The 115,343-nt window shown below is 58.9% G+C and carries 88 protein-coding genes (2 of these 88 running past the window's edge); 58 read left to right on the forward strand and 30 right to left on the reverse strand.

The window, feature by feature from the left end; genetic code table 11:
* Positions 1–573, reverse strand: partial view of a cytochrome C assembly family protein gene (locus tag AC1RQB_RS09610; protein ID WP_032830310.1) — the 5' portion only. The gene continues 240 nt to the left of window position 1, outside the view; only the first 573 of its 813 coding nucleotides appear in the window; its start codon is at positions 571–573; the stop codon falls past the left edge of the window.
* A gap of 210 nt (positions 574–783) precedes the next feature.
* Here AC1RQB_RS09610 and ffh point away from each other — a divergent pair, with 210 nt between their 5' ends.
* From ffh to rplS, 5 genes are all read left to right on the forward strand, one after another.
* Positions 784–2,160, forward strand: a complete 1,377-nt coding sequence (gene ffh / locus AC1RQB_RS09615; RefSeq protein WP_008071004.1) for a signal recognition particle protein — start codon at positions 784–786, stop codon at positions 2,158–2,160.
* Positions 2,161–2,408: 248 nt separating this feature from the next.
* Positions 2,409–2,660, forward strand: a complete 252-nt coding sequence (gene rpsP / locus AC1RQB_RS09620) for a 30S ribosomal protein S16 (RefSeq protein WP_003198088.1) — start codon at positions 2,409–2,411, stop codon at positions 2,658–2,660.
* 5 nt (positions 2,661–2,665) lie between these two features.
* Positions 2,666–3,202, forward strand: coding sequence for a ribosome maturation factor RimM (gene rimM, locus AC1RQB_RS09625; RefSeq protein ID WP_046053340.1), 537 nt, complete (start codon positions 2,666–2,668; stop codon positions 3,200–3,202).
* A complete protein-coding gene (gene trmD, locus AC1RQB_RS09630) occupies positions 3,184–3,957 on the forward strand; it encodes a tRNA (guanosine(37)-N1)-methyltransferase TrmD (RefSeq protein WP_173667518.1) in 774 nt (257 codons plus the stop codon). Before rimM ends, trmD begins: the two co-directional genes overlap by 19 nt.
* A 45-nt stretch (positions 3,958–4,002) precedes the next feature.
* Positions 4,003–4,353 (forward strand): 50S ribosomal protein L19, encoded by a 351-nt coding sequence (gene rplS / locus AC1RQB_RS09635; protein WP_003175895.1) that lies wholly within the window; start codon positions 4,003–4,005, stop codon positions 4,351–4,353.
* A 298-nt stretch (positions 4,354–4,651) separates the two neighbouring features.
* Here rplS and suhB read toward each other — a convergent pair whose 3' ends face one another.
* The gene (gene suhB / locus AC1RQB_RS09640; protein ID WP_008070994.1) at positions 4,652–5,470 is read right to left on the reverse strand and encodes a type III secretion system regulator SuhB; all 819 of its coding nucleotides are present in this window, start codon (positions 5,468–5,470) and stop codon (positions 4,652–4,654) included.
* A 146-nt stretch (positions 5,471–5,616) separates the two neighbouring features.
* On the opposite strand from suhB, the gene trmJ reads away from it, so the two are divergent.
* From trmJ to AC1RQB_RS09745, 21 genes are all read left to right on the forward strand, one after another.
* Positions 5,617–6,387, forward strand: a complete 771-nt coding sequence (gene trmJ, locus AC1RQB_RS09645) for a tRNA (cytosine(32)/uridine(32)-2'-O)-methyltransferase TrmJ (protein WP_007903572.1) — start codon at positions 5,617–5,619, stop codon at positions 6,385–6,387.
* Positions 6,388–6,389: 2 nt separating this feature from the next.
* Positions 6,390–7,166: a serine O-acetyltransferase gene (cysE, locus tag AC1RQB_RS09650; RefSeq protein WP_063341454.1), complete on the forward strand. Its 777-nt coding sequence runs from the start codon at positions 6,390–6,392 to the stop codon at positions 7,164–7,166.
* 265 nt (positions 7,167–7,431) lie between these two features.
* Entirely contained in the window at positions 7,432–7,923 is a 492-nt protein-coding gene (gene iscR, locus AC1RQB_RS09655) for a Fe-S cluster assembly transcriptional regulator IscR (protein WP_003227911.1), read from the forward strand.
* A gap of 50 nt (positions 7,924–7,973) precedes the next feature.
* Positions 7,974–9,188, forward strand: a complete 1,215-nt coding sequence (locus tag AC1RQB_RS09660) for an IscS subfamily cysteine desulfurase (RefSeq protein ID WP_008070984.1) — start codon at positions 7,974–7,976, stop codon at positions 9,186–9,188.
* Positions 9,189–9,273: 85 nt separating this feature from the next.
* The gene (iscU, locus tag AC1RQB_RS09665; protein WP_003443374.1) at positions 9,274–9,660 is read left to right on the forward strand and encodes a Fe-S cluster assembly scaffold IscU; all 387 of its coding nucleotides are present in this window, start codon (positions 9,274–9,276) and stop codon (positions 9,658–9,660) included.
* 34 nt (positions 9,661–9,694) lie between these two features.
* A complete protein-coding gene (gene iscA, locus AC1RQB_RS09670) occupies positions 9,695–10,018 on the forward strand; it encodes an iron-sulfur cluster assembly protein IscA (protein ID WP_007903589.1) in 324 nt (107 codons plus the stop codon).
* A gap of 8 nt (positions 10,019–10,026) precedes the next feature.
* Positions 10,027–10,548, forward strand: a complete 522-nt coding sequence (gene hscB / locus AC1RQB_RS09675) for a co-chaperone HscB (RefSeq protein ID WP_008070981.1) — start codon at positions 10,027–10,029, stop codon at positions 10,546–10,548.
* 51 nt (positions 10,549–10,599) lie between these two features.
* Positions 10,600–12,465, forward strand: coding sequence for a Fe-S protein assembly chaperone HscA (gene hscA, locus AC1RQB_RS09680; protein ID WP_063341453.1), 1,866 nt, complete (start codon positions 10,600–10,602; stop codon positions 12,463–12,465).
* Positions 12,465–12,806, forward strand: a complete 342-nt coding sequence (gene fdx, locus AC1RQB_RS09685) for an ISC system 2Fe-2S type ferredoxin (RefSeq protein WP_008070976.1) — start codon at positions 12,465–12,467, stop codon at positions 12,804–12,806. The genes hscA and fdx overlap by 1 nt, the downstream gene beginning before the upstream one ends.
* Positions 12,807–12,820: 14 nt before the next feature.
* Entirely contained in the window at positions 12,821–13,021 is a 201-nt protein-coding gene (gene iscX, locus AC1RQB_RS09690; RefSeq protein WP_007941386.1) for a Fe-S cluster assembly protein IscX, read from the forward strand.
* 92 nt (positions 13,022–13,113) lie between these two features.
* Positions 13,114–13,539: a nucleoside-diphosphate kinase gene (gene ndk / locus AC1RQB_RS09695; protein WP_007903599.1), complete on the forward strand. Its 426-nt coding sequence runs from the start codon at positions 13,114–13,116 to the stop codon at positions 13,537–13,539.
* Between the two features lie 28 nt (positions 13,540–13,567).
* Positions 13,568–14,716 (forward strand): dual-specificity RNA methyltransferase RlmN, encoded by a 1,149-nt coding sequence (gene rlmN / locus AC1RQB_RS09700; protein WP_007903600.1) that lies wholly within the window; start codon positions 13,568–13,570, stop codon positions 14,714–14,716.
* Between the two features lie 12 nt (positions 14,717–14,728).
* Positions 14,729–15,487, forward strand: a complete 759-nt coding sequence (pilW, locus tag AC1RQB_RS09705) for a type IV pilus biogenesis/stability protein PilW (protein ID WP_007903601.1) — start codon at positions 14,729–14,731, stop codon at positions 15,485–15,487.
* Positions 15,487–16,527, forward strand: coding sequence for a RodZ domain-containing protein (locus AC1RQB_RS09710; RefSeq protein WP_063341452.1), 1,041 nt, complete (start codon positions 15,487–15,489; stop codon positions 16,525–16,527). The genes pilW and AC1RQB_RS09710 overlap by 1 nt, the downstream gene beginning before the upstream one ends.
* 3 nt (positions 16,528–16,530) lie before the next feature.
* The gene (ispG, locus tag AC1RQB_RS09715) at positions 16,531–17,640 is read left to right on the forward strand and encodes a flavodoxin-dependent (E)-4-hydroxy-3-methylbut-2-enyl-diphosphate synthase (RefSeq protein ID WP_008070966.1); all 1,110 of its coding nucleotides are present in this window, start codon (positions 16,531–16,533) and stop codon (positions 17,638–17,640) included.
* A 37-nt stretch (positions 17,641–17,677) separates the two neighbouring features.
* Positions 17,678–18,967: a histidine--tRNA ligase gene (gene hisS / locus AC1RQB_RS09720; protein WP_063341451.1), complete on the forward strand. Its 1,290-nt coding sequence runs from the start codon at positions 17,678–17,680 to the stop codon at positions 18,965–18,967.
* A gap of 40 nt (positions 18,968–19,007) precedes the next feature.
* The gene (locus AC1RQB_RS09725) at positions 19,008–19,649 is read left to right on the forward strand and encodes a tetratricopeptide repeat protein (RefSeq protein WP_007903605.1); all 642 of its coding nucleotides are present in this window, start codon (positions 19,008–19,010) and stop codon (positions 19,647–19,649) included.
* Positions 19,642–20,793 (forward strand): outer membrane protein assembly factor BamB, encoded by a 1,152-nt coding sequence (bamB, locus tag AC1RQB_RS09730; protein ID WP_032830306.1) that lies wholly within the window; start codon positions 19,642–19,644, stop codon positions 20,791–20,793. The genes AC1RQB_RS09725 and bamB overlap by 8 nt, the downstream gene beginning before the upstream one ends.
* A gap of 136 nt (positions 20,794–20,929) precedes the next feature.
* Positions 20,930–22,399 (forward strand): ribosome biogenesis GTPase Der, encoded by a 1,470-nt coding sequence (gene der / locus AC1RQB_RS09735; protein WP_008070964.1) that lies wholly within the window; start codon positions 20,930–20,932, stop codon positions 22,397–22,399.
* Positions 22,400–22,550: 151 nt separating this feature from the next.
* On the forward strand, positions 22,551–23,699 hold the full coding sequence (locus AC1RQB_RS09740; RefSeq protein WP_063341450.1) for a pyridoxal phosphate-dependent aminotransferase: 1,149 nt from the start codon (positions 22,551–22,553) through the stop codon (positions 23,697–23,699).
* On the forward strand, positions 23,687–24,478 hold the full coding sequence (locus AC1RQB_RS09745) for an amidohydrolase (protein WP_063341449.1): 792 nt from the start codon (positions 23,687–23,689) through the stop codon (positions 24,476–24,478). Before AC1RQB_RS09740 ends, AC1RQB_RS09745 begins: the two co-directional genes overlap by 13 nt.
* Positions 24,479–24,642: 164 nt before the next feature.
* On the opposite strand, the gene leuA is transcribed toward AC1RQB_RS09745, so the two are convergent.
* The 4 genes from leuA to AC1RQB_RS09765 all read right to left on the reverse strand — a co-directional run bounded on the left by leuA (position 24,643) and on the right by AC1RQB_RS09765 (position 30,015).
* A complete protein-coding gene (leuA, locus tag AC1RQB_RS09750) occupies positions 24,643–26,322 on the reverse strand; it encodes a 2-isopropylmalate synthase (RefSeq protein WP_063341448.1) in 1,680 nt (559 codons plus the stop codon).
* A gap of 451 nt (positions 26,323–26,773) precedes the next feature.
* Positions 26,774–27,595 carry a peptidoglycan DD-metalloendopeptidase family protein gene (locus AC1RQB_RS09755; protein WP_008070948.1) on the reverse strand — a complete coding sequence of 274 codons (822 nt, stop codon included), beginning with the start codon at positions 27,593–27,595 and terminating at the stop codon, positions 26,774–26,776.
* A 3-nt stretch (positions 27,596–27,598) separates the two neighbouring features.
* Positions 27,599–28,978, reverse strand: coding sequence for an exodeoxyribonuclease VII large subunit (gene xseA / locus AC1RQB_RS09760; RefSeq protein ID WP_063341447.1), 1,380 nt, complete (start codon positions 28,976–28,978; stop codon positions 27,599–27,601).
* 86 nt (positions 28,979–29,064) lie between these two features.
* Complete coding sequence (locus tag AC1RQB_RS09765; RefSeq protein WP_063341446.1) at positions 29,065–30,015, reverse strand: LysR family transcriptional regulator; 951 nt, start codon at positions 30,013–30,015, stop codon at positions 29,065–29,067.
* A gap of 100 nt (positions 30,016–30,115) precedes the next feature.
* Between AC1RQB_RS09765 and AC1RQB_RS09770 the strand changes: the two genes are divergently transcribed.
* The 4 genes from AC1RQB_RS09770 (at position 30,116) to guaA (ending at position 34,994) form a co-directional block, all read left to right on the forward strand.
* Positions 30,116–30,883: a sulfite exporter TauE/SafE family protein gene (locus AC1RQB_RS09770; protein WP_063341445.1), complete on the forward strand. Its 768-nt coding sequence runs from the start codon at positions 30,116–30,118 to the stop codon at positions 30,881–30,883.
* Positions 30,884–31,067: 184 nt separating this feature from the next.
* On the forward strand, positions 31,068–31,616 hold the full coding sequence (locus AC1RQB_RS09775; protein ID WP_007903617.1) for a hypothetical protein: 549 nt from the start codon (positions 31,068–31,070) through the stop codon (positions 31,614–31,616).
* 231 nt (positions 31,617–31,847) lie between these two features.
* On the forward strand, positions 31,848–33,317 hold the full coding sequence (guaB, locus tag AC1RQB_RS09780) for an IMP dehydrogenase (protein WP_008070940.1): 1,470 nt from the start codon (positions 31,848–31,850) through the stop codon (positions 33,315–33,317).
* Between the two features lie 99 nt (positions 33,318–33,416).
* Positions 33,417–34,994, forward strand: a complete 1,578-nt coding sequence (gene guaA / locus AC1RQB_RS09785; RefSeq protein WP_063341444.1) for a glutamine-hydrolyzing GMP synthase — start codon at positions 33,417–33,419, stop codon at positions 34,992–34,994.
* A gap of 83 nt (positions 34,995–35,077) precedes the next feature.
* Here guaA and AC1RQB_RS09790 read toward each other — a convergent pair whose 3' ends face one another.
* Complete coding sequence (locus AC1RQB_RS09790; protein ID WP_063341443.1) at positions 35,078–39,790, reverse strand: membrane-targeted effector domain-containing toxin; 4,713 nt, start codon at positions 39,788–39,790, stop codon at positions 35,078–35,080.
* A 101-nt stretch (positions 39,791–39,891) separates the two neighbouring features.
* Positions 39,892–40,596, reverse strand: coding sequence for a trehalose operon repressor (gene treR, locus AC1RQB_RS09795; protein ID WP_008014686.1), 705 nt, complete (start codon positions 40,594–40,596; stop codon positions 39,892–39,894).
* Positions 40,597–40,833: 237 nt separating this feature from the next.
* On the opposite strand from treR, the gene treP reads away from it, so the two are divergent.
* From treP to AC1RQB_RS09820, 5 genes are all read left to right on the forward strand, one after another.
* Positions 40,834–42,276 carry a PTS system trehalose-specific EIIBC component gene (treP, locus tag AC1RQB_RS09800; RefSeq protein ID WP_008070938.1) on the forward strand — a complete coding sequence of 481 codons (1,443 nt, stop codon included), beginning with the start codon at positions 40,834–40,836 and terminating at the stop codon, positions 42,274–42,276.
* A gap of 117 nt (positions 42,277–42,393) precedes the next feature.
* Positions 42,394–44,043 (forward strand): alpha,alpha-phosphotrehalase, encoded by a 1,650-nt coding sequence (gene treC, locus AC1RQB_RS09805; RefSeq protein ID WP_063341442.1) that lies wholly within the window; start codon positions 42,394–42,396, stop codon positions 44,041–44,043.
* A 92-nt stretch (positions 44,044–44,135) separates the two neighbouring features.
* Positions 44,136–45,359: a maltoporin gene (locus AC1RQB_RS09810; protein ID WP_063341441.1), complete on the forward strand. Its 1,224-nt coding sequence runs from the start codon at positions 44,136–44,138 to the stop codon at positions 45,357–45,359.
* Between the two features lie 62 nt (positions 45,360–45,421).
* A complete protein-coding gene (gene ptsP, locus AC1RQB_RS09815; RefSeq protein WP_063341440.1) occupies positions 45,422–47,956 on the forward strand; it encodes a phosphoenolpyruvate--protein phosphotransferase in 2,535 nt (844 codons plus the stop codon).
* Between the two features lie 2 nt (positions 47,957–47,958).
* Positions 47,959–48,249: a PTS sugar transporter subunit IIB gene (locus AC1RQB_RS09820; protein ID WP_063341439.1), complete on the forward strand. Its 291-nt coding sequence runs from the start codon at positions 47,959–47,961 to the stop codon at positions 48,247–48,249.
* Between the two features lie 254 nt (positions 48,250–48,503).
* Here AC1RQB_RS09820 and AC1RQB_RS09825 read toward each other — a convergent pair whose 3' ends face one another.
* Complete coding sequence (locus AC1RQB_RS09825; protein ID WP_063341438.1) at positions 48,504–48,827, reverse strand: hypothetical protein; 324 nt, start codon at positions 48,825–48,827, stop codon at positions 48,504–48,506.
* A gap of 501 nt (positions 48,828–49,328) precedes the next feature.
* On the opposite strand from AC1RQB_RS09825, the gene AC1RQB_RS09830 reads away from it, so the two are divergent.
* From AC1RQB_RS09830 to tadA, 4 genes are all read left to right on the forward strand, one after another.
* Positions 49,329–49,631 carry a transposase gene (locus AC1RQB_RS09830; protein ID WP_056739092.1) on the forward strand — a complete coding sequence of 101 codons (303 nt, stop codon included), beginning with the start codon at positions 49,329–49,331 and terminating at the stop codon, positions 49,629–49,631.
* Complete coding sequence (locus AC1RQB_RS09835) at positions 49,628–50,464, forward strand: IS3 family transposase (protein WP_063341437.1); 837 nt, start codon at positions 49,628–49,630, stop codon at positions 50,462–50,464. Before AC1RQB_RS09830 ends, AC1RQB_RS09835 begins: the two co-directional genes overlap by 4 nt.
* Positions 50,465–50,939: 475 nt before the next feature.
* The gene (locus AC1RQB_RS09840) at positions 50,940–52,316 is read left to right on the forward strand and encodes a multicopper oxidase family protein (RefSeq protein ID WP_063341436.1); all 1,377 of its coding nucleotides are present in this window, start codon (positions 50,940–50,942) and stop codon (positions 52,314–52,316) included.
* Positions 52,316–52,813 carry a tRNA adenosine(34) deaminase TadA gene (gene tadA, locus AC1RQB_RS09845; protein WP_063341435.1) on the forward strand — a complete coding sequence of 166 codons (498 nt, stop codon included), beginning with the start codon at positions 52,316–52,318 and terminating at the stop codon, positions 52,811–52,813. The genes AC1RQB_RS09840 and tadA overlap by 1 nt, the downstream gene beginning before the upstream one ends.
* A 129-nt stretch (positions 52,814–52,942) precedes the next feature.
* On the opposite strand, the gene cmoB is transcribed toward tadA, so the two are convergent.
* The 8 genes from cmoB to AC1RQB_RS09885 all read right to left on the reverse strand — a co-directional run bounded on the left by cmoB (position 52,943) and on the right by AC1RQB_RS09885 (position 64,703).
* Positions 52,943–53,899, reverse strand: a complete 957-nt coding sequence (gene cmoB, locus AC1RQB_RS09850) for a tRNA 5-methoxyuridine(34)/uridine 5-oxyacetic acid(34) synthase CmoB (RefSeq protein WP_063341434.1) — start codon at positions 53,897–53,899, stop codon at positions 52,943–52,945.
* Positions 53,896–54,675, reverse strand: coding sequence for a carboxy-S-adenosyl-L-methionine synthase CmoA (gene cmoA / locus AC1RQB_RS09855; RefSeq protein ID WP_198537194.1), 780 nt, complete (start codon positions 54,673–54,675; stop codon positions 53,896–53,898). Before cmoA ends, cmoB begins: the two co-directional genes overlap by 4 nt.
* 114 nt (positions 54,676–54,789) lie before the next feature.
* A complete protein-coding gene (locus AC1RQB_RS09860; protein ID WP_063341432.1) occupies positions 54,790–55,434 on the reverse strand; it encodes a lysoplasmalogenase in 645 nt (214 codons plus the stop codon).
* A 2-nt stretch (positions 55,435–55,436) separates the two neighbouring features.
* On the reverse strand, positions 55,437–55,829 hold the full coding sequence (locus AC1RQB_RS09865) for a protease inhibitor I42 family protein (protein ID WP_008070907.1): 393 nt from the start codon (positions 55,827–55,829) through the stop codon (positions 55,437–55,439).
* 201 nt (positions 55,830–56,030) lie between these two features.
* A complete protein-coding gene (lon, locus tag AC1RQB_RS09870) occupies positions 56,031–58,448 on the reverse strand; it encodes an endopeptidase La (RefSeq protein ID WP_063341431.1) in 2,418 nt (805 codons plus the stop codon).
* Between the two features lie 759 nt (positions 58,449–59,207).
* Positions 59,208–61,616: a glucose/quinate/shikimate family membrane-bound PQQ-dependent dehydrogenase gene (locus AC1RQB_RS09875; RefSeq protein WP_063341430.1), complete on the reverse strand. Its 2,409-nt coding sequence runs from the start codon at positions 61,614–61,616 to the stop codon at positions 59,208–59,210.
* Between the two features lie 212 nt (positions 61,617–61,828).
* Positions 61,829–63,211: a carbohydrate porin gene (locus AC1RQB_RS09880; protein WP_063341429.1), complete on the reverse strand. Its 1,383-nt coding sequence runs from the start codon at positions 63,209–63,211 to the stop codon at positions 61,829–61,831.
* Positions 63,212–63,497: 286 nt separating this feature from the next.
* Positions 63,498–64,703, reverse strand: coding sequence for a benzoate/H(+) symporter BenE family transporter (locus tag AC1RQB_RS09885; RefSeq protein WP_063341428.1), 1,206 nt, complete (start codon positions 64,701–64,703; stop codon positions 63,498–63,500).
* A gap of 349 nt (positions 64,704–65,052) precedes the next feature.
* On the opposite strand from AC1RQB_RS09885, the gene AC1RQB_RS09890 reads away from it, so the two are divergent.
* From AC1RQB_RS09890 to AC1RQB_RS09900, 3 genes are all read left to right on the forward strand, one after another.
* On the forward strand, positions 65,053–66,441 hold the full coding sequence (locus tag AC1RQB_RS09890; RefSeq protein ID WP_063341427.1) for an aminotransferase-like domain-containing protein: 1,389 nt from the start codon (positions 65,053–65,055) through the stop codon (positions 66,439–66,441).
* Positions 66,442–66,602: 161 nt separating this feature from the next.
* On the forward strand, positions 66,603–66,833 hold the full coding sequence (locus tag AC1RQB_RS09895; protein ID WP_007941719.1) for a VF530 family protein: 231 nt from the start codon (positions 66,603–66,605) through the stop codon (positions 66,831–66,833).
* A gap of 2 nt (positions 66,834–66,835) precedes the next feature.
* Positions 66,836–67,480 (forward strand): Pr6Pr family membrane protein, encoded by a 645-nt coding sequence (locus AC1RQB_RS09900; RefSeq protein ID WP_063341426.1) that lies wholly within the window; start codon positions 66,836–66,838, stop codon positions 67,478–67,480.
* A gap of 161 nt (positions 67,481–67,641) precedes the next feature.
* Here the strand turns inward: AC1RQB_RS09900 and AC1RQB_RS09905 are convergent, their stop codons facing one another.
* Together AC1RQB_RS09905 and AC1RQB_RS09910 are read right to left on the reverse strand one after the other, a co-directional pair.
* Entirely contained in the window at positions 67,642–68,439 is a 798-nt protein-coding gene (locus AC1RQB_RS09905) for a siderophore-interacting protein (RefSeq protein WP_063341425.1), read from the reverse strand.
* Positions 68,436–69,017: a PadR family transcriptional regulator gene (locus AC1RQB_RS09910; protein ID WP_008072292.1), complete on the reverse strand. Its 582-nt coding sequence runs from the start codon at positions 69,015–69,017 to the stop codon at positions 68,436–68,438. The genes AC1RQB_RS09905 and AC1RQB_RS09910 overlap by 4 nt, the downstream gene beginning before the upstream one ends.
* A gap of 514 nt (positions 69,018–69,531) precedes the next feature.
* Between AC1RQB_RS09910 and AC1RQB_RS09915 the strand changes: the two genes are divergently transcribed.
* From AC1RQB_RS09915 to AC1RQB_RS09940, 6 genes are all read left to right on the forward strand, one after another.
* Positions 69,532–70,026 carry a CS1 type fimbrial major subunit gene (locus AC1RQB_RS09915; RefSeq protein ID WP_063341424.1) on the forward strand — a complete coding sequence of 165 codons (495 nt, stop codon included), beginning with the start codon at positions 69,532–69,534 and terminating at the stop codon, positions 70,024–70,026.
* 108 nt (positions 70,027–70,134) lie between these two features.
* Positions 70,135–72,657 (forward strand): CS1-pili formation C-terminal domain-containing protein, encoded by a 2,523-nt coding sequence (locus tag AC1RQB_RS09920; protein ID WP_063341423.1) that lies wholly within the window; start codon positions 70,135–70,137, stop codon positions 72,655–72,657.
* A gap of 27 nt (positions 72,658–72,684) precedes the next feature.
* Positions 72,685–73,920, forward strand: coding sequence for a hypothetical protein (locus tag AC1RQB_RS09925; protein ID WP_063341422.1), 1,236 nt, complete (start codon positions 72,685–72,687; stop codon positions 73,918–73,920).
* A gap of 56 nt (positions 73,921–73,976) precedes the next feature.
* Positions 73,977–74,720 (forward strand): hypothetical protein, encoded by a 744-nt coding sequence (locus tag AC1RQB_RS09930; RefSeq protein ID WP_063343887.1) that lies wholly within the window; start codon positions 73,977–73,979, stop codon positions 74,718–74,720.
* A gap of 47 nt (positions 74,721–74,767) precedes the next feature.
* The gene (locus AC1RQB_RS09935) at positions 74,768–75,262 is read left to right on the forward strand and encodes a CS1 type fimbrial major subunit (RefSeq protein ID WP_063341421.1); all 495 of its coding nucleotides are present in this window, start codon (positions 74,768–74,770) and stop codon (positions 75,260–75,262) included.
* A 65-nt stretch (positions 75,263–75,327) separates the two neighbouring features.
* Positions 75,328–76,614, forward strand: coding sequence for a hypothetical protein (locus tag AC1RQB_RS09940; protein ID WP_063341420.1), 1,287 nt, complete (start codon positions 75,328–75,330; stop codon positions 76,612–76,614).
* Between the two features lie 214 nt (positions 76,615–76,828).
* Here the strand turns inward: AC1RQB_RS09940 and AC1RQB_RS09945 are convergent, their stop codons facing one another.
* Together AC1RQB_RS09945 and AC1RQB_RS09950 are read right to left on the reverse strand one after the other, a co-directional pair.
* Positions 76,829–81,943, reverse strand: coding sequence for an NEL-type E3 ubiquitin ligase domain-containing protein (locus AC1RQB_RS09945; protein ID WP_492570941.1), 5,115 nt, complete (start codon positions 81,941–81,943; stop codon positions 76,829–76,831).
* 144 nt (positions 81,944–82,087) lie between these two features.
* Positions 82,088–85,237 carry a transglycosylase domain-containing protein gene (locus tag AC1RQB_RS09950; RefSeq protein ID WP_207267235.1) on the reverse strand — a complete coding sequence of 1,050 codons (3,150 nt, stop codon included), beginning with the start codon at positions 85,235–85,237 and terminating at the stop codon, positions 82,088–82,090.
* Positions 85,238–85,892: 655 nt separating this feature from the next.
* On the opposite strand from AC1RQB_RS09950, the gene AC1RQB_RS09955 reads away from it, so the two are divergent.
* A complete protein-coding gene (locus AC1RQB_RS09955; protein ID WP_063341419.1) occupies positions 85,893–87,314 on the forward strand; it encodes an amino acid permease in 1,422 nt (473 codons plus the stop codon).
* Between the two features lie 54 nt (positions 87,315–87,368).
* Here AC1RQB_RS09955 and AC1RQB_RS09960 read toward each other — a convergent pair whose 3' ends face one another.
* Positions 87,369–88,493, reverse strand: coding sequence for an OpgC family protein (locus AC1RQB_RS09960; protein WP_063341418.1), 1,125 nt, complete (start codon positions 88,491–88,493; stop codon positions 87,369–87,371).
* Positions 88,494–88,714: 221 nt separating this feature from the next.
* Between AC1RQB_RS09960 and AC1RQB_RS09965 the strand changes: the two genes are divergently transcribed.
* From AC1RQB_RS09965 to AC1RQB_RS09975, 3 genes are read left to right on the forward strand one after another with little or no spacing between them, the layout of a single operon-like run.
* The gene (locus tag AC1RQB_RS09965; protein ID WP_008072303.1) at positions 88,715–89,656 is read left to right on the forward strand and encodes a glycosyltransferase family 2 protein; all 942 of its coding nucleotides are present in this window, start codon (positions 88,715–88,717) and stop codon (positions 89,654–89,656) included.
* Position 89,657: 1 nt separating this feature from the next.
* Positions 89,658–91,166: a glucosyltransferase domain-containing protein gene (locus AC1RQB_RS09970; RefSeq protein ID WP_063341417.1), complete on the forward strand. Its 1,509-nt coding sequence runs from the start codon at positions 89,658–89,660 to the stop codon at positions 91,164–91,166.
* Between the two features lie 7 nt (positions 91,167–91,173).
* On the forward strand, positions 91,174–92,727 hold the full coding sequence (locus tag AC1RQB_RS09975) for a glycosyltransferase family 39 protein (protein ID WP_109790641.1): 1,554 nt from the start codon (positions 91,174–91,176) through the stop codon (positions 92,725–92,727).
* Positions 92,728–92,735: 8 nt separating this feature from the next.
* Here the strand turns inward: AC1RQB_RS09975 and AC1RQB_RS09980 are convergent, their stop codons facing one another.
* From AC1RQB_RS09980 to AC1RQB_RS10005, 6 genes are all read right to left on the reverse strand, one after another.
* Complete coding sequence (locus AC1RQB_RS09980) at positions 92,736–93,020, reverse strand: putative quinol monooxygenase (protein WP_007905780.1); 285 nt, start codon at positions 93,018–93,020, stop codon at positions 92,736–92,738.
* A gap of 406 nt (positions 93,021–93,426) precedes the next feature.
* On the reverse strand, positions 93,427–94,830 hold the full coding sequence (locus tag AC1RQB_RS09985) for an ATP-binding protein (RefSeq protein ID WP_008072306.1): 1,404 nt from the start codon (positions 94,828–94,830) through the stop codon (positions 93,427–93,429).
* On the reverse strand, positions 94,827–96,638 hold the full coding sequence (locus AC1RQB_RS09990) for a DAHL domain-containing protein (protein ID WP_063341416.1): 1,812 nt from the start codon (positions 96,636–96,638) through the stop codon (positions 94,827–94,829). Before AC1RQB_RS09990 ends, AC1RQB_RS09985 begins: the two co-directional genes overlap by 4 nt.
* Positions 96,635–97,594: a cytochrome-c peroxidase gene (locus tag AC1RQB_RS09995; protein WP_207267237.1), complete on the reverse strand. Its 960-nt coding sequence runs from the start codon at positions 97,592–97,594 to the stop codon at positions 96,635–96,637. Before AC1RQB_RS09995 ends, AC1RQB_RS09990 begins: the two co-directional genes overlap by 4 nt.
* 46 nt (positions 97,595–97,640) lie before the next feature.
* Positions 97,641–99,515 carry a putative bifunctional diguanylate cyclase/phosphodiesterase gene (locus tag AC1RQB_RS10000; RefSeq protein WP_063341415.1) on the reverse strand — a complete coding sequence of 625 codons (1,875 nt, stop codon included), beginning with the start codon at positions 99,513–99,515 and terminating at the stop codon, positions 97,641–97,643.
* Complete coding sequence (locus AC1RQB_RS10005; RefSeq protein WP_063341414.1) at positions 99,512–101,818, reverse strand: EAL domain-containing protein; 2,307 nt, start codon at positions 101,816–101,818, stop codon at positions 99,512–99,514. The genes AC1RQB_RS10000 and AC1RQB_RS10005 overlap by 4 nt, the downstream gene beginning before the upstream one ends.
* A gap of 254 nt (positions 101,819–102,072) precedes the next feature.
* On the opposite strand from AC1RQB_RS10005, the gene nosR reads away from it, so the two are divergent.
* From nosR to AC1RQB_RS10025, 4 genes are all read left to right on the forward strand, one after another.
* Positions 102,073–103,431 (forward strand): response regulator c-di-GMP phosphodiesterase, NosR family, encoded by a 1,359-nt coding sequence (nosR, locus tag AC1RQB_RS10010; RefSeq protein ID WP_063341413.1) that lies wholly within the window; start codon positions 102,073–102,075, stop codon positions 103,429–103,431.
* 207 nt (positions 103,432–103,638) lie between these two features.
* Entirely contained in the window at positions 103,639–104,073 is a 435-nt protein-coding gene (locus AC1RQB_RS10015) for an NUDIX hydrolase (protein WP_008072312.1), read from the forward strand.
* 23 nt (positions 104,074–104,096) lie between these two features.
* Entirely contained in the window at positions 104,097–104,735 is a 639-nt protein-coding gene (locus AC1RQB_RS10020) for a LysE family translocator (protein WP_008072313.1), read from the forward strand.
* Position 104,736: 1 nt separating this feature from the next.
* The gene (locus AC1RQB_RS10025) at positions 104,737–105,252 is read left to right on the forward strand and encodes a GNAT family N-acetyltransferase (protein WP_063341412.1); all 516 of its coding nucleotides are present in this window, start codon (positions 104,737–104,739) and stop codon (positions 105,250–105,252) included.
* A gap of 282 nt (positions 105,253–105,534) precedes the next feature.
* Here the strand turns inward: AC1RQB_RS10025 and metR are convergent, their stop codons facing one another.
* A complete protein-coding gene (gene metR, locus AC1RQB_RS10030) occupies positions 105,535–106,452 on the reverse strand; it encodes a transcriptional regulator MetR (protein WP_007898547.1) in 918 nt (305 codons plus the stop codon).
* Positions 106,453–106,560: 108 nt separating this feature from the next.
* On the opposite strand from metR, the gene metE reads away from it, so the two are divergent.
* Positions 106,561–108,873, forward strand: coding sequence for a 5-methyltetrahydropteroyltriglutamate--homocysteine S-methyltransferase (gene metE, locus AC1RQB_RS10035; protein WP_063341411.1), 2,313 nt, complete (start codon positions 106,561–106,563; stop codon positions 108,871–108,873).
* 41 nt (positions 108,874–108,914) lie between these two features.
* Here the strand turns inward: metE and AC1RQB_RS10040 are convergent, their stop codons facing one another.
* On the reverse strand, positions 108,915–114,488 hold the full coding sequence (locus AC1RQB_RS10040) for a dermonecrotic toxin domain-containing protein (protein ID WP_063341410.1): 5,574 nt from the start codon (positions 114,486–114,488) through the stop codon (positions 108,915–108,917).
* Between the two features lie 252 nt (positions 114,489–114,740).
* Here AC1RQB_RS10040 and AC1RQB_RS10045 point away from each other — a divergent pair, with 252 nt between their 5' ends.
* A protein-coding gene (locus AC1RQB_RS10045) for an alpha/beta fold hydrolase (RefSeq protein WP_063341409.1) crosses the window boundary here: on the forward strand, positions 114,741–115,343 show its 5' portion. It continues 432 nt past the right edge of the window; 603 of the gene's 1,035 nt are visible here — the first part of the coding sequence; its start codon is at positions 114,741–114,743; its stop codon lies off the right edge, out of view.

Below are 115,343 nucleotides of genomic sequence, written 5' to 3' on the forward strand. Positions count from 1 at the left end.
CAGGCTCCAGCCGGCCCAGAGGAAACCAAACAGCAGGCTTTCCATGGTTTGCAGCGGCGGGAAGTTCTTGATCAGCCCGGATGGATGCTTGTGTTTGAGCTGATGGTCCTGAACCAGCAGCAGCAAAGACTGGAACACGGCAATGGTGAACATGCCGTAAGCGAGGATCGACAAGAGGATGTGGGCGAGAATGCCTGGTGCTTCGTCAATGATCTGCACCGTACCGGCGGGGGCGAACTGTGCCAGCACCACGGTGGCGGCGCCCAGCGGGAACAGCAATAGCAGCAGGTTTTCCACCGGAATCCGCGAGCAGGCCAGCAGGGTCAGGGCGATGACCGCTGCGGCAATCAGGCTGGCGGCGCTGAAAAAGTCCAGGGCCAGGCCGATCGGTGTCAGCAGATAGGTGATCAGGCTGACGCTGTGAGCCAGCACGGCCAGCACACCGAGCGTGACCAGCAGGCGCTTGTTCGCCTTGGCGCCGGTGGCCAGACGAGTGCCTTGATAGAGGGTCGCAGCGGCATATAAGCAGGCGGCGGCGAGGGTGGTAAGCAAACTGGGTGACAAGGGGAGCATAAATCCTGTTAGGCAAGCCCGAAAGGCGCTGAGTTTGGCATAGAACCCCCATAGCACGAAAGACCATGCAACCTGACGGCGAGGTGTCCGCCAGACGCAGTCTTCGCTATAATCCGCGACCTGCCCACGCCGCAGGCTCGCCGAGCACATGTTTATTCCGGTCTGGGCCGCCATTATCCCGGTCTACACAGGGCCTGAAAGGATCGCGCAATGTTTGAAAACTTAACCGACCGTCTCTCGCAGACGCTGCGCCATGTCACCGGCAAAGCCAAACTGACCGAAGACAACATCAAAGACACCCTGCGCGAAGTGCGCATGGCGCTGCTCGAAGCCGACGTCGCCTTGCCGGTGGTCAAAGACTTCGTCAATTCGGTCAAGGAACGCGCTGTCGGCACCGAGGTGTCACGCAGCCTGACGCCGGGCCAGGCCTTCGTGAAAATCGTCCAGGCCGAACTTGAAAGCCTGATGGGCGCGGCCAACGAAGACCTGAACCTGAGCGCCGTTCCTCCTGCCGTCGTGTTGATGGCCGGTCTGCAGGGTGCGGGTAAAACCACCACCGCCGGCAAACTGGCGCGCTTCCTTAAAGAGCGCAAGAAGAAGTCGGTCATGGTTGTGTCCGCGGACGTTTACCGTCCGGCGGCGATCAAGCAGCTTGAAATGCTCGCGGGTGAAGTTGGCGTTACCTTCTTCCCGTCCGACCTGAGCCAGAAGCCGGTCGACATCGCGCAAGCTGCTATTAAAGAAGCAAAACTGAAATTCATTGACGTGGTTATCGTCGATACCGCCGGTCGTCTGCACATCGACGAAGAGATGATGGGCGAGATCAAGGCGCTGCATGCCGCGATCAACCCGGTTGAAACCCTGTTCGTGGTCGATGCCATGACCGGCCAGGACGCCGCCAACACGGCCAAGGCTTTCGGCGATGCGCTGCCGCTGACCGGTGTGATCCTGACCAAAGTCGACGGCGATGCCCGTGGCGGTGCCGCGTTGTCGGTACGAGCCATCACCGGCAAGCCGATCAAGTTCATCGGTATGGGCGAGAAGAGCGAAGCGCTCGAACCGTTCCACCCTGAGCGTATTGCGTCGCGCATCCTTGGTATGGGCGACGTGCTCAGCCTGATCGAGCAGGCCGAACAGACCCTCGACAAAGACAAGGCCGATAAACTGGCCAAGAAGCTGAAGAAGGGCAAGGGCTTCGACCTCGAAGACTTCCGCGATCAGCTGCAACAGATGAAAAACATGGGCGGCCTGGGCGGCCTCATGGACAAACTGCCGAACATGGGCGGTGTGAATCTGGCGCAAATGGGCAACGCCCAGGGCGCGGCAGAGAAACAGTTCAAGCAGATGGAAGCCATCATCAACTCCATGACCCCGGCCGAGCGCCGCGACCCTGAGCTGATCAGCGGTTCGCGCAAGCGCCGGATCGCCATGGGTTCCGGCACTCAGGTGCAGGACATCGGTCGCTTGATCAAGCAGCACAAGCAGATGCAGAAGATGATGAAAAAATTCTCCGCAAAAGGCGGAATGGCCAAAATGATGCGCGGCATGGGCGGTATGTTGCCCGGCGGCGGCATGCCGAAAATGTAAAAGATTCGCGCCGGCAGTCATGTCGGCGTTGCCCACATGGAAGTGGGATCTCCAGCAAACCCGCACTTGGCGGGAGCTGACTGGCCGTTTTCAACGACGGCTCTATAGCAAATCTGGATGGCGACCGATAGGCCGCCGGAAAAAGACATTTGCAAAAGTCCGGATATTCCTTAGAATATGCGGCCTTTCGGGCACCTATGCCCGCTGTGCCTTTAGATTTGCAGCACCGACTACAGGAACGATCTTCAATGCTAACAATCCGTCTTGCCCTTGGCGGCTCCAAAAAGCGCCCGTTTTACCACTTGACCGTAACCGACAGCCGCAACCCGCGTGACGGTTCGCACAAGGAACAGGTTGGTTTCTTCAACCCTGTTGCTCGTGGTCAAGAAGTTCGTCTGTCCGTGAACCAAGAGCGCGTAGCCTACTGGCTGAGCGTTGGTGCACAACCTTCTGAGCGCGTTGCTCAGTTGTTGAAGGAATCTGCTAAGGCTGCGGCCTGAGCAATATGAACGCGACGCCAGCTGTTGCCGATGATTTGATCGTTATTGGCAAAATTTATTCTGTTCATGGCGTTCGCGGCGAAGTGAAGGTGTATTCCTTTACTGATCCGACTGAAAACCTGTTGCAGTACAAAACCTGGACGCTCAAGCGCGAAGGCAATGTGAAGCAGGTCGAGCTGGTCAGCGGACGTGGGAGCGACAAGTTCCTGGTCGCAAAGCTCAAGGGTCTTGATGATCGTGAAGAAGCACGTCTTCTGGCTGGTTATGAGATCTGTGTGCCGCGCAACCTGTTCCCTGAATTGACCGACGGCGAGTACTACTGGTACCAGCTGGAAGGTCTGAAGGTTATTGATCAACTCGGGCAATTGCTCGGGAAAATCGATCATCTTCTGGAAACCGGCGCCAATGATGTAATGGTGGTCAAGCCTTGCGCTGGCAGCCTGGATGATCGCGAACGCCTGTTGCCCTATACGGAGCAATGCGTGTTGGCTGTCGACCTTGCCGCAGGCGAGATGAAGGTGGAATGGGATGCGGACTTCTAAACGTGGCTAACCTGCGCGTAGAAGTGATCAGTTTGTTTCCCGAGATGTTCTCCGCCATCAGCGAGTACGGCATCACCAGTCGGGCGGTGAAACAGGGGCTGTTGCAGCTTACCTGTTGGAATCCGCGAGACTACACGACGGATCGACATCACACTGTGGATGATCGCCCATTTGGCGGTGGTCCGGGCATGGTGATGAAGATCAAGCCCCTGGAAGATGCTCTGGTTCAGGCCAAGGCGGCAGCCGGGGAGGCGGCGAAGGTAATTTACCTGTCCCCCCAAGGCCGTCAACTGACTCAGTCGGCGGTGCGCGAGTTGGCGAATCTGGATGCATTGATCCTGATTGCCGGCCGCTATGAAGGCATTGACGAGCGTTTTATAGATGCTCATGTCGATGAAGAGTGGTCGATTGGCGACTATGTACTGTCTGGCGGTGAGCTGCCGGCGATGGTCCTGATCGATGCGGTTACACGACTGCTGCCTGGAGCTTTAGGGCATGCGGACTCCGCCGAGGAAGATTCCTTTACGGATGGTTTGCTGGATTGCCCGCACTACACCCGACCGGAGGTGTATGCGGATCAGCGTGTTCCCGACGTATTGCTAAGTGGCAATCACGCGCACATCCGGCGTTGGCGTTTACAGCAGTCCCTTGGTAGGACCTTTGAACGACGCGCCGATCTTCTGGAAAGCCGCTCGCTTTCTGGAGAAGAGAAGAAGCTGCTCGAGGAATACATCCGCGAGCGGGACGATAGTTAACAACGTATCGATGGTAAATCCGACGATTTACCTTAGGAGCACAGCATGACTAACAAAATCATCCTTGCACTCGAAGCAGAGCAGATGACCAAAGAGATCCCTACCTTTGCCCCGGGCGACACCATTGTCGTTCAGGTGAAAGTGAAGGAAGGCGATCGTTCGCGTCTGCAAGCGTTCGAAGGCGTAGTTATCGCCAAGCGTAACCGCGGCGTAAACAGTGCTTTCACCGTTCGTAAAATCTCCAACGGTGTTGGCGTAGAGCGTACTTTCCAGACCTACAGCCCGCAAATCGACAGCATGGCCGTTAAGCGTCGCGGTGACGTACGTAAAGCCAAGCTGTACTACCTGCGTGACCTGTCCGGTAAAGCAGCTCGCATCAAGGAAAAACTGGCTTAAGTCCAGCTTCCGATGCGCAAGAGCCAGCCTGTTCAGGCTGGCTCTTCAAGAAAATGCCTCGTATCGAAAGATACGGGGCATTTTTCGTTATGGTGCGGAACCTGTAGGAGCGAGGCTTGCCCGCGAAGAGGGTGTGTCAGTCGACATTGATGTTGTCTGGTGCGTCGTCTTCGCGAGCAAGCCCGCTCCCGCACGGGTCGTGGCGTTAAGGGGGGAAGACTTTTTCCGCGCAAAAGAAAACGCCCCGAACAAGTCGGGGCGTTTGCTTGAAGTGCTACGGCTTTTTGAGCGTGGGCGCTTAGCGCTTCAGCGAAGCTGGCAGGTGCGGCTGGATCGCCGTCAGTACTGCCTTGAAGCACTTGGTGTTGCCGGCGACGATGTGGCCTTTCTCAAGGAAGTCGTGACCGCCGGTGAAGTCGCTCACCAAGCCGCCGGCTTCCTGGATCAGTAGGGCGCCTGCAGCCATGTCCCACTCGGACAGGCCCGACTCCCAGAACGCATCGAAACGGCCGGCGGCCACATAGGCCAGGTCCAGGCTCGCCGAGCCGGCGCGGCGGATGCCGGCGGTCTGGCCAACCAGGGCGCGGAACATGCCCAGGTAGTTGTCGAGGTTGTCCATCTGGTCGTCGCGGAACGGGAAGCCGGTACCCAGCAGGGCGCCATCCAGGCTGGTGCGACCGCTGACGCGCAGACGGCGACCGTTCAGTTGGGCGCCGCGACCACGGCTGGCGGTGAATTCTTCCTGGCGAACCGGATCCAGAACAACAGCGTGCTCCAGGCGACCGCGGTATTTGCAGGCAATGCTGACAGCGAAGTGAGGAATGCCGCGCAGGAAGTTGGTGGTGCCGTCCAGCGGATCGATGATCCACAGGTACTCTTCGCCTTCGATGCCGCTACCGGCGTGCATGCCGGTTTCTTCACCCATGATCGAGTGATTAGGGTAAGCCTTGCGCAGTGCATCGATGATTTTCTGTTCGGCGGCGCGATCCACCTCGGATACGTAATCCTTGGCGTCTTTTTCGTCGACCTTGATGGTATCCAGGCGCTCGATGGAGCGGAAAATCAATTCACTGGCGCTGCGGGCGGCGCGCAGCGCGATATTCAGCATGGGCTGCATGGATGTGTCACCTAAGGTTGTTAAAGAAAGCCGGGCATTCTATCAGAAAGTTTCTACAGGTGAAGGTCGGTGTTCGCTTTCATAGCTTAACGGTAGGTTGAGCTGTAAGATTCTGCTCCCCATTAAAGTGTTCGAGAGCGCCTCCCTTGCTGCAAAACATTCGTGTCGTCCTGGTCAATACCAGTCACCCCGGCAATATCGGCGGGGCTGCGCGTGCCATGAAGAACATGGGCCTGTCGCGGCTGGTGCTGGTCGAACCGCGGCTGTTCCCGCACCACGAGGCCGATGCGCGTGCGTCCGGCGCCGGTGACATCCTTGAAAATGCTCAGGTCGTCGCCACCCTGGAAGATGCCTTGGTCGGCTGCAATCTGGTGCTCGGTACCAGTGCTCGTGATCGTCGCATTCCCTGGCCGTTGCTCGATCCCCGCGAATGCGGTGTGAAGGTGGTAGAGGAGGCGGGTCAGGGCGCTGAGATCGCGTTGGTGTTCGGTCGTGAAGATTCCGGCCTGACCAACGAAGAGCTGCAGCGATGTCATTATCACGTGCACATCCCATCAGACCCTGAGTTCAGTTCGCTGAACCTTGGGGCGGCGGTGCAGGTGTTGAGCTATGAAGTGCGTATGTCCTGGTTGGCGGCTGCAGGTCAGCCGAGCAAGGTCGAGAAGGAAGAAGTGGCGTCCACCAAAAGTGGTGAACTGGCGACCATGGATGAGCTGGAGCGATTCTATGAGCACCTGGAGCAAACGCTGGTGGCCATCGAATTCCTCGACCCGGAAAAACCACGGCACTTGATGGCGCGTCTGCGCCGGTTGTACGGACGCAGCTCGGTCAGCCGGGCGGAAATGAATATATTGCGTGGCATCCTCACGGAAACCCAGAAAGCGGCCCGTGGCGAGCTTCTAAAGCGGAAGGATTAATGATGTTCGAGCGTTTGCGTGAAGATATCCAAAGTGTTTTCCATCGTGACCCGGCGGCGCGTAATGCTTTTGAGGTTCTGACGTGCTACCCGGGCATGCACGCCATCTGGATCCATCGCCTGTCGTCAGCGTTGTGGGGCATGGGCTGGAAATGGCTGGCGCGTCTGGTGTCGAACTTCGGTCGCTGGTTGACCGGGATCGAGATTCATCCGGGTGCCAAGGTCGGTCGTCGTTTCTTTATTGACCACGGCATGGGCATCGTTATCGGTGAGACTGCCGAGATCGGCAACGACGTCACCCTGTATCAAGGCGTGACCCTTGGCGGCACCAGCTGGAACAAGGGCAAGCGCCACCCGACCCTGGAAGACGGCGTAGTGGTCGGGGCGGGCGCCAAGGTGCTCGGCCCGTTTACGGTGGGTGCCGGGGCCAAGGTAGGTTCCAATGCCGTGGTCACCAAGGCGGTTCCGCCCGGGGCGACGGTGGTGGGGATTCCGGGGCGGATCATCGTCAAGTCCGATGAAGAGCAGGACGCCAAGCGCAAGGCCTTGGCCGAGAAGATCGGTTTCGACGCCTACGGTGTCGGCGAAGACATGCCGGACCCGGTGGCTCGAGCCATTAACCAGTTGCTCGATCATCTGCAGGCTGTAGATGGTCGACTTGAAGGGATGTGTGGGGCGCTGAAGGATCTGGGTAGCAATTACTGTGCGAAAGATCTGCCTGAACTGCGCGAAGAAGACTTTGCCTGCGTAAAAGACAAGGATCAGAGTCAGGCCAGCTAAACCGCGCCGACCCCTTCGCGAGCAAGCCCGCTCCCACATCAGATTTTCAGCGGGCATGGATTTGTGTTCGACACAGATCAAGTGTGGGAGCGGGCTTGCTCGCGAAGAACGATAACGCGCATTTGCTGGTGATACACGGCCAGCCTTTGCTATGATGCGCGCGCTCTTTTGCGGGTAAACCTGAGTAAAGCACTAGGTCTTATAGTTGACTTAAATACTCGGGAATTGCATACTCGCCCCATTCCGAATTCCGTGGTAATTGTCCATGCGACTGACTACAAAAGGCCGATACGCCGTGACCGCCATGCTTGACCTGGCGTTGCACGCGCAGCACGGGCCGGTGTCCCTGGCCGATATCTCCGAGCGCCAAGGCATATCCCTGTCCTACCTCGAGCAGCTTTTTGCCAAATTGCGCCGCAGCAATCTGGTGTCCAGTGTTCGTGGTCCAGGCGGTGGTTACCAGTTGTCCCGCGACATGCAGGGCATCCAGGTCGCCCAGGTGATCGATGCGGTCAACGAATCGGTCGATGCAACCAAATGTCAGGGTCAGGGCGATTGCCATTCTGGCGACACCTGTCTGACCCACCACTTGTGGTGCGATCTGAGTCTGCAGATTCACGAATTTCTGAGCGGTATCAGCTTGGCTGACCTTGTAACTCGCCGTGAGGTGCAAGAAGTAGCCCAGCGTCAGGACCAGCGTCGTTGCAACAGCAAGGCGCCACGCCTGGACAAGATTGAAGCGTCCGCCGTCGAATGACAGCCAAAGAGCTAGCGGCACGCCAGCCAGCCTGATTTAGGAGATAGTCCATGAAATTGCCGATTTACCTTGATTACTCTGCGACGACCCCGGTTGATCCACGTGTCGCGCAAAAGATGAGTGAATGCCTGCTGGTCGACGGAAACTTCGGTAACCCGGCGTCCCGTTCCCACGTGTTCGGCTGGAAAGCTGAAGAGTCCGTCGAGAACGCTCGCCGTCAGGTCGCTGACCTGGTTAACGCCGACCCGCGTGAAATCGTCTGGACCTCCGGTGCCACCGAGTCCGACAACCTGGCAATCAAGGGTGCGGCGCATTTCTACGCCACCAAAGGCAAGCACCTGATCACCACCAAGATTGAGCACAAGGCTGTCCTCGACACCATGCGCCAACTGGAGCGTGAAGGTTTCGAAGTCACCTACCTCGATCCTCGCGAAGATGGTCTGGTCACTCCAGAGATGGTCGAAGCCGCCCTGCGTGACGACACCATCCTGGTCTCGGTCATGCACGTGAACAACGAAATCGGCACCATCAACGACATCGCCGCCATCGGCGAACTGTGCCGCTCCAAGGGCATTCTGTTCCACGTCGACGCCGCTCAGTCCACCGGCAAGGTCGAGATCGACCTGTCGAAACTGAAAGTCGACATGATGTCGTTCTCTGCCCACAAAACCTACGGCCCTAAAGGCATCGGCGCGCTGTACGTCAGCCGCAAGCCGCGTGTTCGCATCGAAGCGACCATGCACGGCGGCGGTCACGAGCGCGGCATGCGTTCCGGCACCCTGGCGACCCACCAGATCGTCGGCATGGGCGAAGCTTTCCGTGTGGCCAAGGAAGACATGGCTGCCGAGAACGTACGCATCAAAGCCCTGAGCGACCGCTTCTTCAAGCAGGTCGAAGGCCTGGAAGAGCTGTACGTCAATGGCAGCATGACCGCCCGCGTACCGCACAACCTGAACCTGAGCTTCAACTACGTTGAGGGCGAGTCGCTGATCATGGCGCTCAAGGATCTGGCGGTTTCGTCCGGTTCGGCCTGCACCTCGGCATCGCTTGAGCCTTCGTACGTACTGCGCGCCCTGGGCCGCAACGACGAACTGGCACACAGCTCGATTCGCTTCACCTTCGGCCGTTTCACCACCGAAGAAGAAATCGACTACGCCGCGCAGAAAGTCTGCGAGGCCGTTACCAAGCTGCGCACTCTCTCGCCGCTGTGGGACATGTACAAAGATGGCGTCGACATTTCGAAAATCGAGTGGGCGGCGCACTGATATTCAAGTCGCCGCAACCGGGCCCTGCCAATCCACGATTTGCAGGGCTTCAAGAGCGACTCCTGATGAGTGAGGATTAAGAATCATGGCTTACAGCGAAAAGGTCATCGACCACTACGAGAACCCGCGCAACGTCGGCAAGATGGACGCGGAAGATCCTGATGTCGGCACCGGCATGGTCGGCGCTCCGGCGTGCGGCGACGTGATGCGCCTGCAGATCAAGGTCAACGAACAAGGCATCATCGAAGACGCCAAGTTCAAGACCTACGGTTGCGGTTCGGCGATCGCCTCCAGCTCCCTGGCGACCGAGTGGATGAAAGGCAAGACTCTGGATGAAGCAGAGACCATCAAGAACACTCAGCTGGCCGAAGAACTGGCGCTGCCGCCAGTGAAAATTCACTGCTCCGTACTTGCTGAAGACGCTATCAAAGCGGCCGTTCGCGACTACAAGCAGAAGAAAGGCTTGATCTGACTTTCAAGATTTGGCGACGAGTAAGGAGTCACCGATGGCTATCAGCATGACAGAAGCGGCTGCTCAACACGTGCGACGCTCCCTCAACGGGCGCGGCAAAGGTGAAGGGATTCGCCTGGGTGTTCGCACCACAGGCTGTTCCGGCCTTGCCTACGTGCTGGAGTTTGTCGACGAGGTGGTTGCAGAGGACCAGGTGTTCGAAAGTCACGGCGAGAAAGTGATCATCGACCCGAAAAGCCTGGCCTACCTGGACGGCACCGAACTCGATTTCGTCAAGGAAGGGTTGAACGAAGGCTTCAAGTTCAACAATCCCAACGTGCGCGGTGAATGTGGCTGCGGCGAAAGCTTCAACATCTGAGGCTGCGCGTGGGTACTCCTTGTCATTTCGCTTTATTTGAGCTGAAACCGAGCTTCCGTCTGGATCTCGATCAGTTGGCCACGCGCTACCGTGAGTTGGCGCGCGGTGTTCATCCGGACCGCTTTGCTGACGCTTCCGAGCGTGAGCAGCGGCTGGCGCTCGAGCAATCCGCGAGCCTCAACGAGGCCTACCAGACGCTCAAAAGTCCCCCCAAGCGCGCGCGATACCTGCTCGCCATGGGCGGTCGCGAGCTGCCGCTGGAGGTCACGGTGCATGATCCGGAGTTTCTTCTGCAGCAGATGGAGTTGCGTGAAGAACTCGAAGACCTGCAAGACAGCGCCGACCTGGCGGGTGTTGCAGTGTTCAAGCGTCGCCTGAAAACCGCGCAGGATGAACTGAACGAAAGCTTCGCAGCCTGTTGGGATGATGCAGCGCAACGTGAACAGGCCGAACGCCTGATGCGGCGCATGCAGTTCCTCGACAAGCTCACCTACGAAGTGCGCCAGTTAGAAGAGCGCCTCGACGATTAACCCAGTGCCGCTCCGGTCGCACGCCTGATATACAGATAAGTCCTGATCACGATGGCCCTACTGCAGATCGCCGAACCCGGCCAAAGTCCTCAACCGCACCAGCGTCGTCTGGCTGTGGGGATCGACTTGGGCACTACCAATTCGCTGGTCGCTGCATTACGCAGTGGTCTTTCCGAGCCTCTGGCCGACGCGCAAGGGCAGGTCATCCTGCCGTCTGCCGTGCGCTATCACGCCGATCGCGTCGAAGTCGGCGAGTCGGCCAAACTGGCCGCCGCGTCCGATCCTTTGAACACGGTGCTGTCGGTCAAGCGCTTGATGGGTCGTGGTCTGTCCGACGTCAAGCAATTGGGCGATCAGCTGCCGTACCGGTTTGTCGACGGCGAGTCGCACATGCCGTTCATCGACACGGTGCAAGGCCCGAAAAGCCCGGTCGAAGTCTCCGCCGATATCCTTAAAGTGCTGCGTCAGCGTGCTGAAGCGACCTTGGGTGGCGAATTGGTTGGCGCGGTGATTACCGTTCCAGCCTACTTCGATGATGCTCAGCGTCAAGCCACCAAGGATGCGGCCAAGCTGGCCGGCCTGAACGTGCTGCGTTTGCTCAATGAGCCAACCGCCGCCGCCGTCGCTTATGGTCTGGATCAGCACGCCGAAGGCCTGGTCGCGATTTATGACCTGGGCGGAGGCACTTTTGATATTTCGATTCTGCGCCTGACCGGCGGTGTGTTCGAAGTGCTGGCTACCGGCGGCGACAGCGCCCTGGGTGGCGATGACTTTGACCACGCTATTGCTGGCTGGATCATTGAGAGCGCCGGTCTGTCGGCCGACCTCGATCCGGGTACGCAGCGCCATCTGCTGCAAATCGCGTGTGCAGCCAAAGAAGCCTTGACCCAGTCCTCGTCCATTGAAGTTGCTTATGGTGACTGGGCGGCCGAGCTGACCCGTGACGCCTTCAATGCGCTGATCGAGCCGATGGTAGCTCGCAGCTTGAAAGCCTGCCGTCGCGCGGTGCGTGATTCCGGTGTCGAGCTGGAAGACGTACACGCTGTGGTCATGGTCGGCGGCTCGACGCGTGTGCCTCGCGTCCGCGAAGCTGTTGCGCAGGCCTTTGGTCGCGAGCCGCTGACCGAAATCGATCCGGATCAAGTCGTGGCCATCGGCGCCGCGATCCAGGCCGATACCCTGGCCGGCAACAAGCGTGACGGCGGCGAACTGCTGTTGCTCGACGTGATTCCGTTGTCCCTGGGGCTGGAAACCATGGGCGGTCTGATGGAGAAGGTGATTCCGCGCAACACCACCATCCCCGTCGCCCGGGCCCAGGACTTCACCACGTATAAAGATGGCCAGTCGGCCATGGCTATCCACGTATTGCAGGGTGAACGCGAGCTGATCAGCGATTGCCGCTCCCTGGCCCGTTTCGAATTGCGCGGTATTCCGGCGATGGTGGCTGGTGCGGCGAAGATTCGCGTGACCTTCCAGGTCGATGCCGACGGTCTGCTCAGTGTCTCGGCTCGCGAATTGGGTTCGGGCGTCGAAGCCAGCATCCAGGTCAAACCGTCCTACGGCCTGACCGACGGTGAAATCGCCAAAATGCTTAAAGATTCGTTCCAGCACGCCAACGATGACAAGGTCGCCCGCGTATTGCGTGAGCAACAGGTCGATGCCCAGCGCTTGATCGAGGCGGTGCAGGGCGCTCTGGACGTTGACGGCGAACGCCTGCTCGACGCCGAAGAGCGCATGGTCATCGAATTGCAGATGCAGGAACTGACCGAATTGATGAAAGGCACCGATGGTTACGCCATCGAGCAGCAGACCAAGCGTCTGTCGCAAGTGACCGATGCCTTTGCTGCCCGCCGCCTGGACTCGACGGTGAAAGCCGCTCTGGCGGGGCGCAACCTGAATGAAATCGAGGATAACTGATGCCGCAGGTCATTTTTCTGCCACACGAGAAGTTCTGCCCGGAAGGCATGGTTGTAGAGGCTGAGCCCGGTATTTCCATTCTCGAACTGGCCCATGAACACCATATCGAGATGGAAAGCGCCTGTGGCGGCGTCTGCGCCTGCACTACCTGCCACTGCATCGTTCGCGAAGGTTTCGATTCGCTGGAAGAGGCTGATGAGCTAGAGGAAGACTATCTTGATAAGGCTTGGGGGCTGGAAGCTCAGTCACGCTTGGCCTGTCAGGCAAAAGTCGGCACGGAAGACCTGACCATCGAAATTCCGAAATATTCGCTCAACCATGCAGCCGAAGCGCCGCACTGATTCAAGGAACCGACATGAGTCTGAAATGGGTTGATGTGCTTGAAATCGCGATCCAGCTGGCTGAGTCCAAGCCGGATGTGGACCCGCGTTATGTGAACTTCGTCGATCTGCACCAATGGGTGCTGGCCTTGCCGGAGTTCAGTGATGATCCGACCCGCGGTGGCGAGAAGGTGCTTGAAGCCATTCAGGCTGCCTGGATCGAAGAAGCAGACTGACTCTGCACCGTACGCAGTTAGGCAATACCAAAGAACCCGCGTATAATTCGCGGGTTTAATTTTTCGCAAATTACCGTTTCTGGAGTTACACCATGGCTGTTCAACGTACTTTCTCCATCATCAAGCCTGACGCTGTTGCAAAAAACGTTATCGGCGAGATCACCACTCGTTTCGAAAAAGCTGGCCTGCGCGTTGTAGCTTCGAAACTGAAGCAACTGTCCAAAGCCGAAGCTGAAGGCTTCTACGCTGAGCACAGCGCTCGTGGTTTCTTCAACGACCTGGTTGCTTTCATGATCTCCGGTCCGGTTGTCGTTCAGGTTCTGGAAGGCGAAAACGCTATCGCTCTGAACCGTGAGCTGATGGGCGCTACCAACCCTAAAGAAGCTGCTGCCGGCACCATCCGCGCTGACTTCGCTGATTCCATCGACGCCAACGCTGTACACGGTTCGGACTCCGAAGCCGCTGCTGCTCGCGAAATCTCGTACTTCTTCGCAGCTACTGAAGTAACCACTCGCTAAGCATTGGCTTAAGAGTGAAGGTGAATCCATGACTACATCGACTGTAAAAACCAACCTGCTGGGTCTGACTCAACAGGAAATGGAAAAATTCTTCGACTCAATCGGGGAGAAGCGTTTCCGTGCCGGTCAGGTAATGAAATGGATTCACCACCTTGGCGTTGATGATTTCGACGCCATGACGAACGTCAGCAAGGCCTTGCGCGACAAGCTCAAGGCCATTGCTGAAGTCCGCGGCCCCGAAGTGGTCAGCGAGGACATCTCCACCGATGGCACCCGTAAGTGGGTGGTGCGCGTGGCGTCCGGTAGCTGCGTCGAGACCGTGTACATTCCCCAGGGCAAACGCGGCACTCTGTGCGTTTCGTCCCAGGCAGGCTGTGCCCTGGATTGCAGTTTCTGCTCCACCGGCAAGCAAGGTTTCAACAGCAACCTCACCGCCGCCGAAGTGATCGGTCAGGTGTGGATTGCCAATAAATCGTTCGGCAGCATCCCGGCGACCGCCGACCGTGCCATCACCAACGTGGTGATGATGGGCATGGGTGAGCCGCTGCTGAACTTCGACAACGTCGTGGCCGCCATGCATCTGATGATGGATGACCTGGGCTACGGGATCTCCAAGCGCCGCGTGACCCTGTCCACTTCGGGCGTGGTGCCGATGATCGATGAGCTGTCCAAGCACATCGACGTGTCCCTGGCGTTGTCGCTGCACGCACCGAATGACGCATTGCGTAACCAATTGGTGCCGATCAACAAGAAATATCCGCTTAAGATGCTGCTCGAGTCGTGCCAGCGCTACATGTCGTCCCTGGGCGAAAAGCGCGTGCTGACCATCGAGTACACCTTGCTCAAGGACATCAACGACAAGGTTGAACACGCCGTTGAGATGATCGAGCTGCTCAAGAACATCCCGTGCAAGATCAACCTGATTCCGTTCAACCCGTTCCCGCATTCCGGTTACGAGCGTCCGAGCAACAATGCGATTCGCCGGTTTCAGGATCAGCTTCACCATGCAGGCTTCAATGTCACCGTACGCACTACCCGCGGTGAAGACATCGATGCCGCGTGTGGCCAATTGGTAGGGCAGGTGCTGGATCGCACCCGTCGCAGCGAACGTTATATCGCCGTGCGCGAGTTGAGCGCCGAAAACGATATCGCAACGAACGCTGCGAACAATAATTAAGAGAGGATCTCTATGTCCCTGCGCTTCGCGCTGCTTGTGCTGTTGGCCAGTCTCTGTGCTGGTTGTGTCCTGTCGGGCGATTTCAACCCGATGAAGACCAGCAAGGGCCGTGATGAGGCGCGTGCCGCCTACGTGCAGCTGGGCCTGGGTTATCTGCAGCAGGGCATGACCGAGCGCGCCAAAGTCCCGTTGAAGAAGGCCTTGGACCTGGATAGCTCGGATCCTGACGCCAACGCGGCTCTGGGGCTGGTGTTCCAGGCCGAGATGGAGCCGGAACTGGCCGATCAGCATTTTCGCAAGGCGCTGTCTTCTCGTCCCGCCGATGCGCGAATCCTGAATAACTACGGCAGTTTTCTTTTCGAAGAGAAACGTTACAAAGAGGCGTACGAACGCTTCGAACAGGCCGCCGCCGATACCCTGTATCCTGAGCGTTCACGGGTTTTCGAAAACCTGGGCATGACCGCTTCAAAGCTTGGCCAGCGTGATCTGGCCCGCCAGCAACTGGAAAAAGCCCTGCGTCTGAATCGCCAACAGCCACGTGCATTGCTGGAAATGGCTGAGTTGTCTTACGAAGACAGGCATTATGTGCCCGCGCGTGACTATTACGACCGTTTTAGCCTGCTCACCGAACAAAATGCACGTAGTCTATTGCTCGGCGTTCGGCTGGCAAAAGTGTTCGAAGATCGCGACAAGGCCGCCAGTTTTGGCCTGCAATTAAAACGACTCTATCCCGGTACGCCGGAATATCAGCAATACCTGTCGGAGCAATGATGAAAGCGGCGCATCCCGAAGTTGTAGCAGCGAATCGCGTTAACCCCGGTGAGACTTTGCGCCAGGCCCGCGAAAGCAATGGCTGGTCGCTGGCCGAAGTGGCCCTCAAGCTCAACCTCACCATCAATTCCCTGAGCAATCTGGAAGCCGGCGCTTTCGACAAGCTGCCTGGGCACACCTTTGCTCGTGGCTATATTCGCGCGTATGCCAAATTGCTCGGCATGGACCAAACCGTTCTGGTCCAGCAGTTCGACCAATCCACCGGCACCGACTCCCAGGGCAGCAACGTCCACAGCCTGGGACGTATCGAAGAGCCGGTTCGGGTTTCCCACACTATTTTGCGCATTGTCAGCCTGCTGTTGCTGCTTGCGGTGATTGGCGGTGGTTTTATCTGGTGGCAGGATCAAACTTCACTGCGTACCAAAGACCTGATTGGCCTGGCGCCAGAACACGTTGAAGTCGAAGGCGCTGACGGCACCACCCAGATCCATCCACTGGACGAGCCGGAAGACCAGGCCGTTGCGCAAGGGCAGGCTGAAGGGGAAACACCTCTTGCGCTGCCTCAGGCCGAGTCTTCTACCGAGGAGCCAGTCAACGCCGAAACGAGTGCACCTGTTCCAGCGCCAGTCGTTTCAGCAGTAACGCCTGCGGCTGCGGCCCACAGCACCGCTCCGGCTGTCGCGACACCGGCGACGCCAGCGACACCTGCCCCGGCTGTTCCCGCTGTACCGGCACCGGTTATCTCTGCTCCAATTGCTCCGACCGCCCCGGCTCCAGCTCCGGCAGCTCCGGTGGCCGGCCAAGGCCAGGTTCAACTGCAATTCACCGCCGATTGCTGGACGCAAGTGACCGATGGCACCGGCAAGGTGCTGTTGAGCGGTCTAAAGCGTAAAGGCGAAAATGTTTCCGTTAGCGGCAAGCCGCCCTTTTCCGTGCGTCTGGGCTTCGCCCGTGGTGCGCAGGTCAGTTACAACGGGCAGGTGGTTGATGTCGCTCCGTTCACCAGTGGCGAGACTGCTCGCCTGAAGTTGGGTCAATAAGTCATGCACGGCGAATCTCCAATCAAACGTCGCGAATCCCGCAAGATCTGGGTCGGCAACGTGCCCGTGGGCGGCGATGCGCCTATCGCTGTGCAGAGCATGACCAACAGCGATACCAATGACGTGGCCGCTACCGTGGCCCAGATCAACCGTCTGGAAGCCGCTGGCGTCGATATCGTGCGGGTTTCCGTGCCGGACATGGACGCCGCCGAAGCCTTCGGCAAGATCAAGCAGCTGGTCAAAGTGCCATTGGTGGCCGACATCCACTTCGACTACAAGATCGCTTTGCGCGTCGCCGAACTGGGTGTGGATTGCCTGCGGATCAACCCGGGCAACATCGGTCGTGAAGACCGCGTGCGTGCGGTGGTCGATGCCGCCCGTGATCGCGGGATTCCGATCCGCATCGGCGTCAACGCCGGTTCCCTGGAAAAAGACCTGCAAAAGAAATATGGCGAGCCGACTCCAGCCGCGCTGGTCGAGTCCGCCTTGCGTCACGTCGAACACCTCGAGCGCCTGAATTTCCAGGACTTCAAGGTCAGCGTGAAAGCCTCCGACGTGTTCATGGCGGTCGCCGCCTACCGCCTGCTGGCCAAGGAAATCGTTCAGCCGTTGCACTTGGGCATCACTGAAGCCGGTGGTTTGCGTTCAGGCACAGTGAAATCCGCCGTGGGCCTCGGTATGCTGCTCGCCGAAGGGATTGGCGATACTATTCGCATCTCGCTGGCGGCCGACCCGGTCGAGGAAGTGAAAGTCGGCTACGACATTCTCAAATCCCTGCACCTGCGTTCCCGTGGTATCAACTTCATCGCCTGCCCGAGTTGCTCGCGGCAGAACTTCGATGTGGTCAAAACCATGAACGAGCTGGAAGGACGCCTCGAAGACCTGCTGGTGCCGCTGGATGTCGCGGTAATCGGTTGCGTGGTCAACGGACCGGGCGAAGCCAAGGAAGCCCATATCGGCTTGACCGGCGGCACGCCAAACCTGATTTACATCGACGGCAAGCCGGCGCAGAAACTGACTAATGACAATCTGGTGGATGAGCTTGAACGCTTGATCCGTCAGAAAGCGGCCGAAAAGGTCGAAGCCGACGCAGCGGTAATCGCTCGCGGCTGAGCCTGACTAAAGAGCCGAACGAATTTAAGGATTTATAGTGAGCAAGTCTCTGCAAGCCATTCGTGGCATGAACGACATCCTGCCCGAACAGACTCCCCTGTGGCGTCATTTCGAAGGCACCGTCTCGCGTCTGCTGGATAACTACGGTTACAAGCAGATCCGCATGCCGATCGTCGAGTTCACCGAGCTGTTCAAGCGCTCCATCGGTGAAGTGACCGACATCGTCGAAAAAGAGATGTACACCTTCGAGGATCGCAACGGCGATTCCCTGACCCTGCGCCCTGAAGGCACAGCGGCCTGCGTGCGTGCGGTGCTCGAGCACGGCATCACCGGCGGCGGTCAGGTGCAGAAACTCTGGTACATCGGCCCGATGTTCCGTCACGAACGTCCACAGAAAGGTCGTTATCGCCAGTTCCACCAGATCGGTTGCGAAGTCTTCAACCTCGACGGTCCGGACATCGACGCCGAGCTGATCGTGCTGACCTGGCGCCTGTGGGGCGAGCTGGGTATCCGTGATGCGGTCAAGCTCGAACTCAACAGCCTGGGTACCAGCGAGTCCCGTGGTCGTTATCGTGAAGCACTGGTCGACTACCTGTCCGCTCGCCTGGATCAACTGGACGAAGACAGCCAGCGCCGTCTGAAGACCAACCCGCTGCGGGTTCTGGATACCAAGAATCCTGACACTCAAGCGGCATTGGCCGACGCGCCAAAGATGGCCGATTACCTCGACGAAGAATCCCGCGTGCACTTCGAGGGCCTCAAGGCTCGTCTGGACGCCGCCGGCATTCCTTATGTGATCAACCCGAAGCTGGTTCGCGGGCTGGACTACTACAGCAAGACCGTTTTCGAATGGGTCACCGACAAGTTGGGCGCCCAGGGCACCGTATGTGCCGGTGGTCGTTACGACGGTCTGGTGGAGCAGATGGGCGGCAAGCCGACCACGGGCGTTGGCTTCGCCATGGGCATCGAGCGCCTGGTGCTGCTGCTTGAAACCCTGGAGCAAATTCCCGAAGAAATCTCCCGTCAGGTCGATGTCTACCTCTGCGCCTTCGGTGAAGCCGCCGAGCTGGCCGGTCTGACCCTGAGCGAGCGTGTTCGTGATCAATTGCCCAACCTGCGCCTGCAAGTCAATGCCGGCGCCGGCAGCTTCAAAAGCCAGTTCAAGAAAGCCGACAAGAGCGGTGCGCTGTACGCATTGATCCTCGGTGACGACGAAATGGCCCAGCAAGTGGTAGGTTTCAAACCCCTGCGTGGCCAGGGCGAACAACAAAGCATTGCCTGGGATGCGCTTGCTGCACACCTGGCCACCTGCGTCGTGCAGGGTTGAAGCTGTCAAACAGCCGATTTAGCGATTAAGGAGTATTGGGGTGTCGAGTACCGAAGACGAACATCTGGCGGAGTTGAAGGACTGGTGGACACGCAACGGCAAGCCCCTGGTCACTGGCGGCCTGTTGGCGCTGGTCATCGTATTCGGCTGGCAGGCTTTTCAGAAGTATCAGAGCAATCAGTCGCAAGGCGCCTCGATTCTCTATCAGCAATTGCTCGAAACCACGCTGACGCCTGACGGCAAGCCTGATGCTGCACGTGTTTCGGACCTGGCCGGCAAGCTCAACAGCGAGTTCGGCGGCACCGCTTACGCGCAATACGGCAGCCTGTTCGTGGCGAAAGTTGCAGTCGACAGCGGTAAGCTGGACGACGCAGCCAGCGAGCTGAAAGCCATTGTCGCCAAACCGGCCAACCCGGCACTCGGCGAAATTGCCCGTCAGCGTCTGGCGCAGGTGCTGGCCGCGCAGAACAAGGTCGATGAAGCCCTGAAACTGCTCGAAGGCGATGCCGACAAAGCCTTCCTGGCCACTCGCGAAGAACTCAAAGGTGACCTGCTGGTGCAGTTGGGTCGTACCGACGAAGCGAACACGGCGTATCAAAAAGCCAAGGCGGCACTGTCGGATGAAGCGGCGGTCGGTGGCCTACAAATCAAGCTGGACGACCTGGCCAAAGGGGATGCGTGACGTGATCCGTTGGAAACATGCAGCATTGCTGGCTCTGGCCATATTGGCCGCGGGTTGCAGCAGCAACAGCAAAAAAGAATTGCCACCAGCCGAGTTGACCGACTTCAAAGAAGAAGTGGTTCTGCAAAAGCAGTGGAGTCGTTCGATCGGTGACGGTCAGGGCGAAACCTACAACATGCTGGTTCCGGCGATCGATGGCGATACCATCTATGCCGCCGACGTCACCGGTGTGGTGATGGCGATGGATCGCAGCAATGGCGACGTCAAATGGAAGAAAGATCTCGAACTGCCTGTCTCCGGCGCCGTTGGCGTGGGTTACGGTCTGGTCATGATCGGCACGCTCAAGGGCGAAATCGTTGCCCTGGACGCCAGCAGCGGTGAAGAGAAATGGCGCGCTCGCGTGACCAGTGAAGTGCTCGCGCCGCCGGCCACCAACGGTGACGTTGTTGTGGTTCAGACCCAGGATGACCGTCTGATCGGTCTGGATGCCGCTACCGGCAACCAGCGCTGGTTGTATGACAGCACGCCAGCGGTTCTGACCCTGCGCGGCACCAGCGCACCGATCGTCACCAACCGCCTCGCGGTGGCTGGCCTGTCGACTGGTAAAGTGGTTGCTCTGGATGTTTCCAACGGCGTGCCGGTGTGGGAACAGCGTGTAGCGATTCCACAAGGTCGTTCGGAACTGGAGCGTGTGGTCGATATCGACGGTGGCTTGCTGCTGTCCGGCGGTACACTGTATGTCGCCAGTTACCAGGGTCGCGTCGCGGCACTGGATCTGGAAAGCGGTCGTCAGCTCTGGCAGCGTGATGCTTCCAGCTATGCCGGCGTTGCCCAGGGTTTTGGCAGCGTCTACGTGAGCCTGTCTGCAGGCACCGTTGAAGGCGTTGACGAACGTTCTACCACTGCGTTGTGGAGCAACGATTCGCTGGCCCGCCGTCAACTGTCGGCTCCAGAAGTGTTCTCCAGCTATGTTGCAGTCGGTGATATGGAAGGCTACCTGCACCTGCTGAGCCAGGTGGACGGTCGTTTCGTCGGCCGCGAGCGCATCGACAGCGACGGCCTGCGTGCCCGTCCGCTGGTGGTGGGTGACACGATTTATCTGTATGGCAACAGCGGCAAACTGGAAGCCCTGACCATCAAGTAAGAACTATGCTTGGGGTTTAACCCCCCAGGCGGCCCCGGTTTCAAGGGGTTTGCAGTGTTTCATACACTGCCCCGAGCACCAGCCGCTGCCTCGCAGCGGCTTTTGTATTTTCTGAAATAACGAAGTGGAGAGCCGCATGGTTCCCGTAATCGCCCTGGTGGGCCGACCGAACGTCGGCAAGTCCACCTTGTTCAACCGCCTGACCAGGACTCGCGACGCCATCGTTGGCGACTTGTCCGGTCTGACCCGTGATCGCCAGTACGGTGAGGCCAAGTGGCAAGGGCGTTCCTACATTCTGGTCGACACCGGCGGTATCTCCGGTGACGAGCACGGTATGGACGAAAAAATGGCCGAGCAGTCGCTGCTGGCCATTGAAGAAGCAGATGTCGTTCTGTTCCTGGTAGATGCCAAGGCCGGTTTCACCGCGGCCGACCAGATGATCGCCGAGCACTTGCGCAAGCGTAACAAGCGTTCTTACGTGGTTGCCAACAAGGTCGACAACATCGACCCTGAAATGGCCCGCGCCGAATTCGCCCCGTTGGGCATGGGCCACGCGATCCCGATCGCCGGTGCTCATGGTCGTGGCATCACCCAGATGCTGGAAATCGCCCTGAGCGACTTCCCGAAAGACGACGAAGAGCCGGAAGAAGGCGAAGAAGAGATCGTTGCCGAAGGTGAGGAAGCCAAGCGCATTCCTGGCCCAAGCGAAAAAGACGGTATCAAGATCGCCATCATCGGCCGTCCTAACGTCGGCAAGTCGACCCTGGTCAACCGCATGCTCGGTGAAGACCGGGTTATCGTTTATGACCAGCCCGGCACCACCCGCGACAGCATTTACATCCCGTTTGAACGTAACGACGAGAAGTACACGCTGATCGACACCGCCGGTGTGCGCAAGCGCGGCAAGATCCACGAAGAAGTTGAAAAGTTCTCCGTGGTCAAAACCCTGCAAGCGATCAAAGACGCCAACGTGGTGATCTTCGTGATGGACGCCCGCGAAGGCGTGGTGGACCACGACCTCAACCTGCTGGGCTTTGCCCTTGAAGCCGGTCGTGCGCTGGTTATCGCGATCAACAAGTGGGACGGCATGACGCCGAGCGAGCGCGACTTCGTGAAGGTCGAGCTGCAACGTCGACTGTTCTTCGTCGACTTCGCCGATATCCACTTCATCTCGGCCCTGCACGGCACTGGCGTAGGCAACCTCTACGCGTCGGTACAGAACTCGTTCAAGTCCGCGGTCACCCGCTGGCCGACCAACCGCCTGACCCAGATTCTGGAAGATGCGGTCGGCGAGCACGCGCCACCGATGGTCAACAACCGCCGGATCAAGCTGCGTTATGCCCACTTGGGTGGCGCCAACCCGCCGATCATCGTGATTCACGGTAACCAGATCGAGAAGGTGCCGAAGTCTTACGTGCGTTACCTGGAAAACACCTATCGCCGTGTCTTGAAGCTGGTCGGTACGCCGATCCGTATCGAGTTCAAGGGCGGCGAGAACCCGTACGAAGGTAACAAGAACTCGCTCACCGACCGCCAGGTCAACAAGAAGCGTCGGATGATGTCGCACCACAAGAAAGCCGACAAAAAGCGCCGCGATAAGCGATAGAAGCAGCGGCGAGCCTCAAGCTGCAAGCTTCAAGTAAAAGCAGAAGGGTCCTTTTCGGGACCCTTTTTTGTGTCTGGTGGTTTGACGCTTGACCACTTGCAGCTTGTCGCTTGAAACTTGAAACTTGCAGCTCACCTGCAGGGAATCACCGATGATCACCAGTAAGCTGCCGAATGTCGGCATCACTATCTTCACGCAGATGTCTCAGCTCGCGGCGCAAACCGGGGCGATCAATCTGTCTCAAGGGTTTCCCGATTTCGACGGCCCGCAGGCCCTGCGTGATGCAGTCGGTCGGCACATCGCCAGTGGCCACAACCAGTACTCGCCGATGACTGGCTTGCCGGTGTTGCGTCAGCAGATTGCGGCGAAGATCGCTCGCAGCTACGGCGCCCATGTCGATGCCGACAGCGAAGTGACGGTCACTCCCGGCGCGACACAGGCGATCTTCTGCGCCATTCAGGCGGTGATCCACAGCGGTGACGAAGTCATCGTGTTTGATCCGGCCTACGATAGTTATGAACCTTCGGTGGAGCTGGCCGGTGGCCGTTGCGTGCATGTGCAACTGGGCCTCAACGATTTCAGCATCGACTTCCAGAAGCTTGCCGATGCGTTAAGCCCGCGTACGCGGATGATCATTCTTAACAGCCCGCACAACCCCAGCGGCGCGTTGATCAGTCGTGCCGAGCTGGATCAACTGGCGGCGTTGATTCGCGACCGCGATATCTATGTGATCAGCGACGAGGTCTACGAACACCTGGTATTCGATGGCGTATCTCACGTCAGCGTACTGGCCCACGAAGAGCTCTATCAGCGCGCATTCGTGGTCAGTTCGTTCGGCAAGACCTACCACGTCACCGGCTGGAAAACCGGTTATGTCGTGGCACCTCCGGCCCTCACCGCGGAGCTGCGCAAGGTTCACCAATACGTCAGTTTCTGCGGCGTGACGCCACTGCAATACGCGTTGGCCGATTACATGGCCGAGCATCCGGAACACGTCGAAGAGTTGCCGGGCTTCTATCAGGCCAAGCGCGATCTGTTCTGCGATCTGCTGTCGCCGTCGCGCTTCAGTTTCACCCGCGTGGCCGGTACTTACTTCCAGCTGGTCGATTACTCGCAGATTCGCCCGGACCTCAATGACGTCGAGATGGCGCTGTGGATGACCCGCGAACATGGCGTCGCGAGCATCCCGATCTCGGTGTTCTACCAGACGCCACCCGAAGGCCAGCGCTTGGTGCGTCTGTGTTTTGCCAAACGCGAGGAGACCCTGCGTGAAGCAGCGGCAAAACTATGCGTGATCTGAGTGCTCTGCCCAATCTGAATGTTGCGCTGATCCAGACCACCCTGGCCTGGCATGATCGTCAGGCCAATCTGCAGCATTTCGAGTCCTTGCTGGAACAGGCTCGCGGCGCGGACCTGATCATCCTGCCGGAGATGTTCACCACCGGTTTCTCCATGGAATCGGAAACCCTCGCCGAGCCGGAAAATGGCCCCACCAGTAAATGGCTGCGGGTTCAGGCGGCGAAACTGGATGCGGTGATCACCGGCAGCATCATCATCCAGGTGGCTGACGGCAGTCATCGCAATCGTTTGTTGTGGGCGCGGCCGGACGGGGAGGTGTGGCATTACGACAAGCGTCACCTGTTCCGCATGGCGGGCGAGCACAATCATTTCACCCCGGGCGAGCGTCAGGTGCAGTTCGAATTGAAGGGCTGGCGAGTGCGGCCGCTGATTTGTTACGACCTGCGTTTCCCAGTCTGGAGCCGCGACCCTCAAGACACCGACTTGTTGCTGTACACCGCCAATTGGCCGGGTGCCCGGCGCCAGCACTGGAACCGTTTGCTACCGGCACGGGCGATTGAAAACCTCTGCTATGTGGCGGCGGTGAACCGCATCGGTACCGATGGCAAAGGGTTTGCGTATACCGGTGACAGTCAGGTGCTGGATTTTCAGGGTGAGACATTGCTTGGCGCGGGCGATGCCGATGGTGTCTTCAAGGTCGTTCTGGACGCGGCAGAGCTGGCGGCTTATCGCGCGCGGTTTCCGGCGAATCTGGATGCGGATACCTTTGAGTTCACGTAACCGATCGTTCCCATGCTCTGCGTGGGAATGCAGCCCGTGACGCTCCGCGTCACTGGACGCGGAGCGTCCCTTGAGGCATTCCCACGCAGAGCGTGGGAACCATCAACAAAAAGGCCCCGAGGTTCTCACCCCAGGGCCTTTTGCATTGCATTGCAGTGCAGGGCTTACGCCGCTTTCGCTTCCGGCTGGCTCAGGGAGCGGTTCAGCGCGCTGAACAGGGCCTTGAAGCTGGCGGTGGTGATGTTTTCATCGATGCCGACGCCGTGCACCGCACGCTCACCGTTTACGCGCAGTTCAATGTAAGCCGCCGCTTTGGCATTGGTGCCCGCGCCGATGGCGTGTTCGTTGTAGTCCATGATTTCCACCGGGATCGGCAAACCGGCCACCAGTGCTTCCAGAGCGCCGTTGCCCTTGCCACGCCAGTGCAGGTTGGTTTCGCCCTGACCTTTGCTGGAGACTTCCACTTCCACGGCGCTGTGACCGTTTTCTTCCTGCAAGCGATGGCTGACCAGCGCGTACGGAGTGTTGGCCTGCAAGTACTCGCTGTGCAGCAACGCGTGGATCTGCTGGGCCGTCATCTCCAGGCCCAGGCGATCGGTTTCACGCTGCACGACCTGGCTGAACTCGATCTGCATGCGGCGCGGCAAGTTGATGCCGTATTCCTGTTCCAGCAGGTAAGCGATACCGCCCTTGCCCGACTGGCTGTTGACGCGAATCACCGCCTCGTAGCTGCGGCCGATGTCGGCCGGGTCGATCGGCAAGTACGGCACTTCCCACAGGGCGTCCGGTTGCTGCTGGGCGAAGCCCTTGCGGATTGCATCCTGATGCGAGCCGGAGAACGCGGTGTGAACCAGGTCGCCGACATACGGGTGACGTGGGTGCACCTGGATCTGGTTGCACTCTTCGACGACTTTGCGCACGCCATCGATGTCGGAGAAGTCCAGCTCAGGGTCGACGCCCTGGGTGTAGAGGTTCAATGCCACGGTCACCAGATCGACGTTACCGGTCCGCTCGCCGTTGCCGAACAGGCAACCTTCGACACGGTCGGCGCCGGCCATCAGGCCCAGCTCGGTGGCGGCTACGCCAGTGCCACGGTCGTTGTGGGTGTGCAGGCTGATGATCACGCTGTCACGACGGTTGATGTGACGGCCGAACCATTCGATCTGGTCGGCATAGATGTTCGGGGTGGCGCATTCGACGGTGGCGGGCAGGTTGAGGATCACCTTGTGCTCAGGCGTCGGGTTCCACACTTCGATCACCGCGTCGCAGACTTCCTTGGCGAACTCGAGTTCGGTAGCGCTGAAAGTTTCTGGCGAGTACTCGAAGGTCCACTCGGTGTCCGGCTGCTGGGCGGCGTATTTGACGAACAGCTTGGCGGCGTTCACGGCGATGGCCTTGATCCCGTCCTTGTCCTGGTTGAAGACAATGCGGCGGAAGGAAGGGGAGGTCGCGTTGTACAGGTGAACGATGGCTTTCTTGGCCCCGCGCAGGGATTCGAAAGTACGTGCGATCAAGTCTTCACGGCCCTGGGTCAGCACCTGAATGGTGGTGTCGTCCGGGATGTGGCCGTCTTCGATCAGCGTACGCACGAAGTCGAAGTCGGTTTGCGAAGCGGCCGGGAACGAGGCTTCGATTTCTTTCACACCGACTTGCACCAGGGTTTTCCAGAAACGCAGCTTCTTGACCGCGTCCATCGGCTCGATCAGCGACTGGTTGCCGTCACGAAGGTCCGAGCTGCACCAGATCGGCGCGGCGGTGATGGTCTTCGACGGCCAGGTGCGGTCCGGGATATCGATGGTCGGGAACGCGCGGTATTTCGAAGACGGGTCTTTGAGCATGCTCATCGGGAAATCCTTATTGTGTGGGCCGAAAAAAGGCGGCCTGCCGGTGGATCAAAAGTTGGGATAAAGCGTAAGACGAGGCACCGCGATTCAGCCTGGCAGTCGTGCACTGACGAGGCACAGGCTGCGGTGCTGGCGAAGCTGAATGAGGGTGTGAGAGGTTTTCATGCCTTCAACCCTAACCGCGGGGATGAAGGATGGCAAGCAGTCGAAAAAAATTGAGAGGAATACTTGAAAAGCGGAGTTTTGCGCGATTTTATTGTGTTTTATTCGACCGATCGTTGTGATTTTTGCGCGGGGTTTGATAGGTGCGCAATTACGCTGGTCGAGATATTTCAGTGCCTGGGAGTGCGTCATCGCTAGCAGGCTAGCTCCCACAGGGGAGTTGCGTTGTGAACACGGTCCAATGTGGGAGCCAGCCTGCTGGCGATGAGGCCAGTGGCCTCACAATGCTTCAGGGCTGAAATGCGCCAATGAAAATCGCCGGATCCACCCGCGCATCGTTCAGGCTGATATTCCAGTGCATATGCGGTCCGGTCGCGCGTCCTGTGGCGCCGACTTTGCCGACCACGCCACCGCGCGCCATTTGCTGGCCGACCTTCACGTCGATCTTCGACATATGGCAGAACATGCTGATAAAGCCCTGGCCGTGGTCGACGAACACCGTATTGCCATTGAAAAAGTAGTTACCGATCAGGATCACCTTGCCGGCGGCCGGGGTTTTGATCGGCGTGCCGGCAGGCACAGCGAAGTCGAGGCCCGCGTGGGGATTACGTTCTTCACCATTGAAAAAGCGGCGCACGCCGAACTTGCTCGACAGCGGCCCATTGACCGGTTTGTCCAGCAACAGATTGCTCGGGGTGTTCGGGCTGAAGCTGCGGTAGGCCTGCATCTGCTCCGCCAGCTCACCCTCGATGCGCTTGAGATTCTCCTGGTTCGGATTGACCTGCTGGGTATTCTTCAGGGTGATGTGCTGTTCCGGGTATTTCTTGCTGGCGACGATGAAGTTCAGGTTACGACCGCCGCTGCTGATTTGTTGTGTACCCGGTTTTACAGTCAGTGGCACGCCGACGATGGCCAGCCAGTTGTTCTGTTCCTTGACCACCAATACCGGTCTCCCCTGATAGCTGGCTTTGGGTGCCTGGGCGGAGCTGCCCAAATCCACCACCGCCACACCACCCGGCACCGGTTTGTTCAACAGACGGGTGATGTAACTGTCGGCGTGGGCGTTAAAGGTCAGGCACAGCAACAGCAGCGGAGCTAAAAAACGCGGCATGGATCAGTCCAGTAAAGAAAGGGTGACAGGCGTCAGGTGATTGTCTTCGACCCGCACTTGCAGTTCGCCTTCACCTAGTTTGGCTTTCAGGCGCTGGCCGGTGTGGGTCTGAGCGGCGCTGCGAATCGCGTTGCCGCGCTCGTCCAGCAGAATGCTGTAGCCACGGGCGAGGGTCGCCAGTGGGCTGACCACATGCAGCGTCTGCATCTGACTTTGCAGTTGCAGGCGGCGAGACTTGAGCCCTTCACGCATGGCCCGGGGCAGGCGTTCGGCGAGGCTGTCGAGACGTTGGCGAAGCATCGCCAGTTGTCGCCCGGGATGTTGCCCGGCGAGTCGGGTTTCCAGGCGGATCAAACGTTCGCGACGGGTATTGAGGCTGCGTTCGAATGCGCGGCGCATGCGCATGTCCAGATCATCCAGACGTTGTGCTTGCTGACGCAGTCGTTCACCGGGATGGCGCAGTCGGCGTGAAATACCTTCCAGACGCAGCCGATCACGCATCAGGCGGTCGCGCATGCGCATCACCAGGCGCCGGTGCAGGCTTTCGACGCGTCGCACCAGATCGCTGGAGTCCGGCGCGAGCAGTTCGGCCGCGGCGGACGGTGTCGGGGCGCGGACGTCGGCGACGAAGTCACTGATCGACACATCGGTCTCGTGGCCGACGGCGCTGACAATCGGCGTTACGCAGGCATCCACGGCGCGGGCTACGGCTTCCTCGTTGAAACACCAGAGGTCTTCCAGCGAACCGCCGCCACGGGCCAGGATCAGCGCGTCGAAACCGCGGGCGTCCGCCAGTTTCAGCGCGCGGACAATCTGCGCGGTGGCTTCGCGGCCTTGCACGGCGGTGGGGATCAGCGTCAGTTGGATCTGCGGCGCGCGGCGGCGGAACACACTGATGATGTCGCGGATCACCGCGCCGGTGGGCGAGCTGATGATGCCGATGCGTTGCGGGTGCGCCGGCAGCGGCACTTTGCGCTCGGCGCTGAACAGGCCTTCGGCGCTGAGCTTTTCCTTCAAGGCATCGAAGGCCAGGCGCAGGGCGCCATCACCGGCCGGCTCCACGGTGTCGAGGATCAGTTGGTAATCGCCACGGCCCTCGAACAGCGAAACCTTGCCGCGAACCTTGACCGCCAAGCCGTCCTTCAACGCCTGGCGAACCCGAGCGGCGTTCTGCCGGAACAGCGCGCAACGCACCTGGGCGCCGCTGTCCTTGAGGGTGAAATACACATGGCCGGACGCCGGGCGGGCGAGGTTGGATATTTCGCCTTCGACCCAGATGTTGCTGAACACGTCTTCGAGCAACACCCGCGCGCGGCCGTTGAGCTGGCTGACAGTCAGGACTTCCCGGTCCAGGCCGAGTCTTGCAAAGGGATCTTTAATCATGGGGCGCAGTTTAAAGGCATTCGGCAAACAATCTCCATGCTCCACGCAAATCCCTTTGTGGGAGCGGGCTTGCTCGCGAAAGCGGTTTAACATTCAACATTAATGTCGACTGTCACGCCGCCTTCGCGAGCAAGCCCGCTCCCACAGGGATTTGTGCAGGTATTGATAAATTGCTGGACCAGCGCCGTGGGATTTTGCCGGCAGGCGAGGGCGACGGTGCTGTGGCAATCCGGGTCGGCCAAGGGCAGAAAGTGGATATCCGGCGGCGCGATGTCCTGCATCGATTCCGGTAACAGCGCGATGCCGAACCCGGCCTGGATCAATTGCAGTTGGGTGGTTTTGCGCGACACCACTCGAGCCGCCTGGGGAAAGAACCCTTGGCGCATGCACAACTCGGCAGACAGGTAGCTCAGGCCGCCACGCTGTGGATGAGGGATGGAAATAAACGCTTCATCCTTCAACTGTGCCAGATCGATGCCTTGCGCGGACTTATCCACAGCCAATCGATGATTAGGCGGCACTGCCAGCAACAGGCGCTCGCTGTACAGCGGAACAATCTGCACCCCTTCACGTTGACGCAACACCGGCAGGCGCAACAGACCCACGTCGAGGCGACCCTCGGCCAATTCTTCCAGTTGCGCCTCGGAGGACAGCTTGACGATGTCCATCGACACTCCCGCATGCCGATCCAGATAGTCGCTGATGCCTCGCAACAGCCGACCGCTCATAGGCACAGTGCTGGAATGACTCAGGCGCAACACGCCCAGTTGACCGCTGCCCACCTGAGTAGCCATCTCACTGGCCTTGGTCAGTTCGTTCAGCAGGCTTCTCGCCCGAGGCAAAAAGGCTTCACCCGCCGCCGTCAGTCGGGGCTGGCGCGCGGTGCGTTCGAACAGGGGCGTTTGCAGCCGGGTTTCCATGTCCTTGATCTGCCGGCTCAAGGCGGATTGAGCAATAAACAGTCGTTCGGCTGCAGCGCTGAAGCTGCCGCTCTCGGCGATTTCCACGAAGTAACGCAATTGGCGGGTTGAAAGCACGAGGTATGCCTTTTCGAGATGGGTAGTCGACGTTGAAGATATTAGTCGCAACGCTTGACGCTGGCTAAAGTCATCGCAGGAATAAAAGGAAGCCGTGTCGATGAATGTGCTGGAGTTATTGAACCAATGGCCGTGGGGTGCGGTGGATTGGCTGGTGATCGGGTTGGGCGTTGCCCTGGCCTACATCGTATTCGGCATCGCCGGTTTTGGTACCGCCCTGGTGGCGGGGCCGATTCTGATCCTGTTCATGCCACTGTCGAAAATCGTGCCGCTGTTGGTGCTGCTGGATTTCGTCGCGGCGTTCGGCAATCTGCTGCCCTCGCGACGGGATGTGGCGAGGCCCGAATTGTTGCGGCTGCTGCCGTGCATGGCGGTGGGCTGCACGTTGGGGGTGATTTTCCTGCTGAACCTGAAGTCCGATGTTTTGCTGCTGTTGATGGGGCTGTTTATCAGCGCCTATGCGGTTTACAGCCTGTGGATTAAAACCCGTCCGGCGCAATTGTCCGCCGGGTGGGCGGTGCCGATGGGCACGGTGGGCGGGATGTTCGGGGCGTTGTTTGGCAGTGGCGGCTTCTTATACGCGATCTATTTGAACAGTCGGTTGCCCAAGGACGCGGCCCGGGCGACCCAGAGTGCGTTGATCAGTTGCAGCACCGTGGTGCGTTTGAGTCTGTTTGCCATCGCCGGTGTGTATGCCGAGCTACCCTTGATGGTATTGGCGCTGTGTTTGTTGCCGGCGATGGCGCTGGGGTTGTGGATCGGCCGGCGATTGACCATGAAATTGTCCCGCGAGGCATTCGTGCGGCTGGTGACCTGGCTGGTGCTGGCCAGCGGGATTGCCTTGATCGGGCGCTATTTGAGTACTTGACCGGATTTCGTCAGGGATTAAGCTGCCGGCCGCCCTGGCGTCTTCGCGGGCAAGCCCGCTCCCACAAGGATCTCAGGTGAGCACAAATGTGTTTACGACCGAGATCGTGTGGGAGCGGGCTTGCCCGCGATGGCGTCAGGACGAACACCGCAGAAATATCCATTTGACGCAGTAGGCTTGCACCATGAACTCGCAAAGCATCATCGTCCCGAAAATCTCCACCCTGCCGGTACACGAACCCCGGGCCCGGGCGGTCGTGCGTTGGCTGGTGCGCAAGAACATCATCAAAGAAGAACTGACCACCTGTGGCCGCACCGGCAATCGCATGGCCCACGCCATCGCCGACGGTGCCCGCGCGGTAGTTTTGCACCCTGACGCGCTGCCGTTCGGCGAGCCGGTCAATGGCCTGGAGATCATCACCAAGCGCTGCATCTACACACCGGCCAAGGGGTTTCTCGAAGAAGCCGGCTGCGCCGAGTGCCGCAAGGAAGTCGGCGAAGCGCTGTTCGAAAGCCTGGAAGACTGGATGCCGGGGCGTACCGATAACTTCACGTGCCCTGAGTGCGGGCATGAAGATGACATCAACGGGTTTCTGTTCTTGCAGGAATGCGGCTTTTCCAACCTGGGTTTCATCTTCAATAACTGGCTCGAGGCCGGGTTCAAGCAGAGCTTCATCGACGAATTTGCCGATTGGCTGGATCAGCCTGTGAGTTGGGTCAAGGTCGAACTTTAAACCTGCGCCAGTCCCGTACTGTAGGAGCGAGGCTTGCCCGCGAAGGCATCGACTCGGTGTGTCTGATGTACCGCAGCGATGCCTTCGCGGGCAAGCCTCGCTCCTACGGGATTTGTGTGCCAAAACCTCCGTCGATCACCGCGTCGATAATAGACAGAGTTTTACATTGAACCCGAGGGGGTGTCTGACTATAATGGCGCGCTTCCATTTTCCCGCTCGGGAGCCCCCGCGATGCTGCGTATCAGCCAAGAAGCTCTGACCTTCGACGACATTCTTTTAGTGCCCGGTTATTCCGAGGTTCTTCCTAACGAAGTCAGTCTCAAGACCCGCCTTACCCGTGGCATCGAGCTGAATATTCCACTGGTTTCTGCTGCCATGGACACCGTTACTGAAGCCCGCTTGGCAATTGCCATGGCTCAGGAAGGTGGCATCGGCATCATCCACAAGAACATGACCATCGAGCAGCAAGCTGCCGAAGTGCGTAAGGTCAAGCGGTACGAGGCCGGCGTGGTCAAGGACCCGATCACCATCGAGGCTGATGCCACGGTTCGTGAACTGTTCGAACTCACCCGCCTGCACAACATCTCCGGCGTACCGGTACTGCACGATGGCGACCTGGTCGGCATCGTCACTTCCCGTGACGTGCGTTTCGAAAACCGCATGGACGCCTCCGTCCGTGAAGTGATGACGCCTAAAGAGCGTCTGGTCACGGTAAAGGAAGGCGCCAACAAGAACGATGTGCGCGAACTGCTGCACAAGCACCGCATCGAGCGTGTGCTGATAGTCGACGACAAATTCGCCCTCAAAGGCATGATGACCGTCAACGACATCGAAAAAGCCAAGGCTTACCCGCTGGCCAGCAAGGACGATCAAGGTCGTCTGCGCGTTGGCGCTGCAGTCGGTACCGGTAAAGACACCGGTGACCGCGTAGCTGCCCTGGTTCACGCTGGCGTTGACGTGGTAGTGGTCGACACTGCTCACGGTCACTCCAAGGGCGTGATCGACCGCGTTCGCTGGGTCAAGCAGAACTTCCCTGAAGTGCAGGTCATCGGCGGCAACATCGCCACCGGCGCTGCCGCCAAGGCCTTGGCCGAAGCCGGCGCTGACGCAGTCAAGGTCGGTATCGGCCCTGGCTCGATCTGCACCACCCGTATCGTCGCCGGTGTCGGTGTCCCGCAAATCAGTGCCATCGCCAACGTTGCCGCTGCCCTTGAAGGCACTGGCGTTCCGTTGATCGCCGACGGCGGCATCCGTTTCTCCGGTGACCTGTCCAAGGCCATCGTTGCCGGTGCCTCCTGCGTGATGATGGGCTCGATGTTCGCCGGTACTGAAGAAGCACCGGGCGAGATCGAACTGTTCCAGGGCCGTTCGTACAAGGCTTACCGTGGCATGGGTTCGCTGGGCGCCATGTCCCAGGCTCAAGGTTCCTCCGACCGTTACTTCCAGGACTCCTCGGCAGGTGCCGAGAAACTGGTTCCGGAAGGCATCGAAGGGCGTGTTCCGTACAAGGGCACCCTGAGCGCCATCATCCATCAACTGATGGGTGGCCTGCGTTCCTCGATGGGTTACACCGGCAGTGCCGACATCGAAGAAATGCGCACCAAGCCTGAGTTCGTGCGGATCACCGGTGCTGGCATGGCCGAGTCCCACGTTCACGACGTACAGATCACCAAAGAAGCGCCAAACTACCGCGTAGGTTGAGGCTTCAAGCAAATCGTTAAGCAACCGGGGCTGTTCTATTCAGCCCCGAGTTGTTTCTGAATCACGACTGTTTCTGAATTATCTAGACGAGACTGAATCATGGCCCTCGACATTCACGCTCACCGCATCCTGATCCTCGACTTCGGTTCCCAGTACACCCAGCTGATCGCCCGCCGCGTGCGTGAAATCGGCGTGTACTGCGAACTGCATCCGTTCGACATGGACGACGAAGCGATTCGCGAATTCGCTCCAAAAGGCGTCATTCTCGCCGGCGGCCCCGAATCCGTGCACGTAGCCGACAGCCCGCGCTGCCCGCAAGCGGTGTTTGACCTGGGCGTACCGGTCTTCGGTATCTGCTACGGCATGCAAACCATGGCTGAACAGCTGGGTGGCAAGGTCGAAGGTTCCGACCTGCGTGAGTTCGGTTATGCCCGCGTTGACGTGGTCGGCAAGAGCCGTCTGCTCGATGGCATCGAAGACCATATCGACGCCGATGGCCTGTTCGGTCTCGACGTGTGGATGAGCCACGGTGACAAGGTCACCAAGATGCCGGAAGACTTCCACATCCTGGCCAGCACACCGAGCTGCCCGATTGCCGGCATGTTCAACGATGCTCGCGGCTACTACGGCGTGCAGTTCCACCCGGAAGTGACCCACACCAAGCAGGGTGGTCGCATCCTCTCGCGCTTCATCCTCGACATCTGCGGCTGCGAAGCCCTGTGGACACCTTCGAAGATTGCTGAAGACGCCATCGCCCAGGTCCGCGCCCAGGTTGGCACCGACAACGTATTGCTCGGCCTGTCCGGCGGCGTTGACTCCTCGGTGGTTGCCGCGTTGCTGCACAAGGCTATCGGCGACCAGTTGACCTGCGTCTTCGTCGACAACGGCCTGCTGCGCCTGCACGAAGGCGAGCAAGTGATGGCCATGTTCGCCGAGAACATGGGCGTCAAGGTGATTCGCGCCAACGCTGAGGACCAGTTCCTCGACAATCTGGCAGGCGAAAGCGACCCAGAGAAGAAGCGCAAGATCATCGGCCGTACCTTCATCGACGTGTTCGATGCCCAGTCCAACAAACTGGATAACATCAAGTACCTCGCCCAAGGCACCATTTACCCGGACGTGATCGAGTCGGCTGGCGCCAAAAGCGGCAAGGCCCACGTGATCAAGTCGCACCACAACGTGGGCGGCCTGCCGGAAGAAATGAACCTCAAGCTGGTTGAACCCCTGCGCGAACTGTTCAAGGACGAAGTCCGTCGTCTGGGCCTGGAACTGGGCCTGCCGTACGACATGGTCTACCGTCACCCGTTCCCGGGCCCGGGCCTGGGTGTGCGGATCCTCGGTGAAGTGAAGAAGGAATACGCCGACCTGCTGCGTCGCGCCGACCACATCTTCATCGAAGAGCTGCGCAAAGCCGACTGGTACCACAAGGTCAGCCAGGCATTCGTGGTGTTCCAGCCGGTGAAATCGGTTGGCGTGGTTGGCGATGGCCGTCGTTACGCTTGGGTCGTTGCCCTGCGTGCCGTTGAAACCATCGACTTCATGACCGCGCGTTGGGCACACCTGCCTTACGAACTGCTGGAAACCGTCAGCGGCCGGATCATCAATGAAATCGAAGGCATCTCCCGCGTCACTTACGACGTGTCGAGCAAGCCGCCGGCGACGATTGAGTGGGAATGATCCCGCGCAAGCCTTGATGGTTTGAGTGCTGGAACAGAAAAGCCGTGTGAAATCCGATTTCACACGGCTTTTTCGTTTGCGGGTTACAGCCGCTTCGACCATCCGGCCAGGGTCATGCCCATTTGATCAAGAGCCCCCAAGAGCGCCTTGATACTGGGGAAACGTCGTCCACTGATGGAAGGCCAGGACGGTCGGTTGATGTAGTAGTAACCGAGATCTGTCTCGATGGCGGTACGCACCAGCGAGTTGTCCTTGCTTCGATGCACCAGATACGTCCCTATTCGTTCCTGTTTCAAGGTGTACAGGCCGGGGCGGGACAGCAGGGTTTCGATCTCCGGCATTGTTTGCGCCATCCAGGGGGTCTCGACCTGTAGGCGCAGATCGTTTTTGACAAACTCGACAGCCTGCCCAATTTGCCCCGTGGAGTATCGCCTGCCCGGATCGGCCACGATGCTGGTGGATTGTCCCTCGGCGACATCCTCGATCCGCAAGCCAATGGCTTCTTCCAACTCGCTGACGCCCGCCACATTCCGGTAGGTATTGGCGTGGGAGTTGCCCATCAATGCCACCCATTTGTGAACGCCATGGGTTGCCTGGTCGGTTCGGATGACTGTCCTGGCGTAGAAATTCATCATTTTCTGCCTGACAGTCTCTTTGTCGATGCTTTCTTCAACGGAGCCAGATCTCATGCCGCGCAGCTTATAGCTCGCCATGCAATCGATGGCCTGAACCCGAATGCGGTGTTTAGCGGCTGTCCTGACTACTTCAAGAAACGTATAACGCTCGAGCGGGTCGGTCGTATGTCCCTGATCGAGTCCTTTCAAATATTGTTCGAGGGATTGCGACATCGAGCCGGTATTGAAAAGCTTATCCAGATCAGCCTGGTGGAAATCGGTGAGCAGGTGTTCCATGTAGAGCGTTTTGACGTTCTGCCTGGCCAACTGCGCCATGTTGTCGATCAGAAACTGTTTACTGCCGGTGTCAGCATGACTTTCGCCAATCACCAGCCCCCGGGATTCCTTGAATATCTCCTGGATGATGGCCTGGTTGGTGGTGGCAGGGTCCAGTTGAGGAATGGGTGGCCTGGGTGGCAACGTGGGGGCTTCGTAAAAGCGCACCGCATCCTGATACAAGCGTTTCCTGATGGCCTTGAAATCCATGTAAGGATCGAACTCCTGGCCACTGTCGTAGAAATCCGACAAAGCACGATCGCGGAGTCCGTCGGCAGCCTCTTTGAGCGCAGATCTCAATTCAGCCGGCACTTCGTAAGCGCTGTAGGGCGCCGGTAGACGAGGTGTAGAGCTGGAGGCACCAGGATGAACGGCCCCTGGCGTGTTGAATACCTTCCCTCCGCCTTTGAGTCCTTCTTTCGACACTGTTTCCCAATTTCCCTCCGCATTCAGGCGCACCGCAATCGAGCCCGAAAACGCGGTCGGGTTTTCCGGATTGATGATGGCCCAGTGGCCAACGCCATTGACGTCTGTCTTGAAGTCGACGTAGTACGGCGTGTCATCGAGCATGATGGCGGTCGAAGGATTGGAGTCGAGCCGATAGATACCCTGGTACTTTCCGGGTTCGCGTTCGGGCGTCATGCCTTCGAGCAGCTCATTGGCCTGCCAGTTGTCCGGTAGGGTCGGTCGCTGGATTTCAGGGAATGCCTGCGCAAGCCCTTCGAACATCGATGCCGCGCCCTCGGCCTCGCCGGTCAGGTCCGGCCAACCCATTGGCTTCATGCCTCTTTCTATCAGTGTCTGCTTAAGTTTCTCGAAGTTATCCACCGTGATGGAGTCGTGGGCTGACCCGAGCGGGGTATCCAGATTGATCCTGCCGCCGGGTGTCGAGCGGATGACGCTGTCTGCGATGTGATTATTGGCGTTGCGATAAACCACCAGGAGGCTGCTTCTGTAGCGCTGGAAGGTGAACATTCCCGGTTCCGACAACAGGGTTCTCAGCGCTTGCGGGGTTCTGTCGGCCCATGGGGTTTCCATCTGCACACGCCAGTCGCCCTTGATCAGCGCCCGGATACTGCCGAAATCAGTGAGACCATCCACTGCTTCATGGACAGGGGAGTCTGGATAGTCTTCATACTCCACCGCCAAACCAGGATCGGAACCGATGGGCTGTACCTGACCCGGTGTCACGTCATCGATTCGAATACTCAAAGCGTCGGTCTGTTCACTGATGCCCCGGTAGCCTCGGAAACTCGTCATGTGTTCCTGAGCTACCAAGGCAACCCAATTGGCCGGCCCCTTCAATTCTTCATTGAGTTGAATGACCTGGCTGGCAAAAAAAGTTCGCGCCATTTGGTTATCAGGCTGGAAAAAATGAGATTCATTGATGTTGTAGGTCGTCGTCATATCGACGGCTTGCACCCGGACGCGCTGGGCATTAGCCGCTTTCACCAGTGCCAGGAGGTTGAATCTGCCCTCGGGATCGTTTCCTGCCTTGAAATCGAGTTTTCTCAGGTAGTTTTCCAATTCCTCGGGCATCTCGCCGGTTCTTGCAAAGGTGTCCAGATCAAGTTGATTGACGTTAGCCAGCAGTTCCTGCAGGTACAGCGTCTTCACACCTTGTCGGGCCAGGGCGGGCATGTTTTCGATCAGGAACTGTTTACTGCCGATACTGCCGCGGCCCTCTCCAACGACCAACCCCGGTTTTTCTGCGAATGCGGTATCGAGCAGCTCGGTCGAGGTGTTTATCTGCTGCGCTGACGATACTGGTAGACGAGGCGTCGGGGGATTGAGTTCGTAGTAGGCGTTTGCATCGCTAATCAGGTTTCTGCGGGGTTCTTCCTGAGCCAGCTCGAACTCGCTCAAAGTCTCCGCGTGCTCGTCGAAAGGGGACATGAACACACTGCGGGGGCCTGCTGTGTCGACATCAGTCCCCAGCACGCTGCGGACATCTATTGAGCCGATCGTCCATATCCTCCTGAAGTGCGCGTGGACGTCTGGTCCACCGAGTGCCCACGCCCTCATTTCCGGGTCTTCGAGCCCGGGAACATGAACGCCCGGTGTTCGCGCCCACCCCTCGACGGGTTCTCCAGTTGCACCAGCAACAGGCGATGCCTCCATGCCACCCCTCAACCCCAGTCGCGGGATGATTTCCCACTGACCTTCGGCGCTCAACCGTACGGGAATCGAACCCGAAAATGCATTGGGCTTGACCGGGTCGATGATGGCCCAGTGACCGCGACCGTTGAGGCCGTTTTCAAAGCGCACGTAATACGCGTTGCCATTGAGCTTGATGGCGCTGGAAGGGTTGGACGCGAGCCGATAGGTCCCTTGGAACTTGCCCGGTTCACGAACCAGTGTGTCCTCGCTAAGCGGCACATCGCTTTTGAAGCTTTCCGGCACTTTTACGGAGGGCTCGGCGTTGCCCGGCGCTTTAACGGGGACTTCGCTCGGAGTCGGCCCGGGTCCTTCAGACGGTTGGGTTTTTCCCTTCAGATCGGCCATTTCTTGCGCTTCGGCGGCGTCGATCTCGGGGCCGACTTCCTCCAGTGAGCCCGGGCCTTTCAGGGCGAGCAGGTTGAACAGCACATCAATGCCGCTGAGCACGGCGCCAACGATGCCGGCCTTGCGCACTTCGGCGGTTTTACCGTTGACCGCCTGATCGATGTTCAAGCCCATGCTGACAAGGCTGGCACCGACCACTGGCAACGCAATCGGCCAGCCGACGACGGCCATAGGGCCGAACACTTTCATGCCGGCGCTGAGGTAACCGATCCAGAGCTTTTTGCGTAAATCGCCATTGGACGTCAACGACAGCGTGGCCTCGGCGAACATCGCGGCTTTGGTCGAGTCTCGTAACCAACTGAAGGCGTCACCGCGAATGACCTGGTTTTCCTGGTTGATCAGGTGATGGTCGTATTTGCCCCAGGTGCTGACCAGCTGATTCATCAGATCGGTAATGTTCTCGGCGATACGCTGCCGATCGGCCAGGGAAAAATGCGTCATGAACGCCGGGCGCGCCTCCTCCTTGTTCATCCGCTGCAACATCCAGTAGTGCATGTCCGTGGCGGTTTCCAGCACCTGGAAGGCGTCGGTGTCGCCGGGCAGGTAGACGATCTGTCGACCTTTGGGGGCGACAAAGCGAAGAATGTTGGTGGCGACGTAACCAGCGACATCCAGGGTGCGAGTGTTGTCGGTGCCAGGGTGTTCTGATTGCAACATCTGCAAGCTGACCGGCCAGGTCATCGGGCCGAAGACTTCATTCGTGACGAACTGGAAATCCTCGTCGCTCAACTGGCGTTTGTCCCGTGCCTGCACGGCTTTGATGAGGAAGTTGCACTTGGCCAGGGTGCGAAAGTCGGTGCCGGAATCGTTCCAGAAGGCAGTCAGTCTGTCGGTGTACAGCGTGCTGAAATCGATAGCCCAGAAGTACTTCAAAACCTCATTGCCGTGCAGGCGAACTTCATTGGTTTCATTGAAGTTCCCGGCGTCCGGTCCGGCTGTGTAAAAGCCGCCATAAAGGTCCAGCAGGTCGGCGTTGTCCTGGTCGGTGGGGCGGAACCGCTGGATCACCAGTTGGGTCAGCGTGGTGGATTCGCTGGGGGTTGCCTGGATGTGTTCCCAGCCGGTGAACGTTTTAGCGCTGCTTTGCGCCGCATCAAATCGGTGGAAATAGATGTGGTCCGGATCGAGACTGGGAATGTCGTGTTGCTTGAGCAGGTCGCTGGCGATCTCGTGAGCGACGTCTTGCAGGCCCGGGCAGGTCAGAATCACGTGGTTGGCGATTTCTTTGAGTGTCGCTTTGTCTGCCGCGTTGGGCAGTGGGCGGGGGGCGGTCGAGTTCATGCACTCTCTATCCTTGAGAAATGGACGTCGAGGATGACCCGTTCGCTCAAGGCGTGTGCACTACATATGTATGCCCATTTGCGATTCAGTGTCCTGTAGTGTCAGCGCCTGGCCACATCCGAAAAGTAGAACTTATCCAGCGTATGCCGCGACTCGGTGTACTCGAACTGCCTGCCATCCTGCAAAAACGTCTGGTTACTGACCACGATCACATGGCTCTGGCCGTCGAGATCCAGGTGTTGCTGGTCGTCCTTGCTGCGGGGCACCGCTTCGATGGTGCGCTGGGCGTAGGCGATCTGCAGTTGCAGGGTCTGTTCGATGAAGGCGTAGATCGATTGCTCGGCGATGTCGCGGGACAAGCCGGGAATCACGTCGCTGACGAAATGGTTGATGTCGAGGATCACCCGTTTGCCGTCGATCCGCCGTACTCGCTTGATCCGCGTGATCAGGCTGCCTTCTGCAGCCTTGATGTGTTCGAGCAGCGGGCCTTCGAGGGGGATTTGTGTGAACTCGACCACCTCGGTGCTGACGTCGTTCCCCAGTCGCGGGTAGGTTTCCTGGAAACTGACGATGCCGCCCAGTTGAAACTCGATCGGGTTGGTCGACAGCACGAAGGTGCCTTTGCCGTGGACTTTCTGGGCGAAGCCGCGCTCCTGCAATTGTTCGATGGCCTTGCGCACGGTGCCGCGGCTGGCCTGATAGCTGTCCATCAGTTCGGTTTCGGACGGCAATCGGGCGCCGCGTTCCAGACGTTCGGTCGTGATGCTGGCAAGCAGATCGCTGTAGATCTGGTTGTATTTACTCATGGGGATGGCTCTGTGCCGCGCTGTGCTCAAGGTTTTGAACCTTAAGGGCAGGGTAGGGGTTTGTCCATGCGGGTTTAGGTTTCTTTGACTTTTGAGGTAGGAAATATCGCCGCTTGTCGGGTTCAGGATAAACAAAACCAAACTCGTCTGTACGAGTTGTTGCAATAACTCGTACAGACGAGTACTTTTCGCTTCGGCGTGCTGCCAATAACAAAAAACTACAGCGGAAGAATAAGCATGAGCCACGACTATCCGAATATCGTCACTGAGCTGCTGCACAGCCTCGGTGGCAGCGATAACCTCGAGCAGGCCGCGCATTGCGTCACACGCTTGCGCCTGGCCCTCAAGGACCCGAGCCTGGTCGACAGCGCCACGCTGAACCAGATCGATCTGGTCAAAGGTTCGTTCTATACCGGCGGCCTGTTCCAGGTAGTCATCGGCCCCGGCGAAGTGGAAAAGGTCTACGCCGAGCTGCGTCGACAAACCGGTCTTGCCGTTTCAACCATCGCCGACGTTAAACAGAAAAGCGCCGACAAGATCCACCCGATGCAGCGATTGGTGCGGGTGTTTTCCGACGTGTTCATGCCGATCCTTCCGGCTCTGATCATTGCCGGCCTGCTGATGGGCATCAACAACCTGATCGGCGCCAAGGGCATGTTCATCGAGGGCAAGACCCTGCTGGACGCTTATCCCAAGCTTGACGGGCTCTGGAGCCTGATCAACCTGATGGCCAACACCTCGTTCGTGTTCCTCCCGGCACTGGTGGGCTGGTCGGCGGCCAAGCGCTTTGGCGGCAGCGAAATCCTTGGCATCGTGCTTGGCCTGATGCTGGTGCACCCGGATCTGCTCAACGCCTGGAACTACGGCAAAGCGGTGGCTGGGCTTGAGGGGCAGAGCCTGCCGTATTTCGACATCCTCGGTATGTTTCAGATCGAAAAAGTCGGTTATCAGGGGCAAATCCTGCCGATCCTGATGGCGGCCTATGTGATGAGCGTCATCGAAAAATGGCTGCGGGCGCGGGTGCCTAACGCCGTGCAATTGCTGGTGGTGCCGATCACCACCATCGTTGTCACCGGCGTGCTGGCGCTGGCAGTGATTGGCCCGGTGACCCGCCACCTGGGGATTCTCATCACCGAAGGCGTGGTGACCCTGTTCGACCTGGCGCCCATGGTCGGAGGCGCAATTTTCGGCCTGCTCTACGCACCGCTGGTGATCACCGGCATGCACCACATGTTTCTCGCGGTCGATCTGCAATTGATCTCGACCCAGGGGGGCACCTTTATCTGGCCGATGATCGTCATGTCCAACCTCGCCCAAGGCAGCGCGGCACTGGCGGTGTTCTACATGACCCGCAGTGTGCGCGATAAAAGCATGGCCTCGACCTCGGCGATTTCCGCTTACTTCGGCATCACTGAACCGGCGATGTTCGGGGTCAACCTGCGCTACAAATTTCCGTTCTATGCGGCCCTGATCGGCTCGGCCCTGGGCTGCATCTTCCTGTCGCTGAATAAGGTCCAGGCTTCGGCGATCGGCGTCGGCGGGTTGCCCGGTTTCATCTCGATCATTCCGCAGTTCATTCCGATGTTCGTGGTTGGGATGGTGATTGCCATGGTCGTGCCGTTTGTTCTGACCTGCGGGTTGAGCATGAGGATTGTTCGGCCCGGGTATCGGGTTGCCTGACAGATCGCATTCGCGAGCAAGCCCGCTCCCACAGTTGACCGCATTCCAATGTGGGAGCGGGCTTGCTCGCGAAGAGGCCCCCAAGGCCAGTACAAAACTTACTGAAGGAATCCCGCCATGCAAGACTGGCAACGTTCGGTGATCTATCAGATCTACCCGAAGAGTTTTCACAGCCACGCCGGCAACCCCACGGGTGATTTGCTTGGCGTTGTGGCCAAGCTCGATTACCTGCACTGGCTGGGTGTCGATTGCCTGTGGATCACACCGTTCCTGCGTTCGCCCCAGCGCGATAACGGCTACGACATCAGCGATTACTACGCCATCGATCCAAGCTACGGGACCATGGCCGACTGCGAGTTGCTGATCGCCGAGGCCGGCAAGCGCGGGATCAAATTGATGCTCGACATCGTGGTCAATCACACCTCGATCGAACACACCTGGTTCCAGCAGGCTCGCAGCAGCCTCGACAACCCTTACCGCGATTTCTACATCTGGCGCGACCAGCCGAACAACTGGGAATCCAAGTTCGGTGGTTCGGCTTGGGAGTACGAGGCCCAGACCGGTCAGTACTACCTGCACCTGTTCGACCACACGCAGGCCGACCTGAACTGGGACAACCCCCAGGTGCGCGCCGAAGTGTTCAAGATGATGCGTTTCTGGCGCGACAAAGGCGTGGGCGGTTTCCGTCTGGATGTGATCAATCTGATTTCCAAGCCAGCGGATTTCCCCGAGGACAACAGCGACGGTCGGCGCTTCTACACCGACGGCCCGAACGTCCACGAATACCTGCAGCAGATGCACCGTGAAGTGTTCGAAGGCCATGACCTGATCAACGTCGGCGAGATGTCGTCCACCAGCCTGGAACACTGCATTCGCTACTCGCGGCCGGAATCGAAAGAACTGTCGATGACTTTCAATTTCCATCACTTGAAAGTTGATTACCCGAACCTGCAGAAGTGGGTTCGTGCCGATTTCGATTTCCTTGCACTCAAGCGCATCCTCTCCGACTGGCAGACCGGCATGCAGGCTGGCGGCGGCTGGAACGCGTTGTTCTGGTGTAACCACGACCAGCCGCGTGTGGTCTCGCGTTTTGGTCACGACGGCGAACATCGGGTGGTGTCGGCGAAGATGCTCGGCACGGCGCTGCATTTCCTGCAGGGCACGCCGTTTGTGTATCAGGGCGAAGAACTGGGCATGACCAATCCGGGCTTCGATCACATCGATCAGTACCGCGATGTCGAAACCCTGAACATCTTCCGGCTCAAGCGCGAAGCCGGTAGCAGCGACGTCGACAACATGGCGGCGATCATGCAGAAGTCCCGGGACAACGGTCGCACGCCGATGCACTGGAACACCGAGCCGAACGCTGGCTTCAGCGCGGTCGAACCCTGGATCGGCGTGCCGGCCAACGCAGCGCAAATCAACGTCGCCCACCAACTCGACGACCCGGATTCGGTGCTGCATCACTATCGACAGTTGATTGCGCTGCGCCGCAGTGAAACGTTGATGTCCGACGGCGTGTACCGGCAGTTATTGCCTGAGCACACACAAATCTGGGCGTACGTGCGTGAAGGCCAGGGCGAGCGTTTGCTGGTGCTGAACAACTTCTACGGCACGCCGTGCGAAGTCGAACTGCCGCCAGAAGTGATCAACGAATCGATGGTGCAATCTCTGGTCATCAGCAACTACCCAGACTGCCCGCCGCGCAATCGGCAGGTGTTTCTACGGCCCTATGAGTCGTTCGTTCTGCGCCTGACTGACCACTAAAAAAAAAATTCAAAAAACACGCAGAACGCTGCGCGGGGGAGTTTTGCGCGCCGATTTTGCTGCATCACACAATAAAAATAATGAGGTGGTTCTTGAAAACAACAATAAATCGCAGTCTTGCAGTCGCGAGCGTGTGCCTGGCGTTACCGTTGTCGGTCCATGCGCTGGACTTCGCCGGCTATGTGCGTAGCGGTGTCGGCACGTCGGTCAACAGCAGTTCGCAGTCATGTTTTCAATTGCCGGGTGCGCAGTCGAAATACCGCCTCGGCAACGAATGCGAACAGTATGCGGAGCTGGAGTTGCGTCAGGATCTGTTCACACTGGACGACGGCTCGGTGCTCAGTGTCGACGGCATGGCCTCGCTGTATAACCAGTACGACCGCAGCCTGACGTTCAACGGCGACAACGGCTCGGTGCGCATGCCGCAGTTGTATGCGCAATGGTCGAACATGCCCAGCCTCAACGGCGGTTCACTGTGGGCCGGTCGGCGTTACTACAAACGGAACGATATCCACATTTCCGACTTCTACTACTGGAACCAGAGCGCCACCGGCGGCGGTATCGAAGATGTGCTGATCGGTGATCTGAAGTACAGCTACGCCTTCTCGCGCAAGGACAACCTGTACCAGAAGGACTACATCAACCGTCACGATTTCAACGTCGCCGGCTTCAACACCAACCCTGGCGGTGAGCTGGAGTTCGGCCTGAGCTACATCGACAAACCCGACAGCCGCGACGCTCACCACGGTTGGGCGATTACCACCCAGCATGTGCAGAAGGGCTTTCTGGGTGGCAAGAATAAACTGGCCTTTCAGTACGGCGAAGGGCCCGGCACCGGGTTGGGTTATACCGGTAACGTGAAGCTGGACGACAGCAGCAAAAGCTATCGCGTAGTGGAGTTCTTCGACTGGCAAGTGACGCCGCGTTTCGGCGGGCAGGTCGAAGCGGTCTACCAGAAAGACATTCGCCCGGACGGCGCCGACCAGAACTGGATTTCCCTCGGGATTCGCCCGGCGTATGCGATCACCGAGCTGTTCAAACTGGTGACCGAACTGGGCCACGATCAGGTTGAAGCCACGGGCGGGACGCGCAAGCTGAGCAAGTTCACCTTCGCCCCGACCTGGTCGCCCAAGGGCCCGGATTTCTGGGCGCGCCCCGAGGTGCGTCTGTATTACACCTATGCCAGCTGGAACGAGGCGGCCAAACGGGCGGCCAATGAACTGGCAGCGGGCTCGGCGTTGTCCGACACCGGCGCCTTCGGCACGGCGCGACACGGTTCGAACGTCGGATTGCAGGTCGAGTATTGGTGGAAATAAGCGATGCTGTCGGAGCCTCGCGCTCCATCAGCACTTCAAAGAACAAAACAGCAGGTGACGTTATGGCCACACCCCAACAATTGCAACTGCTGGCACCCTTGTCCGGCGTGCTGATGCCGCTGGATCAGGTGCCCGATCAGGTGTTTTCCAGTCGAGTGATCGGCGACGGTCTGTGTATCGATCCGACTTCGCAAACCTTGTGCGCACCGCTGACCGGCGTGATCAGCAATGTGCAGGTCAGTGGGCATGCCGTCAGCATCACCGACGACAATGGCGTGCAGGTGCTGATGCACATCGGCCTCGATACCGTGAACCTGGCTGGAAAGGGTTTCACCCGATTGGTGGAGGAAGGTCAGCGGGTAATAGTGGGGCAGGCACTGATCGAGTTCGATGCCGATTACATTGCCTTGCACGCACGCAGTTTGTTGACCTTGATGCTGGTGGTCAGCGGTGAGCCGTTCACCTGGCTGGCGCCCGAAACGGGTGTGGTGGAAAGTGGCCAGCCGCTGCTGAGTCTGAATCCATCCGAAGGGGCGGCCGATGAGGGGATTGCGCAGGAGGGCGAAGCGCTGTTTTCCAAACCGGTAACGCTGCCCAACACCAACGGTTTGCATGCTCGCCCCGCAGCAGTGTTTGCCCAGGCAGCGAAAGGCTTTGCGGCGAGCATTTGCCTGCATAAACAGCAGGACAGCGCGAACGCCAAATCCCTGGTGGCGATCATGGCTTTGCAGACCGCCCATGGTGACGTCCTGCAGGTCAGCGCGGCGGGCGCGGATGCCGAAGTGGCAATCAAGACGCTGGCCGAGTTGCTGGCCGCCGGTTGTGGAGAAGCCGTAACGTTGATGGCAGAGGTTGAGACAGTTGCCGCGCAGGTCTCATCGCTAACGGTGCTGCGCGGCGTCTGTGCATCGCCGGGGGCGGCGTTTGGCCAGGTGGTGCAGATTGCCGAGCAGACCCTCGAGGTGAGCGAGTCAGGCGTCAGCCCTCAGGTTGAGCGTGAGCACCTGTCCCGAGCGCTGGCTAAGGCGGTTCTGGCCTTGCAGCAGTTGCGAGACAAGGCCACGGGTGACGCCCAGGCAGACATCTTCAAGGCTCATCAGGAACTGCTCGAAGACCCTGGCCTGCTGGATCAGGCACTGGCCCTGATCGATGCAGGCAAAAGCGCCGGTTTCGCCTGGCGTGCGGCCACCGAGTCGACGGCCACCTTGTTCAAAAAACTGGGCAATGCCTTGCTGGCCGAACGGGCCGCGGATTTGGCTGACGTCGGTCAACGGGTACTCAAGCTGATTCTCGGCGTAGAGGATCGTGCAATGGAGTTGCCGGACGGGGCGATTCTAATTGCCGAGCAACTGACGCCCTCCCAAACGGCCGGCCTGGATACGCGCAAAGTACTCGGGTTCGCGACGGTCGGTGGTGGTGCGACCAGCCACGTGGCGATTCTGGCGCGGGCCTCCGGTTTACCAGCGATCTGTGGCTTACCGGTTCAGGTGCTGACACTGATCAATGGCACCCGGGTGTTGCTCGATGCCGACAAGGGCGAGCTGCAGCTGGATCCCGAGCTGGCTGCTATTGAGCAGTTGCAAGCCAATCGTCAGTTGCAAAAGCAACGCCAGCAATACGAGCTGGCCAACGCAGGGCTGGCGGCCCGTACACGCGATGGGCATCACGTTGAGATCACCGCCAATATCGCGTCCCTGGCCGAAGCCGAACAGGCCATGGCGCTGGGCGGCGACGGCGTCGGTCTGTTGCGTTCGGAGTTTCTTTATCTGGATCGCAACCACGCGCCAAGCCATGACGAGCAGGCATCCACCTACGGCGCCATCGCCCGCGCTCTGGGGCCGGCGCGCAACCTGGTGGTGCGCACCCTGGATGTCGGCGGTGACAAACCCTTGGCCTATGTGCCGATGGACCGCGAAACCAACCCGTTCCTGGGCATGCGCGGCATTCGTTTGTGCCTGGAGCGTCCGCAATTGTTGCGCGATCAGTTCAAGGCGATCCTGAGCAGCGCCGGGCTGGCTCGCCTGCACATCATGCTGCCGATGGTCACGCAATTGTCGGAACTGCGGCTGGCTCGTCAGCTGCTTGAAGAAGAGGCGCTGGCACTGGGCCTGACTGAACTGCCGAAGCTGGGGATCATGATCGAAGTACCGGCTGCGGCGCTGATGGCTGACCTGTTTGCGCCCGAAGTGGATTTCTTCTCCATCGGCACCAACGACCTGACCCAGTACACCCTGGCCATGGACCGCGATCACCCACGGCTGGCCAGTCAGGCCGACAGTTTTCATCCTTCGGTATTGCGCTTGATCGCCACCACCGTGAAAGCCGCCCATGCCCATGGCAAATGGGTCGGAGTATGCGGTGCCCTGGCTTCGGAAAAACTGGCGGTACCGCTGTTGCTGGGGCTTGGCGTGGATGAGTTGTCGGTGAGCGTGCCGTTGATTCCGGCGATCAAAGCGGCGGTTCGCGAAGTGGATCTGCTGGACTGCCAAGCCATCGCCCAGCAAGTGCTGGGGCTGGAAAGTGCCGAGCAAGTGCGCGAGGCATTGCGGCGGCACCACGAGGCGACGGTCGATACTTCACTGGTTCTGGAGAACTGAGCATGTTCGAGAAAATGCAGCGGGCGTTCTGGAAAGCGTTGACCCCGGACCTGGTGGTGGACGAGCCGAAAATGGAGGCTCAGCCGATTGGCGGTTTGGCCGCGAATATCGTCGCCGGGCTTGGCGGAATGGATAACCTCAAGTCGCAACAACCGGTGGCGCTGACCCGGGTGCGGGTGGAGTTGCGGGATGTGGCGCGGATGGATCGGCAGGCTTTGGCGGCGGCGGGTGTGCCGGGGGTGATGATGCTGGAGGATGGGGTTGTTCATCTGATCACGGGTCTTCAAGCGTAACCGACCGTGGCGAGGGGCTGCCTGTGGCGAGGGAGCTTGCTCCCGCTGGGTCGCAACGCGGCCCTTCTCCCGACGCAGCCCCCGTAGGAGCTGCCGAAGGCTGCGATTGATCGTTCCCACGCTCCGCGTAGGAATGCCTCAAGGGACGCTCCGCGTTCCAGCCACACCGCCGCTGTCGAGCCAGACACTGATGTGACGCAGAGCGTCACCGGCTGCATTCCCACGCAGAGCGTGGGAACGATCATTCAGCAACGTTAGTCCGAAGACCGAGCCCGCAACCGCCGCCCAATCACATCCAGCACATCACAGCCATCGCGCAACGGAATGGCGCAGAGCAAAGCAAAGTCACTGAGAATGAAGGATTCGCACTCGACTGAACCGCGCATCGACATGTTCTCAAGCACTTGGGTTACGGCACGAATTCGGTAGCTGGCAGCTTCGGTCAAGATATCGATCGGAGCGTGGGTATCGACGAACAGGGTCGGCATGTCGGTGCAGTTGCCGGTGAGCGCCATGAAGCGGTTGTCGGGGTGGGGAATTGGGTTTTCGTAGGGTGGATCGGGGTGAAGACTTTTCATTTTTAAACCTCTGGTAGAAGTGGAGCTACCATCGGCCTTCCTACAGGCTTGGGTGGCAGCTATACGCGGGGTAGGAATATCGAGACCAGAGAACTCGACCACACCGAAGCGTGCCCGCGCACAGCCGCCGCAACTGATCTTACGGACACATGTTGATGGCCGCAATTCAGGTGTCGACGCCAAAGCGTCCTCTCTAGTCTTGAAGGGTTCCTACACCCTGCCACTGAATTTTCAGTGACCACCAGAGACTATCGATTGAAAACATTCCACACCAGTTCATGGAAACCGCCGCAGGTTGAAGGAAACTTCCGATGACCTTGCCCAGAAATTTCGTAACCTGTAAGACCGCCTTCGCGGGCAAGCCTCGCTCCTACGGAATCGAGGCAGACCGCTAAATATGGGAACGACTTCAATCCTGTAGGAGCGAGGCTGAACTGGCCTAATGATTTTGGACACCTCAATCGGGCGCTATGATGGCGCCCAAATCTGAGGTGTTTGGATATGCGTAAATCTTATTCCAGTGAGTTCAAGCTCAAGGCTGCCAGCATGGTGCTGGACGAAGGCCAATCAGTTCCCGATGTCTGTGCCAGTCTGGATATTGGCCCTACTGCCTTGCGCCGTTGGGTCGACCAGGTTCGCAAAGAGCGCTTGGGTTCGACCCCGGAAGGGGCCAAGGCGATTACCGCCGATCAGCGAGAGATCCAGCAGCTCAAAGCGTTGCTTAGGCAAAAAGACCTGGACATTGAAATCCTAAAAAAGGCCAGTGCTCTCCTGCTTTTGGACTCCAAAGATCATTCTCGTTGATCAATGAGCTGGACGAGCAGTACGGCGTTAACAATTGCTGTCGGGCGTTTGGAGTCAACCGCAGCAGCTTTTACGCCTGGCGTCAGCGCCAAGGCAAGGTGAAACCTGAGCGGGAGAAACTTAAAGCCATGCTGGTCGAGCATCACAAGGAATCCAGAGCATCCGCGGGGTCTCGCACCCTTTCCAAGGAGCTGCAAGCCAAGGGGCATCGTGTCGGGCGACATATGGCTCGCAGCTTGATGCGCGAAGCCGGTGTCGCCAGTCGTCAGCGCCGGCGGCACAAGTACAAATCTTCCGGCGTGGAAGCGTTGGTGGCGCCGCACGTGCTCAAGCGCAAGTTTGATGTCACGGCGATCAACCAGGTGTGGTGTGGCGATGTGACGTACATCAAGGTCGGCAAGCGCTGGATGTATTTCGCGGCAGTACTGGATCTGTTTGCTCGCCGGATCGTGGGCTGGTCGTTTTCAATGATTTCCGATGCCACGCTGACCTGCGAAGCGTTGCGAATGGCGGTGCAATTGCGAGGTCGCCCAAAAGAGGTGCTGTTTCATTCCGATCAAGGCTGCCAATACACCAGCCACAAGTTCAGGAATGAAATGCGCAAGCATGGACTCCTGCAAAGCATGAGTCGCAAAGGTGAGTGCTGGGACAACGCCCCGATGGAGCGTTTCTTTGGGAGCCTGAAATCAGAGTGGGTGCCAGAAGATGGCTACAGCTCGGAGCATGAAGCCCGCGTGGATGTGCAGCGTTATGTGATGCGTTACAACAACGTCAGGCTGCATAGCTACAACGATTACCGATCGCCGGTAGCTATGGAAAAACTGGCGGCGTGAAACCTTAACTGGTGTCCAGAATTACTTGACCAGTTCAGGCTTGCCCGCGATTGAGCGCGAAGCGGTCATAAAATCTATCTGCCTCAGAGATAACAGGCCTTACCTGGCGCGGAAAATCAGGCGCGGGGACTTTGCGGGGGATCAATCAGGAAAGAAGTCGGGAAAGGTGGAATTGGATGTAGGGCGATTCGCTGATTGGCGGCGACTAAGTCACGTTCAGCGAAGCGGCCCTAAATTCTGTAACCGCATTGCATCAGACACATCGCACGAGCCCCAAAAGATCGCAGCCTTCGACAGCTCCTACAGGGTGTACGCCGATCCAATGTAGGAGCTGCCGAAGGCTGCGATCTTTTAAAGGGTTCACCACCGGCTGTGACCATCCGCCGCGCTGCCCTTACTGTTTCTCAACCGCAGGTGTATCGTATTCGCCTTTTGCAGGCCCCGCGCCTGGCTGATACGTGAGGTAGTTGAGTTCATGTCCTTTACCCGTCGACAAATACTCGGTGGTCTGGCCGGTCTTGTGGTGGTTGGCGTGGGGGCCGGTGGCGCGTCGCGTTACTGGCTGGGCAAAATGGCCGACGCTGACGCCGGCCACGACTATGAGCTGATCGCCGCACCGCTGGACGTCGAGCTGGTGGCCGGGCACAAGACCCCGGCCTGGGCGTTCGGCCCGTCGGCGCCGGGCACTGAATTGCGCGTGCGTCAGGGTGAATGGCTGCGGGTGCGCTTCATCAATCACCTGCCGGTGGCGACCACCATTCACTGGCACGGCATCCGTCTGCCGCTGGAGATGGACGGCGTGCCGTATGTCTCGCAATTGCCGGTGCTGCCGGGCGAGTACTTCGACTATAAATTCCGCGTGCCCGACGCCGGCAGCTATTGGTATCACCCGCACGTGAACAGCAGCGAAGAGCTCGGTCGTGGATTGGTCGGCCCGCTGATTATCGAAGAGCGCGAGCCCACCGGTTTCAAGTACGAAAAAACCTTGAGCCTCAAGAGTTGGCACGTCGATGAAGAGGGCGCTTTCGTCGCGTTCAGCATTCCTCGCGAAGCGGCCCGTGGCGGCACGGCGGGGGGCTTGTCGACCATCAACGGCGTCTCACAAGCGGTGATCGACTTGCCCGCCGGGCAGATCACTCGCGTACGGTTGCTCAACCTCGACAACACGCTGACGTACCGCCTCAACATCCCCGGCGTCGAAGCGCAGATCTATGCGTTGGACGGCAATCCAATTGAACCGCGCCCACTGGGCAAGGAATACTGGCTGGGGCCTGGCATGCGTATTTGCCTGGCGATCAAGGCACCACCGGCCGGTGAAGAATTGTCCCTGCGCAACGGCCCGGTACGCCTGGGCACCTTTCGCTCAGTGGCCAATACCGACGCGCCAACCGCGTGGCCGCCAGCGCTGCCCGCCAACCCGGTGGCCGAGCCGGATCTGGCCAATGCCGAGAAACTCAACTTCAATTTTGAATGGGTAGGCTCGGTGTCGGTCAATGTCGAAAACGGCAAGCCGCCAAGCCTGTGGCAGATCAACGGCAAGGCTTGGGACATCACCGACAAGACCTGCGCCGATCGGCCGATTGCCAAGCTCGAGAAGGGCAAAAGCTATATTTTCGAATTGAAGAACATGACTCAGTATCAACATCCGATCCACCTGCATGGCATGAGCTTCAAGGTCATTGCCTCGAACCGGCACAAGGTCATCCCGTACTTCACCGACACGTACCTGTTGGGCAAGAACGAGCGTGCGCAAGTGGCGTTGGTGGCGGATAACCCCGGGGTCTGGATGTTCCACTGCCATGTGGTCGACCACATGGAAACCGGCCTGATGGCCGCCATCGAGGTGGCGTGATGCGTCAGATACGCCCCGCAGCGATTATCGACCGCAGCCGTGATCGTGATTTCATGCGCGAAGCCCTGGCCCTGGCCGCCGAAGGTGCGGCGCTGGGTGAAGTGCCGGTGGGCGCGGTGCTGGTGCAGGACGGTGAAATCATCGGGCGCGGTTTCAATTGCCCGATCAGCGGCAACGACCCCAGCGCCCACGCCGAGATGGTCGCGATTCGCGCCGCAGCCCAGGCCGCCAGCAACTATCGCCTGCCGGGCAGCACGCTCTACGTGACCCTGGAGCCGTGCAGCATGTGCGCTGGGCTGATCGTGCATTCGCGGATTGCGCGGGTGGTGTATGGCGCGCTGGAACCCAAGGCCGGGATTGTGCAGAGCCAGGGTCAGTTCTTTACCCAAGGCTTTTTGAATCACCGGGTGTTGTACGAGGGCGGGGTGTTGGCGGAGGAGTGTGGCGCGGTGTTGAGCGAGTTCTTCAAGGCCCGTAGAGCCAAGTCAGCAGACTAAACACTGACCCCTGTGGGAGCGGGCTTGCCCGCGATGGCGTCGGCACATCAAACATTGATATCGACTGAACCACCGTTATCGCGGGCAAGCCCGCTCCCACAGGTTTATCTGGTGTCTGGGCGATTGAGGTTACTTGCGGGCGACGATGACGGCGCGCATCGGCGCCGGCAGCCCTTCGATGGTTTTGCTGTGATCCTGCGGATCAAGGAAATCGCTCAACGACTGATACTTCATCCACTCCGTCCCGCGTTGTTCCTCGACCGTGGTCACGCTCACATCCACGCAACGCACATCGCTGAACCCGGCGCGGCGCAGCCACAGTTCCAGCGCCGGCACCGATGGCAGGAACCACACGTTACGCATCTGCGCGTAACGGTCTTCCGGCACCAGCACCTGCTGCTGATCGCCTTCGATCACCAGCGTCTCCAGCACCAGTTCACCGCCCTTGACCAGGCAATCCTTCAGCGCCAGCAAATGCTCGATCGGCGAGCGGCGGTGGTAGAACACGCCCATGGAAAACACGGTGTCGAAGCCTTCCAGGCTGGGAGGAAGATCCTCAAAGGGAAACGGCAAGTGCCAGGCATTGGGCTCGGACAGGTAACGCTGCACGGCCTGGAACTGGCAGAAGAACAGCCAGTTGGGGTCTACGCCGATCACGCTGTCGGCCCCGGCGCCGAGCATGCGCCACATGTAGTAGCCGTTGCCACAGCCGACATCGAGGATGCGTTTGCCTTTCAGGTCCAAGTGCGGAGCTACCCGGGACCACTTCCAGTCCGAACGCCATTCAGTGTCGACATGCACGCCGAACAGGTCGAACGGACCTTTGCGCCATGGCGATAAACCCATCAGCGCAGTGCGCATTTGCGCACGGGTTTGGTCGTCGCAATCAGTGTCCAGTTTCAAGCCATTCAACAAGTCGACTTCGCTTGGTTGAATCTTCGGCAATGCGTCCAGCGCGCTCTGCCAGCGTTCCAGGTCGCCGTGACCTTTTTCCATTTTCTTGTCGAGTTGTGCTTGCAGGGTGTTGGCCCATTCGGCCAGCGGAGTACCGGCCAGGCGGCGGGCGAGGGGGGACAGATCAATCATGGCAAGGCAATCAACGAGGCAAAGTTAAGACACTGGAACCACGGCACGACTTTCGAGAACCCGGCGGCCAGCAGGCGTTCGCGGTGTTCTTCGAGGCTGTCGGGCTTCATGACGTTTTCGATGGCACTGCGCTTCTGGGCAATTTCCAGTTCGCTGTAGCCGTTGGCGCGTTTGAAGGCCACGTGCAGGTCGGTGAGCAGCGCATGTTCTTCGGGGTCGTTGAAGCGCAGCTTCTCCGAGAGGATCAGCGCGCCACCGGGCACCAACGATTGGCGGATGCGCGAGAGCAACGCGGTGCGCTGGTCCGGGGCAATGAATTGCAGGGTGAAGTTCAGCGCCACTACCGAGGCTGGCTGGAAATCCAGGGCAAGGATATCGCCCTCGATCACTTCCACCGGCAGCAACTCCTGGAACATCGAGTCCTGGCCGTTGAGGTACTCACGGCAACGCTCGACCATGGCTGCGGAGTTATCCACAGCGATGACGCGGCAGCCGTCGGTGCGCACGTGACGGCGCAAGGCCTGAGTCACCGCACCGAGGGACGAGCCCAGGTCGTAGAGCACGCTGTTGGGCTGGGCGAACTGCGCGGCGAGCACGCCGAGGTTTTCCACGATGGTCGGATAACCCGGCACCGAGCGCTTGATCATGTCCGGGAACACCCGCACCACGTCCTCGTTAAAGGCGAAGTCAGGCACCTGGGTCAAAGGCTGGGCGAAAAGGCGATCGGATTCTTTGCTCACGGCGGTTCCAGCGGCATGGGTGGAAAAGGCTGGCATTTTAGCCAAATTGACGGGGGGATGCTTGGGTTGTCTGATAAAGCGCAAATCAAAAGATCGCAGCCTTCGGCAGCGCCCACAGGCGCGTAGGAGCTGCCGAAGGCTGCGATCTTTTTAAATGGTTGAACGCGGTTTCTGGGTGAACGCCGACGCCGCAATCCCCCATTGCCCCAGCCAGTAGCTGAGGATGATCACATAAGGTGCTGCGTTGAACGGTGATACAAACCGGTTAATGCCGATCACGCTGTCAGAAAACACAAACGCCACCGCGCCCGCCGCCGCCAGCAGCGCCGAGCGTTTGGGCACGTCGGTGCCGAGTCGGGCCAGGGCGCGCCAGAGCATCGCGCTGATGGCCAGGCCATAAACGATTACCGGGACCAGTAACGGACCCAAGCCATTGGAAATCAGAATCCCCAGCAGCACAGCGCCCACGCTCAGCGCGATGATCAACGGCAACAGCGCCAGACGCCGGCAATCGCTCAAATAAGCCTTCAGATACGCCAAATGCGCGACCAGAAACGCCCCAAGGCCAAACACGAACAAATCCCCCGGCCATGCCAGCAACACGTCGCCGATCAGGGAGAAAATCAGCCCCAGGCTGATCCAGCGTCGATAGTCGCTGGGCGGCGCATCGTGCAACCAGCCGAGCAGGGCCAGCACCGGTAAAGGTTTGACCAGCAGGCACAGCAGCGCCGCATGGGTGCTCACCCCATAGAGAAACGTCACCGCGCCCATCAGCGCCAGAATCAGCCAGCCCACGATCAGTTAACCGCGATGGCGCAGTCGAAGGTTTTCACCGCCGGTACTTCGGGCGCCCACGGCTGTGAATACGTCAGCCGCAAGCGGCCAGTGCCGGTGGCAAAGGCCTGAAAGCGCCAGGTGGAAATGCCCGCGCTGCCGACGACCCCGGCATCTTCCGGGTTGCTGTAAACCTCGGGGCTGAGCGCACGCAACACGCCACCGGCCGAATCCTGGATCGCCCAGCGGTAACCCGTGGTCGGGTTGCTGGGCAGGGTCAGGATCAGGTTTTGCCCGTTGTTCAGTTGCACCGGGCATTCGCTTTGTTTTTCCACGGTCACGTTGTGTTTCGGTTGAGTAGCGCAAGCGCTCAGCAGGGCGAGGGCGAGGGGGATAAACAGGCGGGTGGGGGACATTAGTCAGCGGCTCCGGCATTCACGACGAACGGCGAGCATAACTGAAGATGAGACAAAGTGTGACAGCGTTGCGGGAGATGATCGTTCCCACGCTCTGCGTGGGAATGCATCCTGTGACGCTCTGCGTCACGCTGGTGAAGGGACGCGGAGCGTCCCGGGCGGCATTCCCACGCAGAGCGTGGGAACGATCAGTTACGGGGGTTAGAACAGAATCTTCGCCACATCCGCAAAGCGCTTGGCAAAATGCACGGTAATCCCTTCCTTCAGATAATCCGGCAGTTCTTCAAAGCTTCCACGATTAGGCTCGGGCAGAATCAACTCGAAAATCTTCTGCCGCCGCGCTGCAATCACCTTCTCACGCACCCCGCCAATCGGCAGGACATGCCCGGTCAGGGTCAGTTCGCCGGTCATGGCCACGCCTTTTTTCGGTGGCTGGTTGCGGGCCAGGGACAGCAGGGCGCTGGCCATGGTCACGCCGGCGCTCGGGCCGTCTTTCGGCGTGGCGCCTTCCGGTACGTGGAGGTGAACGAAGGCTTCGTCGAAGAACGTCGGATCACCGCCAAATTGCTTCAGATGGGAGCTGACGTAGCTGTAGGCAATTTCTGCCGACTCTTTCATCACTTCCCCCAGTTGCCCGGTGAGTTTGAAGCCACGGTTGAGGGTATGAATGCGCGTCGCTTCGATCGGCAGGGTCGCGCCGCCCATGCTGGTCCAGGCCAGCCCGGTGATCACGCCGATGCCGGACAGCACTTGTTCGTTGCGGAACACCGGTCGACCGAGTGAGGCTTCCAGGTCTTTCGGCCCGAGCTTGATCACTGCTTTCGGTTCGTCGAGCAACTTCATCACGGCCTTGCGCACCAGTTTGCCGAGGTTCTTTTCCAGCTGCCGCACCCCGGCTTCACGGGCGTAGCCGTCGATCAAGGCTTTCAATGCGTTGTCGCTGATGCTCAGGCTACCCTTGGACACGCCGGCTTTCTCAAGCTGTTTCGGCCACAGGTGACGCTTGGCGATCGCGACTTTTTCTTCGGTGATGTAACCCGACAGACGAATCACTTCCATCCGGTCCAGCAACGGGCCGGGAATCGAATCCAGAGTGTTGGCGGTGCAGACGAACAGCACTTTCGACAGGTCCAGGCGCAAATCCAGGTAATGGTCGAGGAATTCGACGTTCTGTTCCGGGTCGAGGGTTTCCAGCAGCGCCGAGGCGGGGTCGCCCTGGTAGCTCTGGCCCATTTTGTCGATCTCGTCGAGCATGATCACCGGGTTCATCACTTCGACGTCTTTCAACGCGTGGACCAGTTTGCCCGGTTGCGCGCCGATGTAGGTGCGGCGGTGGCCCTTGATCTCGGCTTCGTCGCGCATGCCGCCGACGCTGAAGCGATAGAACGGCCGGCCGAGGGATTCGGCGATGGATTTGCCGACGCTGGTCTTGCCCACGCCCGGCGGGCCCACCAGCAACACGATGGAGCCGCTGATCTCGCCTTTATAGGCACCGACCGCGAGAAATTCGAGGATGCGGTCTTTGATGTCATCAAGGCCGGCGTGGTGTTTGTCCAGCACCTTGCGCGCGTGTTTGAGGTCGAGTTTGTCCTCGCCGTACACGCCCCACGGCACTGAGGTCGCCCAGTCGAGGTAGTTGCGGGTCACCGCGTATTCCGGTGAGCCGGTCTCGAGGATCGACAGCTTGTTCATTTCCTCTTCGATGCGTTTCTGCGCTTGAGGCGGCAACACCTTGCCCGTCAGACGTTGCTCGAACTGCTCGATGTCGGCACTGCGATCATCCTTGGTCAGGCCCAGCTCTTGCTGGATGACCTTGAGTTGTTCCTTGAGGAAGAACTCGCGCTGATGCTCGCCGATCTTGCGGTTCACTTCGGCGGAGATTTCTTTCTGCAGGCGCGCGACTTCGACTTCCTTGCGCAGCATCGGCAGGACTTTTTCCATGCGCTTGAGCATCGGCACGCAGTCGAGCACTTCTTGCAGCTCGCTGCCAGTGGCCGAGGTCAGGGCGGCGGCGAAGTCGGTCAGCGGTGACGGGTCGTTGGGGCTGAAGCGGTTGAGGTAGTTTTTCAGCTCTTCGCTGTACAGCGGGTTGAGCGGCAGCAGTTCCTTGATCGCGTTGATCAGTGCCATGCCGTAGGCCTTGACCTCATCGGTCGGCTCGGTGGGCTGATGCGGGTATTCGACTTCCACCAGGTACGGCGGGCGATGGTGTTTGAGCCAGGTTTTGATGCGTACGCGGCTCAGACCCTGGGCGACGAATTGCAGTTTGCCGTTTTCGCGACTGGCGTGGTGGACTTTGACCAGGGTGCCGTATTCCGGCAGGGCTTTGGTGTCGAAGTGGCGCGGGTCTTCCTGGGGAGTGTCCATGAAGAACAGGGCCAGGGAGTGGTGGTCGGATTGGCTCACCAGTTCGAGGGTTTCGGCCCACGGCTCTTCGTTGACGATCACCGGCAGTACTTGCGCCGGGAAGAAGGGCCGGTTGTGGATGGGGATGATGTAGACCTTGTCCGGCAGGTTCTGGCCAGGCAGGGCGAGGCCTTTGCCGGTGGAGTGGTGTTCGGCGTTGTCTGTTTCGGTGTATTCGCTCGTGTCTTCAGGGAATTCTTGCTGGTCGGTCATGGGGCACCTGCGCAATAGGGTATGGGTCTTAGATGGGGCAGGTGGGGGGTGGTTTCAATGGGCCTGGATATTTCAGCTTGTGTGTTCAGGGTTTTGACAGGTGCTTGGACTTGGCGGCCTTTGGGCCGACCATGCTTTGGTTGGGTTGTGTACATATCCGTTGCTGCGGTAACGGCGGCTTAGGGTTTCGCCCTTACGGCGACTCCCTTTGGCAAACGCCCCAAAGGAAGCAAAGGTCTTCGCCCCAAGCGTCCGGCCCCTCGCTGAGGCTCGGCGTTCCTTCGCTCCGGTATCCATCTGGGGGCATCGCCCTACGGTCTGCTTCGCTACGACCTACATGCGATGGGTTCGACTGCGTCGAACGGCGCTGCGCGCCAATCCCCAGATGAACACCTCCACTCAGCCTCCCGAAGGGGCGGGTGGATCAAGATCAAAAGCCAGATCAAGAGCTGCAGGCGAGCTAACGCTCGGCCTGTTGAGTGGTGAGGGGCGGGTGTACGCGGCTCCATTGTGGGAGCGGGCTTGCTCGCGAAGGCGGCCTGACAGCCGACCAATCTCTCGCAGATGCACACGGTTCAATTGTGGGAGCGAGCCTGCTCGCGATGGCGGCGTGTCAGGCGACATTAATGTTGAATATCAGGCCGTCTTCGCGGGCAAGCCTCGCTCCTACAGGGGATTTTGGATATCGCGGGGATTACAGCGCCCACAAAAAAAGGCGACCCTCACAGGCGTCGCCTTTCCTTTAACCGCCGCTACCGCTTATTCCGACAGTTTGTACGCAATCACATAGTCACCCTGTTTGGTGCCCAGCGATCCGTGACCGCCCGCAACAACGAGCACGTATTGCTTGCCGTCTTTGCCGGTGTAGGTCATCGGTGTGGTTTGCGCGCCTGCTGGCAGGCGGCCTTCCCACAGTTGCTTGCCGTTTTTCACGTCGTAGGCGCGCAGGTACTGGTCGAGGGTGCCGCTCAGGAAGGCCACGCCACTGGCGGTGGTGAAGGCCCCGCCCAGGCTCGGTACGCCCATGCTCAGAGGGATTGGAACCGGCGAGCTGTCGCGCACGGTGCCGTTCTTGTGCATCCAGATGGTTTTGTTGGTGGTCAAATCGACCGCCGCCACGTAACCCCAGGCCGGTGCCTGGCACGGCAGGCCCATTGGCGACAGCAGGGCTTCGAGGATCACGCCGTAAGGCGCGCCTTTGTTGGGCTGCACGCCTTCGGTTTCGCTGACGCGAGGGCCTTGTTTGGCGATTTCGGCGGCCGGGATCAGTTTCGATTTGAACGCCATGTAGCTCGGGTTCACGAAAGCGATCTGACGAACCGGGTCAACCGACATACCGCCCCAGTCGAACACACCGAAGTTACCGGGATAAACGATCGAGCCTTGCAGCGACGGCGGGGTGAACATGCCGTCGTAACGCAGGGATTTGAAGTCGATCCGGCACAGCATCTGATCGAACGGGGTCACGCCCCACATGTCGCGTTCCTTGAGGGTCGGCGGCACGAAGTTCAGGTCGGACATCGGTTGGGTCGGCGAAGTGTAGTCGCCTTCCACTGCGCCTTGCGGCACCGGAATTTCCTTGATCGGTACGATCGGCTGACCATTGCTGCGGTCCAGCACGTAGATGCTGCCTTGCTTGGTGGACGCGAGCACTGCCGGTTTCACACCGTCTGCGGTTTTCAGGTCCATCAGGGTTGGCTGGCCACCGACGTCCATGTCCCACAGGTCATGGTGGGTGAACTGGAAGTGCCAGCGCACCTTGCCGGTGGCGATGTCCAGCGCGGTCAGGCCGGCGGCGTGCAGTTCCGATTGAGGGGTGCGTGCGCCACCGAACTGATCCGGGGTCTGGTTGCCCATCGGCAGGTAGATCATGCCGAGTTTTTCGTCGACGCTGAATATGGACCACATGTTCGGCGAGTTGCGGGTGTAGACCTTGCCTTCGGCAATCGGCGTGGTGTCGTCCGGATTGCCGCTGTCCCAGTTCCACACCAGTTTGCCGGTGTGCACGTCGAACGCGCGGATCACGCCGCTTGGCTCGTCGATGGAAACGTTGTCGGTCACGTGGCCGCCAATCACCACCAGGTCTTTGGTGACCGCCGGTGGAGAGGTGGAGTAATAACCGCCGGCGGTGAATTCACCGATGTTGGTCGTCAGGTCAACCTGGCCACCGTTGCCGAAGTCTTCGCACATTTTGCCGGTGTCGGCGTTCAGGGCGATCAGGCGGGTGTCGGCGGTCGGCAGGAAGATCCGGCGCGGGCAGACGCTGGCAACTGGCGCGTTGGCAGTGCCGGTAGGGCTCTGCTCGGACGCGTAGGCGGCGTCATCGTGATAGGTCACGCCACGGCAGGTCATGTGCGCCCAACCCTTGAAGTTCGCCGCGTTTTGCGTGGAGAGCTTCGGATCGAAACGCCAGAGTTCCTTGCCGGTGTCCGGGTCCAGCGCGATCACCTGGCTGTGCGGCGTGCAGACATAGAGCATGCCGTTGGCTTTGAGCGGGGTGTTTTCAGCGGTGGTTTCGCCCGGGTCGTTCGGGCCAGGCAGGTCGCCGGTGCGGTAGGTCCAGGCGGGAACCAGTTTGTTGACGTTCTGCGGCGTGATCTGCGCCAGTGGCGAGTAGCGATCGCCATGGGCGCTGCGGCCGTAGGAGTTCCAGTCGCCATCGGGCATGGCCGGGGCGGTGTTGCTCATGCCAGGCACGGCGTCACGATCCAGTTCGCCTTTGATTTCACCGGGGTTGGTGAACAGGCTGGCCAGTGCGGCGATACCGGCGATGACCACGGCAGCGCTCAGCACGCCGGTGCCGACCGGGTTGAACTCGCCGGTACGCAACGGGCGACGGAACCATGGCAGCAGCATGACGATACCGAGGGCAAAGAGCAGCGCCAGACGTGGCACCAGTTGCCACCAGTCCAGGCCGACTTCCCACAGTGCCCAGACCGTACTGGCGAACAGCACCACCGCGTACAGGCTCAGCGCCGCATAACGGTCGGCAAGCAGCAGCCCCCCGGTCAGCATCAGGCCGATACCGGCCAGCAGGTAATACAGCGAGCCGCCGAGCATGCTCAGCTTGATCCCCCCGGCCAGCAAGGCCAGGCCCATTAGTAGAAGCACGATACCGAGCAGGCTCGGCAGCAGACGGCTTCGACTGAAAGCACCATCAGCGCTCATAGTGTGGTTCTCCGTGACGTTTTAAGTAAGCCCGCGCAAGTTCACTGTAGATGACGATCTGGCGCGGGCAGGGTTCATAGAAAAACTGTTGGGTTGATACGGTCCTTGTGGGAGCGGGCTTGCTCGCGAAGAGGCCATCACATTCAACATCCTGGTTGCCTGATAGACCGCTTTCGCGAGCAAGCCCGCTCCCACAGGTTTTGTGCCGTTAGTTAGAACGATGACTGGATCTTGATCCCGCCAATCAGCGCGTCATCGACCTTGTCCACGCCACCGGGGTGGCGGATGTATTGCAGGTTCGGGCGCACGGTCAGCCAGTTCGTGACGTGCACGCCGTAATAGAGTTCGGCGCTGTATTCGGTGTCCTGCGGTGGCAGGAACGACGGATCGTCGTAGTCGAAGACGGCGCGGGCCTGATTGGTGGCCTCGGCGTTCTTGCGATAGGCCGGGTTGACGTGGACACGGGCCAGGGCAAAACCGATGTCGTCCCTGGCGCGGGCATCGAACAAGCCTTTGTAGACGACGCCGGCCTGGACGTAGTTATCGATGGCGTTGGTTTTCTTGTCGTGCATCGTGCCGTTGGCAAACACGCTCAGGCCCCGAGAGTGGTCACTGGCGCGGCTGGTCAGCTGCTGCTGAATACCGAGCCAAACACCATGCTTGCTCGATGCGCTGCGGTAAGCCTCGCCACTCAGGGCTGCCGGCTGGCCATGGCTGTCCTTGTAGACGTCGGTGGCCTTGGCGTTGCTGTAGTAGTAACCGGCGCGGTATTCACCTGGCAGGCCATTGAATTTCGGAGTCCAGACCAGTTCCACCGGCAGGATCGCGCCCTGAGTGCCGCTGCCGCTGAGTTTGAAGCCGTTGTCGCGATCCAGATTGGACGGGTTTTGCTCGTAAGCCCCGACCTGCGCGTACAACTGCGGCGTCAGGTGATATTTGACCCGCATCGCCCACTGGCTGACCGGCCAGTTGTACCAGATGTCGCCCACCCAGTTGCCGACCTGGGAACCGCAGAACGCCAGGTTCTGGAAGTCGCAGGGGAAGCTGTTGAAGTCTTCGCCCTCGCCGAAGCGGCCGACTTTGATATCGAGCTTCTGATCGAAGAATTTCTGCTGATACCACATCTGCGTCAGGCGCCAGGTCTGGCCGCGACCCCAGACTTCCTGAGCCGAAGTGAAACCGCCGACCCGCGGATCGTTGATCCGGTCGTTGCTGATGTTGTTGCCGTTGCGCTCGGTGATGGTCAGCTGAAATTCAGCGTCGTCCCAGCCCAAAATTTTCTGCAAGTCCAGATGAGTGCCAAAACCGAACTGGTCGCTGTAGCGAGCGGTGCGGTCATGGTCATAGCCACCGTGTAGGTTGCTGCCCATTTCACCGGTGTAATCGACCTTGAAGTCGTAGCCCTTTTCCGAAAGTTCGGTACGCGTGCCGTTCCAGTCACCGAGCATCCACGGTGAATCGCTATCGAAGGCCGGCGCAGCCTGGATGCAGGTGGCGAGGCCCAACGCGGTGAATCCGCCCATCAGGTTGAGGGCTTTTCGATTGGCCACAGGGGATAAGACAGCGCTGTCTCGCGGAGTTTGAAAATCAGGCATAGAGAAGAAATTCTTGGTCTTTTTCTAAAGGGGGTGAACTGAACGCAGCGGGAATGCAGCAGGGGGAGAAGCGTTTCAGCTGGACGGGCGTAAGGATAATGTTCTGTAACACATTGAGAAAGGGCTTTTACTGACATGGATCCTTTCGGATTCCGTAACAGTCGGCTGCGACCGGTCGCCGGAGTGCCAGGTGGTGCCAAAAAAAAGGCGGACTCAAGCGTCCGCCCCCTTATGTTTCACTGCCGTTAATTCAACAGATAGACCGGGAAACACTCACACAAATGCATCACCCGTCGACGCCCTCGGCGACGGTGCTGGCTTTGCTTTCCCGGGTGTAGGTCAGTACGAAATGTGCCACGAGCCCGAAGATCAGCCCCCAGAATGCAGCGGCCAGCCCCAGGAAACTCATGCCCGAGGCGGTGACCAGGAAGGTGATCAGCGCCGCTTCACGTTGTTTCTCGTCAGCCATGGCACCGGTCAGCCCGGCGCTGATTGCCCCGAACAGGGCCAGGCCTGCGAGCGAGGCGATCAGCTCTTTGGGCAAGGCAGAAAACACCGAAGCCAGGGTCGCGCCGAAGGTGCCCATCAGAATGTAGAACACCCCGCAGGCGATCCCGGCGATGTAACGCTTGTCGCGATCTTCATGGGCTTCGCGGCCGGTGCAGATAGCGGCGGTGATGGCCGCAAGGTTAAAGCCATGGGAGCCGAATGGCGCCATCAAGATAGAACCGATGGCCGTGACCGAAATGATCGAACGCGCGGGGGTGTTGTAGCCCGAGGTGCGCAACACCGCCATGCCCGGCACGTACTGCCCGGTCAGGGTGACGAGGGCCAGCGGCAGGCCGATATTGATGATCGCGTGCCAGCTCCACTGCGGGGCGATAAAGATCGGGTGGGCGACATCGATGGTGATCGAACCTGTGTTGAGTTCACCGAACGAGGCGGCCACGGCGCAGCCGACAATCAATACCGACAGGATGGCGTAGCGCGGTGAAAAGCGTTTGAAGATCAGGTACGCCGCGATCATTGACAGCACCAGGCTCGGCTGCAGCTTGATCGAGGTGAAGAGTTCGGCGCCGAAACGAAACAGGATGCCGGCGAGCATGGCGGCGGCGATGGCTTTTGGCAGGCGACTCATCAGTTTGTCGAACGCACCGGACAGGCCGACCACCGCGATAATTACCGAAGCCACCACATAGGCGCCGATGGCCTCGGGCAGGGAGACCGTGGGCAGCATCGACACCAGCAACGCCGCGCCTGGTGTCGACCAGGCCGTAATCACCGGAACCCGCAAACGCCAGCTCAATAACAGACCGGTAATGCCGCTGCCGATGGAAATCGCCCAGATCCAGGACGACACTTGATCATTGGGCAGGTGCGCCTCCCGGGCCGCCTGAAACACGATGATCAGCGGGCCGGCATAGGAAATGATCACGGCGATGAAGCCTGCAATGACCGCTGACAGGGATAGATCCTTTCTGAGTGTGTCCATGATGTCTCGACTTGGCGTGGCGGGCACGCGGTGATTCAGAATTGAGGTTGAGTCGATTGCGTCGATTCGAGATGAGTGTATTTGAATGAATTGAGTTGATTCAATAGGTGAGAAGGTTGTTACGAGATGTTTTTTTGCTATCAAGATGTATTTGTCAGATTTTTTCCAGATAAGTATTTGATTTTTAAATAATTATTGTTGTTTAAAAATATTTTTCATGAAAGATGATTTTCGATTCAATCGCCGAATCAATCGACTCAATTTATTGATTGAGTCCATTTATTAGTTGCCTAACCACCATGTGATATGCTCGGATATTCATCATTTCTACGATGGGTAGTGATCATTCATGTGGGTTCCTCAGCTAAGCGAGTTCAGCCAGCCGATGTATTTGTCGATTGCCGACGCGTTGGCGCGCGATATCAGCAACGGCGTGCTGAACGAAGGTGATCGTCTGCCGACTCTGCGGGAGCTGGCCACCACGCTGAATGTCACGCCCGGTACCATCAGCCGTGCCTATAGCGAAGCCCATCGGCGGCGTCTGGTGCAGGGGGAAGTGGGGCGTGGCACTTATGTACTCAACCAGAAGCAGTTGGAATTGCCGGCCAGCAATAGTGCCGTCTCGCTGAATCTTGGACAGTCTGAATTACTGGATCTTTCGATCATCAAGCCTTACAGCGAAACCCTGGAGTACTGGTTGCGCGGCGCATTGGTGGACATGGCCAAAAGCACGGATTTTGCCCATGCCCTCGATTACGCACCCGATGGAGGTCATCCGGCTCATCGCGAGGCGGGCGCGCAATGGCTGCGCCATTCGTTGCCCGATGCACAATGGCAGCAAGTGGTGATCACCGCCGGCGCACAGCATGGTTTGATGGTCGCGATGAGTGCGCTGACCAACGCCGGTGATCTGGTGCTCTGCGAGGCGCTGTGCTACCCCGGCATCATTTCCCTTGCCCATGGGCTGGAACGACGTCTGCGTGGCGTGCCAATGGACGATGAAGGGATCATTCCCGAAGCGTTACGCGAACTGTGCCAGCGTGAGAAACCGGCGATGCTGGTCTGCGTGGCGACCTGTCAGAACCCGACGGCCGCAATCATGTCGCAAAAACGTCGGGCGCAAATCGCGGCGTTGGCCGAGGAGTTCGACTTCATCATTCTGGACGATGACATCTACGGTTTTCTGGCCACAGACCCGTCGATCAAACCACTGTCGGCGTTTGCCCCGGATCGTTCGGTGTACCTGACCAGTCTGTCCAAGTCGGTCATGCCGGCCTTGCGGATTGGCTATCTCTATAGCCCGCCGAAACTGCTGTCGCGCCTGACCTCCATGGTACGCAGCAGCGTCTGGATGCCGTCGCCATTGACCGCTCAGTTGGCCAGTAATGTGATCACGCAGGGGTTGGATAAAAAGCTGATCCGTATTCAGCGCAACGAAGCCGCCGGGCGGCAGGCGATTGCTCAAGAAATCTTCGCCAATTTCGAGCTCAAGACCCAGCCGTATTCCTACCACGTCTGGTTGACGTTGCCCGAACCCTGGACCAGTGACGAATTCACCATGCTGGCCCGTGCCAACGGTGTGCTGGTCCTCAGTGGCACCCAGTTCCAGGCCGAACGTAGCGGCATTACCCGCTGCGTTCGATTGGTGTTGATGTCGCCCACCAGCCAGGACGAATTGAGGTTTGCCCTGACCAAGCTGGCCAGTCTGATCGATTCGGACCCGCGTCGTTATTACTGAGCCCTGGCAGTATCTCCTGACGTTTGCCCCTCAGATGATGGCCAACTCGCCTACAGTTAATTCAGCATCTGACGAATGCCTCTGTCCGGAGCCCTTCCACCGGGCGAAAGCCTCCGCTAAGGTGCGCGGCTTCCCATCCTTTCATCGCTCGAAGGCCCGGCATGACCGAACAGAACACCAACCCGCTGCATGGCGTGACGCTGGAACAGATCCTCAACGCCCTGGTTGAACACTACGAATGGTCGGGGCTGGCCGAGCGTATCGATATCCGCTGCTTCAAGAGTGACCCGAGTATCAAGTCGAGCCTGACGTTCCTGCGCAAAACCCCATGGGCGCGGGAGAAGGTCGAACGCCTGTACGTGAAATTGATGCGCACCAAGCGCCCGGTCTGAGCATGGTCATACCCTCGACCGCGAGGCGTCGTTGTGTTGCCGTGGCGGCGATTCTGGGCTGGGCGGGCTTGAGCATTCAGCTGTACCTGATTTTTTACTTACGCTGGAGTATCGCGGCCAGTCTGCTGGGTGGGCTGGTGAGTTTTTTCAGTTTCTTCACCGTGCTGACAAACACGCTGGTGGCGGTGGTGCTGACCTGTGAACTGACGTCCCGCGAATCCGCTGCGCGACGCTGGTTTTTGCAGCCATGGGTGAGCAGTGGGATTGCGGTGAGCATCGCCGTGGTCGGTGTGGCGTACAGCCTGTTGTTGCGCCACTTGTGGCACCCCGAAGGCTGGCAATGGCTGGCCGATGAGCTGATGCATGACGTCATGCCGCTGCTGTTTCTGGTTTATTGGTGGTTCTGTGTGCCCAAAGGTACGTTGCGGCTGCGGCACATTGCGCTGTGGGTGATCTATCCGCTGGTGTACTTCGGCTATGCGTTATGGCGCGGGCATCTGCTGGCGGTTTATCCGTATCCGTTCATTGATGTGGACAAGCTGGGTTATCCACAGGTGTTTGTGAATGCAGGGGGATTGTTGGCGGGGTTTGTGGTGATTGCGTTGTTGGTGGTCGGGCTGGATCGGTGGCGCACGGATCGGCAGTGAACACTGTGGCGAGGGAGCTTGCTCCCGCTGGGCTGCGAAGCAGCCCTGAACCTGCAACCAGGTATCCTCTGACACACCGTGTTGTCCGGTTAACGACTGCTTCGCAGCCGAGCGGGAGCAAGCTCCCTCGCCATAAAAAGCAGGTAACCACAATATCGTGGTTATTCCTCGTCACTGTCATCCAGTCGCCAGTAGCCGACCGCTTTGACGAACTGCTCATCCAGCCCGTGTTGATCGAGCAATACCCGGCGAATCTGCCGCGACAGCTTCGACTCAGTCGCCACCCACGCATACAGATTGCCATCGGGCACCTTGATCTGTTGCACGGTGGTCAGCAGGTTGTTTTTGCCTCCCTCACGCAGCACCCAGATCACATCGACCTGGGCGGCGCTTTCCAGGCGTTGTTGTTCGGCGCCGTTCTCCACTTCCACGATCACCAGCGCACGCCGGTTGGCCGCCAGGCCTTCGAGCCGGCGGGCGATGGCGGGCAGGGCGGTTTCGTCGCCGATCAGCAGGTAGCTGTCGAAGATGTCCGGCACGATCATCGAGCCCCGTGGCCCGCCGATTTGCAGGAACTGGCCAGGTTTGGCCTGCTCGGCCCAGGTCGAGGCAGGGCCGTCGCCGTGCAGCACGAAGTCGATGTCCAGCTCCAGGGTGTCGAGGTCGTAGCGGCGCGGGGTGTAGTCGCGCATTTCGGGCAACGGGCCGTTGTCTTTGCCGGCGCCCAGCACCAGGTTTTCCAGCGCTGCCTCTTGCTCGGCATTTTGCGGGAACAGCAGTTTTACATGGTCGTCCGTCCCGAGGCTGATGAAGCCTGCCAGCTCAGGGCCACCCAGCGTAATCCTGCGCATACGCGGGGTCAGGTCGACCACTCGCAACACTTTCAGGCGACGGCGTTTGAGCTCATGCATGACGCGGTGAATGGATTGGGATGGGGATTGCAGGATCACGTCAGTCATTCGGCTTTCTCCTGAACAGGTTGAACAGCGGGGCCATCGACGATGGCCTTGGCGGTGTTATTGAGCAGATCGCGTACCCGCAGGATTTCTTCCGGGCTCCAGCGGCCATGGTGCATTTGCAAGGCATGGCGCAGGTTGTGCACCGCTTCGTGAATTTCGGCGGGGCGGTCATGGCCGCGCAATGAGCGCTTGCTGACTTCGATACGCATGCGCACGCCGTCCAGGGCAATCGCCTGCTCGCTTAATGACAGACGTCCGGCGTCGGTGATGCTGTAGCGTTTTTTTCCGCCTTCGGCATCGCCCAGGATCATTTCGCTTTCTTCAAGGAAGGTCAGAGTCGGGTAGATCACACCGGGGCTGGGGCTGTAGGCGCCGTCGAACATGCTTTCGATCTGGCGGATCAGGTCATAGCCGTGGCACGGCTGCTCGGCGATCAGTGCCAGCAGCAGCAATTTCAGGTCGCCGGGGGCGAATACCCGTGGGCCGCGCCCACCACGTTCGCGGCCAGGTCCTGGGCGTTTCTCGAAGCCGTCGCGGCCTTCGCCATGTTCGCGGTGGGGGGAATGATGGTCTCTCATTTTTGCGTTCTCTCGTCATGTTTAGATACAACGTAAGATATATCTTAAGGTCAGGGCAAGCGCTTCAGACCAACGGCGCCTCTGTGCCGGGACGAAAAAAACCATTGGACGAGGGAAAAAACACAAAGGAATTCACATTCATATACCTGTTAATCACAGAGAATTAGTGTTAACTCTCTAATACATGGACATTAACCTTTAATTTCAGGGAGTGTGGTATTTGTCTTACGGAAGTTGCACGGCGTTGCACAAGTAAGGCAGGTCGTGTTTTGCATGATTTGTAGTCCGTCTCTTACAGTCACTGTTTGATTATTTCAATATCTCGGGTTTTTTCACGCTGCTGTCATGTCCATTTGGCTACACGTTCATCAGAAGTTGCCTGCTTACTTTCAGGAGAGATTGCTTGATGATCTCCCGGCATTGAAAGTTCAACAAAACCTCTGACGGTTATGTGGCCGATCACAGGTTTTCTGACTTCAATGAGCCAATCCTTAGATAAAAAGACAGGTATTAGATGATGTTCAAGAAAATTGCGATGACTGCTCCACTGGCCATTCTGGCACTCAGTTCTTCTGTGGTTTTTGCAGCAGGGGAAGCACGGCATTCCATCAGTCTGATCGCCACTGTTCCGGAAAACGGTTTCTATGTGACGCCTGTCGATCCGGACCTGGTCAACAAGGATCAGGACATGAGCCCGCGCACAGGCTCCAATACCCTGACTCCTTTGGTCGGTTACTTCGATGTACGCAACAACAATGGTTCGGTTCACGCTAGTGTGGAAGGGACGCCGCGGCTCTACGGTGGGGCTAATACGATTGATCTGGTCGTCGCGTTCAATGACGTTGTACTCACCAATACACCGCAGATGGTTGTCGGTGAACAAGAGTCCGATGTGAATTATCGCGCGCCAATCCGCATCAGCGCGGTGGGTACCAACCACCCAGCAGGCGATTACACCGGCGCTGTCGCCGTTGTTTACGATGCCGTTCCTCCGATCATCACTCAATGAATCTCGACATAACAGTAAACGCTTACTTGTTTAAGTAACGTAACCGGTTGGCAAACACGCTTGTTTGTCGGCCGGGCTTTAATCTATTGGTAATCAGAGTACGTGTTCATGTTCCCGATGACACCCATCGCGGCTGCGCTTGCGTTGCTGCTTTGTAGCAGTGCCTTTGCAGCGCCCGCTACTGTTGCTAATACGCCGAGAAGTTTGTTGTCTCAGGCCAAAGGTTTGCCGGCGGACTTTGAAGAGCACTTCTTTGATGTTCCGCTGGCCGTCAGGGTGGAACTTGATCAGCAGCCGCTTGGCGAGGCCATGATTGTATTATCTCGTGATGACCGTATTACCCTACTTGAATTCACCGATACCAGTGAAAGTAATATCAGTGCCGTTGAACGTGACAGTTGGGCCACTTATCTTAAATCCGGTGTGAGTCTTGGGGCTTGCACGGGGACGTGCCCGGAGCAAATGCAGGCCATTCACTACAACCTGCAAAATTCACTGGTGTCGATCGGTACTGAAAATGCCGAACGCGACACTGAGGCCAAGCGTTACTACGACCAGCCCGAGGGCGGCAGCAGTGGCTTGATCGTGCGCAATCAGCTCAACCTCAATGGTGGGCAGGAACAGGATCTGGGCGGCCGTTTTGGCCTGGAAGCCAGTGGCAGCCTGGGCAATTGGAGTCAGACATTCAACATGCAGCTGGCCCGTCTAGGTGGGCCCGATGACAAGCTTTATCACGCCATACATGAACTCCACACCCAGCGTGAATTGCAAGGCAGCTTTTTTCGCCTGGGCTTCTTTACCCCCAATTCCGAAGGCCTGACCCGCCAGCCGCGCACTTTCGGCACCAGCCCCGATACTGCGGTGGGCATGATGTTCGGCAGTTCCGACAGCCTGGCGATCGACACCCCGAAACCGAGCGTCTATCCGATCTACGTCACTGCCAACCGGCAGGCCTCGGTGGAAATTTTCCGCGACGGTTTGCTGATCAATACCCAATCGGTGCCGGCCGGCTTGCAAACCCTCGACACCCGGCCGTTGCCCGGTGGCATTTACGAAGTGGAAGTACGCCTGATCGAAGACGGTCAAATCACCTCGACGACCCAGGAGCTGGTGTACAAGCCGAATAACTGGCGCAACTTCGATGAGCGTTGGCGCTACAACCTGTTTGCCGGGCAGGAACGCAAACTGTTCAGCAACTGGGATCAACAGACCAGTGGTGATGCCACGGCGGGCGCGTCGATCAACTACCTGCTGCACCCCAGGGCCATTCTCGGACTGTCGTTGCGTCAGGTACGCGAAAAACTGCAATACGGCAGCTCCATTGACTGGACCCTGGCCAACAGCCTCAGCGTTTACGCCAACGTGTATCAGACCGAAGACCACGGCACCGGGGTCGATCTGCAAGGCTTGTACAACTATGGCTCTGGCAGCCTGGTGGTCAGCCATAACCGCAGCTGGCTCGACACCACTTACACCTATGACACCCTGCCCGACGGCACCCGGGTGCGCCAACAAAATGTGTTCACCGGCCAGACCAGCAATTCATCCCTGGCGCTGAATCACCGCATCAGTCGCAAAAGCTCGGTCAACGCGCGGGTTTCCCACAGCGAAGGCAATGTCGAAGGCGTTGGCGTGGACCTGGGATGGACGCAGCGTGGCGAGCTGTTTGGCAGCGATGCCAGTTGGCGCCTGTCGCTGTTCGATCGGCCCGGTAGTTACAGCAGCGGCAATGATCGTAATCGCGGCGTCGACCTGAGCGTCAACGTCGCGCTGGGGGCACCGGGACAACAAATATCCGGCAGCATCGGTTCGCGCACGGCGCGCGATGGCAGCCGTGACAACAACGCCTCCCTGGGTTACCGCAAAGACCTGCAGGACCACATATTGCAGAGCGTTTCGGTGACGGCACTCACCGACACCTATGGCGTTGGCGTGTCGAGCCTGGCGAACTTTAGTACCGACGCAATCCGGGGCGACGGGTTTGTGCAGCGCTCGTCCTACAACGGCAACTTTACCGGTGGCCTGAACCTGGACAGCACGGTCGCCATCGGCGCCCAGCAGATGGTGATGACCAGCCAGCCTCAGGGGCGGGGCGCCGGGATGATCGTCGATGTCGAGTCCGATATCGACGGCATCGCCTTACGCGCCGACGACCTCAGCGGCGGCAGCGCCGCCTTGCGACCGGGGCGCAACTTCATCCCCATCACCGCCTACAAAAACAGCTCGGTGAGCTTCGATTTTGAAGGCAATCACGCTCCGGCGGCGACCATCGAGCCGGCACGCACCCGCTATCACCTGAACAAGGGCGGGGTGGAGTACCGCAAGGTGCGCGTGATGAAAACCCTGACCGTACTCGGTCGTTTGCTCGACCCACAAGGCCGTCCCCTCAAGGGGCATCACGTGATCAACCACGCCAGCCGTGGGGTGAGTGAAGTGGACGGCTTCTTCTCCATGGAAATGAACGCGGGCTCGCCGACCCTGGAAGTGCGTTACGCCGATCAGTTGCTTTGTCAGTTCCGACTCGATACCGGCATGTACCGCAGTGAAAACGATGTGCTGATGATCGGTGATCTGCGCTGCAGTCCCGACACGTTGGCCGACGTTACATTCAGCCGAAACAAGGCGGGTTGAATCCTGTTCCTTCATAGAGTGGCAATCATGATTCTTTCGACTTTTTTGCCGGGTGGCCGATGGCTTGGACTGTTGTTGGCGATCGCAGCATCGTCAGCCGGTGCCGTCACCCAGGAAATCAGGGCGCTGTTCACTCCCGACCCCAGCAACCCTCAAAGCAACAAATTCATCAATAAAACCCCGGTTAGCGGCTATTGCGCCGACTACCCCGGCGAATGCGTGGCCAACAATACGTTCAGCATCCGCGTCCCTATGCGATTCGAATCCACCCAGGCGATTCAACCCGGCGCGGCCCAGCGCGAAGGTGCGATGTTCAAGGTGCCGGCGCAATGGCGGGCATTGACGGTGACGAATGCCGATACAGGGGAAACAGAGCAAGTAGAGATGCGTATTGCGGGTATCGGGCTCGATTACATATTGAGCGACACCGCCGCGAATCTGACGGGAGCTTCGAATGCCGGTGAGGGGCACAAGAGCTTATGGAATGGCAGCAGTTGGGTTTATGCAGCACCACCATGCACCTACAGCGGTGTCGGTGCATACGGCAACAGTAGCTATCGTTTTTTCTGGAAAACCCCGGTCGAAGGGGTTTGTGCCAAAGTAGCCCGGTTCCTGATTCCAGGCATGTCCTACGACACCCTGGATTTTTCCTACGAACTTCGAACGCCCAACCCGCTGGGCATGTCGTCAGGTTTATACACCGGCAATCTGAGTTATCGCATCGGCCCTTATGGTGATTTCGATATGGGCGATGTCATGGTGCCGGACGATTCCGCTTTAACGCTGAATTTCGTCCTGGATGTGCAACACACCCTCAAAGTCGATATCCCTCCCGGCGGCAATAAAGTCGAACTGGTGCCGGCCGGCGGCTGGCAAAGCTGGCTGCACAACGGGCGCAAACCGGTGCGTTTGTTCCGCGATCAGACATTTCTGATTTCGGCTTCATCCAAATTCAAAATGAAACTGGAGTGCCAGTACCTCCTGCCCAGGGGCTGTGGAATCGTTGATGCAGGGAATGGAGGTGTGGTGGAGGTCAGGGTGAGTCTGCCCAATGGCCTGACCGATAGCGCTGGGCAACCGGTGACCCGTGTCCTGTTGGGACGACAGGATACGGGTCCGTTTCAGCCTTCCTTTTACGTGGATCGGACGCCGGGAACTTTGCATTTTGAGATGCTCGAGGCAGATGTCAGTTGGCTGCTGCTGAATCACCAGGGGCGTCCCTACACAGGAAACATCACTGTGATCTGGGATTCGGAAGTCTGATGGGCTACGCATCGAGCGATCAGGCCGGCTTTTTGTTCAATCGTGAGGTTCAAGTTATGAAGCGTCTGTTTGCATTCGTAGGTATGAGCGGGTTTTCCCTGGCGATTCAGGCGGCACCCAACATCAATGTCGGTACGGTTTACGACTATCTGGATGGCGATAAAAGTACCTATTTGAAACGGGTATTCAATGGCGGCGACAGCACGGCTTTCGTCAAGGTCAACATTCTGGAAATCATCTATGACGCCGATGGAACGCCCCGCGAAGTGCCGGTCAAAAACCAGGCTGACGGCAGTGCCCGCGATGGGTTGATGGCCAGCCCCGCGCGGCTGATCGTGCCCGTCAATGGCATGCAGGGTTCGCGTCTGTTGTACATGGGCGAGCGTGAAACCGAGCGGTATTTTCGCGTGCGCTTCGTACCCGTGGTGCCGGAAAAGGAGGACGAGTTCGCCGTTTCCGAGGAGGATCGCGACACCTACAAAAAGAACCTGTCGGCGGGGGTCAACGTCATGGCCGGTTTTGGCACAGTATTCTTCGTGCGGCCGAAAAACACCCGTTACGACAGCGTGATCGATGATGGTCCGGGCACTTACAGCATTCGCAACAACGGCAATACAGTAGTGGTGGTCGATGAGTTCAAAAATTGCTCGTTAAAGGTAGAGACGGAGTGCGAGCCGACGACCAAGCACCACATCCTCGCAGGCAAGAGTTTCCAGTTCGATAAAAGGCCCGGTCGTGAATACCGTTTCAATCTGATCGAAGGGCAAGCCAAAAAGACCATGCGCATTGCCAGCCGGTAGCACCGACCCGTGTTGCTGCGGTTTTCTTTGATGAACAGGTACCAGACATGATCAAGCAATGGGCCTTCGCGGCATCGTTGAGTGCCGCGACGCTGATGAGTTCCCAGGTGTTCGCGGCGCGGGAAGAACATGAGTTCGAAGTTTCGGTGAACATCCCCACCTTGGCGTTTTACGTGATCCCTTCGGAAACGGACTGGATTCATCGCGAACAGACATTGCCGTGGAATCCTCATACTTCAACCTTGGGCGGTTTGCGCAAATATTTCGACGTCAAGCACGACACCAGCGCGATTGAAGCGCGGCTGGAGAGCGAGGCTTATATTTCCAACGGCAATGACGCCGATAACATTTACTTGCGGGTCAGGTTCAACGGTCAGGAGCTGAGTCACGACGCGCAGCCCCGGCAAGTGGTCTCGGCACAGGACGCCATGGCGGGCACTCGGGTGCGGTTGGACATCGATCCGAAAATCCCCACTGGAGGTTATAAGCCGGGCAGTTACTACGGCAACGTGCTGTTGGTGTTCAGTGCCGTGGCGCCCTGAGCCCATAAAAACGTGACAGAAAAGGGCATCGACCTTTATCGCATGACAGGGAGTCATGATCGAAGATGAAATCAGTGAAAGTTTGCAAAGCCTTCCTCCATGGCGGCGCAGGGTGGGTATTGTTGTGTGCACTGACCGTTGACTCGGCCATCGGCGCGACCATAGACATCAGCGCTTCGTTCCGGCCGGATCCGTCAAAACCCCACGAAAACAAATTCACCAATGACACCCCGGTGAGCGGACATTGCGCACAGCAACCTGAATTCTGCAAGGAGCAGGGGTTGTTCTCATTGCTTGTCCCCCTCGAGTTTCAATCAATCGCCCCTATCCTGGGCGGGCATGCCGATCGACGCAAAGGGGCAATGTTCAAAGTGCCGGCCGACTGGCGACGGCTCACGATCAGAAAGGCCGACGGCCGGCCGGAGACATCAGAGGTCGAAGTTCGTATTGTTTCTATCGGTGGCCGTTACATACTTCCCGATACGGCGCAAAACCTGGTCGGTGAAGGCTCACCTTCCAATGACGATTCGGTCTGGCACCGCCGTTTATGGGGAGGGACTGACTGGACATGGGCACCACCTGCGCCCTGCATGAGCTCTGGTGGCGGCATGTACGTGCAGCCAACCTGGCGCACTTTTTTCTGGCTGACGCCCACATCGGGCGAGTGTGCTGCAACTGCGCGCTATCGAATCGAGACGCTCAGGTATGACCAGGTGCAAATCGGTTATGAATTGAGAACACCCAATCCGCTGCACATGTCTTCCGGAATTTTTATCGGCGATTTGACCTACAGCGTCGGCCCCGGCATGGACTTCGACATGGGCGATATCATGCAGCCGAGCGACTCCGCACTGACATTGAGTTTTACCCTCAACGTTGAACATACGCTCAAGGTCGATATTCCACCGGGCGGTAATAAAGTGGTGCTGGAGCCGGCCGGCGGATGGCAAAACTGGCTGCAACATGGACGAAAGCCGGTGCGCCTGTACCGCGATCAGGTCTTCAATATCTCGGCGTCATCACGGTTCAAGATGCAAATCGGCTGTGAAATCCCCGGGCTTTACGACTGCATGATTCGCGATCCCGTTTCGCAGCGTGCCGTCCTGGTGGAACTCAGCGTCACCCTGCCCGATGGCTTGACCGATCTCGCTGGCGTACCGGTCAATCGCCGTCGTCTGATACGTGTGGGTCAGGAGGAGCAGCAAAAATACCAGGCCCTGAATTATGTGAACAATCGGCCGGGCATACTGCACTTTGAAGTCGCGAGCGAATACATGGATTACATGCTGCAACCTGGCGTCGCCGCCCACTATACCGGGAGCATCGCCGTGATCTGGGATTCGGAAATATGAAAAGGCCTTGGGCTAATGCCGGTAAGTCAAGACGACGAAAATCCTGTGGGAGCGCGGCTTGCCCGCGAAGAATGCACCGCGGTTTTTCAGGTACTACGCGTCATCGTTCTTCGCGGGCAAGCCACGCTCCCACAGGTTCTGCGTCTTGACTTACCGGCTGACTGTTTGCCTCCAGGTGCAGCATCTGGCAGTGGTCGAAACGTTCAGGGCGTTATCAATGACCTGCCATTCTCAATGCCATTCGGGTCAGGCGTCGCGCCAGCTCTTTTTCGTCGTCGAAAAGGTCGTTGATCAATCGGTTGTACACCTCATCGGTCATTTCCTTGCCAGTGAATACAACCGATTCGGGGACAGGAAGCTGTCGGGCAAGCTCTTTGAGTTTTTCCCCGAGCTGGTTTTTGTATTCATCCGTGCGGTGCAGGGTATGAGCCCGTTCGTTTTGCGTCTGCCGCAAATCCGCCAGTAACCCGGCCTTGACCACCGCGTACAGCTCGGTGTTTTCCTCAAATGCTCGCGGGTGCGTCGCGCGCAGGTATTCAACCCAGAAGCGTTGCTCCAGCATCTTGTTCACCAGCCCGTCACCGTACTCCAGTGACAGCACCGCGCCGTAGGCTTGATCGATCATGCTTTCACTCACGCCGGCAAGCGGCCGGTAAAGCATGCTTCGTGATTGCCAGGGCAGGTCCAGCCGTCGGGCCAGACCGGTCTGGTAGGCCAGATAGACCTCGACTTCATCCGGCGTGAGGCCGCTGGCCATCCGTTCCTGCATGTCCGCCCGGGCAATCTCGTTCACATGATCCAGACGCGCCGCGCTCCGGGCCAGGGTCACCAGTTGACGTTCGAGCATCTGCGGCGAGGTGCTCAATGACCTGGCTTCCGAGGCCAGCACTTCCAGCCCCATGTTGTTGAACAACTGAGCGCCGGCATCGGCGCAGTTAACGGGTGAGCTGGCCATGGTGAAGAGCCTGTTCCTGACCTCGGCATCCATGTCGGCGGCATCGATCATTCGCCAGACACGCTTGGCCAGCTCGATTCGAAACTTGCCTCCAGCTCGATAATCAGCAGACAGGGTAAGGCCGCGAATCACTGTGAAGAATCCCGCCGAGTCCGGTTCATCGGCCAGATCGCTCCAGGCCTCGCCACGGTATCGGCCAAGCCCGGGGGAGGACGTCCACCATTCGCTGTCGTCAGTGACAGGCCAGAAGGCCAGATCGTTGTTGGTGGCAGGTGGATAGGCATGTCGGGGGCTGAGCCCCACGGACCTCCTGAGGTTTTCGTAGTCCAACCGGTTCACGTCACTGAGCGCTTGCGCATTGAGCCGGGTGCGCGCGACCACAAAGGCATCGTTCGAGCCCGGGAGCACATCGGGAATACGCGCCAGCGGGTTGTCCTGCAAGTCGAGGAAAAAACCGCGCGGTCGAGGTTTGGCGAACGTGCCTCGGGGCCAGGTGTGGATGCCGGTGTCACGCAGGCTGACGATCATCAGGCCGGGCATTCGTCCGATGTCCGGTAGTGCGCCCAAGGGGTTGTGATCCAGCCTGAGGGTTTTCAGGTAGGTCAGGCGGCTGAGTTGTTCAACGCTTTGCGCTGTCAGGCGGATGTGGTTGTTGTTGAGGCGCAGGGTCGACAGAACGTGCATCGCGGTGATGCCTTGGGGTATTTCAGTCAGTTCACAGCCTCTGGCGCTTAATTCGTCCAGGTGCGCAAAATCCTTCAACAGACCGCCCGGTTCGCTGGAGAAATGCGTGTTGTCCAGATTCAATACCGAGACTTTGTCGAGAAACCGCTTGAGATCGGGCTTCTTTTTCCACCAGGTCTCAAGATTGACGCTGCCCAGCTCCACCGATAGATCGAGACGATAACCTCCGTGGGGATGCAGGCTGCGTTCGTCGAACGCCAGGCCTTGACGTTCGAAACACTCGATCAGCCGTTCGGAGATGTGGATTCCGCCGCCATCGCGGAAATCCAGGGGGTTAGGCCACACGATGTCGGGTTGCTGATAGCGCCACTGATTGAGGGTGACGCGCAGGTCGTAAAGTTCATCCTCAAGCGCCGAAAGGGCGGTCAGGGGGTCACCTTGCGTGGTCAAGGCCTCGACAAATCGCGTGGCCTCCTCAGCGCTGAAGGTTGGGTAAAGGTCGCGAACCCGCCGATCCAGTGAGGCGGAACCGTCCTTGCTCAGGCCCCCACCCTGTAGCAGCAGGGTGGTGATCCGGTCACGCTGCGAGCGAATCGGTAGTTCGGCGAGCGCGGTTCTGCGGACTTCAGGGGGGACGAGGATTTGCTTGAACCAGTGTTTGAGCGCCTTGCCCTGGCCGAGCTGGAAACCCAAGGCGTTGCGCTGATCCTGCGGCATTGCACGCAGTAACGACTCATAGAGGCTGCTGGCTCCGTAAAGGCGATTGTCCTCGTCGAACACTTCGTATTTGTTGCGTACGCCGCTGCTGACGAGCGTCCTGACCCGGGTAGCAGATTGCGCGCCAACGCTGCAGCGCAAGCGACCGTGCGGGGAACCGTCGCGGATGTCGACACGCAGGTCGGTGAATACGTCGCTGTGCAGTCTCAGCGTATTCAGCAGCAGACGCTCGGTGTCCGCTGTTAACCCCGAATGCCCATAAAGGCTCTCGGTTGCCCGGACCGCGCGCACTTCGAAATTCAGTTCACGGGCCTGATTTTTTATACGCAACGGAAGGCGTTTTTCGCTGAGCATCTTGAAACGCTCCGCGCCCGTGGCGTTGGCCAGCAGTGTTTGGCTGATGCTTGAGGGCAGTTCGGGGAACGCGTCTCTGAGCAGCCTCACTTGCGGATCGCGGGTTTTTTCCCGGGCGCGATAAGTCTGTTTGGCCAACCTGTTCATATGGCCTTCAACGTAGTCGGCCAGTTGATTGCGCAAGGCTTGTGCCCGATGCGCCGGTGGCACGTCGGGGCCGAGCATGACGGCGAGTTCGGGCTCATCCAGAAACGCCACCACGCGTTCGGGCAACTGCCCGGCCATGACCTCTGTCAGCGTGATGCTGAGGGTGTTCGAGGGTGAGGCGTCGGGATTGCCATAGAGGCGGTCCTGGGCCGAAGCACTGGTTTGATGAAGCACGCGCAGGGCCTTGTCCTCAGGCCAGCCGGGCAGCTCGGTCACGGTTTGTTCGAACCAGGCCGAAGCCGGATCAGGCGTCAGCGGCAGACCACTGCGAATCTGTTCTTCCAGCCGGGCGACATCTTCATATGCCTCGAAGCGTTTCAGCGCATCGGCCAGCAGCGGCGGTGGCGCTTCAGATTCGACGTACATCCGCCGCAACGCATCGTGGTCGGTGCCGCTGATGGCGCGGATCTGTTCCAGTTCGCCGTCGCTAAAGCGCTCGACCGAATGCCCGAGCCGGCGCATCAGTTGGCGTTCACTCCAGGCTCCGGGCTGTTCGCCTTCATGCACGAAGGCACCCAGACCATTGTGTGTCACCTGCGGCCGATAAGCGTCCGGCCGCCGGGGATGAATCACCCGCACCCGGCCAGAGGGTTCTCGCTCGATCTCAAGCAGTTTGCCCTCGTGGGGCAGAATGGATTTGCCTTGATGCCGGTGCAACCCCCAGGCATCAGGTGTCGAATCGGCGGGCAATGACAGGTTGTGCTGTTGATAGGGGGTGAGATCGGGGTGCCACAGGCGTTGGCTGCCGTCAGGCAATTGCACCGGTTTCATCGCGTCGATGAACGGTGAGGAGAGGGATTTGCCCAGCTCGGCGGCGCTGCCGAAGATTCCCAACTGAACCAGGTTTTCGACTATGCCCAATACATGCCCGGCCGCTTCGGTGGTCCGTCCTTCAGCCCAGTCCACAACGCCTTCGAACACCTCATCCGTCAGTTGGTAAGCGGTGTATGCCAGCATCAGCTCGCCGAGCACCGGCACGAACGGCGTGACCACGAACAGGGCCACATTGAAAATGTCCGAGAGCATCTTCTCCAGGTTATCCCACCAGGCCCAACGGGCCATGCGGTCGGCATCCTGGGTGGAGATCGCGAGGTCGCGGGCATCGTTGACGATCTTGTTGAGCCTGATCCGGAACAGGTATTGCCAAAGGTCGTCGTGGGCCGGGTCGGGCGAGCGGTTTTGATAGTCATCGGTGATCGCCTGGACGCTGAAACTCAGGTTGGGATTGTCCACCGGCGTATCCCTCCAGACGGGGCCGCCGGCCTGTCGATCGTGCTGATGCCATTTCACCGTGCTCAGACGTTCATTGAGACTGGCGAAGAAATGCCCTCGCTCCTTGTGGGGCACGAACTGGCTGAAGAACTGTTGATAACCGAACCCACCCGATGACTGTCCGTTGGCGGGTTTTTCTTCCCGCAACTGGCGAGTCAGTTCGGCCATGAACTCGGCGGGCGAGGGGTATTCCTTGAGTGGGTGTTGGTTGTCGTGTGGCACATAGGCGATCAGGCGACCGGGAGAGCCACCCGGTCCCGGGTCGGTTGTGATCAACAGAATGCCCGCCAGCACCGTTTCCATCATGGCCAGGTTGTAGTAGCTCACGTGCTTGCCGTCCAGCCTCAAATCTTGTCGGCCATGGACCAGATCGAGGATGAGTCGATGGGCGTGCGCATCAATGTGTTTGTTCTGCAGTGCCAAATGTGCCGCTGCTTTCAACGCGGCTTTTTGGCTGGCAATGACCGCCGTGCGCACGTTGTTGGCGACCTGGGGGCTGCCGAATCCGAGGGCCTGACGCAGTGCCTGCTGGTAGCGGGCGCCGATGTCCAGATCACGGCAGATGGCCTTGAACGCTTGGGCGGTAAGCGGATCTCTCGTGATTCTGTGGTTGATGTGCAGCGTTTTCATCTGTCCGCGCGGGTCCGGCGCGTCAAGAAAAGCAAAGTCCGAAAATGTTTCGTCATCCGAGAAATTGTGTAGGGCCGCGTTCAGCAACGAGACCGTCCGGACCTTCGTGCCACCCTTGAAATCGTGCATCCACCATGGGCGGCCGACGGCGGCATAAAGCCGCAGGTAGGTGTTCCTGATATCAATGTCGCCGTAGTGCTCACTGAGCGCATTTTTCAACAGGGGTTCGGCAAACGCATAAACATCGGTCAGGTTATCAAACAGGGCGTCCACGGCGTTCTGGGTAGACCAGTGCTCGGATATCGCCTCTTTGAGCTGATGATGAGCTGAGCGGGCGTGGGTTTTGAACGGAGCGAAGTCGCGCTGGGCAGCCTTTAATGCGCGAGCGTTGACAGGGGAAATGTCGGCGATCCAGGTGGGCAGCGCCTGAGCGATCCAGGCGTCATTAGTGCCGTCCTGGTTTTTTTTGGTGTTGCGGCGTCTTTGATCAATCCTTGATAAATTCGTCATGTGCTAACCGTCAAAAGGTAATCAGGCTCTTCAGGTTAGGCAGGTGCTGCGGTCGAAAAAAGCTCAAATACAGGGTTGGATAGCCCCGAAAGACGCCTCAATCCAACGATAAACAAAGAGCGAAAAATACAGGAATACCACCCTTTAACGTGCGGATGTGCCTGGTGCGGCCGTGGCTTGAGTGACGATCGGCAATCCCGTCCCGGCATGGCACAACGTCTGGGTGCCCGGTTGCAGATAAGGCGACAGGATCGGCGCCATGCCCTTGAGCACCTGCGCGGGCAACGCCGAGGTGAATTTGAAATTCTCCGCCGTGCGACCGGGAACATAGGCGGTGAGGGTGCCGAAATGCTTATCGCCGATATAGAACACGAAAGTTGCCGTGCGGTTGATTGACTTGGAACTGAGAATCCGCCCGCCGGAACCGATGGCTTCAATGCGGTTGTCGCCGGTGCCGGTCTTGCCGCCCATGGCCAACGGGCTGCCATCGTTCAGTTTGAAGCTGCCGGCCAGGCGCTTGGCGGTGCCGGCGTCCACCACTTGCGAGAGGGCTTCGCGCATCGCGGCGGCGACTTCCGAAGGCATCACTCGTTTGCCGACCATCGGATTGTTGACCAGGCGGGTTTCATAGGGCGTATCTGCCGCGAAGTGCAGACTGTCGATACGCAATGTCGGCATCCGCACACCATCGTTGAGAATGGTGCCGATCAACTCTGCCAACGCAGCGGGGCGATCGCCCGAGCTGCCGATAGCGGTGGCCAGCGATGGCACCAGGTGATCGAACGGATAGCCGACTTTCTGCCAGCGCTGGTGAATGTCGAGGAACGCTTCGATCTCCAGCATGGTGCGGATGCGGCTGTCACGGGCGCCCTTGTGACGGCTTTTGAACAGCCAGCTGTAGACTTCCTGGCGTTCGAACTGACTGGCTTTGACGATCTGGCTGAACTTGGCATCGGGGTTATTCAGCAAGTAGCCGATCAGCCACAGATCCAGCGGGTGGACTTTGGCGATGAAGCCTTGATCCGGCAGGTCGTAGCTGCCAGGGCCGTAACTCAGGTAGAGGCGTTCGAGGCGTTCATCGGTCAGTTTTTCTTGAAGCTTGGCGCCTTTGAGGTGCGAGCGTACGAAGGTATTGAAGTCTTCCTGGTCGGCCTGGGGAAATAGATAACGATGCACGGCGGCCATGCGAATCGGCGTCGGGCGCATGCCGTCGAGAAAGGTCTCGAGCCGCGCCTGGGTGTCCTTGTTGCGGTATTTCTTCCAGAACTTCAGCAGGAATGAGGTGCCTTCTTTGTCGGCGAATGAGGCCAGGTATTCCTGACGCCGCGGGTCGCGATCGTCCTTGAGCAATTCGGCGCTGCTGTTGGGCCCCGAGTAAGTGCTGTAGCGCACCAGGTCACGCATCAGCCGAATGAACGGCAGGTTGATCGATTCGCGCAGAGCATCGCGCAGGGTCGGCAGGCGGCCGTTGTCTTCCTTGCGGAAGTTGACGAATGTGTGCAGTCCGCCTCCGGTGAAAAAGGCCTCGCCAGGGCTGGCGGAATATTTGCGATCCAGCGCGGCACCGAGCATTTTCGGCAGGCTGCGGTCGGTGTTCTGAATCATGTAATCGACGGCCCAGCGGGTCAGGCGATCCGGGTCGGCGACTTCGGTTTTCTTCAGTTCGGCGACGCTCATGCTGGCGTAGCGATCGTGCAGTTCGGCCATGATCTGCAGGTAGGTGGTGAGCACGCGCATTTTTGCGGTGGAGCCCAATTCCAGCTTGCTGCCTTCATTGATGTCGAATGGCTGGTCGGTGCTGTCGGTTTGCACCCGCACGCGCGAACCGTCCGGGGTCAGTTCGAACAGGGTGAAGCTATAGCGCACCTGCGCGGTGTTGGTGGGGGTGAGCAGGCGTTCGCCGATCAGGCCGATTTCCGCTGCATAAGTTGGATCGGCCAGATGCTTGAGGTATGCGGTAGCCTGGGTTTGCAGCTCGCCTTGCAAGGTGCTGGTGGCGGACAGGTCGAGGCGGTCGAGGTCATACAGCGGACGATTGAGCAAACCGGCCAGGCGGCTGCGCGCCACACTGATGCCTTTATTGGTTTCGATGGGCTGAATGGTGGGCTGGGTGGCCCAGTCGCGGTAAGTCACTTTACTGGCCAATGCCGCCGTGGCGAGTGGCGCATCGATCACGCCGTTTTGAGACAGCAGGCGAATGTGGCTGTCGGTGAGGCTGGCCAACTCATCACGGCCCTTGGTCAAGTAATGGGAAGGGCGGCGCTGAGCAATCATCAGTGACAGCATTTCGCGCAGGGCCAGGCCTTTTTCCGACAGACTTTTCGGATCGGTATCGGTGCTGGCCAGCCGTTCATTGGCCTTGTTGAAGTCGGCGCCGTACCAGACGCGCAGGCCTTCGGCCATGCCATGCACTTCACCGTGGCCCGGTACCGCCGACAGCGGAACACTGTTGAGGTAGTCGCGAATCACGTTTTGTCGCGCCTGGAGGGTTTCCGGCCCCGCCTGATAGGCGCGCACGCTGGCGGAAATCATCTGGCGGATTTTTTCCGCGCCCGACACCGTCAAGCCATCGGGCGAATGGCGATATTTCTCAAGTTGCGTGGCCAGCGTACTGCCGCCCGCCGACTGCCCGGGCAGGCCCAACAGTTTGGCCACTTGGGACCACGCCGCCCTGCCGAACCGCGGCCAGTCCACGGCGGGGTTGGCCAGAGGCTGACGGGGATCGAGCAAAAAACGGTTTTCAATAAACAGCAAACTGCTGACCACGACCGGCGGGATCGCGGCAAAGCTTGAATAGAGTTGCTGGGGGTACTTGAACTGGTACAGCGGGGCCGCGCGGCAATCGGTGATCGACAGCCCGGCCTGGATTTTTTCTGCATAGGGCACAAAAAAACCCTTGTCGGTGTAATTCATCAGCGCTGGAGAAAAGCGGGTTTGTGCCGCTATTACGTAATCGCGTTTGAGCAGTCGCGGTAGAAACTCATCCATGGCGCTGTAACCCAAACGCTGATCGAACGGGCCTGCGCCAGGGTAGCGAATCGCATCGCTGTGTCCGGGTTGCAGCTCGTACTTCAGCGAGGCGGCGTATTTGCTGATTTCCCGGGCCTGAAACTTGGAGGTGCGCATTTCCTTGGCCGCGGCGAGGCCCAGGACAATCAGGATAATCAGCAACAGCAACCAGAAAGCCCCCCAGCCGTGCCGGGAGCGACGGGGTTTCTCAGGTAAAGGCGCTTCATCCACTCGTTCAGTCGGAACCACGGTTTTACTCGAATCGGTTTGCCACAAAGCGCCCATAGTCGACTGATCCATTCACGCAGATTGATCGGACTTGCTTGAAGCTTAGACGGTGGTTGGCGTTGGTGAAAAAATTGTGAATAACCAAATATCGGGTACGCACCATTCCTTGTGGCTTGTGGCTTGTGGCTTGTGGCTTGTGGCTTGTGACCTGTGGCGAGGGAGCTTGCTCCCGCTGGGCTGCGAAGCGGCCCTATCCCTGCAAACGTGATCTGCCAGGTAAACCGGTGTGTTGGGTTTGCGACTGCTGCGCAGCCGAGCGGGAGCAAGCTCCCTCGCCACAGGGACGGTGATGTCGTCTGTAATAGCCGAGCTAGACGTATCAAAGTGGTGAATGCTGCCGAAGTAGGGGCATGACGATGCACCATTGCCGTGCAATACTCGGCGCCGTTTCAGTGGCGAATAATCCTGCATAAGGCAGGTAATGCCCCTCCGTAAACCGCGCTTTTGCCGAGAGTTATGGCTGAATGTTGTGGTTTATAGAGTGAAAAACCCTGCTGGAAGCTTTTTATACTGCATGCCCGCTGATCTTGCAGGTTTTGGTCCTGCAAGACGTGTCTGCCCATGAAGCAGGCTCGGTTTCAACAGGCACTGGCTTATCGGTCGGTGCTTCGACACTCGGTGGTCATATCCAATAACAAGACGAGGTACCCCTATGCCAGTTGGCAATCACCTGCCTCACGGCGAGACCGCTCAGGGCGGCCCGCTTAAACGCGAACTCGGCGAACGGCATATTCGCTTGATGGCGCTCGGTGCCTGTATCGGCGTCGGCCTGTTCCTGGGTTCGGCCAAGGCCATCGAAATGGCCGGCCCGGCCATCATGCTCTCCTACATCATCGGCGGTCTGGCGATCCTGGTCATTATGCGTGCCCTCGGCGAGATGGCCGTGCACAACCCGGTCGCCGGCTCGTTCAGCCGTTACGCTCAAGACTATCTCGGCCCGTTGGCAGGTTTTCTGACCGGCTGGAACTACTGGTTCCTGTGGCTGGTAACCTGTGTCGCGGAAATCACCGCGGTGGCGGTGTACATGGGCGTCTGGTTCCCCGACGTGCCGCGCTGGATCTGGGCATTGGCGGCGTTGATCAGCATGGGCTCGATCAACCTGATCGCGGTGAAAGCCTTCGGTGAGTTCGAATTCTGGTTCGCCCTGATCAAGATCGTCACCATCATTGCAATGGTGGTCGGCGGCATCGGCGTGATCGCATTTGGCTTCGGTAATGACGGCGTCGCCCTGGGAATCTCCAATCTCTGGGCTCACGGCGGCTTCATGCCCAACGGCGTGCAAGGCGTGTTGATGTCTCTGCAAATGGTGATGTTCGCCTACCTCGGCGTCGAGATGATCGGCCTGACCGCCGGTGAAGCCAAGAACCCGCAGAAGACCATTCCCAATGCGATCGGCTCGGTGTTCTGGCGGATTCTGCTGTTCTACGTCGGCGCCTTGTTCGTGATCCTGTCGATCTACCCGTGGAACGAAATCGGCACCCAGGGCAGCCCGTTTGTGATGACCTTCGAGCGCCTGGGTATCAAGACCGCCGCCGGCATCATCAACTTCGTGGTGATCACCGCGGCGCTGTCGTCCTGCAACGGCGGCATCTTCAGCACCGGGCGCATGCTCTACAGCCTGGCGCAGAACGGCCAGGCCCCGGCCGGTTTCGCCAAGACCTCGAACAACGGCGTGCCGCGTCGCGCGCTGCTGCTGTCGATCGGTGCCTTGCTGCTGGGCGTGTTGCTTAACTATCTGGTGCCAGAGAAAGTCTTCGTCTGGGTCACCGCGATTGCCACCTTCGGCGCGATCTGGACTTGGGTGATGATTCTGCTGGCCCAGCTCAAGTTCCGCCAAGGCCTGAGCGCCAGCGAACGTGCCGGGCTGAAATACCGCATGTGGCTGTACCCGGTCAGTTCTTACCTGGCACTGGCATTTCTGGTGCTGGTGGTCGGCCTGATGGCGTACTTCCCGGACACTCGCGTGGCGCTGTATGTCGGGCCTGCTTTCCTGGTGCTGCTGACGGTGTTGTTCTACGTGTTCAAGCTGCAACCGAGCAATGTGTCGCAAGGTGCGGTGCGTTCGGCTTCGTAAGTCGTAACGCCAGAAATGCAAAAGCCCCGGTTTAGATGACCGGGGCTTTTGATCTTAAGCTACCGACACCACCATAGACCGATTCAACCGCTTGTTGAAATCCAGCCAGGCCCCCAGCAGCACCATCAGCCCGACCCCCAGCATTGCGCTGAACACCTGCATCGCCAGTGCATTCGCGCCCAAGGCGTTGAGCATGTCCGCCAATGGCGCCAGCAACACGCCAAAACAAAACACTTCCAACGAATAACGACCCATGCGACAGCTTTGTTGCGCCAGCCAATGTTGCGTCCAGCCATTGTCGGGCAACAACCTGGCGGTGACGTAGGCGAGGGCGAGGAAGTGCAGCAGGCGCGCCGGAGAGAGGTTGGTCTTGCTGATCGGATAGAGCCATTCGCCGAGTGTCTGGGGCATGAAGACCTCATGCACGGTCGGCCACTTCCACGACACCGCGATCAGCCCGGTCAGCAGCAAATAGGTCAGCGCGGCGATAAAAACCGGCTGCCGAATCAGCGGTCGAGGTTGCGGCGCCCGAGGCCTTTGCCCGTGAATCGCCGTCGCGCCACCGAGAATAAACAACAGTTGCCAGGCCATAGGATTGAAAAACCACACGCCACCGTCGGTGCCCGCCAGGTTCCATTGAAGCCATGGCGCCAGCAGATACACCACCACCGACAACCCCACCACGTATTCAGGCTTGCGCAGCAGCATCGGCAGCACCAACGGCAGGCCAAGCAGCAACAAAATATACAGCGGCAGCGGGTCCATCAGGTTCGGCTTGAAGCGCAGCAACAGCTCATCCATCAATGCCTGCTGCGGATTGCTGAGGAAGTACTGCAAGCCCATCTCCTGCACCAGGTCACGGGTTTCCACGTGGCTGTTGGCGAAAAACACGATACCCATCAGCAGCGCCAGCAAAAAGATATGCACCACATACAGCACCCAGGCGCGTCGCAGGATTTTCACCGTGGCAACCATGAAACCGTCGCGCCGGGCGATTTTGCCGTAGGCCAGCACGGCCGCGTACCCGGCCAGGAACACGAAAATCTCTGCCGCATCGCTGAAACCGAAATTACGCACCGTGAACTGCGCGAGCGGGTTCTGTGGCACGTGATCCCAGAAGATGAAGATCAAGGCCAGGCCGCGAAAAAAGTCGATTCGGTGATCGCGTTCAAACGTCATGATGGCGGGCTCTTGAACGGGTTGAGTAGGAGCGAGCGGCGCGCAGGGTGGCGTGATTCGCCGCCAATTGCAAAAGGCTGGATATTACCGAATGTCTCAGGGGGCTATAGCGAACGATCAGGATGGCGTGTCCGTCGGTCTGCCAGGCAGTTCGCGCACCAGAACGCCCCCTGATGGCGGTCTGCCGAACATCTACACTTCGATTTTCAGGAGTGTGAAACGTGAAAGTTTCGCTGATTGTCCCGGTATTCAATGAAGAGCAGGCGATCAGTCTGTTCCATCAGGCGGTGCGTCGCGAATTGAAACTTGACCCGTGTGAAGTCGAGATCGTGTTCATCAACGACGGCAGTACCGACCGGACGGCTGAGCAGGCCAAGGCGCTGGCACAGGTCGATGAACAGGTATTGCTGATCAACTTTTCGCGCAACTTCGGCAAGGAACCGGCGTTGTTTGCCGGCCTGGAATACGCCACCGGCGATGCGGTGATCCCCATGGATGTGGACCTGCAGGATCCGATCAGCGTCATCCCGCAGTTGATTACCGAGTGGCAGAAGGGGGCCGATGTGGTGCTCGCCAAACGCCGCAATCGTGACAGTGACAGTTATTTGAAACGCCACAGCGCATCGCTCTTCTATCATCTGCTGAACAGGATTTCCTACACCCGGATCGAGGAAAACGTCGGGGATTTCCGGCTCATGGACCGCAAGGTGGTCAATGTGATTCGTGCGCTTCCCGAGCATCAGTTGTTCATGAAGGGCGTTCTGTCCTGGGCCGGATTCACCACCGCGGTGGTGGAGTACGAGCGGGCCCGGCGAGTGGCAGGACGCAGCAAGTTCAATGGCTGGAAACTGTGGAACCTGGCGCTGGAAGGCATTACCTCGTTCAGCACGGTGCCGTTGCGATTGTGGACTTACATCGGTGGCGGCATTTCGATCTTCGCGGTGCTGTACGCGGTGTACATGGTGCTGGACAAGATTTTCTTCGGCAACAATGTCCCCGGTTACCCCTCGCTGATGACGGCCATTCTGTTTCTCGGCGGCGTCCAATTGATTGGCATCGGCATCCTCGGCGAGTATGTCGGCCGCATCTATATCGAAGCCAAGCATCGACCCCGTTATGTAGTCAAAGACGTCATTGGCGGCAAAGACCGGACCGGGCTTTAGCATGGGCAGACTGGGTGACTTTTTCAGCAAAGAGCTCGGGTATCGTCGGGTCTGGCTGTTTTTTTTGATCGCGACCCTGGTTTATGTCATTCCGCTGATCCTCGCGGACTATCCCTACATCGATGACAACTGGCGCTCGCTGTCGGCCGGTACGGCCTGGGCGGGGCAGGGGCGGTTGTTCACCGAGCTGTTCTACAACCTGCTGACGTTCAGCGATGGCGCACCGAACATCTTTCCATTGCCGCTGTTGATCGCCACGCTGGCCATGGCTTTTGCGTTGACCAGCCTGACCTTCCATTACTACCCACGGCCGACAATATCCTGCTGCCTGGTGCTGTTGCCGCTCTGGTACAACCCGTTCTTCCTGCAGAACCTGTCTTATCAATACGACGGGCCGGCCAATGCCTTGAGTCTGGTGGCAGTGATCTACGCGATCACTTTTCGTCATCCCTCGCGCATTCTGCAATGGCTGGTGCCGGCCTTCCTGATTGCGCTGGCGCTGGGGCTCTATCAGGTGAGCCTGAATGTGTTCCTGGGCCTGTGTTGCCTGGAACTGCTCAGGGGCGCGAATGACAAATGGGCGTGGCGGCAGTGGTACGAATTGATCGGTTGGAAAATCGCCCAGGCAGGGCTCGGCGGGTTGATCTATAGCGTCACGGCTTATCCGTACATGAACCAGGATCGCGCCTTGCTGCTGAACTGGGCAGCAGAGCCTTTGCTGCAAGTTGAAATCAACATCGGCCGGGTGCTGGAAAAAGTCGCGCTGCTGTTTCACGGTGGATTCACTTGGGTGTTCGCTGCGCTGTTGTTGTGTGCACTGGCGGGCAGCGTGCGGCTGGCCCGGAACGTGATGGAACGCCACGACACCGGGCTGAGAAAAATCGTGATGGGCCTGGTGTGTGTGCTGACAGTACCGGTCGTGACTTTACTGGTGTCGGGGGCTGCGCTGTTTTTCCGCGACTTCAATGAAGGCGCCAGAACCTTGATGGGTTTCGCGGTGTTGCTGGTGCTGGTGTTCTATTTAAGCCATCTGGCGCTGGCGCCCATCCATGAGCGGTTGCCGCTGCTGTTGGCGGTGCCTCTGTTGGCCATGCTTTCGTTGTCTTACGCCTATGGCCGTGTGCTGACGGTGCAGAACACCTTTGCGTCCAGCGCGTTGTTTTCCCTGGGGCATGACATTGCGGCCCATCGGCAACTGCACGAGGCCAAGCGCATTTACCTGGCGGTGAGTTATTCCGATCACTGGCTGGTGGGGGCCGCGGGTTCGTTCAAGCAGATGCCGGTCTTGCATTATCTGCTGAACATCAACTTCTTCATGCTGGCTGAAAACCTGCCGAAGGCGGGCATCACGAATGTGGTCGCGGAGAGGGAGCGGCGTAATGCGACCCTGATGGGTTACCAGGGTTACCCACCACTGGTGGAGAGCAAGTTCTATCGCCTCTATCTGCTGGGTGATTACGGTTTCATCGTCATGAAAGAGCCCGTCCCGATCGCGTCACTTCAATGGTGAAAAGTCGGTGAGCGCCTTTTCGATTCATCCTGAAAGCTTTCCATCCCGGGCTGCCGATGGGGCAGGTCTGTTGGCGGTGATCGTCCTCGCGTTGTTCGCAAGGTTTCACTCCATCACCGTGCCGGTCATCTGGTACGACGAGGCCTACAGCATCTTGCTGGCCGAAGGCTCGCCTGCGTATATCTGGACTACGACGGCACGGGATGTTCATCCGCCGCTTTACTATGTCTTGCTGCATTTGTGGATGTTGCTGTTCGGCAATGGCGTGTTGGCTGCGCGATCCCTGAGTGCACTGGCGGATGTCGGCACGCTGTTGCTGTGCATTAAATTGATGAGTCTGGTGACGACGCGAAAGGCGACCTGGATAGCGGCATTGTTGTTGGCATTGCTACCGATATCGGTGCGCTATAGCCAGGAAGTGCGAATGTACACCTTGCTCGGCTTCTGGCTGATGGGCGCGACCGTGGCGCTGGTGTGCTGGGTCAAGGCACCGGATCAAAAGCGTTATTCGGTTGTTTACGTGCTGCTGATGACGGCTGCTTTCTATACGCACTACTTCGCCGCACTGTGCGTTCTGGTGCATTGGCTTTGTTGGTGGCGAGTGCGAGAGGGCGGTCGGCCCGGGGCAATAACGTTTCGTGCGTGGGTCGTGGCCAACAGCGCAATCGTTGTGCTGTACCTGCCGTGGATTCCTCATTTCATCGATCAATTGTTGCGAATGGACGGGCTCGAGTGGATACCGCCGCTCACTTGGCAAACAGCGCTGACCTTCGTTTGGCAATTGGTGATGATGGAGGGAGAGGTCAGTCATTCATCCCTATGGCGTGTGTTGCCCTCGGTGTTGATCGTTGTTTGCGCCGCTGCGGTGCTGCTCAAGGCACGCCATGAGCGACCTTTCAGCGTCTTGCTGGTGGGCTATTTTTTTGTGCCGGTGTTGAGCGTGTTTCTGGTGTCGCTGATTGTTCCGGTCTTCAACGCCAGGTACCTGGTGTTCGCGGCTGTCGCGTTGCCCCTGATCGTTGCGCTCGCGCTGGACGCATTCAGCCAACGCCATGCCGTTCTTGCCGCTGTCGCCATGGCGTTGGTTTTGTTGGCAGAAGTACACGGGCTTTCGGCGGTCTACGCGCAAACCGATGAGATGAGCGGGACGAGCATTCGCAAAGACGCAAGACTGGACGCCGTGGTCGCAGGGCTTGGCCGCGAAGTACGTCCGGGTGACGAGATCGTTGTGGATAACCTGTATTGGTATTTGCCGTTTACGTACTACAACTCGACCGGTATTCAGCCGAGGCTATACGCTTTCAAACCACCGACAGGCACCCTTTGGGGAACCGCCGAATACGGAGGTTGGGCACTCATCCCCCGTCATTTGCATTCGATTCTCTTCGACGATTTTTCAACTTTGAAACTCAATGCCAAGCGGGTCTGGTGGGTCACGGGCGATGCTCGTCCTGAACACGACGCCTTGTTTCCCAAACACTGGAAACAAGCACTGATGCTAAAGGAAGGGGACAGTGAAGCCCGATTGTTTATCCGAGGGGAAGCGGCAACCCCCCCTTGAGGTTGACGTCAGAACGCATCCATCAGCACAACAATACAATCCTTCGCCTGGTAACCATTGATCTGCGGCACCAGACGCCGAAAATGCTCAGACTGGCAATGAGCATCCAGCGCTGCCTTATTCGGCCATTGTTCGACGAAGATAAAGTGCCCCGGGTCTTTTTGATCGATGAACAGATCGTAAGCAATGCAATCAGGTTCCAGTCGAGTCTTCTCGACCAGTTCGGCGTACCACGGGCGAACGGTTTCAATGTATTCGGGTTTGATGAAATCTTGAGCGATTACTTTCAGCATGGTGTTCTTCCTTGGTGCATGGGTATCTACACATCTTCCCGGATTTTGAGGGTGTACATATCCGTTTTTGCGGTAATGGCCACTTAGGGTTCCGCCCTTACGGCGGGTCACTTGGAAAAGGGCGAGCGACTCAGGAGGGACAGACTCAAACGGTTTCCTTGGGTTCGGACCCGGTAATGGTAGGCAGTGGCATACAGGCTCTTGTGGCGAGGGAGCTTGCTCCCGCTCGGCTGCGCAGCAGTCGCAAAACCTGCTGACGGGCTTTGTCTGACTGAGCGCGTTGTCTGTTTTGGGATCGCTTCGCGATCCAGCGGGAGCAAGCTCCCTCGCCACAGAGATCTCCTGTGGACAGAGATTTCCAGCTTACGGGCGATGGCTATATTGGAGCAACCGGGTAGGAGCGTGCTTATGCTGGCCAGGATTGGCGCACCGGCAACTCGACCCGAAAGGTGCTACCCACCCCGACTTCGCTGCGTACCGAAATATCGCCCTGGTGTTTTTTCACGATGCCATAGGACAGGGACAACCCGAGCCCTGTCCCCTGGCCCACCGGTTTGGTGGTGTAGAACGGGTCGAATATTTTCTGCAGGTTGTCCGGCTCGATACCTATGCCCGTGTCCGCGACCTCGATCGATACCGTTTCACCTTCAAGCCCGGTGCGTAGCGTGATGGTGCCCCGTTCCGGCCCCATTGCCTGAGACGCGTTGACAATCAGGTTCATGATCACCTGATTGATTTGCGATGGCAGGCATTCGATATCGGGCAGCTGTTGAAACTCCTTCACCACATCGGCCTTGTACTTGAGTTCATTGGCAACGATGTTCAAGGTCGACTCGATGCCTTGGTGCAGATTGGTCCACTGCCATTCCTGATTGGAGTCCACGCGGGAGAAGTCTTTCAGGTCTTTGACGATCTGCCCGACGCGGCCGATGCCTTCCTTGGATTCCTTGATCAGCAGGGGAATGTCTTCACGCAGAAAGTCCAGTTCCACCCGTTCACGCAACTGACTGAGTTGCTCGATGACCTCGCTTGAGCCAATGGCGTTTTCCGCCTCCCGATAGGCATCGAGCATGTCCTGCAGTTGTTTGAAGTAGCCATCGAGGGCGCCGAGGTTGGAGGAAATGAAGCCGATGGGGTTATTGATTTCGTGGGCGACGCCCGCCGCCAGTTGCCCCAGCGAAGCGAGTTTTTCCGACTGCACCAATTGGGATTCAAGCTGTTTACGCTCGTCGATTTCCCGCTGCAACGCCTCGCTGGCTTGCTTGAACTGGGCCGTGCGCTGATCCACCAGATGCTCCAGATGGCTCATCTGAATAGACGCCCGCTCGGTCATCTCCCATTTGGTGAGCAGGGTATTGGCCATCTGCTGGACTTCAATGTTGTCGAACGGTTTTTTCAGAATCAGCAGGCGATCATGGGCGTGCAAGCGTTCCAGCAGTTCATCCCACGAATAGTCGGAATAGGCAGTACACACCACCACTTGCAGCTGCGGGTCTTCCTGCCACAGGTGCTCGATGGTCTGCGCACCGTCCCAGCCTTCAGGCATGCGCATGTCGACGAAGGCCAGGGCGTAGGGGCGGTTTTCCTGTAAGGCTTGAGTGAGTTTGCCCAGACCCTCCTGACCGCCATAGGCCGAGTCCAGCTCGAACAGCAGGTTGGTGGATTTCACTTCGCTGCCGAACAGCGCGGCCTCCATTTCGTCCAGTTCTACATGCAGTGCCGACGTTGGGGTGAGGATCTTGCGAAAGTCTTCATGGATGGACGGCGTGTCGTCGATCAGCAGAATGCGTCGGTTCGAAAGATCGCTCATGCTTCCTCCATGACGGTTTTCAACGGGATCTGCAAAGTGAACAGTGCGCCTTTGCCCGGCCCGTCGCTGTGGGCGGTGAGATGGCCGTTCATCTCGATCGCGGCCAAGGCACAGCTGTGCAGGCCGAAGCCGTGACCTTCCTTGCGGGTGGTAAAACCGTGGGCAAAGATCCGCGTCATGTTCTCCGGCTCGATGCCTTCGCCATCATCCTTGACGCTGATTTGCAGAATTGTGTCTTCGACGACTTTCACCCCAAGGGTCATTTGCCGCGGGCGGTTGCTGAGGTCAGTCATGGCGTATTTGGCGTTGCTGATCAGGTTGATCAGGATCAGCAACAATCGGTGTTTGTCGCCCATGATTTGCGGTACGTCACCGTACTCCTTGACCACCGTGACGTGATGCCGGGTCAGGGCGCCGGCGTTCATCCGCAGGGCGTCCTCCAGCAGTTCGCTGACGTGCAACGGTTCCATCAGGCTGTTGGCTCCCGCGTAGGACTGCTGGGTGGCGACGATGTCCTTGATGTGGTCGACGCTTTTGCTCAGTTGCGCGAGTTCGTCGGTCATGCCTTGTTGTTCAAGGGCAATGGCATCCACCAGTTGGTTCAGATAACCGGGTAGCAGTTTTCCTTTCTCGTCCTGGGTCAGGAAGGCGCCCAGGTCGTCTTGATGCGCGTTGATCAGCTGCATCGCCTTGCCCAGTCCCTGGGCCTTGCTGTTACGCAGCTTGCGGGTGACCAGGTCGGCCGAGATGTTCACGCTGTTGAGCACGTTGCCGACGTTGTGCAGCACATTGGTGGCGATTTCAGCCATGCCGGCCTGGCGCGCGGTGTCGAGCAGTTCGCTCTGGGTATCCTTGAGTTCGCGGGTGCGCTCCTCGACCCGTTGTTCGAGGACGTCGTTGGCGGTTTGCAGTTCCTTGTTGACCCGGTTGGTCTCCCCGAAGCTGCGCATCAGGCGAATGGCCAAGTACACCAGCACCATCACCAGCAACGTCGAAAATACCAACATGTAGAGGTGGTAGCGCCGGTTGGCTGCATCGGTTTGCTGCTGATCCTTGTTCAGCAGCGCAGTAATGTCGTCCAGCCGTGCAGCCACGGGAACGGCTTCGATGTTTTCCAGCAGCCGATTGACCACGGGTTGTTCGCGCAGGATCAGCGCGATGTGATTGCTCAAGACATCGATCGGGCTATGAAACTGTTCCGGTAATCGTTCCTTGTTCACCTGCAGTTTGTTCAGCCCGACCAGGATATCGGCTGCTTTGTCGTTGGAGGTGACCTGGGCGAACTCCAGGCTGCTGAGCAGCAAGTCGTAGGTGTCGGTGGCGATGTTCTGTAGTTGCAGTTTGTCTTCGTCGACCAGTTGGGTAAGCGGTTCCTGGATGTCGTCTTCAGCGGTGGGCAGAAACGCCAGCGAGTTGCGCAGCACAGCGTTGTGGGATTTGAACTGCTCCACCAGCCGGGTTTTTTCCTGAATGGCGGCGTGGTAAGCCTCATGGCTGGCACGCCAGATCGGCGAGTCATTGCGACCATGACCGGATTCCATGTTCTCGAACCGCTCCCACAGGTGCGTTATCTCGGTCAGCGGTGCAACCAACGGGTCGTAGTTGTGGCTGATGGCAATCCTGGCCTTGAGAATCTCGGTTTCCCACTGCGCGTTGAACTGTTTGATCCGGCCAATCAGGTCCCGGGACTCGGCGTACGTCGAGGTCTGGTCGGAGCTTGATTTGAGGTACAGAAACAGCAGTGTCGAGGCCAGCAACACGGCCACGCCACTGAGCAACAAGAGGTTGCGACGCTGGTACGTTTTCATAAAGATTTGCCTCCCCACTCACCGGTCAGGGTCTTGAGGAATTTGATGATCAAGGTCTTGTCCTTGTCAGAGGGCACGCGACCGAGCTGGAACTTGAACATCACGTCTACCGCGTCTTCTAGGGTCTTGGCCGAGCCGTCGTGAAAATACGGCGCGGTCACGGCGACGTTGCGCAGGCTCGGAACCTTGAACACGTTGCGGTCTTCTTCGGCCTTGGTGACCAGATAGCGGCCCAGATCGGCTTCGGTGGGGTTGCCCCGAATCTGGAAGTAATCGCCCATGACCCCGAATTTCTGGAACATGTTGCCGCCGATATTGACCCCCTGATGGCAGGCGATGCAGCCGTAGTCCTTGAAGCGTTGGTAACCGTACTTCTCCTCGATCGTCAGAATCTCGGTGTTGCCCAACAGGTATTGGTCGAAACGCGAGTTGGCGCTGATCAGCGTGCGCTCATAGGTGGCCAGGGCTTTTTGCACATTGTTCATGGTCACGCCGTCAGGGTAGGCCTGGGCGAAAGCGCTTTTGTAAGCCGGGTCGGCGGTCAGTGTCCGAACGACATGCTCCCAATGACTGCCCATTTCGCTGGGGCTCTGCACCACTTCGTGGACTTGTGTTTCCAGAGTGTCGGCGCGGCCGTTCCAGAATTGCCGGAAATTCAGACTTGCGTTGAAGACGCTGGGGGTGTTGATCGTCAAGGGGGCGCCGTTGAAGCCGATGGAAAACGCCTGGGCGTCGGCGCCTCCACTTTCCAGACGATGGCAACTGGCGCAGGACAGGGTGTTATTGACCGACAGGCGTGGCTCGTTGAACAACCGGCGACCGAGTTCGACTTGCAAGGGATTCTGCTGGGGCACTGCGGGCAAGGGTTTGAGTGGTTCGTCCAGCGGTGCGCCGTTGGCTATCAGACAACATCCGAGTAGGGGCGCAAGAAGCAGGTAGTAGAAGGGGCTCGACATCTTATGATTCCTTGGCGCAGGGGGCCTGGGTGTCGTTGCACGTCGTTTATCTGGTAGTGGATGGAGCGGGCTGCACGGACGTCAGGTATTGCACGAAGGCCTCCGGCTCCACGGCTTTGCTGAAGTAATAACCCTGGCCTTCCTCGCATTGGAGGGCCTTGAGAAAATTCAATTGCTCGAGGGTTTCCACCCCTTCGGCAATGACGGTCAGTTTGAGGCTCTTGCCCAGGCTGATGATGGCGCTGACCAGGGCCGCGTCATTGCTGTCACGGCTCAGGCCACGAATGAATGACTGGTCGATTTTCAACACATCGATGGGAAACCGTTGCAGGTAACTCAGGCTCGAATAGCCGGTGCCGAAGTCATCGATAGCCAGCCGTACGCCCAATGCCTTGAGCCGATTCAGCGCGAGCATCGTGGCATCGACGTTCTGCATCAATACGCCTTCGGTAATTTCCAGCTCCAGCAAGGTGGGGTCCATACCGGTTTGCTTGAGTATCTGTTCGATCCCTTTGACAAAGTCCCGCTGACGGAAATCGATGGCCGACACGTTCACCGACATGCAGAGTCTCGGCAGACCTTTCGCCTGCCAGGCGCAGGCTTGTTGACAGGCCTGGGCGAGCACCCATTTGCTCAACGGTACGATCAAGCCGCTGTCCTCGGCCACACCGATGAAATCTGTCGGGTAAACCCAGCCTTGCCCCGGCTTTTGCCAGCGGATCAATGCCTCGGCGCCGACCACCTTGCCGCTGCCCAGGTCAAGTTTGGGCTGGTAGTGCAGGACAAATTCGTTGCGTTCCAGCGCCAGGCGAATACCCGACTCGATGCTCTGCTGTTCCCGGGCGCGCTGGTTCATCTCATCGATGAAAAAGCTGAAATCGTTCGGGCCGCTTTCCTTGACGTTGCGCATGGCGGTTTCGGCTTTTTTGATCAGTGCAATGGCATCGAAACCGTCCTCGGGGTAGATGCTGATGCCCAGGCTGGCCGTCACGCTCAGGTCGTGGCCGGCAATGTGTTGAGGCGCGCGTATGGCGTTCAAGAGCTTTTCGGCGATGCCCTTGGTCTGTTGGGGGTGATGGATGTCAGCCAGGATCACCACAAACTCATCGGAGCCGTAACGAAACACCGAGTCGGATGCGCGCACGCAGGCCACCAGATTGTGCCCGACACGTTTGAGCATCTCGTCACCGGTCGGGTGACCCAAGGCATTGTTGATGCGCTTGAAACGATCGAGCCCCAGAAACATCACCGCCAGTTGTTTGTCATGGCGTCGCGACAGGGCCAATGACTGGTTCAGCCGGTCGCCCAGCAAGGTGCTGTTGGGCAATTCGGTCAATACGTCGTACTGCAACAAGTGCGACACCTTGAGCAGCTCATGGACCCGGGCCTCAATGGTTTGCTCCAGTGTTTGCACTTTCATGGCCGCGTCCTGCGCCATCTGCCACTTCCAGGTCAAGGCGCTAGCCATCTGGCGGATTTCCAGGCTGTCGAAAGGTTTTTTCAGCACCAGCAACTGATCGCCGAACTCCAGTCGTTCGGCCATGGCTTCCCAGGTGTAATCGGAGAAGGCCGTGCACAGCGCGATTTGCAAGTGAGGATCAGCCTTCCAGAGCTGTTCGATGGTTTCCAGGCCATCCCAGCCCGGGGGCATGCGCATGTCGGTGAACGCCATGGCGTAAGGGCGACCTTGTGCCTGGGCGCGCTTGACCAGTTCGAGCGCTTCCTCGCCCTGATAGGCGGAGTCGAGCTGGAATATCAGCCGTGCCGACTGCGGGCTGCCGAACAGCGCTGCTTCAGTGCCGGCGAGGGTTTGTTCGTCGTCGGTATCCGGGCCGAGAATCTTGCGAAAGTCCTGATGGATCGAAGGCGTGTCGTCGATGATCAGAATGCGTCGGTTGGCCTGGACGGACGGAGTCTTCATTCCTTGTCCTCCGCAGCACGCCTCGGGTCGTCGCGCATCGCTGCGGTTCCGAGGCTGGCATGCACGATACTCCCGGCTTTCAGCAGCTCGGCGGCCTGCTGGCTGCTGACCGCTTGGCTGAAGTAGTGACCCTGGGCGTTCATCGGTGAGCCGGTGGCTATCAGCGAGCGGCGTTGCTCCTGGGTTTCGACACCTTCGGCGATGATGCCGATCCCGACATCGCGGGCGAAATTGATGATAGCCCGCAGGGTGGTGGCACTGGCCGCGTCGTGGGCGGCGGTGTCGATGAACGCCTGAGCGAGTTTCAGGTGATTGACCTGGTAAGTCTTGAGGTAGTCGAACGAAGAGTATTCGGTGCCGAAGTCATCGATGGCGATCTTCACCCCCAGTTCATGCAGGCGCGGCAGGATATCGTTGTGCGTCCACTTGGTCTGGGCCAGGGTCGCTTCGGTGACGTCGAAACGCAGGTCCCACGGGCACAGTTCCCAGCGCGCGGTGGTGCGCAACACGTCATAGATCAGCTCGGGACCACTCTTGAGCTGGGCCAGGGACAGTTTGATCGCCACCACCGGTGGCGCCATGCCTTCGTCTCGCCACTGGCGCATTTGCCGACAGGCGCGCTCCAGCACCCAGTGACCGAGGGCGATGATGATGCCGGTCTTTTCCGCAGCGGGCAAAAACGCCGGGGCTTCCAGTAAACCGCGTATGGGGTGGTTCCAGCTGACCTGCGCTTCCATGCCGAGGATCTTGCCACTGCTCAGGTCCACTTCCGGCCAGTAACGCAGTTCGAGTTCGTCGTGTTCGATAGCCTTTTTCAGGTCGTTGGCGATGGTCATGCGCTCGACCACTTCCTGATTGATCTCCTCGGAGTGGAAGTGGTACTGGTTGCGGCCCTTTTCCTTGGAGCGATACAGCGCCATGTCGGCCTGGGTCAACAGGCTGTCCGCGCTGAGACTGGCCGGGGCGTAGCTGCTGATGCCGATGCTGACCGAGACCCGCACATCATTGCCGGCCAGGGAATAGGGCAGCACCAGTGCATCGCGGACCTTGGCGGCCAGGGCTGCTGATTGGGTCGGGTCGCCGACGTCCAGTTGCAGGATCGCGAACTCGTCGCCACCCAGGCGGGCGACCACGTCGTTTTCGCGCACGCAATTTTTGATGCGCCTGGCAACCTCCTGCAGCAACAGGTCGCCCACCGGGTGGCCCAGGGTGTCGTTGATGCGTTTGAAGTGATCCAGGTCCAGGTAAAACATGGCGAACGGTGTGGCCCCGCGCCGGGCGGCGGCGAACGCCTGGTGCAGCCGCTCGATCAGCGTCGCGCGGTTGGCCAGCCCGGTCAGCCCGTCGGTGCGGGCCAACAGGGCGATTTTTTCCTCGGCCAGTTTGCGTTCGGTGACGTCGATGATGATGCCTTCGACTTCCAGCAAGCGGCCCTCATCGTCGCGCACCGGGATATAGCGGTTTTCGACCCAGCGCCAGTCACCGTCGCCGGTGCGCATCCGAAACTCGATGGAAGCACCTGACGCATGGCGGTCCAGTACCCTGGCCATCGCCGTATCGACTTTTGCCTGATCGTCAGGATGGATCAGCTCCTGCGCCCAATTGGCCGACGCCACCAAGGCCGCCGCGATGTGGCCGTATTTGGTGATGTTGTGGGAGATGTACATCAACGGGAACGACGGTTCGCCCCGCAGCCGATACAGAATGGTCGGGCTGTTCTGCACGATGATGTTGGCGTCGGACAATTCCCGGGTGCGCTCTTCGACCGCGTGCTCCAGCAAGGACATCTTCAGCGCCGCGTCTTCGGTCATTTGCCACTTGGCGGTCAATGCGCTGGCCATCTGACGAATCTCGATGGCATCGAAGGGTTTTTTCAGGATAAGCAGGCGATCGCCCAGTTCCAGACGCTCGGCGATGTCTTCCCAGGAATAGTCGGAATACGCGGTGCAGAGCGCCACCTGCAACTTGGGATCGACCTGCCACAGGCGTTCGATGGTTTCCAGGCCGTCCCAGCCCGGCGGCATGCGCATGTCGATAAAGGCCATTGCGTAGGGCGAGTCATTCGCCAGTGCGCTCTCGACCTTGTCCAGCGCTTCGCGGCCCTGAAACGCGGAATCGATGACGAAACTTTGCAACGATACCGACACAGGGGTACCGAACAGGGCGTTTTCGGCGCTGATCAGGCTGTCGTCTTCGATCGATGGCGGGCTGAGAATCTTGGCAAAATCCTCATGGATCGACGCCGTGTCATCGACAATGAGAATCCGACGATTAATACGCGCAAGCAGCGTATTCACTGACATGCGCCTGTGCCGACAGCAGGTTGGTGCAATGAGTTCATAGAGGGTATCCCTTCCCTGATCGCAGGATGAAGCGGGTATCGTTTGGATCCGAGTGATCTGAGCATAGTCGCCCGGCCAGAAATGCGCCCGGTTGACTGAAGCGAATCATTTCCGGGGACGGGCTGAAAATCATCTAGCCTGTAAGTCAGGCTCGGGGCGCCAGGACGTTTGCCCCGCGCGTGACATGAAGACACACGTTTTCTTGAGGTAATGCCATGGAAGAGCAACTCCCCACGACTGAGACCTATAAACCCAAGTTACTGCTGGTCGACGATGAGGAGTCGATTCTCAACAGTCTGCGCCGTCTGCTGCGCGGTCAGCCCTACGAGGTGCTGCTGGCCACTAGCGGTGCCCAGGCGCTGGAGATCATGGCGCAGCAGCCGATCGATCTGGTGATGAGTGACGCGCGCATGCCCAATATGGACGGTGCCACGCTGCTGGCTCATGTCCATCAGCGTTACCCCGACACTCTGCGGATCATGCTGACGGGGTATGCCGATCCGTCGGTCATTATCAAAGCCATCAATGGAGGGCAGATTCATCGTTACATCAGCAAACCCTGGCACGATGAGGAAATGCTGCTGACCCTTCGACAATCACTTGCCTATCAGCATTCCGAGCGTGAACGCTTGCGTCTGGTGCAGGAGACGTGGGATCAGAACGAGAAATTGAAGCTGCTCAACGCCACCCTGGAAAAACACGTCGCAGCCCGCACCAGCGAGCTGCAGCAGACCGCCGACATGCTGGACCTGGCCTACGAAGAGCTCAAACGCAGCTATGTCACGGGCACCGAGGTGTTTTCGTTGCTGGCCAACCTGCGCCTGCCGCCCGCCAAACAGACCAACCGGCAGATCATCGAACTGGTGCGGGTGTACTGCAAACTGCATGGCCTGGACGAAGGCAGCAGTCGTGACCTGACCATGGCCGCGGCGCTTTACAACATCGGGAAGTTGAGCTGGACCGACAGCATGATGAGCACGCCCTCGGACCTGCTGCATCACAATGACCGCGAGCGCTATCGGGGGTACCCGAAGCAGAGTGAGTCGCTGCTGATGACGCTCGACCCAATGAAGGATGCCGCCCGGCTGATCCTGCATCATCAGGAGCGTTGGGACGGCAGCGGTTTTCCGGATCGGCTCAAGGGCGAAGCGATTCCGTTCGGTTCGCGGTTGCTGAAACTGGCGGTGGATTTCATCGAGTTGCAGCGCGGGCTGATCCTCGAACGGCAGATGAACAGCGATGAAGCCCTGGTGTACATCCGCCAGTACGCCGGTCGCCTCTACGACCCGGAACTGGTGGAGGATTTCATTCAGGTCTGCGCCACTTATCTGAGCGACGTGACGCTGGCCGATCCGACGGTCAAGGTGCTGACCACCCGGGATCTGGCGGCGGGCATGATCCTGGCGCGCAATCTCAACGCCGACAACGGCATGCTGCTGCTCAATGCCGGCAAGGTGCTGAATGGGCCGCTGGTGGAGAAGTTGATCGCTTTCGAGGCGATGGAAGGTGCCAGGTACAGCATATTTGTGAAAGTGCCGGAGGAAGTGGAGGGCGCGCTTCTCGAGACGAGCTAAGTGTTCAAGGCTCAACACTGATCCCCTGTGGGAGCGGGCTTGCTCGCGAAGACGGTTTTATATTCAACATTAATGTTGGCTGATACACCGCTTTCGCGAGCAAGCCCGCTCCCACATTATTTGGCGCTCGGCAGATAGTTTTCGGCGTGACGAAGAACCAATGCTCATGTGATCCTTGCACCCTTTACCCAAGGCCAATCCTGATCCATGACGCTTCCATCCGCCGCTTCACCCCGCCTCATCCGCATCGCCGCTGCCCTGCTGATCGGCCCCGACGGTCGCACCCTGCTGGTGCGCAAGCGCGGTACCCAGGCGTTCATGCAGCCGGGAGGCAAGATCGAGGCCCGTGAGCAACCGGCCCATGCCCTCGCTCGGGAGCTGGAAGAGGAACTGGGACTGGTCATCGATCCGGCGCAAGCCGCCTACCTGGGACAATTCTCGGCCCCGGCCGCCAATGAGCCGGGTTTTGTCGTACAAGCCGAACTCTTTCAATTGACCATCGACTCACACGTTTCCCCTGCGGCGGAAATCGAAGAGGTGCGCTGGATCGATCCGGCCACCGACGGCGATGTCATGCTGGCGCCATTGACACGGGACCAGATATTGCCGTTTTATCGAGCCTCACTGAACGAAACCGCTTGATCGTCCAAGGACGGAGGATGCCCATGATCCCGCTTCAAGATTTGCTGATTTTCGCCGCGGCGGCGCTGCTGATGGTACTCACGCCCGGGCCAAACATGATCTACCTGATCTCTCGTTCAATTTGCCAGGGGCGCAAGGCCGGAGTGACTTCGTTGCTGGGCGTGGTCGCGGGGTTTTTAGTGCACCTGTTCGCGGCCGCTGCGGGTTTGACCGCGGTGTTCGTGGCAGTGCCGATGGCCTATGAAGTGTTGAAGTGGGCCGGTGCGTTGTACCTGCTGTGGCTGGCCTGGCAGGCGGTCAAGCCCGGTGCGCGTTCGCCGTTCGAGGCGCAGCAGTTGCCAGCGGACTCGTCCCGCAAGCTGATCACCATGGGCTTTCTCACCAGCGCGCTGAACCCGAAAATCGCGGTGTTTTACCTGTCGGTGTTTCCGCAGTTCATTACCCCTGAGCACGGTTCGGTGTTCACCCAGAGCATCATCCTCGGCCTGACCCAGATCAGCGTGAGCTTCAGCGTCAATCTGCTGATCGCGCTGTTTGCCGCGGGCATCGCGTCCTGGTTCGTCAACAACCCGAACTGGCTGGCGATGCAGCGTTACTTCATGGGCTTCGTGCTGTCCGGGCTGGCGGTGCGCTTGATGCTCGAGCAGCGGCGAGTGGCCTGAAATGTGGATTCAACGGCTTGATGCCAGCCACGCCCTGGATTACCGGGCGTTGATGCTCGAAGCCTATGACTTGCATCCCCAGGCGTTCACCTCCAGCGTGCGCGAGCGCGCGGTGATGCCGCTGAGTTGGTGGGAATCGCGCCTGACCGGCAAGCTGGACGTAGTGTTCGGGGCGTTCGAGAAGGGTGAGCTGGCGGGCATCGTCGGCCTGGCCTTCGAGTCTCGGGAAAAGGCCCGGCACAAGGCGACGTTGTTCGGCATGTACGTTTCAGGGGCGGTTCGGCAGCGCGGGCTCGGCTATCAACTGGTTCAGGCAGCGTTGGCTGAAGCACAGACCCATCAGGGCCTGAGGCTGATCCAGTTGACCGTTACCGCAGGCAACGAAGCCGCCTTCAAGCTGTATCAGCGATGCGGCTTCGTGCAGTTCGGGCTTGAGCCACTGGCAGTGCGGGTCGGTGAGGACTACTTCGACAAGATCCACATGTGGCGCGAGATCACCTCTGAGCCTTTGCCATAAGAGCTGTTGTGGCGAGGGGGCAAGCCCCCTCGCCACAGGTTCTTCGCTAGCATCGGGGGCGCCAAGCCTGTGCCGTGAGATCTGAAACCACCCCGATCCTACACACAGGGGATCTGCAATGACCCCATTTTTTGTGAACCCCGCAGATCCAATGTGGGAGCGGGCTTGCTCGCGAAAGCGGTAGGTCAGCCAACATTTATGTTGAATATGAACCCGCCTTCGCGAGCAAGCCCGCTCCCACATTTGATCATCATTGCCCCAGCCATTTCGGGTGACAGAGCATTAGCGAACTGCACTAACCCCGTCCAGCGTCGAAAACGACGTGTCCTTGGCCGTCAGCAAAAAGTCGCGCATGTAGGGGGCATCCAGCATGTCGGCGCGAATGCCGGCGTAGAGCGTCGCGAACAAGCCTTTCTCACCCAGTCGCTTGGCCTTCACATAGCCCCGTGAACTGTATTCATGCAGCGCCCAATGAGGCATGCCGCAGACGCCGCGACCGCTGGCCACCAGTTGCATCATCATCACCGTCAGTTCCGAGGTGCGCACCTGGGCCGGTTCGATGTCGGCCGGTTCCAGGAAGCGGGTGAAGATGTCCAGCCGATCACGCTCCACCGGGTAGGTGATCAAGGTTTCCGTCAGCAGATCTTCGGGCACGATGTACGGCTTGCTCGCCAGGCGATGCTGGTTAGCCACCGCGAGCATGGCTTCGTAGGTGAACAACGGCACGTAAGTGATCCCGACCAGTTCCAGCGGATCGGAGGTCACCACCAGGTCCAGGTCGCCTCGGGCCAGCGCCGGCAGCGGGGCGAAGGAGAACCCCGAGGCCAAGTCCAGCTCGACTTCCGGCCAGGCGTCGCGGAACTGGTCGATGGTCGGCATCAGCCACTGAAAGCAACTGTGGCACTCGATCGCCATGTGCAAACGCCCCGCCGTGCCGCCGGCCAGCCGCGCAATGTCACGCTCGGCGCCGCGCAGTAGCGGCAGGGTGGCGTCGGCCAGTTGCAGCAGGCGCAAGCCGGCACTGGTGAAGCGCACCGGTTTGGTCTTGCGCACGAACAACGGCATGCCCATGCGCTCTTCCAGCTCCTTGAACTGGTGGGACAGTGCCGACTGGGTCAGGTGCAGGCGGTCGGCCGCATCCACCAGGCTGTCGGCTTCGCGCAAGGCGTGCAGGGTTTTCAGGTGACGGATTTCAAGCACCGGGGGCTCCATGAGGAAAACTTGTGATCAACACGAAAAGGTTGAGTTTGTCTCATGTTGGGTGGGCTGTCGACAATAGCACCATCTTTTATAGGGAGGAATCTCACCATGGCCTTGGCCCACACACTTGGTTTTCCGCGCATCGGCGCTGACCGCGAATTGAAAAAAGCCCTCGAGGCCTACTGGAAGGGCGACCTCGATCAGGACGCATTGAAAAGCGTCGGTCGCCACCTGCGCGCCACCCATTGGCAATTGCAGAAAGACGCTGGCATCGACCTGCTGCCCGTGGGCGACTTCGCCTGGTACGACCAGGTACTGACTCACTCCCTGACCTTCGGCGTGATCCCCGAGCGTTTTGACAGTGCCAAGGATGAACGTGGCCTGCCGACCCTCGACACCCTGTTCGCCATGGCCCGTGGCGCTACCGCAGCCTGCTGCGGCGGTGAACATACCCAGGCGCAATACGCCCAAGAACTGACCAAATGGTTCGACACTAACTACCATTACCTGGTCCCGGAATTCACCGCTGATCAACAGTTCAAACTGAGCTGGGAACAGCTGTTCGACGAAGTCGACGAAGCCAAAGCCCTGGGCCACAACGTCAAACCGGTGATCATCGGCCCGTTGACTTACCTGTGGCTGGGCAAGGCCAAAGGCAATGACTTCGACAAGCTCGACCTGCTGGAGCGCCTGCTGCCGATCTACGGCGAAATTCTCGGTCGCCTCGCAGCCCAAGGCGTGGAGTGGGTGCAGATCGACGAACCGATCCTCACCCTCGACCTGCCACAAGCCTGGAAAAACGCCTTCGAACGCGCCTATCACATCCTCCAATACTCGCCGCTGAAAAAACTCGTGGCGACTTATTTCAGTGGCCTGGAAGACAACCTCGGCCTGGCTGTCAGCCTGCCAGTGCAAGGCTTGCACATCGACGCGGTGCGCGCACCGGATCAACTTGGCCAGGTGCTGGATCGTCTGCCGACCTACAAGATTCTCTCGGTGGGTCTGGTTAACGGCCGCAACGTCTGGCGCTGCGAGCTAGAGCAAGTCCTCGCGCAACTGCAGCCAGCCCAGGAACGCTTTGGCGATAACTTGTGGGTCAGCAGTTCCTGCTCGCTGCTGCACAGCCCGGTGGACCTGGACCGTGAAGACAAACTCGACCCCGAACTGAAAAGCTGGCTGGCGTTTGCCGTGCAGAAGTGCGGTGAAATTGCCGTGCTGCGTGATGCCCTCAACGATCCGCAATCGCCCAAAGTGCAAACCGCCCTGGCTGAAAGCCGCACCATTGCGGCCAGTCGCGCTCAGTCTCCGCGTATCCACAAAGCGGATGTGCAGGCCCGAATCAATGCCATCGGCGCAGCGGACAGCCAACGCCTCTCACCATTTACCAAACGCATCGCACAACAACAGGCACGGCTGAAACTGCCGGCGTTCCCGACCACCACCATCGGTTCGTTCCCACAAACCGCTTCGATCCGTCTGGCGCGCCAGGCCTTCAAGCAAGGCAAGCTGTCGGCCAACGATTACACCGACGCCATGCACAGCGAAATCCGCCACGCCGTGCAAATCCAGGAACGCCTGGGCCTGGACGTGCTGGTGCACGGTGAAGCCGAGCGCAACGACATGGTCGAGTACTTTGCCGAGCAACTGGACGGCTACTTGTTCACCCGGTTCGGCTGGGTCCAGAGCTACGGTTCGCGCTGCGTTAAACCGGCGATTATTTACGGCGATCTGAGCCGTCCGAAGCCGATGACCGTCGACTGGATCACCTACGCCCAGAGCCTCACCGACAAAGTCATGAAAGGCATGCTCACCGGCCCTGTGACCATGCTGATGTGGTCGTTCCCGCGCGAAGACGTCTCGCGCAAAATTCAGGCGCAGCAACTGGCCCTGGCCTTGCGTGATGAAGTGGTGGACCTGGAAAACGCCGGCATCAAGATCGTGCAGATCGACGAAGCCGCGTTCCGTGAAGGGCTGCCACTGCGCCGGGCGCAATGGCAGGAATACCTGGACTGGGCGGTGGAAGCCTTCCGCTTGAGTGCATCGGGCGTGCGTGACGAAACCCAGATACACACCCACATGTGCTACAGCGAATTCAACGACGTGATCGAGTCCATCGCCGCCATGGACGCCGACGTGATCACCATTGAAACCTCGCGCTCGGACATGGAATTGCTGGAAGCCTTCGAAGCGTTCGACTACCCCAACGACATCGGCCCGGGCGTCTACGACATCCACTCGCCACGGGTGCCGGACACGGTCGAGATGGTCAAATTGATGAGCAAAGCCGTGAAGCGCATTCCAGCCGAGCGCTTGTGGGTCAACCCCGATTGCGGTTTGAAAACCCGCGCCTGGCCGGAAACCGAAGCAGCGCTGGTAAACATGGTCGCGGCAGCACGGCAGTTGCGTAGCCAGCTGGCGTGAAGCGCCAGGAAGGAGCGGGGTAATCCCGCTCCTTTTTCTCATCAGAGGTTTTCGAAGTGTGGCAGCGCGGCAGATTGTTTGCCGATATCGGCGTAAGGCAGGTCGGCGTTGTCTGCGTGGGTGAGAAATCGATGTTGCGGTAATTTCAAGTGGGCTTTCTCGAATGCGCCGAATGCAGGTGCGGCCTTGTAGTAATGGAAGTGGGCGTACCACAGCACTTTCGCTGGTGTTTGCGTCAAGTCCCAGACTTCGTATTCCTGCATATAGTCAATTCGACCATTCGAGCGTCTGCCCAGGTTTTTGATCGGGCTGGTTTTACGGATATCTACCACGTGGTGCGTGACGAGGTCGTCGAGCATTCCATCGGTTGGTTTTTTAATCAGCAGCGACTGACGGGTTCGCAGTGCGCGACCGGTGGCAATCAGTTCGGTGGCCTTGTCGCGTAGCTGCTGGACAAGGGCATTGCCTGGAGCAATGTCCTCGATGCCAAGAGCGCGGCGTGTGAGTTCATTCGCCTCACTGATCATCATGTGCTCAAGGTCCACCGGGAGCATGTCTTGATCCGCGTAGGCTTGAACCCTGGTCTGGTAGGTTTCTTGCGATTGCAATCGGTGGCGGGCATCTGCCACTAACGGTTCAAGTTCTCTGCGAATGGAGTGGGATGGCTGTGGCTGTGGGTTCAAGAGGCGGAATTTGCCGTTGCTCCCTTGTTCCCAGATTTCCATGTACCCACTTCGTCCCGTCAGGATGTATTGCCGCTTTTGTTTAGTCGTTTCCCAGCGCTCCACCCCGATCAACAATTGGTCGCCTTCAGTGGTGAACACTTTTTTGTTGCTGCGCCCTGGAATAGTCGGTGCAGGCAAATCAAGAGCCTTGCGCGCTCTCTCGGCCATTTTCGCGATGCCGTCCATCAATGACGGCACGTCATCCAGATGAAAATGCTGAGGATAGCTGGCAGTCCAGGCATTCATATCCCGACGAAATTGACTGTAGTACTCGATGCACTCTTGAAGGATCTGGTTACGCTGAGCCTTGGTAACATTGACTTCCGGCAGACTGAATTGGGTGAACAAGGCGCGGTCGACTTGGGTTCTTTTCATTTGCGCCTGGCTTTGGAGCCAGGACCAGGACACATCGTTGACGGTGTCATAGCGTGTCACCATTTCCAGCAAGTTACCGGTTCTCATGTAAAGGAGGTTTGCCTCGCTGAGACGCCCGTTCAGCATTGTGACTTCCTGGGTCAGTTGGGCTTTGTGTGCCTTGACGGTAATTTTCTCGTACCAATAGTTAAGGTCCCGCATTTGGGCCTTGATGGTGTCGAGTTCTTTAATCGTTTCCAGCCGCAGCTTCCGGATATCCCCCAGCACACGCAGCCGGTCGGAGAGCGCTGTAGCAGGCAATGTGTCCAGACTCTCTATCAGCGCATCGATGCTGTTCAGCAGGGGATCGGTTCGATGATTGGCAAAGAACAATTGTTGCTTGTACCTGTCGGTCAGTAACGCCGCGTCATCGCTTTGGATTTGCACAAGCGCGCGCTTTTTGTTGCCGTGGCTGAGTGGAAGCAGATCTGCCAGCGTCTGGTAGTGCTGTTTGGCTAACTCGATATCGGCGATGCAGGCTGTCTCAGCTTCGCGCATCAGCGCCTTGGGACGCTCTGGATTGGCGTTGTAGGCTTGCAGGGCGGCTTTGGTGCGCTTTACCTGGGTATCGAATTGCAGGACGAGTCTATCGGCCTCTACGGTCAATGCATGATGGCGACGATAAGCATGGTCGCTCCACCAGCGAGGCAACCGTTCGCGCAGAGCCTGAGGCCATACCGGATCAAGCGTATCTGCCAGGTGCCCGAGCATGTTGCCGCCACCGAGCCCCCCGCCTTCGAACGTAACGCCATAAACGCCGAAATAAGTATCCCAGTGGCCTGCTTCATCGAGCGCGATGGGCTGTTTGTAGGTTTTTTGACTATTGCCGCTCAAGCGCCAGTTGCGTGAGTCCTTGCTGCGCTCGACCTGGAAAATCCGTCCCTGGCGCGCGATAAAATCACCCTCGGCATGGCGGTAGATATTGCGATAGGTCCCATGGGTTGCCGGCTGGAGTCCCGACAGGGAGACTGGCTGCTCATACTCGTAACCGGCGAAGCGTTCGGCCACATGCCGGGCCTGACGCATCGAGGGCATCCGTATCGCGGCCGCCGTTGTGCCCAACTTGTGAAGCTGGCGCGCGCGCGTGACGGAGCGGGCTGTCCGGGAAAGCGCCGAGACTGCAACTTCACCGGGGAGCAGATCCATGGCCGCGTCAATCAATGACAGCAGCACCGACTCGACTTCCGCCAGGCCGTCACCCACGTCTGCGCGTAAAAAGGCCGCCACCGCCTGGTTCGCGGCGATCCAGACATCGTAGAGGGAGATAGCGGTCCCGACGAAAGGCACCAGTCCAAAAGCCATTTTTATGTAGTTGAAGGCGCGCGGGCCTTTCAGTGCGTAACGCTCCATGTACAGCGCGTCGTTGGCGCGGGAGGTGCCGCGATGAGTTTCGATCAGGCGACCCATATGAGCATTGACCAGGTGGGCCGCCAACGAGGTGGTCGCCGGCCAACGCAAGCCGACTCCGATCAACGCGTCGAAGTGTTTAAGCATGCTCTGCTTGATGCGGATTTCGTGGGCTCGTACGTCACCCTGTAAGGCCCGGCCAGCCAGGTAGCCGACCCATTTGTCATGCAGACACAGGTTGAACAGGGCTTTGCGAGCGGTTTCCAGGCTGTCGTAACGGCGCAGGAATTGGCCATCGGGGCTGTCGGGCAGGTATAGCAGGGTGACCCCGCTGACCTGTTCCTCGATGAAGTTCACGCCAGACAAAGTCACGGGGCCTTCATTGGGTGTGTCCTTGCCACCCACGCTCAAGTGGGCCGGCAGCAATACAATGCGCTTGCCATCGGTGCGCCAGGCTTGGGGGGTGTCGGCGTCGATGGCGATGTTCAGGACTTGCAGGTCGTTTTGGTCGATCTGCTTTTGCAGGCGGGCGGTCTCACCCTGCAATTTGAGCATCAGAGCCCAGGGCTCGATCAGGCTCTCGCGGCGATGCTCTTTGCTGAAGACGGACTCGGTGGTCGCCCCTGTGAACGCGTCGCGGATCAGCGTTTCGTATGCCTTGGGCAAGTCGAGCTCCGGCAGGACCCTCATCAGATAATCACGGGTGATGCCGCTTTTCAGGGCTTGGGCTTCTGACGTGTTCGCCGCAGTAACCTCCACCTGCATGAAGCTCAATCGCAGGGAAAGGGGTTCCAGGTTCATCGACGGTGTGTTGTCTATATTGTGTTGGGCCAGATCCTCGAGAGACATCCTGCTACGCGTCACACTTGGAATCAGCACGAGTTTTTGCGGGGTTCCTGGCGCTCCGGGAGCGGGATCGAGATGCTTTGCCCATTTCACCGAATCGGGCAAGTCGAGCTTCACGTCGAAATGGCCCTTGATCGAGAAGTCCTTGCGCAGACGGGCGTGCAAGTGTTTGCGGGTGAAGTTGTCACGGGGTTCCAGGGCGACTGTTATCAGTTCGTGGCTGCGTTGCATCGCCGTGATGTATGCCTCGATCAGTCGCTTGAGCCTGGTACGGTCAGCCTCGGTCAGTGCACTGAGCCAATTTGGCAGGTTGGAGGCGAGGATATTGCTGAGGTCTTGCTCTTGCAGGTGGGCGAAAGCAAGGTTCCTGGCGGCATGCACCGGAACCTGCAACGTGGCGCGGGCGTGTTTACGCAAGATTTCCAGTTGTTCGGTACGCTGCGCGGCCATAGCCGGCTCGGCGTGACGCTGGCGTAGCGCGCCGGCCTGTTCTTCGAAGTCGCTGGTCAGTTGATTCAGCCCGTACGTCAGCGCGTCGCCAGGAATTTTATTCAGATGCAACGTCAGTGCATTGTCCTGCTGATGAATCTGCAATACCTGGCGTTCAAGCTCACGACGGTTGGCAAATCGTTGCAGACCACCGCCGGTGCCAGACCAGTAGAGCAGCACGCTGTGCGGCGAATTGGCATCGGTCAGCGCATCCGCTCGGGTGACGATAAATGCGCCGTTGAGTTCCTGGGCGGTGACCGTGGTTTTGTCACCGCTCTGTTCGGTCATCGATAGGGTCAGGCTGGCCGCGACCGGGTCCGGACCTGGATTGTCGGGAGTGTCCAGCAAGGCCTTGAGCAGGCTGCACTCCTCGTCATTGAGTTGTTTAAGAGCCAGTTGGAGCCTGGCTTCTGCGTGCAGACCGGCCTTATGGGCGCTGTGCAGGGCGGTGAACGCCTGCTGGAACGTGATCACATCCAGTGGGCGCGATCGATAAAGCAACGCAGAGGCGGCCTTGTCTGCGGCTTCTTCGGCGGTTTCCAACGCTTTGAGCGAGTCTTTGAACGGTTGCAGGCCCAGGTCATCTCCTACCTCTGCCACCAATGTTTCGAGCGCATCGCGCTGCTTGTTCAGCGCGGCCCGGCGCAGTGACAAGGGGATATCCGCATGTAGGCTGCCAAACAGTGGCTGTTCACCGGCCACAGTGTTGTCATCGGCGGTTTCCAGCTTGGGGGGTGAGGCGAGAATGGCAGTCTTGCCGCGCTCTTGGTCAACCTGGTCAACCAGGGCGAGGGATTGCGCACCGTGCTCCGCCAACCCGGGCTTGTCGCGGGTTGCGTGGTGTAACGCGCTGACCTGAGCCGGCTGGCAGGCCGCAAACAGGTCGCTTGCGCCCACGCCCATGGGGTCGGTTTTGGCGGTGTATTCAAAGCGAACGTTATCGGTGGGCAAGCCGGGCGGGACGAGTGCCTGTCGGAGAAGCCATGCCTCCATGTCGCTGCGTTGACTGAAAAGTTGAATGGCGACGGGCCGGCAAGGCAGATACAGCCATTGACTGCCGCTGGCCGCCTCGCCTGTGGTGATGACCCATGCGCCTGGGAGTTCGACTCGGCTGAGGTTACTCAATACCAGGGCCAATTGCTCGGTATGGACAGGCTGGCCGTCCAGCGTCAGAGCACCAAGGGGCGGATCAATGATTAACAACAGGGGTTTGAGCTGTTCCGCCGTCAGGGCTCTCTGGGCGAATGCCAGTTGGATGCTCGCTTCGAAATGCTGACGGTAAAGCTGTATTGCCCGTTGTTTACGCGATACCGCAGTGTTGGGGGCACGCGTGTCCCAGTAGGTTGCCCAGCGCTCGCGGTGCGACTGTTCAGGGTTGAGTGTCTTGAGTCGTTCGAGCATTTGCAGTGGAGTCAGGTTCGACAGGGGATGAGTCTGATTCAGACCGGTCACTTGACAGCGCGAATCGAGCGTCGTCTCCAGTGTCGGGTGTTGCAGGACGAAGGCGCAGGCATCGGTGAAGCTGACAAACCGTTGCGGATGCTCCTGTGTGGCGACGAAGAGCAAGCCAGCTTGTTGCCCGGCCAGATCGAGTTTCTGTTTCAACAGTTGAGTGAGCGTGTCACGCATTCCCGGACTGGCGGCAAGAAGCTCGCGCAAGCCCTCGCTGCTTTCGCGCCAGCGTGCCGAAGCATGCAGAAACAGGCTTTCGTCGTAGAGAGGCGGCAGCGCGGATGGGGTAGGTATGAGGATCGGTGCCGGGTTGGGGAAGTCGAAAAGAAGTCTATCGGTCATATCAACATGGCTCGGTGCGAGGAGCGGCGGTTCCACTCCATTTGCGAGCCATTTAAGGAAAGTTCTCGGGGACGGTGGCGGTAAATAGTTATCGCATCAGAGGAGGATGTGATCGAACGCACCTCGTGCAATCGGGCTGTCACGATGACCGCTCGGCAATCTTCATCAAACTGTCACGTAACTGTGGCAGCGCGCTTGAACAAACTTCATCAGACTCGCGCTCTACTGGAGTTCTGCGTTTCGGTGTTTTTCATGCGTGCTTTATTGTTATCGGCGGCCACTTTTCTGGCCGCTTTATTGTTCAGCTTGCCGTCCCTGGCGGCTTCGCGGTGCGATGTCAATGTTCCGACCGAGCGGGTCGATCTGGAGCAGGTGAGCCTGGCCTACCAGAGCATTGGCCGTGCCTCGGACCCTGCGTTGTTGCTGGTGATGGGCCTGGGCGGGCAGTTGATTCACTGGCCGGACGAGGTGGTGGTTGCGCTGTGTCAGCAGGGGTTTCGGGTAATCCGCTATGACAATCGCGATGTGGGCCTCTCGACTTGGCGGCAGGCGCCGGTCGACGCCAACCTGACGTTCGAAGTGCTGCGCTACAAACTCGGCTTGCCGGTATCGGCGCCGTACACCCTGACCGACATGGCAGACGATGCGTTTGGGTTGATGGATGCCTTGCGCGTCGAGCAATTCCACGTGCTGGGTGCCAGCATGGGCGGGATGATCGCCCAACATATGGCGGCCATGGCACCGCAGCGTGTCGAGAGCCTGACCTTGCTGATGACCAGCTCGGGGGCCGAAGGTTTGCCGGCGCCGAGTGCGGCGCTGGTGCAGTTACTCGCGCGACGTGGTGCGCCGAATCGT

Source organism: Pseudomonas sp. GW822-FHT02E03, from assembly GCF_058802325.1.

What these genes read in the sequence shown, in the direction of transcription:
- treP (WP_008070938.1), top strand. Translation starts at nt 40,834, where the DNA reads ATGAGCCACGACTATCCGAATATCGTCACTGAGCTGCTGCACAGCCTC.
- AC1RQB_RS09740 (WP_063341450.1), top strand. Translation starts at nt 22,551, where the DNA reads ATGATCACCAGTAAGCTGCCGAATGTCGGCATCACTATCTTCACGCAG.
- AC1RQB_RS09920 (WP_063341423.1), top strand. Translation starts at nt 70,135, where the DNA reads ATGTTCCCGATGACACCCATCGCGGCTGCGCTTGCGTTGCTGCTTTGT.
- AC1RQB_RS10015 (WP_008072312.1), top strand. Translation starts at nt 103,639, where the DNA reads ATGACGCTTCCATCCGCCGCTTCACCCCGCCTCATCCGCATCGCCGCT.
- ffh (WP_008071004.1), top strand. Translation starts at nt 784, where the DNA reads ATGTTTGAAAACTTAACCGACCGTCTCTCGCAGACGCTGCGCCATGTC.
- AC1RQB_RS09940 (WP_063341420.1), top strand. Translation starts at nt 75,328, where the DNA reads ATGAAATCAGTGAAAGTTTGCAAAGCCTTCCTCCATGGCGGCGCAGGG.
- rimM (WP_046053340.1), top strand. Translation starts at nt 2,666, where the DNA reads ATGAACGCGACGCCAGCTGTTGCCGATGATTTGATCGTTATTGGCAAA.
- AC1RQB_RS09930 (WP_063343887.1), top strand. Translation starts at nt 73,977, where the DNA reads ATGAAGCGTCTGTTTGCATTCGTAGGTATGAGCGGGTTTTCCCTGGCG.
- AC1RQB_RS09935 (WP_063341421.1), top strand. Translation starts at nt 74,768, where the DNA reads ATGATCAAGCAATGGGCCTTCGCGGCATCGTTGAGTGCCGCGACGCTG.
- AC1RQB_RS10020 (WP_008072313.1), top strand. Translation starts at nt 104,097, where the DNA reads ATGATCCCGCTTCAAGATTTGCTGATTTTCGCCGCGGCGGCGCTGCTG.
- cmoB (WP_063341434.1), bottom strand. Translation starts at nt 53,899, where the DNA reads ATGATTGATCTGTCCCCCCTCGCCCGCCGCCTGGCCGGTACTCCGCTG.
- AC1RQB_RS09895 (WP_007941719.1), top strand. Translation starts at nt 66,603, where the DNA reads ATGACCGAACAGAACACCAACCCGCTGCATGGCGTGACGCTGGAACAG.
- cmoA (WP_198537194.1), bottom strand. Translation starts at nt 54,675, where the DNA reads ATGCCAGCCTTTTCCACCCATGCCGCTGGAACCGCCGTGAGCAAAGAA.
- hscA (WP_063341453.1), top strand. Translation starts at nt 10,600, where the DNA reads ATGGCCCTACTGCAGATCGCCGAACCCGGCCAAAGTCCTCAACCGCAC.
- AC1RQB_RS09955 (WP_063341419.1), top strand. Translation starts at nt 85,893, where the DNA reads ATGCCAGTTGGCAATCACCTGCCTCACGGCGAGACCGCTCAGGGCGGC.
- suhB (WP_008070994.1), bottom strand. Translation starts at nt 5,470, where the DNA reads ATGCAGCCCATGCTGAATATCGCGCTGCGCGCCGCCCGCAGCGCCAGT.
- AC1RQB_RS09980 (WP_007905780.1), bottom strand. Translation starts at nt 93,020, where the DNA reads ATGCTGAAAGTAATCGCTCAAGATTTCATCAAACCCGAATACATTGAA.
- AC1RQB_RS10025 (WP_063341412.1), top strand. Translation starts at nt 104,737, where the DNA reads ATGTGGATTCAACGGCTTGATGCCAGCCACGCCCTGGATTACCGGGCG.
- xseA (WP_063341447.1), bottom strand. Translation starts at nt 28,978, where the DNA reads ATGATTAAAGATCCCTTTGCAAGACTCGGCCTGGACCGGGAAGTCCTG.
- rlmN (WP_007903600.1), top strand. Translation starts at nt 13,568, where the DNA reads ATGACTACATCGACTGTAAAAACCAACCTGCTGGGTCTGACTCAACAG.
- ispG (WP_008070966.1), top strand. Translation starts at nt 16,531, where the DNA reads ATGCACGGCGAATCTCCAATCAAACGTCGCGAATCCCGCAAGATCTGG.
- iscA (WP_007903589.1), top strand. Translation starts at nt 9,695, where the DNA reads ATGGCTATCAGCATGACAGAAGCGGCTGCTCAACACGTGCGACGCTCC.
- AC1RQB_RS09770 (WP_063341445.1), top strand. Translation starts at nt 30,116, where the DNA reads ATGAATGTGCTGGAGTTATTGAACCAATGGCCGTGGGGTGCGGTGGAT.
- AC1RQB_RS09995 (WP_207267237.1), bottom strand. Translation starts at nt 97,594, where the DNA reads ATGTCGAGCCCCTTCTACTACCTGCTTCTTGCGCCCCTACTCGGATGT.
- leuA (WP_063341448.1), bottom strand. Translation starts at nt 26,322, where the DNA reads ATGAGCATGCTCAAAGACCCGTCTTCGAAATACCGCGCGTTCCCGACC.
- iscR (WP_003227911.1), top strand. Translation starts at nt 7,432, where the DNA reads ATGCGACTGACTACAAAAGGCCGATACGCCGTGACCGCCATGCTTGAC.
- AC1RQB_RS09890 (WP_063341427.1), top strand. Translation starts at nt 65,053, where the DNA reads ATGTGGGTTCCTCAGCTAAGCGAGTTCAGCCAGCCGATGTATTTGTCG.
- lon (WP_063341431.1), bottom strand. Translation starts at nt 58,448, where the DNA reads ATGACCGACCAGCAAGAATTCCCTGAAGACACGAGCGAATACACCGAA.
- ndk (WP_007903599.1), top strand. Translation starts at nt 13,114, where the DNA reads ATGGCTGTTCAACGTACTTTCTCCATCATCAAGCCTGACGCTGTTGCA.
- rpsP (WP_003198088.1), top strand. Translation starts at nt 2,409, where the DNA reads ATGCTAACAATCCGTCTTGCCCTTGGCGGCTCCAAAAAGCGCCCGTTT.
- AC1RQB_RS09840 (WP_063341436.1), top strand. Translation starts at nt 50,940, where the DNA reads ATGTCCTTTACCCGTCGACAAATACTCGGTGGTCTGGCCGGTCTTGTG.
- guaA (WP_063341444.1), top strand. Translation starts at nt 33,417, where the DNA reads ATGGCCCTCGACATTCACGCTCACCGCATCCTGATCCTCGACTTCGGT.
- AC1RQB_RS09925 (WP_063341422.1), top strand. Translation starts at nt 72,685, where the DNA reads ATGATTCTTTCGACTTTTTTGCCGGGTGGCCGATGGCTTGGACTGTTG.
- AC1RQB_RS09820 (WP_063341439.1), top strand. Translation starts at nt 47,959, where the DNA reads ATGTTCGAGAAAATGCAGCGGGCGTTCTGGAAAGCGTTGACCCCGGAC.
- treC (WP_063341442.1), top strand. Translation starts at nt 42,394, where the DNA reads ATGCAAGACTGGCAACGTTCGGTGATCTATCAGATCTACCCGAAGAGT.
- guaB (WP_008070940.1), top strand. Translation starts at nt 31,848, where the DNA reads ATGCTGCGTATCAGCCAAGAAGCTCTGACCTTCGACGACATTCTTTTA.
- AC1RQB_RS09900 (WP_063341426.1), top strand. Translation starts at nt 66,836, where the DNA reads ATGGTCATACCCTCGACCGCGAGGCGTCGTTGTGTTGCCGTGGCGGCG.
- AC1RQB_RS09970 (WP_063341417.1), top strand. Translation starts at nt 89,658, where the DNA reads ATGGGCAGACTGGGTGACTTTTTCAGCAAAGAGCTCGGGTATCGTCGG.
- treR (WP_008014686.1), bottom strand. Translation starts at nt 40,596, where the DNA reads ATGAGTAAATACAACCAGATCTACAGCGATCTGCTTGCCAGCATCACG.
- AC1RQB_RS09660 (WP_008070984.1), top strand. Translation starts at nt 7,974, where the DNA reads ATGAAATTGCCGATTTACCTTGATTACTCTGCGACGACCCCGGTTGAT.
- AC1RQB_RS09960 (WP_063341418.1), bottom strand. Translation starts at nt 88,493, where the DNA reads ATGACGTTTGAACGCGATCACCGAATCGACTTTTTTCGCGGCCTGGCC.
- rplS (WP_003175895.1), top strand. Translation starts at nt 4,003, where the DNA reads ATGACTAACAAAATCATCCTTGCACTCGAAGCAGAGCAGATGACCAAA.
- AC1RQB_RS09875 (WP_063341430.1), bottom strand. Translation starts at nt 61,616, where the DNA reads ATGAGCGCTGATGGTGCTTTCAGTCGAAGCCGTCTGCTGCCGAGCCTG.
- AC1RQB_RS09880 (WP_063341429.1), bottom strand. Translation starts at nt 63,211, where the DNA reads ATGCCTGATTTTCAAACTCCGCGAGACAGCGCTGTCTTATCCCCTGTG.
- AC1RQB_RS10040 (WP_063341410.1), bottom strand. Translation starts at nt 114,488, where the DNA reads ATGACCGATAGACTTCTTTTCGACTTCCCCAACCCGGCACCGATCCTC.
- iscX (WP_007941386.1), top strand. Translation starts at nt 12,821, where the DNA reads ATGAGTCTGAAATGGGTTGATGTGCTTGAAATCGCGATCCAGCTGGCT.
- tadA (WP_063341435.1), top strand. Translation starts at nt 52,316, where the DNA reads ATGCGTCAGATACGCCCCGCAGCGATTATCGACCGCAGCCGTGATCGT.
- nosR (WP_063341413.1), top strand. Translation starts at nt 102,073, where the DNA reads ATGGAAGAGCAACTCCCCACGACTGAGACCTATAAACCCAAGTTACTG.
- AC1RQB_RS09910 (WP_008072292.1), bottom strand. Translation starts at nt 69,017, where the DNA reads ATGAGAGACCATCATTCCCCCCACCGCGAACATGGCGAAGGCCGCGAC.
- AC1RQB_RS09945 (WP_492570941.1), bottom strand. Translation starts at nt 81,943, where the DNA reads ATGACGAATTTATCAAGGATTGATCAAAGACGCCGCAACACCAAAAAA.
- AC1RQB_RS09775 (WP_007903617.1), top strand. Translation starts at nt 31,068, where the DNA reads ATGAACTCGCAAAGCATCATCGTCCCGAAAATCTCCACCCTGCCGGTA.
- AC1RQB_RS09985 (WP_008072306.1), bottom strand. Translation starts at nt 94,830, where the DNA reads ATGAGCGATCTTTCGAACCGACGCATTCTGCTGATCGACGACACGCCG.
- AC1RQB_RS09830 (WP_056739092.1), top strand. Translation starts at nt 49,329, where the DNA reads ATGCGTAAATCTTATTCCAGTGAGTTCAAGCTCAAGGCTGCCAGCATG.
- AC1RQB_RS09710 (WP_063341452.1), top strand. Translation starts at nt 15,487, where the DNA reads ATGAAAGCGGCGCATCCCGAAGTTGTAGCAGCGAATCGCGTTAACCCC.
- ptsP (WP_063341440.1), top strand. Translation starts at nt 45,422, where the DNA reads ATGGCCACACCCCAACAATTGCAACTGCTGGCACCCTTGTCCGGCGTG.
- cysE (WP_063341454.1), top strand. Translation starts at nt 6,390, where the DNA reads ATGTTCGAGCGTTTGCGTGAAGATATCCAAAGTGTTTTCCATCGTGAC.
- AC1RQB_RS09865 (WP_008070907.1), bottom strand. Translation starts at nt 55,829, where the DNA reads ATGTCCCCCACCCGCCTGTTTATCCCCCTCGCCCTCGCCCTGCTGAGC.
- AC1RQB_RS10005 (WP_063341414.1), bottom strand. Translation starts at nt 101,818, where the DNA reads ATGTCAGTGAATACGCTGCTTGCGCGTATTAATCGTCGGATTCTCATT.
- bamB (WP_032830306.1), top strand. Translation starts at nt 19,642, where the DNA reads ATGCGTGACGTGATCCGTTGGAAACATGCAGCATTGCTGGCTCTGGCC.
- AC1RQB_RS09745 (WP_063341449.1), top strand. Translation starts at nt 23,687, where the DNA reads ATGCGTGATCTGAGTGCTCTGCCCAATCTGAATGTTGCGCTGATCCAG.
- AC1RQB_RS10000 (WP_063341415.1), bottom strand. Translation starts at nt 99,515, where the DNA reads ATGAAGACTCCGTCCGTCCAGGCCAACCGACGCATTCTGATCATCGAC.
- der (WP_008070964.1), top strand. Translation starts at nt 20,930, where the DNA reads ATGGTTCCCGTAATCGCCCTGGTGGGCCGACCGAACGTCGGCAAGTCC.
- AC1RQB_RS09825 (WP_063341438.1), bottom strand. Translation starts at nt 48,827, where the DNA reads ATGAAAAGTCTTCACCCCGATCCACCCTACGAAAACCCAATTCCCCAC.
- AC1RQB_RS09915 (WP_063341424.1), top strand. Translation starts at nt 69,532, where the DNA reads ATGATGTTCAAGAAAATTGCGATGACTGCTCCACTGGCCATTCTGGCA.
- AC1RQB_RS09905 (WP_063341425.1), bottom strand. Translation starts at nt 68,439, where the DNA reads ATGACTGACGTGATCCTGCAATCCCCATCCCAATCCATTCACCGCGTC.
- metE (WP_063341411.1), top strand. Translation starts at nt 106,561, where the DNA reads ATGGCCTTGGCCCACACACTTGGTTTTCCGCGCATCGGCGCTGACCGC.
- AC1RQB_RS09755 (WP_008070948.1), bottom strand. Translation starts at nt 27,595, where the DNA reads ATGCCGCGTTTTTTAGCTCCGCTGCTGTTGCTGTGCCTGACCTTTAAC.
- iscU (WP_003443374.1), top strand. Translation starts at nt 9,274, where the DNA reads ATGGCTTACAGCGAAAAGGTCATCGACCACTACGAGAACCCGCGCAAC.
- pilW (WP_007903601.1), top strand. Translation starts at nt 14,729, where the DNA reads ATGTCCCTGCGCTTCGCGCTGCTTGTGCTGTTGGCCAGTCTCTGTGCT.
- AC1RQB_RS09885 (WP_063341428.1), bottom strand. Translation starts at nt 64,703, where the DNA reads ATGGACACACTCAGAAAGGATCTATCCCTGTCAGCGGTCATTGCAGGC.
- AC1RQB_RS09790 (WP_063341443.1), bottom strand. Translation starts at nt 39,790, where the DNA reads ATGAACTCGACCGCCCCCCGCCCACTGCCCAACGCGGCAGACAAAGCG.
- AC1RQB_RS09990 (WP_063341416.1), bottom strand. Translation starts at nt 96,638, where the DNA reads ATGAAAACGTACCAGCGTCGCAACCTCTTGTTGCTCAGTGGCGTGGCC.
- fdx (WP_008070976.1), top strand. Translation starts at nt 12,465, where the DNA reads ATGCCGCAGGTCATTTTTCTGCCACACGAGAAGTTCTGCCCGGAAGGC.
- trmD (WP_173667518.1), top strand. Translation starts at nt 3,184, where the DNA reads ATGGGATGCGGACTTCTAAACGTGGCTAACCTGCGCGTAGAAGTGATC.
- AC1RQB_RS09950 (WP_207267235.1), bottom strand. Translation starts at nt 85,237, where the DNA reads ATGGGCGCTTTGTGGCAAACCGATTCGAGTAAAACCGTGGTTCCGACT.